The organism is Verrucomicrobiota bacterium, from assembly GCA_021413925.1.
Lineage (GTDB): Bacteria > Verrucomicrobiota > Verrucomicrobiia > Chthoniobacterales > UBA6821 > UBA6821.
Map to the genome: position 1 here is coordinate 1 of JAIOPL010000013.1, position 113,473 is coordinate 113,473.

The following is a 113,473-nucleotide window of genomic DNA, read 5'->3' on the forward strand; positions in this document are numbered from 1 at the left end:
ACCTGTCAGGTCCTGGATCATCCTGCCGAGGAAACCGAGCCCGAGTGTCTCGACAAAGACGAAGCTCGAGACGGCGGAGTTCTTGAAGGACTTCCAGGCTCCGGCGAACCGCTTGTGCCGCGCGATCGCGCCGAGTTCAGCCTGAGAGCCGTGCGAGGGGACCTTCACGGCGGGGGTCAGGAGGACGGGGCACTGCGGGGTGCCGCTTGTCTCGCCCGCGGGCACCGCCTCGATCGGAAACCCGAAGAAGCCGGCGAACCCGATGGTCTTTCCGGACGGGGCCACCTGTTCGAGCGCCCTCCGGAAGACCTCCGACCGGACATCGATGCAGAAGACTGCCTGGAAGTCGGGAGCCTCTCCCGACCTGCCTCCTCCCAGGGAGGCGAGCTGCGAGAAGAGCTTCCGCCGGGTGGCGATCTCATGGGCCCGCTGCCAGAGGAACTGGGGAGCGGGGGCGGCGGGGGTGCTGGGGGTGCTCGCCGGGACCTCCGCGTGGCCGGTCGGGGCGGTGAAGGCCACCGATGGGAAGGCGTTCTTGAGCGCACACTCGTAGACCAACCTGATGGCAAGCAGATGCCGCAGGGTGTCGTCCTGTTCTCCCTGGAGCCCTTTTTCATGAGCGAGGAATTTCAGGTGACCCGCCCAGCCGCCGATGCCGAGCAGCAGGGAGTGAAAGACCTCCGTTGCCGCGGACTCTTCGAGACCCAGGGCGGCGGCCGCCCTGTCGATCTCGTGGGCAGGATCGTCCCCGAGCCCCCGGACGAATTCCCTCCACCCCCTCAGGCCCGCCGTCTCGGGGTTCCTGTCGAGCGAGGCGGCCTGCCGCCAGGCAGCGAAGAGTGGCACGCCCTTCCAGGGGAATCCCCAGAGCGCCTGACCGCCGTCGAAGTAGGCCGTGCACCATTTGGAAATCTCCTCGGTCACGAAGGCGCCCCACCGGGCTCCGCCCTCCGCGTCGATCCGTGCACTCGGGAGATTGGCCGGAGGAAGCGGCAGCTCCCACGCGTCGGCCTGAAGTCCGGCTACAAGATTCTCCGGCGTGAGCCGTGCATCCGCTTCGCCGATCGCCCTCCGCAGATCCTCCGCGGTGATCTTCCCGGCCCCGTGGAGCTCCCGGTAGAAGGAAGGGGGGAGTGCCAGGGGCGTACCGGCATTCCGGGCAAGCACACCGGCGGCCTTGGTGAAGGGCATGTCGGAGAGCCCGACAAAGGGATTCACGGCGACGAACCGCGAGAGCGGCCAGAGCGGTGCGATGCGGCCCAAGGCTTCATCGGCCTGGGTCCTGAACGTGTGGGAGGGGATCATGGAGGCGCTGGAATGCATGGTGGCGGTGAGGATTAGAGTGGGCGTGAAAGTGGGTTAAGGGTCTTTTGGAGTGAGTGAGAGGGTCAGGATTTCCGGGCTCGGGGCGGCCAGATCGAGGCGATCAGGCGGTTGGCGGCGGTGTTGACATAGAATCCGTTGTAGGCGTGGACGAAGAGGGTGCGGCCCGCCCCCGTCGATGCCCATGTCGGGGGAAGGAAGGCCCGGAGAGCCAGCAGCAGAAAGGAGAGGGCCGTGAGGAGAGCGATCGGCCAGGCCATCGTGAAGGCCGGGGCCGGGGCGACGGAGTCGCCGAGCAGATGCCGCGTCCCCTCGTGGAGGGCGACCGAGAGGAGGCCGACGCCGGCGGCGACGGCGAGTCCCGAGAGGAATCCGATGACGCCCGAGGAGGTCGACCACCAGTGCCAGAGGAGTTGGGCGAGGGCCACGAACAGGATCAGACCGAGGCCGAAGCGGCCGGAGTCCTCCCAGGGGGCACTTCCGGAGAGGAAGGAGAGGAGGGCGACCAGACCACCCGCCACCGCGAAGGCCGCAAGCGCCCCGAGAAGGCCCCGATAGCTCCGCGCGGGCGGAGAACCGGCCGACCGCGATGCGGCGATCACGCTTCCCGAGGAGAGGAAGGCGTGGGCCTTGTAGAGCGAGTGGGCCGTGATGTGAAGCAGGGCCAGGGCGAAGGCCCCGAGGCCGCACTGCAGCATCATGAATCCCATCTGGGCGACCGTGGAGAAGGCGAGCGTCCTCTTCACGCTGGTCTGGGTGATCATGACGAGTGATCCGAAGAGGGCGGTGAACCCGCCGACCGCCGCGAGGAGTTCCAGCGCCTTGGGGGCCTGGGCCATGAGCGGGCTGAACCGGATGATGAGGAAGCCGCCCGCGTTGATGATGCCCGCGTGCATGAGGGCGGAAACCGGCGTGGGGGTCTCCATCGTGTCGGGCAGCCATCCGTGGAAGGGGAACTGGGCCGACTTCAGGACCGCAGCCACCACCAGGAGGAGGGCGATCGTCTGGAGCGGAGCCTCCTCCCGGGAAGCACCGTCAAAGAGGGCGGCGTAGTCAAGGGTCCCGAAGGCGCACCAGGCGCACCAGAGCGCGGCAAGGAGGGCGATGTCACCGAGCCTGCTGAAGAGGAATTTCTTCCGAGCAGCCATCAGGGCAGCTGGCCTGTCGGGATAGAAGGTGAGCAGCTTGTGCAGGGCCATGCTGACCCCCATCCAGGAGAGGACGAAGAGGGCAAGGTTTCCGGAGACCACGAGCAGCAGCACACATCCGGCGGTCACTGAGAGCCACTTGAAGAACCGACCCTGATCGGGATTGCCTCCCAGATAATTCTTTGAAAAGAAAATCACGGAGACTGCAAGGAAGCTGACGAGGAGAAGCATGATTGCTGAGACGGCATCGAAGTAGACAGTCAGTCCCATAGCCCCCCACGACATGAACTCATGATGAATCGGCCCTCCCGTTACAACCAGTGCAGCACAGGCAATCACTGCCAGGAGCAGGGAGGTGAGGCTGAGGAGGGAAACCACCCTTCCCATCGTCCCGCTGTGGCTGTTCGCCAGCCTCCGTTGAATGAGGAGCGGCAGCAGCAGGGGGAAAGGCGTTAGCAACACGGGTACGGAGGAGTTCTCCGCAAAGAGGATTTCCAAGGAATGAAGGATGGTCATGCCTCCAAGACTAGACCGATTCTTTCTGTTTGATCCAATAGATGTATTAGAATAGATCGTTCATTATTATAAAACGATTGCCATGCCTTTCCTGAATTACCATCACCTCCGTTACTTCCGCGCGATCGCCCAGGAAGGGAACCTCACGCGCGCCGCCGGTCATCTGCGCATCTCCCCATCCGCATTGAGCACCCAGTTGGCTCAACTTGAAGAAAGTCTCGGTCAGCGCCTCTTTGAACGAAGCAACAAGCGCTTACTCCTGACGGAGGCGGGCCACATAGCTCTCGACTATGCGGAAACCATTTTCCGAACAGGCGAAGAACTCTACGACACGCTCAAGCACCGAGTGCCAAAACAGCGGCAAGTCTTGCGTATCGGGGCGGTCACCACACTCTCCAGGAACTTCCAACTCGAGCTGGTAAGACCACTTCTCCATAGGAGCGATATCGAACTGGTGCTTAGGACGGGCGCCCTGCGCGACCTCCTGAGTATGCTCGATGCACACACCATCGATCTGGTTCTTTCCAATCTGCCGGTGCCCCCTGATGCCCAGACGGGCCTTCAAAACCATCTGATCAGTGATCAGGAAGTCATTCTCGTCGGCCATCGACGTGACGAGAAATTCCGTTTTCCTGAATCCTTGCGCGGAGTCGGCATGGTGCTTCCAAGCATGGAGAGCAACATCAGGGGAAGCTTCGATGTTCTGATGCGTCAGCACGGAATCCGGCCACAGATCGTCGCAGAGGTGGCCGACATGGCAATGCTGCGCCTGCTTGCCCGGGAGGTTGATGCTATCACCTTGGTGCCTAGGGTTGTCGTCCGTGACGAACTCAAGAACGGAACTTTGGTGGAGCTTCACCGTATCGATAAGATCCGCGAAAGCTTCTACGCGATCACTCCATCCAGACACTTCCCGAACTCCTTAGTACGGGAGATCGTTAAAACCTCAAATCCGAAAAAAAGAACCAGCGTCCGTCGGGTCGTCGAGACAAAATCCAAACCTCTTCATGCTAAGAGGGCATCTAAGGGGTAAGCCGTGTTGTTCGTTCGTCGCGTCTCGCTGAGACAATGATCCTTGATCACTTTGTGCTTACATCCCAAAGCCTCTCAACTCGCCAAGTGTGGACTTTCTGATCAACCTTAAGATGAACTTTTTTGATTAATGAGTTTACGAGTTGTCATTACAGGTATGGGAGCAGTGACGCCGCTCGGCAATACGGTTGATTCCTTTTGGGAAGGCCTGATTCACGGAAGAAGTGGCATTGATAAGATCACCGCTTTTGATCCATCCCGCCTGACATCCCAGATTGCCGGTGAAGTAAAGGATTTCAACCCAGCTCCCCATTTTTCCCATCCGAAGAAGGGATTACGCGCGGATCGTTCCAGTCAGTTCGCTGTTGCTGCCGCTAGTCAGGCCTTTATTCATTCCGGATTAAAGAATCTCCATACGTTCAATCCGAATCGAGGGGGTGTTGTTTTTGGAGCCTCCAACGGCGGAATCACGACCCTGTCGAAGCAATTCCAGATTCTAGTTGAGAAAGGCCCGAGTAAACTCTCCCCTTTTCTGATTCCCATGCTTCGTACCAATATGGCTGCGGCCATGGTGGCCATAGAGTTGGGTCTAGAGGGGCCAAATTTTTCTGTAGGAGCCGCTTGCGCTTCCGCAAGTGAGGCAATTGGGCAGGCCTGGCGGCTGATTAGAAATGGAGAGGCCGACTTCATACTCACCGGAGGTAGTGAAGCCCCGATTTGCGAGCTGATGGTCGGCGGTTTTTGTGCCATGAAAGCGCTGAGCCAGCGCAATTCCTCACCGCAACAAGCTTCCCGGCCCTTTGATCTTGAACGCGACGGCTTTGTCATCTCGGAGGGAGCGGGAGCTCTTGTTCTTGAGGAGGAGTCTCATGCACGCAGGCGTGGCGCTACGATTTTAGCCGAGATCATTGGTCATGGGCTAACGACGGACGCTTATCATATCACTCAGCCAAGTGCCGATGGGAAGGGTGTAGCCGCATCGATGAATGCCGCACTAGCGCAGGCAAAGTGCCAGCCCTCGGAACTCTCCTACGTCATTGCCCATGCTACTTCAACAAAAGCTGGAGATCGCGCCGAGGCCAGAGCCATTCAATCTCTCTTTGGTCACCACTCGACACCCGTAACAGCTCTAAAATCCATGACAGGTCATTTGTGTGGAGCCTCCAGCGCGATAGAACTTATTGGCGCTGTTAAATCAATAGAGCAGTCACTGATCCCCCCGACGATCAACCTTTTCAGACCGGATAAGCACTTCGCGTTGAACCACGTTGCCAACCAGCCAAGAGAAGCCAAAATAAAGAATGTCGTGATTAACGCCTTCGGCTTTGGTGGTAATAATTCCTCCCTAGTCATAAGTCGTTATTGAGATTTAAAAGAGGTTTTGAGGGCTTTAGGAAAGTTTTCTGCGATATCACTCATCAAAAGAAGCCCCTGAAAAGTTTCTCCCAAGCGGGAGTACCAAGGATTTTTTCGTTCAGCGTGCCGAGGATGAACACACACCAAAACACCCGAATACGAAATCCATCTCATCGCCTCCCCTTAGTGTAGTCCGATCTCTAGACGATCTCCGATAAATGCCATTCTGACCGATATCTCAGTCATAAGTTGACATAAGGTCTCCTATAGCAGACTTTACTTCCATGCTTCAGCCATCTTCCATGCCACTACCGGCTAGCCATGCCCTGCGAAAGCTGGGGCGGGACTTGTCGATTGCCCGAAGGAAGAGGGGTATCTCGACCGCAGACATGGCGTCCCGGCTTTTTGTCAGCAGGGATACCTTATGGCGTCTTGAAAAGGGGGATCCCTCGGTGGGTATCGGCACCCTGGCAACCGCTGCCTTCATTCTCCAAATGCACGATCGCCTCGCAAATCTTGCCAACCCATCAACCGATGCCATTGCCCTCGACCTTGATGAGGGCCGACTTGCCAAACGTATCCACCGCATCCGACGCACTGCCGTATGACCATCGAGGTACACATTGATTGGAAAGGTAAGCCTCTTTTTGTCGGGAAGCTCCATACATCAGAGCGCACCCCAGCGACTTCTTTTGAATACTCCGCCGAGTGGCTGGCACGCTCGGATGCTTTTCCCATTGATCCGACTTCACTCCCCCTCCGGGCCGGCCCCCATCATGCACCGATGCTTTTTGGCGCCTTTGCCGATTGTGGCCCCGACCGTTGGGGGCGGGTGCTTATCAAACGCTCCGCGAGCAAGGGACTTCTTGAGCGGATACCCCGACATGATCTGGACTATGCATTGGCGCTTGATGATGCCTCGCGGATTGGAGCACTGCGCTTTCGTTCCGAGGGCGGGAGTCCTTTTTTGGGTGAGTCTTCTGGAAAATTGCCTCCAATCGTTCAGTTGACGGCTTTGCTCAATGCTGCCAATGCGGTGCATGGGGAGAGTGAAACAGCGGAGGATCTCAGATTCCTACTGGGAAGGGGTTCTCCTCTGGGAGGGGCCCGCCCGAAATCGGCCATAACTCTTCGTGATGGCAGTCTGGCGATTGCAAAGTTCCCAAAGCCGGATGATACCCTCGATGTGGCAGCCGGAGAGGTATTGGCGTTGACCCTTGCCCGTAAGGCCGGAATGACCGTTGCAGAGCACCAACTTCTTTCGGTCGATGGCAAGAGCATCTCAGTGATCACTCGATTTGACCGTCAGGGTGAACATCGCATTCCCTTCCTTTCGGCCAACACGCTCCTTGCCCTTCCCCTGGATGATCCCGGCGCCTACACGCTGCTTGCCGACGGCATCCGTCAACATGGTGACAACGTCGAAAATGACCTGCGTGAGCTGTGGAGACGCCTAGTCTTCTCACTCCTCGCAAGCAACTACGACGACCATCTGCGCAATCACGGATTCCTGATGCTCAGGGCGGGACGTTGGGCACTCTCCCCCGCTTATGATCTCAATCCGGTCCCCGAGATCGATCGATCGCAAACTCCCAAGACTCCCATTTCCGAAGATCTGGGTGATCCAACAATTGCAGCCGCGCTTCGCTCAGCGCCCCGCTTTGCACTCAGTGCGAAGGATGCAAAGACCATCCTGAGGGAGGTGTTTGAAGCGGTTTCAACATGGCATGAAACTGGCAAGAGGCTTGGCATCAAAGCATCGACGCTCGCTGCCTATCAAACGGCTTTTGAGCATCCGATGGCTGAGGAAGCCAGGCGGATCATTGGGTGAAGTAGGTTGCATTCAGAAAGGATGATGAATGTCCTATCGATGCGCATAGACCCCCGTCGGATTTTACAGGATCTTTCTTTTGAAATTGCTCCCAATTGGGAGCACCATTTTCCAAACATGGCGACTTATCTCTACGAGACCATTTCTACTAAGGAGGGCGATAAGACCGAGAGCTTCGAGGTCCAGCAGAGCATGAAGGATGCTCCTCTGACCCGGCATCCTGAGACCGGCGTTCCGGTACGTCGGGTTATCACGGGTGGCTTTGGTTTTGTTTCCAAGCAAAGCTCAGCACCTTTACCCCAGCGCCCTCCCTCCGGAGGTGGTTGTGGTTCCCATTGCGGCTGTCATTAAGAAAGGGAAAGCCTTGCCTGCGTAACCGGCTCCCATGAGTTGCTGTGTGCATTCTTTTACTCTTCATAATTCATCATTCATAATTCATCCTTTCCTTCATGGACTCTCTGATCCGCATCCTCAAACAGAACTCTGCGATCCCCCGCGCCGACCTCGCCCGCCAACTCGGCCTGAGCGAAGCGGAACTGGCTGCCAAGATCGCGAAACTTGAGTCCAATGGGACGATTCTCGGCTATCATGCCGTCATCAACCGCGAAAAGTGGGACACCGATACGGTTACCGCTGTAATTGAGGTTCGCGTTACTCCGGAACGTGAGGGGGGATTCGACCGTATTGCCAACCGCATTGCTGGATTTGAAGAAGTCCAGAGCGTCTATCTCATGAGCGGCGGCCACGACCTCATGGTTGTTGTCGAGGGGGCCAACCTTCGCGAGGTCGCCTCCTTCGTGGCCGATAAACTCAGCACCATCGAGGCCGTCCAGTCGTGCGCAACCCACTTCCGGCTCAAGACCTATAAGGAAAACGGGATGCTCCATGCCGTCGAGGAGGCCCCCGAGCGGCTCTCGGTCACCCCCTGACCGGAGCGCTAACGTTTTTCGGCCATGAGCAGTTCCCGCATCGCGGAGCACGTCCGCAACATTCCCCGCTCGGGGATCCGTGACTTCTTCGAGATCGTCCAGTCGATGAAAGAGGTCATCTCCCTCGGCATCGGCGAGCCCGACTTCGTCACCCCGTGGCATATCCGCGAGGCCGCCATCTATTCCCTCGAGAAAGGGAAAACCGGCTACACCTCCAACCTCGGAACCCCTCGCCTACGACGCGCGATTGCCAAGTATGTCGAGCAGCACTTCGCCGTGGAGTATAACCCTCACGACGAGATCATCGTCACGGTCGGCGTCTCCGAGGCCATCGACCTCGCTCTACGCGCCCTTCTCAATCCCGGTGACGAGGTCCTCTACCACGAGCCCTGCTACGTCTCCTACAGCCCCAGCATCCAACTTGCCGGGGGCGTCCCGGTGGCTGTGGCGACGCGCGCCGAGGATGAGTTTTCACTCAAAGCCTCGGATCTTGAGAAGGCTGTCACGCCGAAGACCCGGGTCCTGATGTTGAACTTCCCGACGAATCCCACCGGTGCCGTCATGCCCCTGGAGGAGTTGAAAAAAATTGCCGCCTTCGCCGTGAAGCACGACCTCGTTGTCCTGACCGATGAGATCTATAGCGAGCTCACCTACGATGAGCTGCCTCATCACTCCATCGCTGCACTTCCTGGGATGAAGGAGCGAACGCTCTTTCTGCACGGATTCTCCAAGGCCTTTGCCATGACCGGATGGCGCATCGGTTATGCCTGCGGTCCCGCCGACATCATCGAGGCGATGATGAAAATCCATCAGTACTCCATGCTCTGCGCTTCCATCATGAGCCAGGAGGCCGCCTGCGAGGCGCTCGAGCGCGGCCAACGGAGCATGGAGCGCATGAAGGAGGAATACCGCCTCCGCCGTAACTATATCGTCTCCTCCTTGAACGAGGCCGGCATCCCCTGCCATCTCCCGAAAGGGGCGTTCTATGTCTTCCCAGACATCCGAGGCACCGGACTTACCAGCAAGGACTTCTCACTCAAGCTACTCGACGCGAAGAAAGTCGCGGTAGTTCCCGGAACAGCCTTCGGCCCGAGCGGTGAAGGCTATGTCCGGTGCAGTTATGCTGCCGGCATGGATCAGATTAAGTTGGCCTGCGAACGCATTGCCGAATTTGTACGGATGTAGGGCTTGGGATTTGAGCGCACAGCGTTGTTCCCCCCTGCAGAGATCAACTCCGTTTTAGCTCTGCGCGAACGGCCTCTGGGTCTCTGCGACAATCCAGCACTCGGAACACGACTGCCTCCTGCTGGATCACCCTGTAATAAATGCAATAGGGGAAGCGGTTGGCGATCATTCGATGGAACCCATGATGGATCCGGTGGATTCCGGCATAAAGGGTCAAGGAATCGATATCCTAGAAAAGCGAATCGAAGAAGTAATCACCCACCCCGTCTTCCATCCCGTCGTAAAATTCCCGTGCAGATGCAAGATCCTCGAGAGCGGACCGAAGAATCCTAATTTTCATTCAAACCGGCCACGCAGCTCTTTCTTGGCCTGCTGCCAGTCCAGAACCTCGATGCGCCCTGCCGTGAAATCAGCCTCGGTCTTCCGAAGCTCCTCCCCATGCCAGGAAGGAGAAGTGATGTCATCATCGCGAAGGGCAAGATCGCTCCAGAGCATCTCGATAATCCTCATTTTCTCCAATGAGGGAAGTTGGCGGAGTTCCGCTATACTCATGTCCAAACGCTAGTCCGACAGCGAATCGCCGTCAACTGACGCGCTCTACTGATGGGATTGATCAGCACTAGGTGCAAAGGCATTAAATTCTCTTTTCATAGCTCATTCCTTCAACCCTCGACAACGGAGGATGCCTCTCCTAAATTTTGCCTCCTGTGAGCTACCGCGTCTTTGCCCGAAAATACAGGCCTCAGCGTTTTGAGGAGGTCGTTGGCCAGGAGCACATTACCCGGACTCTCCAGAATGCCATCACGGGGAATCGACTCGCCCAGGCCTACCTCTTTGTCGGGCCGCGCGGTGTTGGCAAGACTTCCTCAGCTCGCATTCTTGCGAAGGCACTGAACTGTCAGGCCAACAAGAATGGTCCTACCGACAATCCCTGTGGTGTCTGCGATGCCTGCGTCGAGATCGCCGAAGGACGTAGCCTCGATGTCATGGAGATCGATGGCGCCAGCAATAATAGCGTCGAGAGCATCCGAACCCTGCGTGAGAATGCCGCTTATGCGCCTGCACGGGGTCCTTATAAGGTCTACCTGATCGATGAGGTGCACATGCTCACGACGGCGGCTTTCAATGCGCTCCTCAAGACGCTTGAGGAGCCGCCCGATCATGTGAAGTTCCTCTTCGCCACCACCGAGGCACAGAAGGTTCCCGCCACTATCCTAAGCCGCTGCCAACGCTTCGACTTACGCAGGCTGACCCCGGAACAGATTTCCGGCCACCTTCTCTTCATCGCGAAAAACGAGAACATCGCCCTCGAGATTGCCGCTGCCGAAGCCCTTGCTAAGGGAGCGGACGGGGCGATGCGCGACGCCGAGTCGATGCTCGATCAGGTGGTTGCCTTCTGCGGAAACACGATTGTCGCGGCAGATGTGCATAGTGTTTTCGGATTCACCCCGCGCGAGACCGTCCTTGATCTCGGGAATGCGCTTGTGAACCGCGATACCCCGGCGGCTCTTGCCGTCGTGAAAGCTCAGGCAGAGGCAGGCAAGGATCTCTCGAGACTGCTTGGTGATCTCGTAGGGCTCCTTCGCGACGTGCTTATCTCCAAGGTTCATCCATCTGAGAGTGCGACGGACGAGTCCCGGCTGGGAGAGGCGATCGCTCAGGAAAAGCTGCTTGTCCTGCTCGATCACTTCGGTGAGACCGAGGGCCGTCTTCGCTGGGCCTCGGACAAAAAGCTCCAGCTGGACGTTGCCCTGATCAAGGCAGTTCATCTGCTCGAAGAGACGAGCCTCTCGGATGTTTTGGATGTCCTGACTGCTCTGCGCGCAGGAACACCCCTACCTGAGCGCCAGACTCCCAAGCTATCGTCCTCGTCACGACCGACTCCAGCAGCAAGGCCCGCTATTCCAGTTCCTCTCTCTTCTCCGGAACCGACCCCGGCTCCTGCTTCCACTCCCGCTGCAATAGTTGAGCCATCCAAGCCTGCTTTTGTAGTTCCTGCTGCAGCGGCACCTGAACCCGCAGCATCCGTAGCGCCAACTACTTCAACCGCACTGCCGGCTGAATCGGCATCCCCATCACCGGAACCCGATGACCTCTCGACGCCGTCAACGGACTCGGACCCATGGCATACAGTTTCCATGAAACTTGCAGCGGATTCCCCGCTCAAGTTCGGCTGGGTGGAGGATGGCCATTTCGCTGGACGCTCCGGCAATACGGTGACCGTGGAGTTTCCCCCCTCGTTGGAACCCCACACACAAACACTCTTCTGGCCTCAGGCAATCAAGAAGATCGAAGAGCAACTCTCCACGCTGCTCGGAGAGAAGATTTCCTTTGAACCCCGCTTTACCGGCGAGGAGCCAGCAGCACTTCCAGAGCCGGAACCGGTAGCGCCTCCGGTTGCCAGAACTCCTTCCCACGCTTCCTCGGCTTCTACTAGTTCCGCTGGTTCCACTGGTTCCATGCCATCGAAGGGAGCAGCCACTCAACCCGCTAACTCAAAAGCCGAGGAACCTTCTCCCGGTCTCACACCAGAGGAAATGGAATCCTTCAAGGCCGATCCGCTCATTAAAAAAGCTCTCGAGATCTTCAAGGCTGAGATACTCACTACAAAAACCACCTGACCCACATTCTATGAACATTGCAAAGATGATGAGCGCAGCCGCGAACGCGCAGAAGAAAATGGCCCAAATCCAGGAAGACCTTTCTCAGCGCGAGGTCGAGGCCTCATCGGGCGGTGGCAAGGTCACGGTGAAGGCCTCTGGTTCCGGAGATATTCTCTCCATCCGCATCTCTCCCGAAGTGGTGAATGCCGAGGATGTGGAACTGCTCGAAGATCTCGTCCTGAGCGCCGTCCGTCAGGCGACCACCGACGCAAAGAAGCTTGCTGCTGACGAGATGGGCAAGCTCACGGCAGGACTAGGCATCCCCGGTTTGCCGTTCTGAGGATTCTCGCGCGGAGACGCAGAGGCGCAGAGAAGGATCAAACAAGATTTCCTTCATAACCTACTTGCGTATGCGGCGTTAAGATTTCCCAGTCATTCCCAATAGCCTCACAGTCTTCAGCCTAAACACCCTTTCTTCATGAGCACACCCGACCTTTTCTCTCCGATTCAGCTCGGCCCTCTGGCGCTGCCCAACCGCATTTTCATGGCGCCGCTTACCCGGTGCCGTGCCTCGGTGGGCAATATTCCCAATGACCTGAACGTTGAGTATTATTCCCAGCGTGCTTCGGCGGGACTGATCATCTCGGAAGCGACCTCCGTCTCATCGCGCGGCTACGGCTATCCGAATACCCCCGGCATCCATACCGAGGCCCAGGTGGCCGGCTGGAAAAAGATCACTAGCGCCATTCATTCCAAGGGTGGCCATGTCTACCTCCAGCTCTGGCATGTCGGACGCATTTCGCATCCCGCCTATCAAGAGGAGGGAACCCAGCCGGTCGCTCCGTCAGCGGTGAAACCGAAGGGCCAGATCTTCACAGGAACCGGCATGGAGGAGTATGTCACTCCCCGTGCCCTTGAGGCCGGTGAAATCCCCGGCATCATCGAAGAATACATCCACGGGGCAAAGCTCGCCAAGGAGGCGGGTTTCGACGGAGTGGAGATCCACAATGCCAATGGCTACCTACTGGACCAGTTCCTGCGCGACGGGACCAACCTGCGGGGTGATAACTATGGTGGGTCAGTCCAGAACCGGGCCCGCCTCACTCTTGAGGTCACCGAGGCGGTCTGCAGCCTGTGGGGCGCTGATCGAGTCGGCATCCGATTCTCTCCCTCCGGTGTCTTCAATGACATGAGCGACAGCAACCCCTTGGAGACCTTTGGGCACGTTCTTCAGGAGTTGAACCGCTTCGGCCTTGCTTACGCCCACATCACGCAGGTGACGGCCCAAGATATCGCTCATGGTGCCGTGGCAGGCGTTGGACCGAAAGAGCTGAAGCCTTTCTGGAAAGGCAAGATCGTTTCGGCTGGCGGCTTCACCCTTGAGTCGGGCAACAAGGCCCTAGCCGAGGGCTGGGCCGATGCGATCGCCTTTGGCGTTCCCTTCCTTTCCAACCCCGATCTCCCAGAACGCTTCCGTCGGACTGCACCGCTCAACAAACCCGATGAGGCTTCCTTCTACGGGGGAACGGAGAAGGGTTACACGGACTATCCGACGCTCTCTGCTTAGCTTATTCCTCGTCGACTAAGGGCACCTGATTTAGTTCGAGTGCATGTCCTTTGGACCAAGCCTTGATCTCTTCTGACCATCGTCGCTCATCGAGGTACTCACTCAGCGGTTCATCGGGCTCATGGGGACCATCGATCGGACCCGAGATGGGCCCTGGGGGCGTAGGGCGGCAGAACGTAAGTGGGGCGCCGCTTTGTCCGTACAGCCAATCACGTTCGGGTGTTGTGCTTTTTCTCATGGGGAGGGGAAGGGTTGTCTTCCATCTTTTTAGACAACGTCACCCTGAACTCCGTTGAATCAAATAAACCGGCTCTTCGCTATTTCCTGTGGGTGGATGGTAAGATCATACTTCGGGAGGCAGAGGGTTATTTCACCACTAAGAAAACAGCCAAGGACTCGCGCAAAGGCGCAAAGGCGCGGAGGAAAAGACAAAGAATTAGGTCCAGAGAAGATTTTTATCCTCACTCCCATCAAATCGGATAATCACTTGCTCGATTAACACTGGGTACTGACGACTCCTTCCAAGGGAGATGTTTCCTAAGAAGCGTTGCCATTACTCTGCGCCTTTGCGTCTTTGCGCGATATTTCTTCCCATGTACATGCGTCAAATCAAACCGAAACAGTTCTAGTGGTTCAAATTCCCTGCGGGTGTCGATGCTTTACCCACTCCAAAAAGCGAGGAACCAATAAACTGAATCCTGTACTCCCTGCTGTAAGACGCCCACTCAAAGCAAAGGGGCATGAAATTCAACGCAGCAAGCCAGAACCCAACGATGCGAGAAACCCCAGCACGATGACCCAAGGGAATACGCCCAGCACAATGGCTAACTGGATTCTCCGAGGAGACTCCCCGAGCGCCAGGGCCAGGATAGCCGTGACTTGGGGCCCGATTGTGATGGGGGCGATGAGGCCCAGTCCCCAGAGACCGAAGCGATGCCAGACCTTCCAGAAGAGTTTTGAGTTATCCGGCTTCGGATCAATCTTCAGCTTCCGCGTGATCCAGTCGCGTAGCGGTGCTCCAGCTAGCAAAACCACGAGCCCTCCAGCCGAATAACCCAGCCATGCGGCCAAAGCGGCTGCCCAGACGGGTGCATGAGCCGCCATACCTGCGGGGATGGCGCTGATGAAGTACAAAAACCCGAGGCCGAATGCAGTAAGGATGCCTGTCATGGTCTGGGCCGGGGCCGGAAGACGGCCACGTAGTCGACAATATCGATGTTGTCGTTGAAGGAGAAATAGTCAGTCTTCACCATTTTCTGACAGCCCGCATTCTGATTGAAGTAACGCACTCCATCGAGGCTTAGTCTATCGACAACGCCGATGTGATTGGACTGTGGGTGCTCGGGGAAAAGCACTCCTCCCACTGATCCCCTATCTCCCCTGTACCGATACTGGTCGGCGAAAATATCGTGAAACAAGACGATATCTCCCGGAAGAACCTTGTTGTAATCACCGGAGATCACTACCCCTCGTGACGTCGAGGCGATGCGCCAGACCTCTGGGCCCAAGCCATTATTCCAGGACAACCCGGCGGATTGAAGCGCCTCATTCACCAGCGTCTGGCAAATGCCATCTCCGACCTGCTGACCCTCGTGCTGAACGCAGAAATTATAGACCGTCTTGTTAACGTCCGTCTGGGCTGAAAGATGCGAGGCCATCGCGACGACGATCAGTGCAAGGAATGCCGATGGAGGTTTTACCATGCCCATAGAGGAAGCAAAATTTAGAGCCGACAGGGGTAATGTAAACCTAATGTCTCCCGCCGCAATCGAGTAAGGCGGCCAAGCGCTTTAGCGCTTTAGCGTTTAAGACTGTTAGACTATTGGACTGTTAGGAAGCTGCTCGGGATCGGGAGAAAACCCAGGCCCCTCGCTCAGCCGGTTCTTTGCTTCTTGGAATTGTCTGTTCATGAATTTGATCCAGCCAGGGTTCCTCGCTGTTTGGAGTGGGTAAAGCATCGACATCCGCAGGGAATTTGAACCACTAAGAAGGACCCAAGGGGGATCCAAGTAAGACCGGGGGAACAAATGGAATGAGCTCCGAGGATCGGAGCTGGAATGCCTGGCGGATCATCCCTGCAAGCTGGCTTGCGAGAGTGAGTCGCAAGGCCTTCCTCCCCGCAGTACCTTCGGCACTGCATCCATGCCATTGTGATCGTGCATTTCAATCTTCAGCGCATCAATGTCTGAAAAAAGAGTGTCGAGAAAGTAATCTCCTAAACCGGAATCCTGGGCATCATAAAAACCATACCCCTCGAGAAGATCTCGCTCTGCAAGATCGAGGATTCGGATTCTCACGAGACTGATTTGCGAAGTCGTGCCTTTGCCTCCGACCAATCTGCAAAGGACGCCTTTCCCTCTGCATAGAGTCTGCTGGCCTCGTTCAGTGCAGTTTCATGCCAAGCCGGTGAAGTCACCGATGCCGCCTCGCTGGAAAGGGCGGTCCAGAGAGTTTCCAAGAGACGCAACTTCTCCACCTTAGAAAGGGATTTAACATCCAGCATCGTGGTCATGATTCCAAGGTAGATGGTCCCACACACATCTCAAGTCACGAAAGCGGGGGGGCTCAGAACTTCAACCCCGTCGGGATCGTCCCAGAGCTTTGATCTCGATTTGCACGGCTTCATCCCAGTCATAGAGATCACCCGAATCGGCTGATTGAATGCCCATCGCAATAGCAGCTCTTAGATTCGTCATCCGCACGCCCTGCCGAGCATCCCGATCCTCTCGGATTGCGGTAGCGATCTTGGTGGAAGCGATGCGGCGCTTTGCCCCCATCACCCTACCTCCCCACATACGGCATTTCAGAAGCGGCGCCTCGACAGACTTCGTGATGGTGACTTTTCTCGTCATGGAGTGAATTTCCCACACCATGATTTTTCCTGCGAGGGGAATTTGTACGGCAGGTTTTTTAGGTCCTATGGGTTTTGTAGTCCAGAGCAACCGCAGTTATTTTATTAGATTATAATCTAATAATACGCATATTTCTTTAGACTGCAGTCTAATAGCATGTTGACTGTTTCAGGTTATAGTCTAATTTATAAGGGTGAAAACTGCCTTCCTAGCCCTAAGCCGTCAACAAGTTGACGAGAAGCTCACCCCATGGAAGTCACTCGTCAACCCGAAAGCCCCCCCGTGCGGTTGGATCAGGGCTATTCGCTCGAGTCTCGGAATGCGCGGTGTCGATTTCGCACAACGTCTTGGCATTGCTCCGGCAAGCGCTTCCGCCCTGGAGCAATCCGAAGCCGCCGGGACGATCTCCCTCAAGAGCCTTCGCAAAGCAGCGGAGGTTCTGGACTGTGACCTTGTCTATGCCCTTGTTCCGAGAAAGGGCCTCACCTCGGCTATGGAACGACGCGCCGGGGCCAAGGCCGACGAGATGCTCGGCAACGTGAACCAGACCATGCGCTTGGAGGCCCAAGGCGTTGATTCACTTGCAGCTCGGAAGCAGTCGCGTGAAACCATCATTAAGTCCCTTCTTGAGAAGCCTTCATCCCTTTGGAAATGAACCAAGACGATCCCGAAGGAGCAACACCTCTGACGCCTACAGAGGAGGAAGGATTGATCCCGAGCCATATTACTCTGCGTAGCGAACTAAACGAGTTGGAGCAGGCCAACATCCTCGAAGCTGAAACATGGCTCCAGACTAGGGAGCGCCGGTCAAGCGCCCTGGATCCGCTGTTTCTCAAAGCACTCCACCGCCGCATGTTCGGCACCATATGGAAATGGGCTGGGCACTACCGTAAAGCAGATCGAAACATCGGAGTCCACTGGCCAATGATCAGCTCCCAACTCGAACTCCTCTGCCGAGAGGCAACGGCGTGGCGCGATGAAAAAGCCTTTACCCCCGACGAGTTGGCGATCCGCTTCCATCACAAACTCGTCTGGATTCATTGCTATCCGAACGGCAATGGCCGCCATGCCCGTCTGGCAGCGGATCTCCTCGTCATGGAACTCGGAAGCACCCGCTTCTCCTGGGGAGGTGACTCCAACCTCGAATCACCCACTGAAATCCGCAAACACTACATCGATTCCTTGAAATCCGCGGATCAGCACGATCACCGCGCCCTGCTCGCTTTTGCAAGGAGATGAGGGGGGGAAATAGGCTGTTAGCTTTTTAGGCTATAGGCTTTTAGGTCAGAGAAGATGGGGAAACTGGTTTTGGCTGGATGGGGTCTCCAGACGATCATGCCAACGATTAGAACGGTTTAAACTGATTCATGGCCACAAGATGCACAGGAGGCACACAATGCACAGGAGTCATTGCTCTTGAGCATCTCCCTCTCGAAGCTCGTTACGAATCAGATCACGTTAGTGTGGTTTGGGAAGGCTGCGACATGGCGTGCAGCCAGTTGCCTAAACTTCTCTGAAACCAATTCCGATTCGTGAAGCCTCGCCCAAAAGGCACGGGCCCATAGTGACTCAGGGCCTTGAGTTGCTGCTCCTATCAACCCTAGCAGGGCCTCAGAAATCCCGGGAACGCCTGATTGTTCCACGGGTCGATAAGCCATAGGAAGCATGTCGTAAACCGGAGCCAGGGTAAGAGGCTTTGCCTGTGACAGCAGGAAGCTTGCATTCCCGTAATGCATGTCCGTGTTTCCTATTAACTGGCCAAACTTCCAGAGCGAAGAAAGCTTTTCGGCATCCACCTTGGCGAGCCAGCCCTCGCGATGCATTGCGTCACCAGCTACGGACCATGGTGCATTGATCTCATTAAGAAAAGCGGCTGCAAATGATCGAAGCGAAACCGCGGCAATTCGCCCACCCTCACGCGTGCGGTCGAATCGTGCCACTTCCAAAAAACGTCTATTCTCGGCATCGATCAGCTCCACCTGCGGCACATCCATCCCGTTTTCCCGCAGAATGTCAGCGGCGATTTTTTCCCCTGCCAGAAGATCCGCCCATCGACGCCCCTCCTCACGGTGCAGCTCCGGCGAAAACTTCACCAGCACCGAGCGGATGGATCCACCGGAGGAAAGGGTGGCTGTGAATTTCGGCTGTTCCCCGCCGGCGGACGATCCCGCGATATTTCCCTGAAGCGCCTCCTCAGCGCGCAGCGGGTAGACAACCGTACGCTCCTCATCCTTAACAGCTGGTCGTGAGGTCAGCGCCAGCGCTTCGGTCAAAGCATGATGCCCTATCACAAAAGCGCCCGGCAGATCGCTTCCATATCGGATCAGCGACTCAAGCACACCTACCTGTGACCAGAGCGCCGGATCGAGCCCTTGCCCCAATGGTGATGCATGCCTTCTGGCAAAGGCTCGCCCTAGAAATCCCTGCGGACGCACATCATCCAAAAACCATGGCAAGCCGGGAAACATTCCCTTGGGGAACTGCTCACCGACGAGCGTTGTCCAATGCTCTTCGGTGCTTCGCTCCAAATGAAAGCCTCCTCCCACAAGTGCTTGAAGAACGCCCGCCTGTTCGGGAGCCCCGCCACTGCCAATCACATAGAGAGGCCACCGTGATCCCAAATCCGCAACCTGGGCTTCCATTCCGTATCTCGTGGAGCTTCCCCTTCCGATTCGGACAACAGAGCCCCCCATTCTTGTCAAAGCCCGCGAAATCGTCGGCTGACTTACCCCGGCATCCTCTGCCAGCTCACGCGCCGTCATCGTCCCCTTCCGAAGAAATGCTAGCCGTATGAGTTGTTGAAGATTGCTCACTTTGAATGGATACGCCGATCTATTCATTCTATGCAAACCATTCTTCAGCAGATTTTTAAATGATTTCGTTCGAGCTCGATGAATAGAGAGGCGACCAAGAGGCCAAGGTTGTTAGCTTTTTAGACTGTTGGACTATTAGGTCAGAAGGGATTATGGGGGTGGCAGTGACTTATCTGATCAATGATGCCTCCAAGCGTGTGAGTTTTTGACATAACGTAGTCCGCTATGTCAAAAAACTGCTTTTTTCTGAAATAACGGCTTGCGAGGCATGCCAACTTGAGTCAAGAAAGAGTCTTATTTCAGAAAACGACCACTTTTTGACATTATGAACCTTTCGGACTTTACCGCAGGCAGCTATGAGCAACGCCAGGAATACAAGGCCTTTCTCCCTGAGCCAGTGTGCCATGAATGGGTAATAGCTGATCCTGAACTCATGGATCTGCTCGGACGGGCGGATCGTGCCCTGGGAGAGCTGAACGCCTTTGCCCAGTTGATTCCAGACATCGACTTCTTCATCCGCATGCATGTGGCCAAGGAGGCAACACAATCAAGCCGTATCGAGGGGACTCAGACCAACATCGAGGATGCCTTCAGGGATGAAGCAGATCTCAAACCCGAGGAGCGAGATGACTGGGCGGAGGTCCAGAACTATATTCGCGCGATCAATTTTGCGATCAGCTCGCTTGATCGGCTCCCGTTTTCTAACCGTCTGCTCTGTGAGACTCATGCAGTGCTGATGGACGGCGTAAGGGGGAAGCACAAGCAACCAGGTGAATTCCGAAAAAGTCAGAATTGGATCGGCGTAAGTCTGAGACATGCGTCCTTCGTGCCACCCAATCACGAGCATGTTCCAGAGCTGATGAGTGATTTGGAGAAGCTGCTGCATGCGGAGGATCTCTTCGCCCATCCGCTGCTGCGTATCGCTATCGCCCATTACCAGTTCGAGACGATCCACCCGTTTCTGGACGGCAACGGTCGACTGGGTCGCCTGATGATCTCGCTCTACCTGGCCGCCCGCGGCTTGTTGATCAAACCCGCGCTCTATCTCTCGGACTATTTTGAGCGTAACAAAACGGCCTATGTGGATCACCTCATGGCCGTGCGGGAGGGAAATCATCTTCGGTCGTGGCTGGTCTTCTTCCTCTACGGAGTGGAGGAGACGGCGCGCTCATCAGCAGGCTTGTTCCGCTCGGTTCTCAGCCTCAAGCATCGCATTGACGCTGAGGTCATGCCGCGCTTCAGCACTAGACGGCTGCCAACGGCGCAGGTGCTGATGAGTCAGCTCTACGCGCATCCGGTGATTGATGTGAAAAAGGCGGTTCAAGTCACGGGAGTTTCGAGCAATACCGTATCAGCTCTGATTTCCGACCTTGTTGAGGCAAAAATTCTCGAGGAGATAACCGGGCAACGCCGAAACCGAAGCTTTGTCTTCGATCCCTACCTGACTCTTTTCAAATCATGACAGGCATAAGGCGACCAAGAAGCCAAGGCTGTTAGCTTTTTAGACTGTTGGACTATTAGGTCGGAGGGGATCAAGTAACTTGGTGAGCTGGATGCTGTCGTTCTAAAGTCCCTTTACTTGTTGCACTTTACTTTTATTGTAAAGGCATGACCACGACGATCAGTAGCAAGGGGCAGATCACCGTTCCGGTGGAGATTCGTGAGGCTTTGGGACTGGAACCGGGCACCCGCATCGACATCCGCTTGGGGCCCTCCGGCACCTTCCTCGCCACCAAGGCCAAGGAGACGAGTTTCTTTGCTAAATTCAAGGGCGTGGCAGGCAAACGAAAAGTCCCCTACGGCGATAGCATCGAGGCAATGGATCTCCTACGCGGCAACGTTCCCTCCGGGGATGTCGATTAGAGGGCACCATGATCACCGCCATTGATTCCAACATCCTGATTGATGTGATCGGGAGTCCTTCTCGGTTCACCGATCCAGCTATCCATGCGCTGGATGAGGCCCGCCAGCAGGGTGCCCTCATTATCTCCCCAATTGTTGTGGCTGAGATTGCCGGACATTTTTCCTCTGCATCCCAGCAGGAGAAGTGCCTGCGCGAGATGGGCCTGAGGCTCATCGACTTCAGTATGGAGGATTCATTCCACGCCGGGCAGGCCTACATCGCCTACAAATCCCGCAGCAAAGATCCGAAGCCTCGAATGCTCGCTGACTTTCTAGTCGGAGCCCATGCCTCACTCCAGGCAGATCAACTGATGACCCGCGATAGAGGCTACTACCGCACCTACTTTCCGAAGCTCAAGATTGTGGAGCCGACGAGGTCGGTTTAGGCTGTTAGGGGAACCGGCTCTAGGGTTTTAGGTCAGAGGGGATCGGGAAAAAGTAGAAAGCTTAGGGGGTAGGACACTCTGTGTCTTGAGATTGTGGTAAGTTGACCGCATGAAACTCATCCATCACACCCTTCTTGCGATTCTAACCATCACTGCCGCCCAAGCATTCCCACTCGATGAGCCGGTAATCACAACCATCTACGAGCCGAACGGATTCACTGTGTACTACCCTGCCGGTAAGGCAAACGAGTGGAGTGCTGCTAGGACGAGTTACGGAAATACTGGTTTGGATCTCTTGGATAGGGTTGGGGAAAGCAGTCGCAATACTACGGACGCCTTGCTGAACGGGGGTTCGGTTATCGATGCGGCTTTTTTTGATCGGTAACAAGGTGGAGATGAGACTAAGCAAACCACTGATGAAATCTCAGGATGCAAATACGCAGTCGGTCTCAAAAATTCCAACCTGCTTTTCAGATACCTACTCAGCCGATACTCCGACAGCCAGCATGAGGAAGTTGGCGCCTGTCGCCCGTGCAGCTGAAGCTGCCGGTTACGTCACACTGCGGGATCCGGGGTTAGTTGATCGGGACAAACTACGATCCCTCCATAATCCGGACTATGTCCGGGCGTTCATCACTGGCGAGGGACGACTTGCAAGTTCTCAGGGCTGGGACTGGACCCCACAGATCCGCAAAGGGGTTCTTGCTATCAATGCAGGGCAGATCGAGGCAGCAAACCTCGCCTTCAAGCACGGGATCGCTGCCAATGTTGCCCAGGGTTTCCATCACGCCCAACCGGAACGTGGATCAGGTTTTTGCACTTTTAATGGTCTCGCACTCGTGGCTCAAGAATTCCCGGAGAAGAAGATCTTCGTGCTGGACTGCGACGAGCACTGCGGAGACGGAACGGCTGAATTCACCAAGAAACTCCCCAACCTCTTCAACTTCTCCATCAATGGCACTAACTGGGGGATGCACGAGAGTGATAGGAGCATTTGCCGGAACATCAAAACGACTCCCAATTCATTCAGGAATTACAAAAAAGCGCTCCTTGAGGGATTCAACTGTGCTCGAGAGTGGAGTGCTGATCTGATCATCTATCAGGCTGGTGCAGATCCCCATGTCGATGACCCGATGAGTACCGGCATCCTTAACACAGAGCAAATGCTTGAACGGGACAGAATGGTCTTTGCTCATTTTCACAAGAGCGGTACACCCCTCTTTTTTGTCCTAGCCGGTGGCTATCAGACTCCCATTGAGGAGAAGCTACTTCCCTTGCACCTGAATACTTTCAGGGCTGCCTTTGAAGAGTACTTTTAGAAGATAATATCTTACGCACCGCCCTAGATCTCTTTTGTGAAAACAAGCACCTTATATTTGTTGTAGTCAGGGGAGCTTCTCAGATGTGCATGCATTGGCTCCTTGCAGTGACAATCAATGCACAAAGAAATCAGATTACTGCTAGAGATATCACTTCTATCGCCGTTCTTGTGATGGACATGAAGGTATTTTCTATGTTCTCCGACTAGCAACCTATTGCAGGAGAGATTCATACAACGCCAACCTGCCCTCTCTTTTACCCCCTTACTGATCTGATCCCAGTTTACTGGATAGGTATTTAAAGGCGACGTCATTGCTGACTTTTTGGGGATGATCGTGAAGTTGTGTCTTTTAGGAAAGTTATCAAAGAAATGCTTGGGCTTGAATTCAGTAATATAGTCTTTTCGAGGTTGTCCTGTCAGGGTTCCGAAATCTGGAAAAGGCAATTCCTTCAAGCAGCAGATACAAACCCTTAGTGCAACTTTCTGATTATTTGGACGTTTGTCAGTGAAGACGTTCATTTCAAACACGCCAGTCATTTCGGCCGCTACTTTGTACTTAGAATGAAATCTATTCATCGACTGCATACGCTGGAGGGTCGAGCAGTTATAAAAGTGGTACTTTGGGAAGCTATCCTCAATAGACTTATTTCTAAAAATATGTATGTCCCTGATATATAGAAGAACTCTTCTATCCTTTAAAGCCAGCGTCCCATCTTGAAGGAATGTAAGATCTCCCAAATCGACTTCAAGCCCTACCCCTGAATCGATTGCTTTAAGCTCCTCTAAGGTGAGACGTCCCTCAGTAGGGGTCTCAGGGTTGAAATTTCCAAAGCTATTTTGTGAAATTCCCATCAATGACTTTAAACGATTCAGTTCTGAATCGATTTTGAAGTCTGGTAGTTTCACTTGCCTGAATAAGTTGCCATCTCACTGATGATCTCATCAGCGTTAGCTTTGACCTTGAACTCAACCCGTTGCGAAAGGAGAGGGTTTTCTGTGCCATCGTCATTCTTTCTAATGTGTGAGGATGACAATCCGTTGGCTGTAAAGTGGCTGATCATCCACTCCTTTTTGGATTGGATATCGGGAAGAGTAAGTACGTAGGATAGGGTAGCTCTTGTTCTGGACTGGGACAGATCCATGTTCTTTGAGTATGCATCATCCGGATTTAACGATCCGTTCCACTGAGAAGATGTATGCCCCTCTATTCGGATCTCTTCAATTGTTGTGCTATATTGGGGTTTTGTAAGAATCCGGATATATCTCGGGAAAAAGTCATTAAGTATGTTTTTGAAGCTCTTTTTAAGAATGGATTGTCCTGTGTCGAACAAGACATCTGGTTCTTCAAACCTTATAGATAGGCTTTTCTCATCGATGTTTGCTTTCCATTTTGGAAGGTCATTATGAAACTCTATAAACAAGTCGTTATATAGATCGCTCTTTGTATCTGCGTACTTTGTTGCCACGGCTACAATTGCAGGTAAGGGCGTTGGTGTTGCTGCGGGAGTAGCAGTGGGGGTCGGGGATGCCGTGGGAGTTGGAGTGGGCAGCGCCTTTTTCTTCTCCTGCTGAAGCTGCACCATGTAAAGGATGGCAATGAGCATGAACACCATCATCAGGCCCGTCATGAGATCGCTCAAAGGTATCCAATGGTCATCCTTTGGTGACCCGTCGACCTTCTTCCGAAATATCTTCTTGAGAGACATTTACAACTATCTAGGGGTTATATCTACAAGTTGGCGAAGACGTTCCGTGAGGGGAGTATAATCACGAACAAACTGCTGGGAGAGTGCCGTCAGTTGACTCCCGAGACTTGTGAGGGACTTGTTCAACTCCTCAGTGAGTGCCTTGTCCAAGAGGATGACATTCTCTCTGGCCTTATCGGCAAGCTCCGTGAATTGCTTTCCGCACTGATCATTTGCTTCGAGAAGACCACGATTCAAGTCAGCTACGGACTCCCTCATCTTGTCAGAGTTAGATTTCATTGAAGTATTGAGATCTTCCTGATTTTCAGTCATGCCTTTGGCAATATCGGCAAGCGCTTTATTAAGATTCAACTGATTCGCTGCTATAGATTCAGAAAGGTGTTTAGACGACTCTTTGATAGAGGCTTGTACGACTTCCTGTCCCTTGCTTATGGATTCTGAAATCACCTTGAGATTTGTAGTGATGGCACCAGAGAGCATGCTCTGATTTTCCTTAAATGAGCTAGAAAGCTGTTCGGTGATACCAAGGATTTTCTTCTCAATCTCAGGCATGCTCCCCGAAGCACTGTTTAAAAGGTTTGCAAGAGCCGCAGAGACAGATTCGAGTTTTTTCTTTTCCTCTTCTAGGAAAACCATCATGTGACCCAGCCCAGTAGCAACATCAGAGAACTTGGTAGAATGTTCAACAACCTGTGAGTAGTCAGCCGTGGCCTTTGAGAGAAGATCCGCTGTTATTCCAAGCTTGCTGGTGGTCAGTTCTAGAGATTCCTTATACTGATTCTGCCATTCTAGGAGTTTACCTACTGCCTGATTGAGTTCCTTGAAATTCTCCCCAAATTGCTCAGTGATCTTCTGGTTGAAATCCTTGATGACATCTCTCAACGCCTCAACAAGAGTCTGGGAACTCATTTGAGAAAGCTTTTCCAGTGCTTTGAGTTGAGCATCCTTGAGTTGGTCAAGCTTGTCGTTTGAGTCCTGCCTGGAAAGCTTCATTTGGGAGAGAAGAGTCCCCTCATCGCTTCCAACCAATCCCTTTTGAATTGCATGCAAGCTGGATAATAGATCAGCGGCCGTGACCTCATCCCCGTGGGTAATGTCTCCTTCTATTGTAGTATGCCCGAAACAATAATCCCTGAGCTTGATTGTTAGTGCCGCACCCACCCCTGCCACAGATGCCCAGAAGGCCGTCTGGAGACTGCCCAGCAATTGATGAACGCTCTCTGAAATATGAGTATCATCCAGATTTAGATCAGTAAGTCCGATCGCTATACCTAAGAATGTAGCAAAGATTCCAGCCGTGGTCAGAATTGCAGGGGCTGAAGCAACAGCCTTTGCGTTAAATCGAACGTGAAAAAACACCGTCATCAAAGCAATAATAGCGATGAATGACTGCGTTAATCCGCTGAGGTTTAGGAATAAACCGAGGGGTCCGTGGGATTGGTCGTGCATGATTGGATTGTCAAAAGGGGTTTGTAGAGTGGTACGCCTGCCGGGACCTATAAAGTCCTCGGTCTCGGCAAGCTGTGCGATGGTGGCAGATTCTAATTGTGATACAATGGCATAATAGAAGAAGCCATAGCGTATTTTGTCCGATTAGTGGTGTCCGCTTTAGGGTTCAAAATGTTTGATACTAGCATTCCAATAATCCAATCCACCGACCTTTATAGATTTCGTGCAGATTGAGAATGGGTGCCCCAGCCATGTCTGGTAGGATTTCTCACTGCGACAGATTGGAGTAGGAGCAAACTTCAAAGCATGGAAGCACTCCTGAACTCTCAACAAGAAGTACCACTGTAAACAAACCCAAACCCAATTCATTCCGATATAACTACGTGGGGGGGCGAGTGTGCAGTAGATGGGAGTCGTGAACCCCTAACCCTCTGAGCCGTAGTCAGGTGGTCTTCTAGGATTGGAAGATCGGATGGTGAGCAAGGCGGCCAAGGCGAACCAAGCCTCAGGGATGAGGTGCGGAGAATTCCGCGTAGCGGAATCCGATAGGGCGGCACAGCTTTGCGGGAGCAAAGTGCCGTTCAAGCCGTAGTAGTCCTACGGCGACCGCGGGCGCTAACACAGCAAACCTACTACTGGCGGGAGTAGGTTGTAGTGCCGCAGGCAACCCCTTTAGGGGCGAGCGGCGTGGGCACGCCCTAGTACAATCTCCGCTGATATCCCAAGCCTCCTGTTACAGAAGTAACAGGGCAGGCGATTCGAGAAGCTTGCGGAGAGCCGTCATATACTCCGCCGCCACCGCTCCATCCACCACGCGATGGTCGCCGCTGAGGGTGATGCTCATGCGGTGGCCGATCTCGATCTCGTCGCGGCTGTTGACCACGGGCTTCTTAACGATGGTTCCGATGGCGAGGATCGCGGCCTGGGGAGGATTCACAATAGCGCAGAACTGCTCGATGCCGTAGGAGCCGAGGTTGGAGACGGTGATGGTGCCTCCCGCGTATTCCTCGGGCTTGAGCTTCTTGTCACGGGCGCGGGTCGCGAGATCCTTCACTGCGGCGCTGATCTCCTTGAGCGAGAGGTTCTGCGCATCGCGGATCACCGGGGTGACGAGGCCATCCTCGACGGCGATGGCCACGGATAGATTCACGCTGCCGTACTGGACAATGCTGTCGCCGGCGAAGGCGGCGTTGACCTTCGGCTTCTGCATGGCGGCGCGGGCCACGGCGGAGAGGGCGATATCGTTGAAGGTAATCTTGCCACCACTGGCTGCGATGTATTCCTTGCGGAAGGCCATCATCGGTGCGGCGTCGATCTCGATAGAGAGATAGAAGTGCGGGATCTGGGTCTTGCTCGCGAGCAGACGCTCGGCAATGACACGGCGCATGCCGGAAAGAGGAACCTTGGTCTCGGGCATCCCGGCGATCGGGGTCGGGAGAATAGCGGCGACGGGGGATGAGCCGGAGGCAGGAGCCGGGGAGCCTACTGGAGCACTCTCGACGTCAAAAGCGATGATGCGTCCACCGGGGCCTGTGCCCTTGACGGCATCGAGCCGGACCCCGCGGGCGTCAGCGATCTTGCGGGCAAGTGGGGTCGATTTCACGCGAACGCCTGCGTTCACATTTCCACCGGCTCCACCACCAGTACGGAGAGCGGCGGCACGAGCCCGGGGAGTGAGAGGACGGCCGGAAGAGATAGCGGGACGGGCCTGAGGAGTTGAAAGTTCTGCAGTTGAAGTTGAAGTAGCCGGGGCAGAAGCCTTCGGTTTGTCTCCGGCTTTTTCTCCATCCTTCAGGACAAGGGCCAGCGCGGCGCCTACTAGGACCTTGCCACCTTCGGGAACGAAAATGTCGGCGAGCGTGCCCTCCTCAAAGGACTCCATCTCCATGGTTGCCTTATCAGTCTCGACCTCAGCCAGAATGTCGCCGACCTCGATCTTGTCCCCCTTCTTCTTGTGCCAGCGCAGGAGGGTGCCCTCCGTCATGGTGTCGCTCAACTTGGGCATCGTGATCTCGGGCATGGGAGTAGGAGGTAGGCTGTTAGCGGTTTAGGCTGAAGGCTGTTAGGTCAGAAGGGTGAAAATTCTAGGACTGCATGTTCTCGCGCAAAGGCGCAGAGGCGCGGAGTAAATTCATTGTGGAATCAGAAGGATGACAGGACTTTGGCGACGACGGCTTGGGCGTCGGGGAGCTGGAGCTTCTCGAGTGGCATGCTGTAGATGGCCGGGGCATCAAGAGCCGTGACGCGTAGGACGGGGGCATCCAGGTCGTCGAAGGCATGCTCGGCAAGCAGCGCGGCGATCTGCGCGCTGACGCCGCAGAAGGGCTTGTTCTCGTCGACTAGGACGGCGCGGTGAGTCTTGGCCACGGAATTGAGGATGGTCTCTTCGTCGAGCGGGCGGATGGAGCGCAGGTCAACGACCTCGGCTTCGATGCCATGTTCTGTCGCTAGGATCTCGGCGGCGGCAAGGCAGGTGAGGACGGCGCGGCCATGGGCGATGAGGGAGACATCAAGCCCCTCGCGCTTCACGTCGGCGACGCCGAGCGGGATGGTGTAGGAACCGTCCGGAACCTCGCCGAGGTCACCGTAGAGAAGGGTGTTCTCCATGAAGCAGACGGTATCATTATCACGGATGGAAGCGATCATGAGGCCCTTCGCATCGTAGGGAGTGGCGGGACAGACGACCTTCAGGCCCGGGGTGTTCGCCAGGAAGTTCTCCGGGGTGTGGGAGTGGGTCGCACCGACATTCGTGCCCCCATTAGCAGGGCCGCGGATGACCATCGGGACATTGATGAGTCCGCCCGACATGTAGCGGATGCAGCCGGCGTTATTGATGATCTGGTCGAAGCCGACATAGGCAAAGCTCCAGAACATGAGCTCAACCACCGGACGCAGGCCCATCATGGCGGCGCCGACGCCTAGACCGAGGAAAGCGGCTTCGCTGATCGGCGTGTCGATGACACGCTTGCAGCCGAAACGCTTCCAGAGACCCTCGGTGACCTTGTAGGCGCCGTTGTACTGGGCGACTTCCTCACCCATGAGGAAGACGTTCTCGTCGCGGGTGAGCTCCTCGGCGAACGCGTCGTTCAGAGCCTGGCGGTAAGTGATGAGAGGCATGCGGGGAAAAGGCTGAAGGCTAAAAAGGCTAAAGGCTAAAGGCTAAAGGCTGAAGTGGGAGCAGAACCATAAAACTACTCACTGAAGAAGAAGCGGCCGGTCTGGCCGGCCTCGGTCTTGTGATCCACCTCGTGGTAGATGTCCTCGAAGATGCTCTCCTCCGAGGGCCAGGGGCTGGCGATCCCGAACTCTGCAGCAGCGGCGGCTTCGGCCTTGGCCTCGTCATCGATCTTCTCGATCTGGGCCTGGGTAACCGTCTTCTCCTTGAGCAGCTGATTTTGCCAGCGGGTGATCGGGTCGTAGTCAGTCTTGTAGAGCTCGATCTCCTCGGGTGCGCGGTACTTCTTGGCATTCGCATCGGCGACAGAGTGGCCGTAGTAGCGGTAGGTGGAGACCTCGAGGACCATTGGCTTGGACTCTTTGCGGGCACGCTCCATGGCGGCTCCGAGATTGGCCCGTAGCTCGTAGAGGTCAAAGCCGCCACAGGTGGCCCACTCGACACAGAAGCCCTCGGCACGCTTGGCCAGTGAGCCGTTCACGGCCGAGGAACGCTCGAGGCTAGTCCCCATGGAATAGCCGTTGTTCTCGATGACATAGACGATCGGAAGATCCCAGAGAGCGGCCATGTTCAGGCACTCGCTGAAGACTCCCTGATTCACCGCCCCGTCACCTAGGAAGGCGACTGCGCAGCCGTTGATCTGCTTGTACTTGATTGCGAAGGCGAGGCCTAGGCCAAGCGGGGTCTGGCCGGCGACGATGCCATGACCGCCCCAGTAATGCTTGTCGGGAGCAAAGAAGTGCATCGAGCCCCCCTTCCCCTTGGAGCAGCCGGTGCCTTTGCCAAAGAGTTCGGCCATGCATTCGTTCATTCCCATGCCGACAGCCAAGGCGTGGCCATGGTCGCGGTAGGCGGTGATGATTTCGTCGTGGCCGTTCATCAGGGAAGCGGTGCCAACCGCGACCGACTCCTGGCCGTTGTACAAATGGAGGAAGCCACCCATGATCCCCTGATTATAGTATTTCAGCGCCTGCTGCTCGAAGCGGCGGATGCGGAGCATTTCGCGCAGGAAGCCGATCTTCTCGGCTGGCTTCAAAGAGGAGTTGAAGGGGGACTTGGAGAAATCGGAGGAAGTCACCTTGGGTGGGGCAGTAACAGCTTTGGTGGGCGCTTTGGCCGGGGCTTTTGCAGCAATCGGCTTGGTGGGGGATTTTTTACCAGTCTTGGCAGGGCCTTTAGTCTTCAGGGGCTTGAGGGACTTAGGAGACGCCTTTTTTGCTACAACCTTGGGGGCTGCGAGACGGACCACCTTTTTCACGGCGGTCTTTTTGGATTTCGAAGGTAAGGAAAGCGTGCGTGCCATAGGCGTTTCCCATCCGGAGAAAACCGGTCGGGAAGAGTAAATTATTGAGAAATCAACCGTGTGCGGCAAGCCCGAAGAGATCGACGAATGAATCGGGAACTCAAGAACTCAGGAACCGATGGGATTCTTAATGCTCTGAAACTTAGAAAAAAGGGATCTTCCGCAAGGAGTGTGTAGGGCCCTTAACTGTTATGAGTTGGCGCAACAGAGGAGTATTCTTGAAGACAAGCCAATGCAGAATTTCACCACGAAGTACCGACAAAGGACCATCCAAGGTAACTGAAAAGGACTGATGCCAGCCTATTAGACTGAAACCTGTTAGCGAAATACAGGCATGGACGCAGTGCACCCGTCACGGATGTACTGCGGGGCGGTTGCTGAGCTGATGTGCTCTCGCAAGCTAGCTTGCAGAGGCACTTCATTCAGTAACCCAGCTCCGTCTTAACGGAGCCCATGCTAACAGCCCCGACCCATCTTGGTTTCTCTAACTTGGATCCCACTTGGGTTGCCCTTCGTGGTTAATAATAGGATCCCCCTTTGCTTCGATCGCTCCCGCGATCCGAACCCTTCATTTTCCCTCAGGCCTCGGGATAAATTCACTTTCTGCGGATGAACCGAAAAAAGGCCCCACCCGCGGCTTGCGGAGTGAGGCCTGTTCTCTCTGTATTACTCAGGTCTTTTCCTGAGTTTGCTAGCCCGGCCCTTGCTTCGCAGCCGTTACGGCTGAGTTCCAGATTAATATTTCCGAAGGTCTACTTCTTGCCCGCGGCGTCGGCCTCGAGGGCGGCCTTCACGGCCTCCTCGATCTCCGCGTAGAGGGCGGCGTCGGACTTGAGCAGCTCCTTGGCAGCATCACGCCCCTGCGCGATGTTGTTCCCCTTGTAGCCCATCCAAGAGCCGCGCTTCTCGATGATATTCTTCTCGAGGGCGAGATCCAGCAGCGAGCCCGTGCAGGAAATTCCCTCGTTGTACATGATGTCGAACTCGGCCTCGGTAAAGGGAGGGGCGACCTTGTTCTTCACGACTTTCACGCGGGTACGGTTGCCGGTGACGGTGCCGTCGGTTTGCTTGATCGCGCCGATGCGGCGGATGTCGACACGGACGCTGGCGTAGAACTTAAGCGCCTTGCCTCCGGGCGTGGTCTCGGGGTTGCCGAACATGACGCCGATCTTCTCGCGGATCTGGTTGGTGAAGATGCAGCAGGTGTCGGACTTCGAGATGAAGGCCGTGAGCTTCCTCATCGCGGCGCTCATGAGGCGGGCCTGCGCTCCGACGACGGAGTCGCCGATCTCTCCCTCGAGCTCGGACTTGGTGACCAGTGCGGCAACGGAATCGAGCACGACGACATCGACGGCATTGGAACGGATGAGCGTCTCGCAGATGCGGAGGGCCTCTTCGCCGGAGCTGGGCTGGGAGACAAGGAGCTCCTCCAGATTCACCCCGAGCTTGCGAGCATAGCTGGGATCGAGAGCGTGCTCGACGTCGATGAAGGCGGCGACGCCACCGCGCTTCTGGGCCTGGGCGATGACGGTGAGAGTGAGGGTAGTTTTTCCCGAGGACTCGGGGCCATAGATCTCGATGATGCGGCCCTTCGGAAATCCGCCGACCCCAAGGGCGCGGTCGATGAGGAGGTTACCGGTCGGGATGGAGGCGATGTTCACCGCGGATGCCTCACCAAGGCGCATGATGGCTCCGTCGCCGTAGTCCTTGGCGATAGCCTGGATGGCGAGGTCGAGATTCTTGGCACGCGCGGTGGCGGCTTTGTCGGTTGCTTTGTCGGCGGATGCGTCTTCTTTGGCCATGGTTCGGGGAATAGGGTTGATGATTCGGTGAACCCACAGCGTAGACCTCCCCTTCGGGGGAGCAATCGGAAAACGGCGGCTTGCCTTTAACGGGGGTGTTTCTAACTTAAACAGCTCGGAATGCGTTCACTCCCCTCCTCTTTCCTACCCCGCCTTGTCAGTACCGTGATCCTATGGGGGGCACTCATCGTCGCCTACAGGCTCCGCTCGGAAATAGCCTTTGCAATTCTGATCAGCATCCCTGCCCTGGGGGCGCTCTGGGAGTACTTCGCCCTGCTGAAAGCTGGAGGGATCTCCCACCATCGGGGCATGGGCATGACAGTAGCCCTGTTGCTGATTGGTCTGAATTTTTGGCTATTGCAATCTGCGGACCCAGTCATCCGGTTTGCGATCTTCCCGGGCGAGGCGGCGGTCATGGCTTTCTTCGTGATGACTCTCTTCCTGCGGGAGTATGGCCGCAACAACCCAGGCCGTGCCACGGCCGAGGGGATCACGTTCACCCTCCTGGGGGTGATCTACATTCCGTGGCTTTTCCTCTTCATGGCTAAGCTGCTCTACTTCACGCCCCGGACCTCCGAGGGCCACCTCACGGGCCAGTATTTGGTTCTCTTCGTGGTGGCGGTGACGAAATTCACCGATGTGGGGGCATTCCTCTGCGGAAGCCTCTTCGGACGCACACCCTTCTTCCCGAATATCAGTCCTAAGAAGACCTGGGAGGGAATTCTCGGCGGTGTTGTGCTGGGTGTGGCCGTGGGCTGGGGGGTCTTTCACTTCTTCGGGCAGCATCTTCCTCCCTTTTCCTTAATGCTGGTTTACGGCCTGTCGCTGCTTCTGGCGATTGCGGGAGTCGCCGGCGACCTGGCCGAATCCCTGCTCAAGCGCTCGGTGCACAGCAAAGACTCCGGTCATGCACTGCCCGGCATAGGCGGCGGACTCGACCTGATCGATAGCCTGCTCTTCACCCTGCCGTTGTTCTATTTCATCCTGCTCTTTCTGCTGCACCTATGAAGAAACGAGTCGTCGTCCTTGGGGCTACCGGCTCCATCGGCGAGAGTACCCTGCGCGTGGCGCGCGCCCTGTCTGATAAGATCGAGATTGTTGGCATCTCCGGCGGACAAAATGTGCATCGCCTCCTGGAAATCGCTCGCGAGTTTCCCGCCGCCAGGATTTGCGCGGGGGATGAGTTGGGGGCGGCCGCACTCCGCTCCAACCTGCCGGGACGCGAGGTTCTGCATGGGGCGGATGGCCTCGAGACTCTAGCCGCAATGCCGGGGGCTGATCTTGTGCTGGTCGCAATCGTGGGCACGGCGGGACTGAAGCCCGCTCTTCGCGCCCTGGAAACCGACAAAGATTTGGCAGTCGCTAGCAAGGAGATCCTGGTCATGGCCGGTGAGCAGGTAATGGCGACAGCACAGCGGACGGGAGGCAGGGTTCTCCCCGTCGACAGCGAGCACAATGCGGTCTTCCAATGCCTCGAAGGACAAGACCTCTCAACCGTGAAGCGGCTGATTCTGACCTGCTCGGGAGGGCCCTTCCGCAAAGCTTCTGCGACGGATCTGGCCTCAGTCACCCCCGAGCAGGCACTGCGTCACCCGACCTGGTCGATGGGTCGGAAGATCTCGATCGACTCGGCAACCCTCTTCAACAAGGGACTAGAAATGATCGAGGCGCGTTGGCTCTTCAACATCCCGATGGAGAAGATCGACGTGGTGATCCACCCGCAGAGCATCGTCCACTCGATGGTGGAGTTTGTGGACGGCTCGATCATGGCCCAGATGAGCTCGACCGACATGGCGCTGCCGATCCAGTACGCGCTCACCTATCCCGAGCGCTTTGCCGGCCCCTGCACACCGCTCGATCTGACGAAAGTAGGTCGTCTTGATTTCGAAGAGCCCAGAGCCGATCTCTTCCCCGCTCTAGAGCTAGCACGCCGTGCCGGAATAGCAGGCGGAACGCTCCCGGCCGTGCTGAATGCCGCGAATGAGTCGGCCGTGGAGGCTTTCCTTGCCGGACGACTCAGCTTCACCGGCATCTGGGAAAGCGTGGCACGGGCCATGGATGAAGTGCCTTTCGTGCAGCATCCGACTCTGGATGAACTGATCGATGCGGACACGGCGGCTAGGGCCGCTGTGGGTTATGGGGAATAGGTAATCGGGAATGGGGTAATCGCAACGAGGCTGTTAGGCTGAAGACTGTTAGACTATTCGGAAATTCAACCACCGTGCGTTTTGCGGCGGCAGTCCTTCATCATTCATCCTTCTGACTTCATCCTTAAATAAAAGCCCCGCGCCGTTTCCGGAGCGGGGCTTTCTAAAGGTGTTGATTTTGGTTCAGGGCTAGGCGTCGCAAGCGATGCCGTAGCAAAACCTACGGCGAGCGCGCAGCAACGACGCCCTGGGCCAAAAGGAACTACTTCAACGCGGTCTGATAGTTCTGCTCGGCATGATCCCAGTTGACCACGTTCCACCAGGCCTTGAGATAATCGGGGCGGCGGTTCTGATAGTGGAGGTAATAGGCATGCTCCCAGACGTCGTTGGCGATCACTGGCTTATTACCATCCATGTAGGGGCTGTCCTGGTTGGGCAAGGAGATGATCTCCAGCTGGCCCTGCTTATTCACGATGAGCCAGGCGAACCCGCTGCCGAATCGTTTGACACCGGCCTCTTCGAACTTGGCCTTGAACTCGTCAAAGCTGCCGAAGGCCTTGGTGATGGCCTCGGCAAGTTTGCCGACAGGTGCTCCTCCCTTGCCTGGTCCCATGATCTCCCAGAAGAAGGTGTGGTTGGAGTGACCGCCGCCGTTGTTGCGGACGGCCGGGCGGATTGCCTCTGGAACCGCGGAGAGATCTGCGATCAGTTCATTCACCGGCTTGGCGGCAAGCTCGGGATGATCCTTGAGGGCGTTGTTGAGGTTATTGATATAAGCAGCGTGATGCTTATCGTGATGGATCTCCATCGTGCGCGCATCGATGTGCGGCTCGAGGGCGTCGAAAGCGTAGGGAAGAGGAGGCAGCGTGTAGGACATAGGTCTGCATCATGCCTCCGTCACCCAATTCCATACAAGCAGGATCTCCTTCCAACGTAATTGGAAGTCCATCCAGTTCTATTGAACGCCCTAGTAGACGTCTTTCCTGTAGCGCTTCGACTTCTTCAGCTCCTCGACATAGGCGGCGGCCTCCTCAGGGGACTTGCCTCCAGCCTTCTCGACCACCTGATGAAGGGCGGTGTCGACATCCTTGGCCATGCGCGATGCATCGCCACAGATATAGAAATAGCCACCCTGCTCAAGCCATGCGAAGAGTTCCTCAGCCTCCTCCAGCATGCGGTGCTGGACATAAACCTTCTCGGCCTGATCGCGTGAGAAGGCGGTTGAGAGTTTGTGGAGGACACCCTCCTTCTGCCAGGCCTCCAGCTCCTCGCGGTAGAGGAAGTCGGTGGCGGATTTCTGATCGCCGAAGAAGAGCCAATTCTTGCCCGTGGCGCCGGTGGCTTTCCTTTCCTGAAGGAAGGCCATGAAGGGTGCGATTCCCGTGCCGGGGCCGACCATGATCGCATGGGTCGAAGGATCCTCGGGAACGCGGAAGTGCTTGGCCGTATGGACGAAGACGGGAACGGGTACATTGTCCGCACGGTCGGAAAGGAAGGTCGAGCAGACACCCTCTCGCTTTCGGCCATGGGTCTCGTAGCGAACCGCTGCCACGGTGAGATGAACCTCCGAGGGATTGGCCTTCTGCGACGAGGCGATCGAGTAGAGACGTGGCTGCAGCTTGCGCAGGCACTTCACGAATTCCTCTGGCGTAAACTTGGCAGCGGGATGAGCCAGCAGGGGATCGATCACCTCGCGCCCCGCGACATAGGCCTCGAGTTCAGCCCGTCCCTCCGGGGTCGTCATCGGGATAAAGTGGGCTGCCGTAGGATCCTTCTCCGCGATGGCAGCTAGGAGTTTCTTGTCCTTCTCGGTGATCACATAGCTGCGGGTCAGGGCCTCGCGGATCGTGATTGTGTTCCCATTCGGATCCGTCACCTCTTCCTCACCACTGAAACCGAGAACGCCGAGGATCTCCTCGACAAGTACGGGATTGTTCGTCGGGAACACACCGAGCGAATCGCCGACCTCGTAGGCGAGTCCCGAATCCGCGAGATCGATCTCGAAGTGGCGGGTGTCCTTGGCCGACCCCGGGCCAGTGAGGCTGCGGTTCGTCTTGAGCTTCGCGGGAAAGGGATTCTTGCGGGAATAGAGTGCGGTTGGATCGGCGGACATCGGTTCAGAATAAAAGGTTGGAGGTTGGGTTCAAGTCAACAGAGAGCAAAAGACGCGCCAAAAGGCCTCATCTCTCGGCTTTGTTCATCGAAGGGAGACATTGCTCAGCAGTTGGAACAGCGGCTCGTTGATGAAGAAGTTGGTTTTCCCCCTCTTTTCCTTGCGGAGGAGTCCCTCGGTGACCAACAGCTCCAGATATTTCGAAGCGGTGACGCGCGAGATACCGAGCTCCTTCTCCACGAACTCGATCTTCGTGTAGGGATGGCGGAAGAGATTGTTGAGCAGATCCTGCGAATAGATTTTCTCCAGTCGGCTCCGGATCTTCACTTTCGTCTCCTGCATGAGCGCGCGCAACGACTTCACCAGCGCGATTTCGCTACGGGCCGTCATCGAGACGCCTCGGATCATATAGAGGCACCAATCCTTCCAGAGTCCCTTCTCACGCGTCTCCTGCAGCAGCCTGTAGTATTCACCCTTCGTAGTGGTGATATATCGACTCAGGTAGAGTACCGGCAGATCAAGGAGACCCTCCTTCTGGAGGATCAACAAATTCAGGATGCGGCCGGTCCTGCCGTTTCCGTCATAGAACGGATGAATGCTCTCGAACTGATGATGCGCGATCGCCATACGAAGGATTGGATTCAGATCATCCTCCGCATGAAGAAAGTCAATCAGGTTGTTCATTAGAGATTCCACCTCCGCAGCACTTTGTGGCGGCTCGTAGACGATCCTTCCCGATGCAGGGTTCTTCAGAACGGTACCCGGCAGTTTTCTTAGACCCGCCTTCTTCGGCTCGATCCGTGTCTGGACATCCAGCAGCGTTTTCAGACGGATCAGGCCGCTCTTACGCACCTCCTCGAAACCCCCCTGTAGCGCCTCGACATAGTAGCGCACCTCCTTCACGGAACCGTTCGCCGATTCCTCCTCACGATCAGCGAAGATCTCATCATGGGTCGTGATGATGTTCTCGATCTCCGAGCTGTCCTTCGCCTCTTGGATCGAGAGGGTACTGATCAGTATCGCCTGATTAGGAAGGGTTTCGCAGAGCCCTTTGAGCTCGGCAAGGTGGCGCTCCGCCTCGGCAATAGCCATCCACACTTCGCGACTATCAAGTAGCGAGAGGTCCAGAATGGGCAGAGGGGATAGAGAGGACATAGAAAGAAATCATCATAATCTTAATACGTTCCTGGAAACGCGCAAAGAAATAGCGTTTTTTTATGCGTGAAAATGCGTTCATGCAAAGAAAAAGGGGCTTTTCAGTTAGCTTTTCCCAACTCCTCTAAGAGAATCTTATTCATGCGGATGCCGCCGAGGAAGTTCTCGACAAGCATGTTCTCGTCCGGCGAGTGGATGCGGGAGTCTGGATTCGCTAAGCCCAGGAGGTAGGAATCGACACCGAGGATTTCCTTCAGCGTGGCCAAGATAGGGATGCTGCCACCGTCCCGCAGAAGCAGGGGCTCCGAACCGAAGGCGCCGGCAAGGGCCTTTCGGGCGGCCAGCCCGTCCGGGGAATTCGGATCGGACTGGTAGGAGGCGCCTGCGTGTCCGGTGATGATTTCCAGCAGAACGCCCGGAGGAGTCTGATTGCGGAGATATTCCTCGGCTGCCGCGAGAATCACGGCCGGATCCTGATCGGCGACCAGTCGGAAGGTGAGTTTGGCAAAGGCTTCTTTTGGCAGGACCGTTTTGGTTCCGGCCCCCTGGTAGCCGCCACCAATGCCGTTCACCTCGGCTGTCGGACGCGCTCCAATGCGCTCGATGGTCGTGAAGTCCTTTTCTCCGAAGAGCTCAGCAACCCCGGCAAGCTCCTTGATCGCTTCGTCGCCGCCGGATGCCTTTTCCAAGCTGGCAGCGGCTTCGCGTTCCCAAGGCTCAAGCGGTCGTACGGCGTCATAGAAACCGGGAATACGAACGCGTCCCTCGGCATCATGGAGAGAGGCCAGCAGGCGAGCCACCACTGTGGCGGGATTCGCCACAGCACCTCCGAAAAGACCGCTGTGGAGGTCGCGGGCCGGACCGCGGACGATGAGCTCCATCGCGGCAATACCACGCAGGGCATAGGTGAGGGCAGGCTTGTTGCCCGGCGCCATCGCGGTGTCTGAGATCGCAACCAAATCGCAGGCGAGTTCTTCCCTATGCTCCCGCAGGAAGTCAGCGAGATTAGGGCTTCCAATCTCCTCCTCGCCCTCGATCAGGAAGATGACATTGACGGGCAGGGAGCCTTTTTCGCGGAGTGTCTCGCCCACCCCGAGGATATGAGCGAGGATCTGCCCTTTGTTATCAGCGGAGCCGCGGGCATAGATGCGACCTTCCTCAATGCGGGGCTCGAAGGGCGGCGTGGTCCACCCCTCCAGCGGATCGGGCGGCTGCACGTCGTAGTGGCCGTAGATCAGTACAGTCCGCTTCTGCGGATCGCGCGGGGTCGAAGCGACGACGACGGGAGACCCGGATGTGGGATGAACGGTCGCAGTCAGCCCTATCGCCGTGAGTTTTTCGCTCAGCCACTCGGCACAGGCCTCTAGATCCGGAGCATGTTCCGGCTGCGTGGAGATGCTGGGAAAGCGTAGGAAGGATTTTAACTCTTCCAGCGGATCCATGGGCAAAATGATCAGGCTTTCAGCGTGACGCCGAGGTCACCGATCTTGCCGAAGTTCAGGCCGGAAAGTGCGGGCGTGGCTGCTGCCATCTGCTTGAAAAGTTCCTCAAGGGAAGAGGCCCCTTCGGCTCCCAGAGCCTTCAGCAGGTCGCTCAGAATTTCCCAATCATCGCGGGCATGGCCGGGCGCCGTGAGGGCGCGGTTGAGGCGCTGGAGACGGCCGTTGATATTCACCATCGATCCGCGCTTTTCCGCGGAGGCACTGCCGGGAAGGACGACCTTCGAGAATTTGAGCCCGTCATTCGGCAGGATATCGAGCGTCACGAGTGAGGAGAGCTTGCTCAGATCAATCTCGCTAAGGCCGCAATGAAGAGGGTTCTCGCCGAGTACTACGAGAGAGGTGATCTTGCCGGAGGCGATGCCTGCCACGATCTCGGGTAGGCGGGAGCCCGGAGCGGAGCCGGTCACACCGAGCAGCTGGGCACCCCGGGTGTTCGGATTACCATCATCGGAGACAAGGAATCCATCGCCCTTCTGCGCACGTGGGCGGATGTCGATCAGCTCAGCTCCGAGGGTCTTGGCGAGACGGCTTGCCAGGAAAAGCTCCTCATTGGTCATGCGGCCCGAGGCAATAATTGCGGTCGAGGCACCGGCCTGGCCCTTAAGCGATTCGGCGGCGGCGGTAACGGCATCCTTCCAGCGGACGGATCCTCCGTTCACAAGGGGCTCCTTGAGGCGATCCTCGCGGTGGATGTAGGTATAATTCAACCTATGGGAATCGGGCAGCCAGAAGGCATTCACGGCCTCGTTCTCACGTGGGGTGATGCGGTGGACTTTGTTCTCACGGCTGCCGATCAGGATGTTGCTGCCAGTGCCGCAGTTCGTGTCGATGGTCTTGGTCTCCTTGAGGAACCAGACGCGCATCTTGAAGCGGAAGTCCTTGGAGGTCAGCGCGCCGACCGGGCAGATGTCGACGGTATTGAGCGAGTAGTTGCTGTCGAGGCGCTTGCCGGGATGGACGGTCAGCGTGGTGTGACCACCGCGGTCGACAAAGCCGAGACAGTCATCCTTGGCTACCTCGTCCATGAAGCGGATGCAGCGGGAGCAGAGAATGCAGCGTTCGTCGTCGAGGACGATGCGCTCGCCGATATCGACATGCTTCGGCTTCTTGACCTTATCATCCTCGAATCGGGAGTTATCGTTACCGTATTCCACGGAGAACTCCTGTAGGCGGCACTCGCCGGCCTTGTCACAGATGGGGCAGTCGAGCGGGTGATTGATCAGGAGGAACTCCATCACACCCTTACGACACTCCTCGACAAGCGGTGAGTTAGTACGGACACCGAGCCCCTCGGAGACCTCGATGGCGCAGCAGATGGCGGGCTTCGGGCTCCAGTTGATAAGAGGCCGACCATCCTCCCCAAGCTCCGGCTTGCGATCGGGGCCCATCTTCGGAGTGCCCATCTCGATCAGGCACATGCGGCAGTTGCCGGGAGAACTCAGAGCAGGATGGTAGCAGTAATGAGGCACGTAGCTGCCTGACTTCATGCAAGCCTCGATGAGGCGGGTCCCCTTGGGAAACTGCTTCCACTCGCCATCCACCTGAACATTGATCATCGGGACGGCCTGAGCAATGTTTTCTACTGCTGGCTCTGCGGTGGTGACGGTAGCGCTCATCGGTGTGTAAGAAATGGGTTTCCTGTGTTGGGAAAGAGAAGCATTTATGAACGCAGGGCCCTTGATGAGCAAGTAAGAAGCCCTGATTTAACAGGAGGAGATTCAAAAAGCGCCGTTCTCATCACCTCGCAGAGGCCATCCCTCCCCACTTTTTAGAATTTTGAGGGCTGAACGAATCCCCTTCCTGTCTCGCGGCTTGCATCCCGAATGGTTCCAGCCTAGTTTCTTACGCCTTCCTAGGATGGGTGGCAGAGTGGTCGATTGACTCGCTCGCGCCCGCTCGGCTCGCCCTACGGGTCCCGCGGTTGCGGAATCTATCCGGGCCTTTCCCAAGGCCACGTATTGCGCACGCTTGGAAAGCGTGTTTACCTTTATCGGTAACGAGGGTTCGATCACCATCCCGCGATCAGCGGGAGAGCTTTTCTGCGAAGCCATGATGGTGCACCTCTGCTAATGCAGAGGCCATCCCTCCCCACTTTTTAGAATTTTGAGGGCTGAACGAATCCCCTTCCTGTCTCGCGGCTTGCATCCCGAATGGTTCCAGCCTAGTTTCTTACGCCTTCCTAGGATGGGTGGCAGAGTGGTCGATCGCGCACGCTTGGAAAGCGTGTTTACCTTTATCGGTAACGAGGGTTCGAATCCCTCCCCATCCGGTTTACTTGCTCATAGAGCAACAAATTGCATTCTGAGGGATGAGAACTTCAGTTCGATCACCATGCCGCGATTAGCGGCATATAATCAATGCAAAGCCATCCCGTAGCACCTCTGCGAATGCAGAGGAAATCCCTCCCCATCCGGTTTACTTGCTCACAGAGCAACAAATTGCATTCTGAGGGATGAAGAACCTTCAGGTTCGACTGCCATGCCGCGATCAGCGGCTTCATGCTCTCAAGCAGTGATTCTGCAGAGCCTTGACGCCAGCCAAGGATAATCCCTCCCATCTCCCAGAGAATCCGCTAGCTTCCCAACCATGAACTCCTTTGCCGATCTCGCACTGCTCCCCACCCTTCGGGAGACGCTTGTTGAAAAAAACCTGACCATCCCCACGGATATCCAGGCCCAGACCGTGCCGGCCCTGCTCGCGGGACGTTCCGTGGTGGGGGTTGCCGAGACCGGCAGCGGAAAAACCCTCGCTTATGCCCTGCCGATTCTCCATCGGCTCAAGACTCTTGAGCTCCAAGGCAAACCGGTCACTGTCTATGGTGAGCCCCGCGCAATCGTGGTAGTCCCCACCAGGGAGTTGGGTGAGCAGGTCGCCAAGGCCTTCAAGCCGTTCACTCACACGACGCGTCTCCGCGTGCGCTCACTCCTGGGCGGCACAACAATGGAACAGGCAAAACGCAGCCTGCAGGGTCCCTTCGAAGTGTTGGTTGCCACGCCTGGGCGCCTTATCAAGATGATGGAGGCAGGGCTCGTGACGCTAGGGGATGTCCGCACCCTCGTGCTCGATGAGGCTGATCAGATGCTGGATCACGGATTTTTGCCAGATGTGCGACGGATCGTGAAGGATTGCCCGCCAGAGCGTCAGCTCGCGATGTTCTCGGCCACGGTTCCGCCAGCAGTGGAGAAACTCATTGCGGATCTCTTCGCTAGTGCGGAAGTCATCCGCAGCTTGGGGAGCCACCGGGTCGTGGCGTCACTCACCACTACCCAGGAAACGGTCGTGGGAGGAAAACGCTTTCCCCTGCTCGAGCGTCTGCTCGACAAAAAGGTGGAGGGAGGAACGATCCTCTTTACCAATACTCGCGAGCAGTGCGATAAGCTGGCCGGCGAGTTGGAAGAAGCCGGGTGGCCCTGCGTGGTCTACCGGGGAGAGATGGACAAGATGGAGCGGCGCAGGAACCTCAAGGCGTTCCGGGAGGGTGACGTTGCCCTGCTGATCTCCACCGATCTCGCCTCTAGGGGGCTCGACGTGGAGCATGTCGGCCGCGTCATCAACTATCACATGCCGCAGCAGATGGAGAATTACCTGCATCGCGTAGGACGCACTGCACGTGCTGGACGCCCGGGTCTCGTGGTGAATTTCGTGACCGAGCGCGATGCCCCGCTTGTGAGCAAGCTCGACGTCGTACAGCAGCCCCCAAAGGTTTCTAGAGGGACCTCCTCGGCCTCCTCGGCTTCGAAGTCATCCCAATCCAGGCGCTAATATTCTTTCGCGCCCTTCTCTGTTCATTTCTCCATGGTCTCATTTGATTCATGGTTGAGCCTGCAGCTCGCCGCTCTCGAAGACCAAGGTCTGCGTCGCAACCTGCAAGTCGTTGAGGAAACGCACGGCAGCCAAATCACGATCGCCGGCCGAGAGCTGATCAACTTTTCCTCAAATGACTACCTGGGACTCTCATCTCATCCTGCCATCGCCGATGCGATGGGGGAGGGGGCTCGTCGATGGGGGACTGGATCCACCGCGTCGCGCCTGATCTGCGGGAATACAGCTGAGCACGCCGCGCTGGAAGAGGAATTGGCGGCGGCGAAGGGCACGGAGTCCGCCTTGGTCTTCTCGACGGGCGTCGCTGCAGCCACCGGAACCATTCCCGTACTCGCCGGTAAGGATGATGTCATCATCATGGACAAGCTGGCCCACGCCTGCCTAATCGACGGGGCCCGCGCGAGCGGCGCAATTCTCCGTGTGTTTCCCCATAACGATCTGGAGAAGATGGAATCCCACCTGCGATGGGCGCGCGAAAAACATCCCACCTCGCGCGTGATGGTCATCACCGAATCGGTCTTCAGCATGGATGGCGATCTGGCTCCGCTCCGTGAAATCGTAGGGCTGAAGGAACGCTATGGTGCCATCCTCTTCCTCGATGAGGCTCATGCGGTCGGCGTTCGCGGTGCAGGAGCTCAGGGGCTTGCAGGCGAGCTGGGTCTTGGAGATCAGGTCGACATCCAGATGGGAACGCTCGGCAAGGCTCTCGGTGTTTCCGGCGGCTACATCGCCGGATCGAGGGTTCTGATCGATTATTTGATCAACTGCGCCCGAAGCTTTGTCTTCTCCACAGCTCCCTCCCCGGCCGTAGCGGCCGCCTGTCGTGCGTCCCTCAGGATCGTTCAGTCGCCGGAGGGTGATGCTCTTCGTGCTGACCTTCAGGAAAATCTTCGTCTCTTTGCCTCGGAGATGAAGCTCAGCGACTCCCCGAGTGCGATCCTCCCGCTGATACTCGGAAGTGAAGAACGCACGATGCAAGAGACGACGCGGCTTCAGCAAGCGGGATTCTTTATTCCAGCGATCCGCTACCCCACCGTTCCGAGAAATACGGCGCGGCTTCGCATCACGCTTAGTAGCGCTCACAAACCAGAGCAGATCCAGGGCCTTGCCTCCGCGCTGAAGGGTTCGGGTTAAAGAGCCCTGGGAGCCTTGGGAACGCTAGCTATGCTTGGAGCTTCTTCGCGAGGATCTCTCCCGCGAGAGCGGGATTTGCCTTTCCTTTGGAAAGCTTCATGACCTGACCCTTGAGGAAGTTGAGCGCGGCTTCCTTGCCAGACTTGAAGTCGGCGACAGATGCCGGATTGGCAGCAATGACCTCGTCGCAGAATGCCTCAATAGCCCCGGTGTCGCTGACCTGCTTGAGCCCCCTCTCCTCAACGATCACTGCGGGCTGCTTGCCGCTGACCATCATCTCGGCAAAGACCTCCTTGCCTTGGCGGCCGCTTATGGTTCCTAACTCAATGAGGGCCGTGAGTTCACCGATATAAGCTGCCTGGATGGGGCATTCCGAGAGATCCAGCGAAGCGGCTGAGAGGGCGCTGAGCAGGTCGTTGATGATCCAGTTTGCAACGCTCTTCGGCTTGGGGGAGCCCTTGCTGGCTACCTCGAAGTAATCAGCCAATGCGGCATCATCTGCTAGGACGGCCGCGTCGTACTCGCTGATACCATAGTCAGCGACGAATCGGTCGCGCTTGGCCTGAGGCAACTCCGGCATGCCAACCTTTGCCGATTCGACGATCTTGGCCGTGCGGACGGGAAGCAGGTCAGGATCGGGGAAGTAGCGGTAGTCGTGAGCGGACTCCTTGATGCGCATGAGCGTCGTCTCGCCACGGTCGTCATCCCAACGACGCGTCTCCTGATCGAGTTTTCCTCCCGCCTTCACAAAGGCAGTCTGGCGCTCGATCTCGAAGGCGAGAGCGCGGCGGACTCCGCTGATGGAATTGAGATTCTTCAGCTCGATCTTGGTGCCGTATTCCTTCTGGCCGACAGGTCGCACGGAAACGTTCACATCGCAGCGCATCTGGCCCTTCTCCATGTCGGCATCGCTGATTTCACCATAGACAAGGATCTGACGCAGTGCCGTGAGGTAGGCGAAGGCCTCCTCGGGGGAAGCGATGTCGGCCTCCGAGACGATCTCCATGAGAGGTGTGCCGGCGCGGTTGAAATCAATGCCGCTGGCAGTCTCGAGATGGAAACTCTTCGCCACATCCTCCTCCAGATGGATGCGGGTGAGCCGGATCTTCTTGCCGGGGGTCGCGATCGTCTTCTGGGCATCCTTAGGATAGGCCGTCTCGTGGAGAGGGACGTCGCCTCCGAGACAGAGGGGCTGGTCGTACTGGGAGATCTGATAGTTCTTCGGCATGTCCGGGTAGTAGTAGTTCTTGCGATCGAACTTACAGACCTCGGGAATGTCACAGCCTAGCATCAGTCCTGCGCGGGCGGTAAGTCGCAGCGCCTCGCCATTCATCACCGGAAGCGCACCGGGCAGTCCGAGACACGTAGGGCAGGTGTGCGTGTTCGGTTCAGCTCCGTACTCGACCTTGCAACCGCAGAACATCTTGCTCTTGGTTTTCAACTGGGCATGGACTTCAAGTCCGATCGTTACGCTGTATTCCGTGCTCATAAGATGATGTTCTCTGTCAGTTGGCTTTACCGGGAGTCGTGATGGATTGCGAGGACGTGTTTGTAGCGTGCGGTTTGGCGCGAGGCGAGTTCGGAGAATTGCCAGGATGGGCTTTTTTGATCGGTTGGATCGGCTGGCTGTGCCGGACGGGGACTGGGGGTTCGAGGGCGTAGTTAAGCGCCCCGGTCAGATCGAATTCCTTTAGCTGGGCAAGAAGGAGGGGATCATTGGCCGCGGCTTGGACATGCTTGTTCTGCAGAAGAGGCAGGATGTTCTTTTTCTCGGCTGCTTTTTCCAGGGCGGGGTCTTGGATCAGGGCGGTAATGTGAGGATTGGCGATGATCTTCAGTGTCCCGGGATACTGCACGAAGCGCTCGATGGCCTGTTGCGAGCCTGCTACCATGGAGATCTTCACGATATTGTCGTAGAATGCCGCCGGGAGCGGGTCTGCCTTCTTGAGAGTCTGGCCAGTGACACCGATTTCCAGTGATTCCTTCAGCTTGATCAGGAAGAGGGCCGTTTTTTCCGTGGAGAGTAACCGCCCCTCATTCCGGGCCTGGACGACGCGGAGTTCCCCGAGAGCTCCCATGCCCCTGATCAGCGTGATTCCAGCCCAGAGAAAGAGGATGCCGAAGATCACTCCGCAAACTGCGCCACCCAAACCAAAACCAAGCCGGATCACTCCCGAGTGATCCTCAGTCTTTTTAAAAAGAAGCCCTGCGACGATCGAGATGCCGATATAGATACCTATACCGACCGTCAGCCCCGCGACGGCGGGGGCGATCAGGGGAGGGACCTTGGAGAAAAAGGCGACCACCGTCCCCGTGGCTCCTGCAGCCGTCGAACCTCCGATCCAGGCACAAAAAAGGGCCGCTAACCTCAGGAGACCGCGTACGGCTCCGAGTCTCCAACCCCGCCATAGCTCCCATAAAAGGAAAAGTGTCGCCGCAATAAAAATGTACTGCTGCCACTGGGCGGAGCCTTCGAGGAGCATTTGGGGAAAGGATGAAGTAGGAGTTATGAATGATGAAATGGGAACTAAAGGCCCATTCCCTGTTTTAAGAATGGGTGCTGGCCAAAAAAACAAAGGCGCAGGCCATTACGCTCAAAATTAAGTTGAGCCAAGAGGCTATGGTTTTGCACCTGCCCGGAGACAAAGATGGAATGAGCAGACCAACGAAGATGCAAGGGAACAGCGCCAAAAAATTCCAGTCGGTCCATCGATGATTCAGACCAGCTCTATGCGTAATAGCCCAAAGACAGATGACTAAAGCGCTTATCAATGAGACTAAAGCAAGCCACCTGAGAACAGCCCCAAGCTGATTATGTTTTGAGCGCATTAATCAACAATGAAGAAGCGGCGCAGAAAATCAATCCTGCGCCGCCTCCTCGGGGTGGGGGGAAAAGGCGCCTGGGAAGGCGGCTTTGCTTGCCTCGCTCGTGCGATGTCATGCGAGCCTCCAGGCGAGCAGTCCGAGGATGCCTGATCTGGGAAGATTGGCAGACAAATGGCACTCGTTCCTCAGTTCCTGTCTTCCTCGTTTGCTTGCTTGGCCGTTGCTTCGCATCCGTTGCATCCAGATTATTTATCCTTCAATCTCCTCCGTTACACCAACGGGAGCCGTTTCCAGCGTCTCGTCGCGCAGGGTGCTGTTCGTGGCTGCGGCTGGCGGTAGTTGCTCATCCCGACCGGTGAACTTGACGCTGAGGAGCTTGCTGATGCCGCGCTCTTCCATGGTTACGCCATAGAGGGAGTCGGCACGCGACATCGTGCGCTTGTTGTGGGTGATGACCATGAATTGACTCTGGCCGATGAAACGGTCGAGTAGCTTGATGAAGCGCCCGATATTCGACTCGTCGAGCGGGGCGTCCATTTCGTCGAGCACACAGAAGGGGGAGGGCTTCACCATGTAGATAGCGAAGAGCAGGGCCACTGCCGTCATGGTGCGCTCGCCGCCGGAGAGGAGCGAAATGCTCTGGAGCTTCTTGCCAGGAGGGCTGGCGATGATCTCGATGCCACTCTCGAGCGGATCGCTCTCATCCATGAGGAGGAGGTTGGCCTTACCGCCGCCGAAGAGCTGGGTGAACATCTCCAGGAAGTTCACGCGGATCTTCTCGAAAGTCTCCGAGAAGAGCTCCTTGGTCGTCTTGTTGATTCGGGCGATCGCCTCCATCAGCTCGGCCTTGCCGTTGATCAGATCGTTATTCTGCTGTTCAAGGAATTTGTAGCGTTCCTCCAGCTCATCGTATTCCTGAATGGCATCCAGGTTGACGGGCCCCATCGAGTCGGCGCGTTCGGTTAGCTCGGCAACAACGAGCTCGATCCGTTCCCACGGGATTTCCGCAGGGATGGGGCCGCTGATAGCCTGAACCACCTCAACCGTGATCTCTTCGGGGTTTTCATTGGAAGAAACCTCCCCTTCGACCGTCGGATCGGTGGATGCGGGAAGGGCGGCACGGCGCTCCTTTTCCTTCTGCTGGGCCACGGCCTTGAGTAGGGCATAGCGGTCTGGCTCAAATCCAGCAAGATCGAGCTGGTAGCGTCGGGAGACATGGTCGCGGATCGACTCGGCGCGGAGCTTCAGCTCGGCAAGGCGTACCTCGTTCTTAGAGCGGTTATCCTGCAGGTCGGAGAGATTTTTGCGGGCGCCACGCAGGGCGATTTCCAACGCCTCAACGCCGGATTGCAGTTCGGCACGGCGGACGCCTAGCTCCAGCACCCGGGCCTCGGCTTCGGCGCTTTCGATTTTCCAAGTCTCCACGCTCTCGGCAAGTCCCGTCGACTCGGCTTCCAGCGACTTGATCTTTTCGTCGTGCGTCGTGATATCGCGTTCACGAACCGAGATCGTTTCGGCCAGCTCGCGGATACGGGCCTCCATGGGGGCACGCTGGTTTGCGAGCGACTGCTGACGCTGACGCTCGGTGGCAACCCGTAGTCGTGCCTCGGCGAGATCTGCGGCCGCGGTCGTCTCGGCGTCCCGCAGGAAGGAAATCCTGAAGCCGGCGGCTGAACGCTCTTCGCGTGCGGTGTTTAGCTCCAGCGAGGCTGTCTCGAGCTGCTGCTCACGATCAGCAATCTGTGCTTCCAGGAGCTGGATGTGTTCCTGCAGGGAGGAGATTTCGCCGTCGAGGGACTCGTGACGGTTACGGGCATTCTCCAGTTCGCGGGTTGCCAGAAGGTTATCGGCCTGTGCCGCAGCAAGCAGTCCCTGCGTGTTTCCGAGAACTTCTCGGGCGTCGCGGAGACGATTCACTGCAGCCTCCAGCGCAGCGAGAGCTCCTTCACGAACAAGGGAGAGATGCGAGACGCTCTCACGGAGCAAGTTCACCTCCCGCTCGAGCGAGGCAATCTGGGAGCGGCGAAGCAGTGCGGATCCGCTAACATCTCCCGTGGAACCACCATGCGCGACGCCGTCGCGACCAAGGAATTCACCGGTGCGCGCCGCAAAAGCAAGACCGGGATATGCCCGCTTGAGCCGGAAGGCCGTCGCTAGATCGGGCACGATGGCGACCCCTTCGAGAAGGCGGCCGATCAGCCCATGCGCCGAGCCAGTAGCGCGCACCACATCGACTGCCCAGCAAGTCGCACCCTCGGGAAGCGCCTCGGCTGGGGAAGGACTGATCGGCAGAAGATCGCTTGCCACCACGGAAGCACGTCCTTGAGCAGCCTCGCGCAACGTCTGAAGGGCAGCCTCAGCCATGCCGGCATCGGCAAAAACTATGGCCCGGCTGGCAGCTCCAAGCGCGGCCTCGATCGCTGGGATTTCGGCGGCCGGAACTTCGATCAGCGAGGCAAGAGTTCCGAGAATGCCAGCCTGATAAAATTCGGGGCGGTCTAGGCCGCGCAGGATAGCCTGCGCTCCCTCGCCAAGTCCCTCACCCTCACGCTCAAGCTGGAGTAGGATTTCCAGCCGATGTTCGCGTTCGGAGAGTTGCTTTACCGAGTTGTTCCATTCGGTCTCGGCAATCTGGCGTGCATTCTGCGCCTCGTCATGCCCCTGCTGGGCGGCGAGAAGCTCCTGCTCCGCCGCGTCCAGAGAGGCTCGTGTGGAGGCCTGGGCAGCTCCCGTCTGGTCCGCGCGTGTTGCGGCTGTCGTGACGGCAAGGCCGGCGACGGAAACTTGCTCCTGAAGTTGGAGGGAACGAGATCTCTCGGCATCGCGGCGGGCGCTGGCGGTGGAGAGCTCACCCCGAACATCGGTTAGACGGTTTTCCAGTCCATGAAGGCGTCCGGTGAGGGACTCAGTGGCCTGCTCGGCGGACTGACGCTCCTGCTGCGCCTGCTGGAGACGCGCGGCACCCGCCTGGAGTAGCTCTTCCTCGCCGCGGAGAACTTCCAGCAATGATGTCAGCTGGGCATCCGTCTGCTCGATCTCGTTTTCCTGCTCGCGGATGCGTAGATGCGTGGCATCGATATCGGCGCTGGCGCGGATCCCCATCTCGCGGAATTCACCGCAACGTTCGGCATTCGTCTCGATGCGGCTCTCGCCGGAGAAGATCCGGTTGCGCAGGGTCTGCAGGCTGTCGCGAGCAACTCCGGTCTCGGTATCGAGTGCGGTGACCTGTTCGCGGGCCCCGGCAACCTCGAGCTCCTGCTCGCCGATCTCGTGCTCATAGAGAGCGCGGGCATCGGCACTCTTCTCCACCTGCTCCGCAACCTCGGTGATCGAACGCTCCAGATCGAGGTAGGTGCGGTGCGAAAGATGGGTGTCGAGAACACGCAGGTCCTCCATGAGGGACTGATAGCGGCGGGCCTTCCCAGCCTGACGCTGGAGGGAGCCGATCTGGCGCTTCACCTCCTTGATGATGTCGGAGACGCGGAGCAGGTTCGACTCAGTGTACTCGAGCTTGCGAAGCGCCTCCTTCTTTTGGGCCTTGTACTTTGTGATGCCGGCTGCCTCTTCGAAAATGGCGCGACGGTCTTCCGGACGGCTATTGAGCAGCTGGGCCGTGCGACCCTGCTCCATGATGGAGTAGGCGCTTCGGCCGATGCCGGTGTCCATGAAGAGATTGTGGATGTCCTTGAGCCGGCAGGGTGTGCCGTTGATCAGATACTCCGACTTGCCATCGCGAAAGACGCGGCGGGTGATGCGGACTTCATTCCACTCGACTCCCAGCTCCTGCTCGCACTCAGCAAAGGTCATGGAGACCTCGGCCATGTTGTGGGGCTGTCGCGTGTCGGTGCCGTTGAAAATGACGTCGGCCATCTCGCCGCCACGGAGCGCCTTGGCAGACTGCTCGCCGAGCACCCACCGGATTGCATCCAGGACATTCGATTTGCCGCAGCCGTTCGGGCCGACAATGGCAGTCACCCCGCGATGAAAACGCAAGGTTGTCTTGGGGGCAAAGGACTTGAATCCGATCAGTTCGAGTGATTGAAGATACATGAGAAAAAGAGTGGCTGGAGGTGCCAAAGAGTAGCTCTAGTAGGTGCTAAGTCACAACAAAAAACACAACCCCTTGGGGTATTCGCATCTATCACCACAATATATAGTGGTTTCCGGACATCTCTTGGTCAGCTCTCTTGAGGGAGTCGGACATCCCCGCCCAATTGCTTGCTTGGATAAGCCGGCAGGTTTCCTTAAAAGATATTCCATGTCATCCTTTGATTTCGCACCAGTCCTTGCCGCCCGCATTATTTCCGTAATCACCATCGACCGCGCCGAAGATGCAGAGCCCCTGACTCAAGCCCTTCTGGATGGTGGCCTGAATGCTCTCGAAGTCACTTTCCGTACCCCCGCCGCCCCGGAGGCAGTTGCCCGGATCAAGGCAGCCTTCGGAGACAAGGTCCATCTTGGTGTTGGCACCCTGCTCACGGGCGAGCAGGTCGTCCAGGCAGCCGAGGCAGGAGCTACCTTCGGTCTCGCTCCCGGCCTGAATGCAAATGTCGTCCGGGCCGCCCATGAACGCGGCCTTGGATTTATCCCTGGAGTCATGACCCCCTCGGAAATCGAGCGCGCACTCGAACTCGGCTGCAAGGTCCAGAAGTTCTTCCCGGCGGATGTCGCCGGCGGCATCAAGATGCTCAAAACTCTCTCCGGCCCCTTCGGCCACACCGGCGTGAAGTTCGTCCCGCTAGGCGGCGTCAGCGCCGCCACGCTGAAAGAATATCTGGCTGCTCCCGGCGTTGCCGCGGTAGGTGGCTCCTGGATCGCTGACCGCTCTCTCATTAAGGCCGGCGACTGGGCCGGAATCACGGCTCTTGCGAGGAAAGCCGTTGCCATTGCCTCGGGACAGGAAGAGGAAGGCTCCTTGGAGTAAAGACGAGCAGTTGAACGGGCCTCACCTAACTTGCAACGTCTCCTTCTAAGACCCGGAGTGCTGATTGCTGTCGGCTTGCTTCTTCTAGGAGCGGTAACCGCAGAAATCTGCTTTCTGAGGTCAAATGGCCACCGAACCGCGGTAAACACCCGGATCTCAGAGCAGTTCGGTGAGGCGCTGGAGCGCGCGGGGATTCAGACTCAGGCAGCACCCTCCAAGTAGGGAGGCATGTCGCGGGTTGACCCCGCTTTGGGTCTGTGGTAACAATTCTTTAGTTAATGCGGGTATAGCTTAGTGGTAAAGTTCCTGCCTTCCAAGCAGGCCATGAGGGTTCGATTCCCTCTACCCGCTCCATTTCACCTTTCGTTTTAGGAGGGTTGATCGTTTTCTAAACACGATCGGTTCGATTGATTGACGGCTCTTTCCTAACAGCCTTCAGTCCAAACCTCTTCAGCCTTACTTTCTACTGTGCCAAGGCAGGCTTCGCCTTGCGGCGGCGCTGGGAGTCGGCGACGAACTCTTCCTGGGCGTTGAATCTCTCTCCCTCCACGGAACGCAGGTGGTACAGACCCTCCGTGTCCATGACGCGGACCTTCACATTGTCCTTCCAGAAGGTGTTGATGATCTCCTCGATATGCTCCTGGACGCGGGGGTTGCGAATCGGGAAGCCCGTCTCCACACGGCGGAAGAGATTGCGCGGCATCCAGTCAGCACTTCCGAGGTAGATTTCGGGAGCGCCGCCATTCTCAAAGCGAATGATGCGGCTGTGCTCTAGGAATCGACCAACCAGACTGCGCACCTCGATGTTCTCGCTAACCCCGGGGATGCCGGGGCGCAGGCAACAGATACCGCGGATGAAGAGCTGCACCTTGATGCCTGCCTGTGAGGCAAGGTAGAGCGCATCGATCATGCTCTCCTCCACTAGGGCGTTCATCTTCACGAAGATGCCAGCCGGGCGACCGGCCTTGGCATGTTCGATCTCACGGTCGATTAACTCAAGCATGCCCTCACGCAGATCGTAAGGTGCCATCAGAAGCTCCTTCATGCCGGGGAACTTGGACACGCCGGTCAGGATATTGAACATCGCGGCAACATCCGAGGTGAGCTCCTCGCGGGCTGTGAGGAAACCGAGATCGGTGTAAAGACGTGCCGTGGAGGGATGGTAGTTGCCGGTTCCGAGGTGTGCGTAGCGCCGGATAATCTCGCCCTCCTGGCGGACGACCAGCATGGCCTTGGCATGGGTCTTGAGTCCCGCGATGCCGTAGATGACATTGACGCCGGCCTCGCGCATAAGGCGTGCCCATTTGATATTGGCGGCTTCGTCGAAGCGGGCCTTCAGCTCGATAATGACCGTCACCTGCTTTCCGTTCTCAGCAGCATGGATGAGCGAGGCCACGAGGGGAGAATCGGAGCTGGTACGATAGAGAGTCTGCTTGATCGCCAGGACATGCGGGTCCTCGGCGGCCTGCCCAAGGAAATCGAGGACGGTCTGGAAGCTGTCGTAGGGATGCTGCATCAGGATATCGCCCTTGCGGATATGCCAGAAGATGTCGGCCTCTTCGTTAAGTGAAACGACGGTCGCGGGGGTGAACCGCTTGTCGCGGAGATCGGGCCGGTCGATCGAGAGGGCCAGCGGCATCAGGCGCGTGAGATTGATAGGGCCCTCGTGCCGGTAGAGATCGCCGTGACCGAGATTGAAGATCTCCAGCAGGCGGTTGGCCACCGCGTCGGGACAGTCGTCCTGAACCTCGAGGCGCACGGCTGCACCGCGATTCACATGGCGCAGCTCTTCCTCGATCGCGTGCAGGAGATTCTCTGCCTCCTCCTCGTCGACGTAGAGATTGCTGTTGCGGGTGACGCGGAAGAGATGGGCCCCGAGCACCTTGACTCCGTGGAAAAGGGTTCCTACGTAATGTTTGATGACGCTGCCGAGGAAGACAAAGTCATGGCCCTGCTCCTCGGTCTGCTGGGAGAAGGGAACCACGCGCGGTAGGATCCGTGGCACCTGGACAACCGCCAGGTCGGTGTTGATCCCCTCGCCCTCGAGGTGAACGATGATATTGAGACTCTTGTTGAGAAGCTGGGGAAAGGGGTGTGAAGGATCAATGGCAAGGGGCGTGAGCACCGGGAAAATCCGCTCATGGAAGAACTTCTCGAAATGCGCATGCTCGGATTCGGGAACATCCGGAAAATTGTGAAATTTGATGTTCTCACCCGCGAGGCCTGGTTCGATCTCCTCATTCCAGCAGCGGTACTGGTCGTCCACCTGTTTGCGGGCACGCTTCGAGATCGCTGCAAGTTCTGATTTCGGCGACATGCCGTCCGGCGCCAGCGCGACGGTGTTCGTCTGCACCTGCTGCTTGAGACCGGCCACGCGCACCTCGAAGAACTCGTCGAGGTTCGAACTGACGATACAAAGGAACTTCAGGCGCTCCAGCAGGGGGTTCTCTTTGTCGAGCGCCTGGTCGAGCACGCGCTGGTTGAACTCCAGCCAGCTAAGACCGCGGTTGATGAAGTGAGAGTGAATCCCTTTTCCCATAAACCATCTATCGTGCGATGTCTGATGGTGGGGTCAAGGGGGGATTTGTGACAATGCGGCGACATTCGATTCCGCAGGCTTTTTAGCTGTTTAGGCTTTAGGCTGTTAGGTCGGACCCAGACCCCGCTGTCTCCACAGTCAAAGAACCCCTGATGTCATCATGGGATTTATTCAGCGCATCCCTAAGAGTGAAGAGTTAGAAAGTATTATTTCGTCCGGTCAGCCTAGTGCAGTAGATTTCTAACCCTTCAACCCTTCAACGCTCTAACCCTCCAACCCATGGATCCCCACGACCCCGCCTTCTGGCAGAACTGGCAGCCGACGATGAGGGCATCTCTCTGCTTTGTGCTAAGGGATAAGCAGATCCTCATGATTAGAAAAAAACGCGGTCTTGGTGCAGGGAAGATCAATGGACCGGGCGGTCGACTCGAACCCGGCGAGAACGCTCTGGCGGCCGCGATCCGCGAGACTCAAGAGGAACTCTGTGTCACGCCGCTGAATCTCTCGGAGCGTGGAGAACTCCACTTCCAGTTTGTCGACGGACTGGCCCTTCATTGTGTCGTTTTTACTGCCGAGGGTTGTCTTGGGGAACCGGTCGAGACGGATGAGGCAGTTCCCCATTGGATGGAAACTTCTGCGATTCCCTACCATGATATGTGGCAGGATGATCAGTACTGGTTACCGGGGATGCTCGAGGGCAAAACCTTCAAGGGGTATTTTCATTTTGACCAGGATGTGATGCTATCGCGCCGTCTGGAGTGGCTATCAGCCTAAGAGTGTAACTCGGGGGGCTACAGAGAATATAAGCGCTACGGCACCTCCTCGGTAATTCAAACAGGCTTGCCGACTAGTGCACCCACGCCTGCAGTCAGGGCCATGGCTAGCGCGCCCCAGAAAGTGACGCGCACGATCGAACGCAGCATAGGAGCGCCCCCCGCGTAGGCAGAGAGTGCGCCAAGGATGGCGAGGAAAATCATGGAGCTGCCCGACACTGTCCAGGCAATCCAGTTGTGAGGCACGGCAAGCACAACCAGCAATGGCATTGCGGCACCCACGGCGAAGGTCGCCGCGGAGGCTAATGCAGCCTGCAAAGGCCGGGCACTAAGGGCTTCAGAAATACCGAGTTCGTCACGGGCATGTGCTCCCAAGGCATCCTTTGCCATCAGCTGCTTGGCCACTTGATCCGCAAGCCCCTGATCAAGTCCCCGCTCCACATAGATGGAGGCCAACTCCGCATGTTCATGTTCGAAATCGGTGGCAAGTTCGATCCGTTCACGCTCCAGATCGGCCCGTTCCGTATCGGACTGGGAACTCACGGAGACATACTCTCCGGCTGCCATCGACATGGCACCCGCTACAAGTCCGGCAACCCCGGCGACTAGCACGCTACCACGGCTCGCCTCTGCTGCCGCAACGCCAACAATCAGACTGGCCGTGGAGAGGAGCCCGTCGTTTGCACCGAGGACGGCGGCGCGGAGCCATCCGACACGATGAGTGAGGTGGAACTCGGAGTGCTTCATTGCGGGGATCAGCGGGCAACCTGAGCACCCATCTTCTTCACTTCAGTTTCGTCCTTGAAGATCAGTGAGACGGAGTTCAGGCAGTAGCGGAGATGGGTGGGTGCCGGGCCGTCGTCGAAGACATGACCGAGGTGGCCGCCGCAGCGGGCGCAGAGGATCTCGGTACGGGCCATGCCGAGCGATACATCGCGGATCTCGGTGATGTTCTCTGGAGCGAAGGGCCGGTAGAAACTGGGCCAGCCTGTGCCGGAGTTGAACTTCGAGCTGGAGGCAAAGAGTGGCAAGCCACAGCCGGCACAGAAATAGACGCCATCCTTGTGGTTATCGAGCAGGTTGCCGCAGAAGGGAGCCTCGGTCCCCTTGGCCCTCAGAACGCGGTAGGCAGCAGGGCCAAGCTGCTTCTCCCACTCGGCGTCGGTCTTTACAACGCGGGGACTCTGGACGACTGAGCCCGGATTGCCATCGGGGCCGATCAGGCAGACAGCGACTGTGTTGGTATTTCCCGGCGGAGTCTGTGCGGACATGCAGCAGACCATAGAAAGCAGTAGGGCCGCGGGCAAGAGATGACGGGCGATCATGGCAATCATTATAGCACAGGATAGGGAAATATGTCCCGCAGAGGCGCAGAGACGCAGGGGTATTATGATTGTGTGATGAGTATTATTTCGCTGGGCCCCAGACCCTCCCTACATGTTTTCTTTAACCTTTCTCTTCCTCCGCGCCTCTGCGCCTCTGCGCGAGTTATTCCCTTTTTACTTGTCCCTGCGATTACGACTGATGAGATCCATTGGTGCTTTCCTCGCTTGCTCCTTGGCTACTCATAGCCGTTGCCTCGTACCTGCTCGGCTCGATCCCATTCGGGTTCATCGCCGGCAGGATCTGTGGTATCGATATCCGCACTAAGGGAAGCGGCAACATCGGGGCTACGAATGTGCTTCGCGTGCTAGGCAAGAAATGGGGCTATGCCGTGTTCCTCCTCGATTTTGTGAAAGGTCTGATTCCCGTCCTGCTGGCGCTTGCATGGGGTCGTTCCATCGGGGTGAACCCCGCCTCCGCCCCAGGAGCGTTGGCGGCGCTTTGCGCGCTCCTAGGTCATAGCTTTCCCGTCTGGCTGGGATTCAAGGGGGGGAAGGGGATTGCCTCCTCCGCAGGCGTGATCGTCGGACTCTTCGGATTCTGGGCCTTTCTGTTTTGCCTCGGCTCATGGCTCCTTTTCTTCAGCATCACCCGCTATGTTTCCGTGGCTTCGATTGCGGCGGCCATTGCCGTTCCTGTCTCCGTCTCCGTGCTCTATTTCATGCATCGGTCGGATTGGCTAACTTTGCTCGTGGCGTGCCTCATGTGCCTGCTAGCAATCTGGCGTCACCGCTCGAACATCGTCCGCCTGCAGGCAGGAACAGAGCCCCGCTTTGAGAAGAAGACGGGGCCGAAAAAACCATGAGCAACCCTGCAGTCAGCGTTCTCGGTGCGGGGGGATGGGGAACGGCTTTGGCTATTCTCCTTGCTCGACCAGACAGGAAAATCCCTCTCTGGGGTCATGATCCGATTCATGTGGAAAACATGGTCCGTGAGGGAATCAATACAAAGTATCTCCCAGGGGTGGTGTTGCCCTCCACTATCAAGCCCACGGCGGATCTCTCGGTGGCGTCGAAATCCGAAATTCTCTTTTTGGCCATTCCCTCGAGATACCTGGACGCGATCGCCTCGCAACTCGCTGAATTATGCGGAGACCGCAAACCTGTTCTTGTCTCCTGCACCAAGGGAATCGAACAGGAACATGGCCTTCTGATGAGCGAGGTGATCAGCAAACGCTTTCCAAAAACCACCATAGCCGTTCTCTCCGGGCCGAATCTAGCTGGTGAGATTGCCCGGGGCATCCCCGCCGCAGGAGTGATCGGCTCTGCTGATGCGCAGGCTCTGACCGCCGTTCAGGCGCTGTTCGCCGGGACGAGTTTCCGTGCCTACACGAGCGGTGATATCCGTGGCATCCAGTTGGGCGGAGCGTTAAAAAACATCTTCGCGATTGCGGCCGGCGCCTCTGACGGCCTCGGTCTGGGTGAAAACGCGCGGGCGGGTCTGGTTACCCGATCGCTTACCGAGATGACCCGGCTCGGCATTGCCATGGGAGGAGGCCGCGAAACCTTCGGTGGATTGAGTGGTATCGGCGACCTCATGGTCACCTGTTTCAGCCCTAGCAGCCGCAACCATCAAGTGGGATTCCGCCTTGGTCAGGGGGAGTCACTCGAATCGATTACCTCATCCATGGGCAGCATGGTAGCGGAAGGAATCCCGACCGCCATAAGTGCGCAAGCGGCAGCTCGACGACTCTCCGTGGAGACTCCGATCATCGACGAGGTCTCAGCCCTTCTTCAGGGACTGAAAACTCCGGCCGCGGCGATGAAATCCCTAATGGGCCGCAATCTGCGCGCAGAAGAGGAAGTTTAGAAAATTTCCTAGGGCCTGGGGCTCTAAGTGGCCTTAAGGCTTGGTTTCCACGTGGCCGTCCGCGCGCAGAACATTCAGCCTCCCGAGATGCGGCAGCCCCTTGTCCGTGCAGACGGTCATGGTACTGAGCTTGCTGATCGTGAAGACACCGCCACGGGTATAAATATGCACATCCTGCGGTTGCTCTCCCTGAAGCACAGGTGACCAAAGATAGCTTCCATAGTTAGTATCCGGGGCTGTATCTGAAGGACAGGTGAGCAGGGCAATGGTGACTCCGTAGTTGCCAAGACATTGCAGCGGAAGAAGCAAACCGGTCGGAGAGTTAGAGTTCACTCCCGATTGTGAGGAGGCGTTTGAAGCCGACACATTATAGATGGGAGGAAACTGATGGCCGTTATCCGGGTCAGCCACATACTGCTGAACGGAGACGCCGATCTGCCGAAGATTGCTCAGGCACTGGGCCCCTTTGTCTTTCTGGATTCCGGTTTGGATTGATGGGAAGAACAGCGAGGCCAGCATGCTGATGATGGCGATGACGACCAGGAGCTCGACCAGCGAAAAGCCGCGCGAAAATTTCATCAAACGGCTCCTAATCATTGTGCGGCTTTCGCAGCTGCTTTGTGGTTGAGGTAATTTACGGCACGGGTGATCCGACGCTCTGCCGTCTGTTGCGACTGCCTGACGAGTTGAGAGTCCTGCATTTTCTGCCCCATCTCGGAATTGGCCATCATGTCCTGTATTTTGGCCATACGGTCCGCTGGAGTGAGACCCTTCAGGGAATCAAAAAAGGCCTTCCTCTCTGCCTTATCCTTCAGAGCCTGAGCCTGTTTGTCGGAAGGAAGTTTCTTGATCTGGGCCAGTTGGCGCTGCTCCATCCAGTCTGGGTTGGCATGGGGGCGGCGCCCCACGTCGGCCGGCTGGTTCATCGACCCTGATAGCCTTGATCCGCTTGCGCTATCGGGCCCTCCCTCACCATCCTCAGGTCCGGCGCCCCCCCAACCACGACGCGCTCGTTCCGAAAGGAAAAAGAATTCAGCGCTCTTGCCATGAGCCGAGCCGACCAGAGAGGAGACGATCTTTCGAACACTTGTAGGCTTGGGAAGTTTGGCCGGGGGGCTCCATTCCTTGGGAAGGGCAATCATCACACCACTCTTCTGAGCCGCCTCATCGAGAAGTTTTGCCAGATCCGGATCCGGTCCCTCCATGGCAATGGAGAGAAACCGGGGGTCGATCACCTGACCATACTCAGCTCCCGCGGCTCCACCGGCTCCACCTGGGCCCGGGTAATAGCTGGTGGTCCAGGCATCGATCTTGCCGGTGCCGTTAAGCGAAGCGATTGCCTCATTAAGGGCGGTTTTGGTCGGCGCCGCGAGATAAACGACCCGCCAGCCTGATTCCATTGCTCCGGCTAATATCTCCAGTGCCTCCACAGGGGTAACCTTGACGGCGTCCATGGTCACCCGCTTGGAAAGGTCGAGAGAGCTCTCCATGCGGACTCCCCCCTGACGGGCGATTGAGGCGATCACCTTGGCAAGTGGTTGCTCCTCAGCATGGATGGTGACCAACCCCCAGTTTGCGATCCATCGGGCGATCAGGATAACGGCCAGCAGGATGGCGATGGCCCCCAGATAGAGCTGCCGTCTGGGCAACGCGGAGAGAAAGGAGATCATGAGTCCTTATGAACACCCCATAGGCCATGAAGTTGCAGCAAAAATCACTCGCTAGAACCTGTGTGACGAACCGTGAAGGTTTTTCACTTACCACTCCGGGGGTCCCGAAAAAGAACCCCCGGCTTATAGCTTTCTCTAATATTCTTTCCGTCCCTGTTCACCACCACGTCCTCCCTAGGATCTACCTTTTTTGCTGTCATCGTCATCGTCGTCGTCATGGTCATCATCGGATTCACCTTTTTGGCCGCTACGATATTCTCCAGAGCCAGATCCCCCCGAAGCAGCTGTTCCACTGCTTGCCGACTGGATGGAAGCGAGGTAGGCCCAGGTCTGGGTCTCAACATGTCCGTCCGCACGAAGAATATTCAGTTTTCCCATGTGGGGATTCCCTTTGTCCGTGCAGACCGCCATGGATGAGAGCTTGGAGATGCTGTTGACGCCTCCCTGATTGTAGATAGCGGCGCTCTGCGCCTCCTCACCATTGAGCGTTGGAGTCCAGATATAGCTGCCATAGTTCGAATCTGGCGCCTTATCGGTAGGGCAGCTGAGCAGACTTGCCTTCACTCCATAGGCACTGAGAGCAGCCAGCGGGCCCTGCGGTGCGGAGGGTGTCGCTCCAGGAACCATGTAATTTGAGTTCACTGCCGTCGAGTTGATCGGCGGGAACTGCTGGCCGTTAGCGGGGTCTGCCACATACTGCTGAACGGCGACGCCGATCTGGCGCATGTTGCTGATACACTTCGCGGTTTTGCTTTTCTGCGATGCCTGCTGTACGGTCGGCACCATCATCGAGGTCATGGCACCTATTACTGCGGTGGTCACAAGCAGTTCCACCATGGTGAATCCGGCGTTGCACCGGGGGGATGTGCATCTTTTCATTTTGTTTTAGGGTTTGTTGTTTAACTGCGCGATGAAGAAGTAAAAGGAGCGGAGAAAAGCCGCTGCCTGCAGAAAGCCTCGGCAGGCCGTGGTAAAAAGAGGCCGAAGCAACGACCTTTGCGGCACCATTACATGGGATCCCTCTTGGCGTTGCCACAATGGTTCCCTCACCTCCGGAAAGGCCCAGAAGCCATGAGCGAGTCCTCGCTCTCATGGGTCAACATGCGGCCGGATTCGGAAAAATCAAAAATTCTTTTGCAAGTTTCGGCAAAAAATCTCCCACTCGTTCCCGTTGTCGCGGCGAAACGAGACCGATTTGCCTTGTCTCGCCGGCGGTTCGATGCGAGAGAGAGGGTTGCCCGATACCGGTGACCGTCGCAAGGTGGTGCGGATTTCCGCTACCTACCCCGGCATTGAAAGCCGACGCAGCCTCCACCACGCCCCTTTTCGCAAGATTCCAGGGACGGGACACAAAGGAGGCCGCACACGGCGAGTCGCACGGGCACCAACACACAACGCAACGATAAACATACCTAGTCCTGATCCCCGCCCACACCGGCTCCGTGTCCCAGGCCGCTCATCGCGGGGATCCCTTCAACACAACACATATCATGTCCTCAAATTATTCCCCTAACAGCGGCCGTTCCCGCAGTGGCGGCGGCGGTCGCCGTCGTTCCTCAGGCTCCCAGGGTCGCTCCCAAGGCGCTTCCCGAAGCGAAGACCGTCCTCGCCGCGCGCAGCAGCCAGCCAAGAAGCAAGGCTTCCTTGCCAAGCTCCTCTCCGTCCTCGGACTCGGTGGCAAAAAAAAGCCCCAGGCGGCCTCCGGCCAACCTCAACGCACTCCCCGTGGCGAGCATTCCGAGCGCCGTGAAAGTGCATCTCCCCGCCAGTCCCGGAAGCCCGAGCGCATTGAAGTAACCACGCCCCGCGTCTACGTCGGCAACCTCTCTTTCGATGCGAGTGAGAGCGACCTGATGGAACTCTTCAGCGGCGTTGGATCCGTCCAGAACGTCGAGGTCGTTTGCAACCGCGAGACTCAACGCTCCAAGGGATTCGGATTCGTCACGCTTTCTTCCGTTGAGGAGGCCAAGCGCGCAGTCGATGAGCTTCACGACAAGGAATACATGGGCCGCAAGCTCGTGGTCAGCGGCGCCAAGGCTGTAGCCGAGAGCCGCAGTGAACGGTCCGAACGCCGCGACACGGCGGGAGCTTCGGAAGCTTCCACGGATTCCGAGGCGGCAGCGGCCTAGTTGGTTTTTGGTACCAATCGGTTCCGTTTCCGTGCTTCCTGCGGAAACAATTCTTATTGCCGGCCCCACTGGGGTCGGCAAGACCGATCTCTCTCTCCGGCTTGCCGGTGACCTTCACGGTGAGATCGTCGGCGCGGATGCCTTCCAGATCTATGCCGGCCTATCTCTTCTGACTGCCCAGCCCTCGGGGGCTACGCGGGCGCTAATTCCCCATCATCTGATCGGATCTGTCGATCCGGCGGAGGCTTATGACGCGGGACGCTATCTGCGTGAGGCGCTGCCCGTCATCCGCGATATCGCTGCCCGTGGCAAACGGCCAATCGTAGTTGGCGGAACAGGACTTTATTTCAAGGCGCTGCTCGGGGGTCTTCAAGAACTTCGGGCAGGCGACCCCGTCCTGCGCGCTGAACTACAGGCTCTCACATTACCGGAACTGATCGGGCGACTTGAGGCTCTGGATCCTGCTGCCGTGAGGATAGTCGATCTGGTTAACCGCCGCCGTGTGGAACGGGCCCTTGAAATCGTGATGCTGACGGGCAAGCCGCTAGCCGAATCGCGGAAGGAATCGCAAGGCCCCATTCCAACACCCCAGAGTATGGGAATCATGACCCTTCTTCTCACACGTAATCGGGAGGAGTTGAACGCCCGGATCGAGGCCCATGTGCAGTCGATGTTCCATCAGGGCGTGGAGGATGAAGTGGCTGCTCTACCTGAGCAGTATGTCGGGCCAACGGCCTCGATGACACTCGGTCTCCGTGAGATCCGCTCACTCCTACGGAATGAGATCACCCGGAAAGAGGCGATCGAAGCCATCAGCTCGTCAACTCGGCGCTATGCCAAGCGGCAGATGACCTGGTTCGGCCACCAGCATGACTTTCCAAAGCTGAACCTGAGTCTTTTTTCCGATCCCGAAAAGTCTTTTGCCGAGGCATTACGGCTACTCCAATCATCCGAGCCAGCGCAAGCGAACGGCACCGCTATTTGAGAAAGCCGCCGAGCGTATCGAGAACTTTCCCCGCTCCCTGTTCGAGCGTTTTAACAGCATTTGTCGTCGTCATGTTGGTCGCGGACTGCTCCTTGATGCCCAAGAATTTCATTCCCTCTTGAATCCCCTCCTTGATGACTCCTTCGGCGCGCGCGGTTACAGCCGTCACAAGACGTGCCGAGAGATCCTCCGTGGGATGGGAAAGACTCCCGCCGACGATCATCGGGGTCCAAATATAGCCGTCATGCTCGTTCAGACCGAGGACCTCGCGGGCGAAGGGGATCATGTCGACAATCCTCTTGGTGATGCCTACCTGAAAAGATCCCTTGAGTGATCCTTCTCGGCCCACCTCCGCATCTCCTATGAGCTTTAGCAGACCTTTGGATTCGAGAACCACGTCGCTCCATGTGGTCTTGTTCACATCCCCTGAGAATGTGGCGTGCGCCTCCTGAATCGGAAGGTGCCTGAATTGGTCCATCGCCGTGAAGAGCGCCAACTTCTCCAACGCCGGAATCTGCGAGAGGGTAATGTCATGCGCGCTGACATTGCCTGAGATGGAATGGATCCCGTCACGACCCCATGCGGCCTCGCTCTGCCCCTCCAGAGAGCCCAGCACCTTCCCCTCCAGTGCAGGTATAAGCGAGGTCAATTCGACCTTCGCCCAATGCCCCTTCAGCCGTGACTCACGTCCATTGCTTGGAAAGTTACCCTCCAATCGAAGGGTCCCCCCATTATGAATCGAGAGATCCGCGCCGGTGAGGTCGAGCCCTTCGTTGGAGAGACGGCATCGGATCGTGTCGATATCGATCTTCAGATCTGGAAAGCGCTCGTTGACCAGGCGTCCTCCATGGGCCTCAAAGCGGATCTGTTCTCCTTCCGGCACAGATTCCAAGCGGGTCCCCAGTATATCAACCGAGCCTCCCTTAGGTTGCTCTATCAGCACGTCTGTGGAGCAACTCTCGATCCTCTCAATCACGAACTGCGTGGGGAGCCATTTCGGAAGCCTAGATGGCTGTGTCGACACCTCCGCAACAACCTCGTTATTGCCCTCCTTCACCGGCCCGAAATGAATCTCGCTCCGGTCAAGAGTGATCTTCTCCACGACGAGATGTCCTTGCAACAATCCTGCAGGGTGGAACCTTGCGTGCAAACCGCTGGATTCGATCTTTTTCAGCGCGGTTTCGGCCGAACCGAGGGCCCGGAGGCTTCCCGAAGTCAGACCAACCCAAGCCCAATGGATTGGAGACAGTTCCGCCTTTGCATGAAGCCGCTCGGTAGCCTTCTGTTCCACCAGTGAGCGAAACTCCCCTCCCTCTAGCCACCGCGCAAGAAGCACGAGCACGATGGCCAACATAATCCAAACCAAGTTCAACGGGATGATCCAGTAAAGGTGTCGGAATCTATAACTGGATTTTGCCATATCTTTACCTCCCGGATGCCGAGCGTTCATTCAGACTGTCGCAGACAGGGCAGCGGAGAAGGTCGGCGGTCGATCTGTCGGTGTATCGTGACCCGCAGATCCTGCAAAAAACGCGGTTTCGGGAGATGATATTGGCATGGCGTTTGCGAATGATTTCGTAGCCTATCCAGAGGATCAAAACACCCGCCAGAAAAAGGGCCAAATAGACGCAGACAAACCACGAAAGCGTGATGGGAATCATGGCTTGGCTCAGGGATGAACGGGGGGAGTGGAGGCCGCGTGCACGGCCGAGCTGGCGTCGGCACCCCAGAGCACAAGGACACGCCCCCACGAGATTGCCTCTACGGCCTCGGGCTGAAAGCGCCTAGCCATGATCCAGATCCGGGCTGCCTCGTCGCTGGCCGTGTCGCCGGAGGATTCCATCAACACACAATGCACGGGCATTCCCTCGGGGCTGACTCCAACTTCGTAGGCTGCTGGCTGGATGACCCTCGCCATAGCGACTGGAATAGAAGAGGAAGCGGCGTCCTCCACCGGATGTCGTGCCGACAGTTCGTCTTCCCATCGGACGACTGTGGAGGAATGTGGGCCGGCCACGCTTAATGTGGGCGATGCTGGGGTCTTTGTCTCATGGGTCCCTTGTTGGGACACTCGCTGGAGTGGAGCAATCAGCGGGGGTAGGGAGGGCTCGATCTGGGGTGAGGGCTCACTGCGTAGCGGAAGCAGTGATGGAGGCGGCTCATCGTAGCTCGGCCTGTATTTCAGCGGAGGCAGCGAGGGTAAGGCTGTTCGCGCGGCACGGAGGGGAGAGAAGACTGCAGGATCATTGGCTTCCAGCCAAGGAGCCAACTGATGCGCGGCTTCACTGTCAGGCGGCAAGAAGTAAAATAGCGGCGACTCCGGTGTTTTCTCTGAAGGTACACGGTAGCTGATCGAGAAAAGTACCACCATCAGGGTCTGCAGGATTCCGGCTCCCAGAATGCAAAGCGGAAGCATCAGCCGTGGTGCCTGACGGATTGGCCATTCAAAAGCGAGTTGGGCTAAATGGGCCAACTCTCTCAGCTCCCGGGAAGCAAGGGGGCCCTTCGGAAGCAGGGGAATCCGCAGCGTCATGACGGACCCGAGCCAGTGGCAAGGACAACGGTGAAGCCGCAGCGCGCCCCGATCGTCATGATCTGGAGTAGAAGATCGTAGGGGGCAAGCCGGTCAGCCTTGATGATGAGACTGCCAGTTCTGGGCACCTTGCGAAGCGATATCTCAAGCTCCGCTGGAGTGACTACCTGGCGGTCATAATAGATCTGTGGCAGAGGCGCCCCCGTCACGCTGACCACTTGGGGATCCTGCTGAGGGAGCAGAAGAAACGGCGAGTCGGGAACCCTCAGTGCGATTCCCGGCTGGAGCATGAAATAACCGCCCAACAACAGGAAAAAGACGAGGCTCAATAGCGTCCCGAGCGCCGGGGCCATCAGCAGCAGCGCATCTCCCGCTCCCTTGCTGCGGGGAAGCCTCATCCGTTTGCGGGGTCATGCCGCCGGTCGGCGGCATCCACAAGAAGGTTCACAATCTCGATGCCCGCCCGTTCCATGTCATGGATGATGTCATTCACCCTCGCAGTCAGGTAACTGTGTCCGATGTATGCTGGTATCGCCACACCGAGCCCGGCCGCTGCATCGAGCATGCTCTCGTAGACACCGTGGGCCAGTTCCGCTGCCGTTGCATAGCCGCCGTGTGACGAAAGAATCAGGAAAGCATCCAGGAGTCCGAGGATCGTACCGAGCAGACCGAGCAGCGGCGTAACATAGGCAAGTGTTGCGAGAATCGGCAAATTCCGCTCCAGCTTCGGGATCTCCAAGATAGCAGCGTCGGTGGTCAACGACTGCAGGACGCGCCGCTCGGCGCGAGGCCTCAGCAGCGCGGCCTGCAGGACGCGGGCCGCCGGCCCATGGCTCGCGGAGGATTCGGCGAGCGCCTCATCAACACGACCATTGTGAATCAGCAGTGCAAGGCCGCCGAGCAGCTCTCCGACCCGGATGGAGGCTTTGTGGAGAAAGATCAGGCGTTCGAAGAAGACCCCCAGCGCCACCACGCTACAGAGCAGGATGATCCACATAAGGGGTCCGCCTTTTTGCAAGAGTTCAAGCATGGGAAAATACTAGTTGCAGGTTGAAAGCATTAAAAAGGTTAAAGGTATATAGGATGGATCTTACCGCTCATCAGATCGGCAAGCTCGCTTGTGCGGAGGAACCGCTTGGCAGTGCCTCGGCATTAGAGAGATGTCCCAGCATTTCCTGAAGCCGCTCGCGCACCCCCGGGAGGAATCCACGGTCAGCATGGAGGACTAGCAGGCAGAGCTCGTTGTTATGAAGGAAGCTCAGGGCACCCTGTTCCGCATGGAGTGTCACCCCTGGCACATTCCCGAGACCCATCTTGGAAGAGGACTCCCGGATCTGGGCCAGCATTGCCATTGCCTGACCGCTCAGGGTCTGGAGATCGATTCCGGGAGGGGTGTTGGAGGCGCAGACCACTTGATCTCCGTGTGCCAGGATACAGGCCCGCAGGCCCGGAAGCTGTCCCGCCATAGCGATGACGCGATCCATGGTAAGCTTCTCCTCGGTCATGAAGAGGGCCTGCAACGCCGCAGGATCGGCAAGCTGATCGAGGGGATCGAGCTTCCAGAGCGGCTCAAGGGCAAGAACCTCGGGTGTCTCCGCAACGTCGTCGGGTAAAATCACGAGCCTCTGTTCCTCAGGCGCCGGCTTAACAAAAACATTCCGGCGAAAGATCGGCAACGAGGCGAAGAATCCCAGCTTGGCGGTGACTGCTGGCACCAACTCCTGAGCCTCTTTTTCCTCATGGAACTTTGCACCGTGCGTTTCCAAGGTTGAGAGCGCTTCGGGCTGATTGGTCGCAATCACCTCGGCCTCGATCACTGGGGTAGGAGATTTTTCGGTGGGGTCATCCGCGGAGGGAAGGGTAACTGGGGATGCTTCTCCACTCGGGCGTTCCCTGTGTTCCGTCGGAACCTCTTCAAACCTTGTTACCAAGCGGTAATAAAGGGCGACCCATCCGGCAGGAAGATTCAGTCGCTCAGAACGGTCTCCACCTTCGGGCACAACTACCAGATCGGGCAGAAGATCGTTCAGCTGGCCGAGCGAGAGTCTCGGCGTATTCCCCGCGAGTAAATCCCGGCAAGGCAGATCGACCGTTCGGCCGCTCAGTTCTTCGGTAGTTGTTTCCTTGCAGAACTGAGCCGGAAGCCTAGCCATCAACTCCGACAGGGGCACGGAGATCATATCCGGCGCTTCCTCAAAGAAACGATGGCGCGGCGCCGTGCGCGTGCTGGATGCGATGGTCACGCTCTGATCCTCCTGAAAGTGAGGCCCCTCCGCAACCGAGAATCTACGATCGAGAATCTTCTTGCCCCGGAAGCGCCGTCTCTCCGAAATGAGAAGATGGACTTGAATCTCAAATTCGATGACCGCGGCCTGATTCCCGCGATTGTACAGGAGAGCACCGAAGCCGGTGGCCGCGTTCTCATGATGGCCTGGATGAACGAAGACTCACTGAAGCATTCCGTTGATTCCGGCTACATGCACTACTGGAGCCGTTCCCGCCAAAAACTCTGGAAGAAAGGCGAATCAAGCGGCCACACGCAGCGGATCCTGCGTTGGTTCGTCGATTGCGACCGCGACACTCTCCTCTTCGAGGTCGAGCAGCACGGCGGCGCCTGCCACACCGGATTTGCCAGCTGCTTCTATGTCGAGCTCGACAAGACGGGGAACGACCTTCCGCCCCAGGAAGAGCCGCTCTTCAGTCCCGACAGCGTTTACAAAGCGTAGGCGATCACCCGTCCCATCCCGATGATCCAATACCACCGCCTTCTCAACCTCGTCCTCGACCACGGGGCGCGGAAAGAAGACCGCACCGGTACTGGTACCCTCTCGGTCTTTGGTGCGCAGGAGCGCTTTGACCTCACTCAAAGCTTTCCCCTGCTCACCACCAAGAAGCTCCACCTTCGCTCCATCATCCACGAGCTACTCTGGTTTCTGAAAGGCGACACCAACGTCGGCTATCTCAAGGAAAACGGGGTCACCATCTGGGATGAGTGGGCCGATGCGAACGGCGATCTCGGGCCCGTCTACGGCGCTCAGTGGCGCCGGTGGCGTACCCCTGAGGGAGGAACCGTCGATCAGATCGCCCGTCTCATCGAGGACTTAAAAAAGAATCCCGACAGCCGCCGCCATATCATCAGCGCCTGGAACCCCGGAGAGATCGACAAGATGGCCCTGGCCCCCTGCCACGCCCTCGTCCAGTTCTATGTTGCGAACGGCGAACTCAGCTGCCAGCTCTACCAGCGCAGTGCCGATCTCTTCCTCGGCGTCCCCTTCAACATCGCCTCCTACGCCTTGCTGACGATGATGATCGCTCAGGTCTGCGGCCTGAAGGCGAAGGAGTTCATCCACACCTTTGGCGACCTTCACCTCTATGTGAACCATCTTGAGCAAGCCCGGCTTCAGCTCACACGGGAACCGCGCCCACTCCCGCAGATGCTACTTAATCCCGCTGTGAAGAACTTGGAGGATTTCCGCTACGAGGACTTCACGCTAGAGGGGTACGACCCTCACCCCGCGATCAAAGCCCCAATCGCTGTTTAGAATGCGAAGCCGAAGAATATTTCCCGCAGAGGCGCAGAGGCGCGGAGTTTTAAGACAAAACAACTGCAGGATTTCTTTTTCTTCATCTCTGCGCCTCTGCGTTTGCTTGCCCGGCCGTTGCTTCGCATCCGTTACGGCTGCGCGAGAATTTGCAGTCATTTTTGTTTCCAAATGATCAAGGCGATTGTGGCTATGGCCGAGAACCGGGTTATCGGGAATGCCGGCACGATCCCGTGGCATCTTCCCGAGGATTTCAAATTCTTCAAGGCGACCACCATGGGTCACGCCATCCTCATGGGCCGGAAGACTTTCGAGTCGATCGGCAAGCCGCTCCCCGGTCGCGAAAATATCGTCCTCTCCCGGACCATGCCGGAGACACCGGGCATCACCATTGTGCGCTCCGTGAAGGAGATCCAAGAGCCGACCGACGGACGCGACCTCTTCGTGATCGGCGGCGAAGAGATCTACCGGCTCCTCCTCCCCAGCGTCCAAGAACTCTACGTCACCAAAGTCCCCCGCCAAATCGAGGGCGACACCCACTTCCCCGACTTCGAATTACAGTTCGATGCAGGAACTAAAGTTCTGGAAACCAATGACTTCACCGTGTGGAAGTATCGCAGATCGGCTCTATAAGTATTCTCCTCTGGATTATGCGCGCTCATTAGCTTATAGTTACTAGTTAGCCAAATAACTCATGGAAATAGTCGTAATATGGGCCATGTGTGGTGTTGTCGCTGCAATGATCGGCGCAAGAAAAGGCGAAGGATGCGCCGCATTTTTCATCGGCTTTTTATTTGGACCATTTGGAGTCCTTTTTGCTTTTCTTAGAAAGGGCAACCGTTGCGCCTGTCGCTTTTGTCAAGAACTAGTCAACAAGGATGCTTTGGTATGTCCATACTGCCAAAGAGAGATCGCCTCCTCACACGTTTCTGAACCCGTCTACAGCATTCCGTCTGCCAACACGGTTGACCACTCCATTCGATATTTTATATATTCTGGCGAGGCCGTAATCGGACCATATACGAAAAAAGAACTTTCTGTTCTTCACCTAACCGGCGAGATAGACAGCAACACCCAATGTTGCATAGAGGGCACAAAAGAATGGGTATCATTTCACTCAATTGTCTGAATAGATTTCGGGCTAAAAACGCAGCAGCTAATCTCTGGCAGCGGATCGCCAGCTTTTCACGATCTTCCTCATAGCTTTTGGAGAACAGCGCCTTTGCAGCTTGTTCACCCGTCCGGGGCAGCTGAGTTTGCCGTTAGGCGCCTTCTTCAGTAAGGTTGGGAAGTTTTTGATGCTGTAGTGAACTACAGCGAGCGAGCAGCAACGCCGCACAGGGCAATAAACCCAAAGCCATCCCTAGTCGCGCTGCTGACGGGGGACAACCTTCAAAGTCTGAGGCTCTACTCTCCCGATCGAATTCGTCGGCAGCACCCCTCTCCAGGAAGTTCCCGGATAAATAATCGTGTCGCGGCCTATGATCGATCCGGGGCTTAAGACTGCGTTGCAGCCGATTTCGGCGCGGTCGCCTACGATGGCACCGAACTTCCGAAGGCCAGTCGGAATGATTCCTTCGGCGGTTCTCACGGCGACCGGCTGATGGTCGAGGCGGACATTGGAGAGGATGACTCCGGCACCGAGATGAGCCTTGTGGCCGAGGATGGAGTCCCCGACGTAGTTGAAGTGAGGGATCTGCGCCTCGTCGAAGATGAGGCAGTTCTTGAACTCGCAGGAGTTGCCCAACACGACGCCATTGCCGACCACGACATTCTCGCGGATGTAGGCTCCGTTGCGGATCTCGCAATTCTCGCCGATCCATGCGGGACCTTTGATCATGGCTCCTTGCTCAATGATTGTGCCTGCTCCGATATAGACAGCGCCGCTGATGAAGGGCTTGCCGATCAGCTTGCCATGGATCCCAGGCTTGAGGCGGAACTGAAGATAGGTCGAGATCTTCGCCAGCGCCTCCCAGACATGCGTGACATTCTCAAAGATGACACTGTGCTCAGTGCGGTCGAGGTCGAGGAGGGTATCGGGGGAGAACATGCAATGAAGGATGAATTATGAAGGATGAATTATGAAAGAACGGAATACATGATTTCCCGCAGAGGCGCCGAGACGCAGAGAGAAATTAAGGGGTGTATTTATTTCTTTTCTCTGCGCCTCTGCGTCTCTGCGCGAGATTTTTTCAATCAGTTTTTGCTGATCCGTTGTCCGTCTTTTGTGTCTTTGACTAGCCATCCTAGCGATGCGATCTGATCCCGGATCTCGTCGCTCTTCTGCCACTCCTTCGCATCGCGCGCGATCGCACGCGCGGCTACCAGCTCTTCCACTTCTGATGGGATTGTGGTGACTGTATCTGGTTCCAGCCCAAGGACACCGTCTACTCTGGCCAGCCAGTTCAGCAGTCCGCGTGCTTGTGAGGGAGTGAGCTTCTCCTCATTCACTTGATCCATCCGACGGTTGCTCTCGCGCAGGGTCTCGAAGAGAACGGCTAGCGCGCTGGAGATATTCAGATCATCATCCAGCGCCGCGAAGAATTCTTCGGTTGCGGGATTGGGTGTCTCAGCTGCGGCTTCTGATCCCGCGGTTTCTGTCAGGCGTTCACGCCAGGCATCAAGGCGGCCCAACGCGGTGCGTGCGGCGCCCAACCCATCCATTGTGAAGTTCAGTGCTCCCCGGTAGTGAACGGAGATCAGCGCATAGCGTACTTCGCGGCCGGTCCATCCCTTCTCAAGCAGATCGCGTAGCGTGAAGAAGTTCCCTGCCGACTTGGCCATCTTGGAGCCCTCGACCATGAGGTGCGCGCAATGCATCCAGTAGCGGACGAACGGTCCCTGCCCATGGCCGGCACACTCGCACTGGGCAATCTCGGCCTCGTGATGGGGGAAGATGTTGTCGACGCCGCCGCAGTGGATGTCGATGGTCTCGCCTAGTAGCCCCGTCGCCATGGCGCTGCACTCGATATGCCATCCGGGACGACCTTTGCCCCAAGGACTCTCCCAGCCGACAGATCCATCTTCAGCGACCCATGCCTTCCAAAGAGCGAAGTCGGCGGCTGCCTCCTTGTCGTATTCGTCGCTGGCGACGCGTTGGCCCGGTCGCTGGTTCTCAAGATCGACGTGGGCGAGCCTTCCGTAATTCGGAAAAGAGGCGATGCGAAAATAAACCGACCCATCGTCGACTTGGTAGGCGTGACCCCTTTGCATCAGCGTTCCAATCATCGCGATCATGCGCTCGATCTGCTCCGGATCGGTCGCCTCGGGATAGGCCTCGGCCGGAAGCAGGCGAAGTGTTTTGGCATCGGCAAAGAAGGCCTCCTTGAAGGGCCGCGTGTAGTCATTGAGCGCGATTCCGGCCGCATGGGCGCCTCGGATTGTCTTATCATCGACGTCGGTGAGATTCATCACCCGGCGGACGATAAGTCCGCGCTCCTGAAGATGGCGCTGGAGCAGATCTTCGAAAACATAGGCCCGGAAGTTACCGATGTGTGCGTAGGCGTAAACCGTCGGCCCACAGGTGTAGAGCGAGAGGGTCTTCCCCTCGCCCTCACGGGGAGTGATTTCCTCCAGGCGCCGGGAAAGTGTGTTGAGTATCTGCACGGTTGCCATCGGCATGAATTAATTTGCGGGCTATTCGGAAGGAGTCTCCACAGATGCGGTCGCCATCGCCGCGATCCCTTCGCCGCGTCCCAAGAATCCTAGGCATTCGTTGGTGGTCGCCTTGACGCCGACGCGCGAAGCAACCAGCCCCAGTGATTCGGCGATGCGCTCTCTCATCTGCTGAACATAAGGGCCAATCTTTGGTTCCTCTGCGACCAGCGTGGAATCGACGTTGATGATTGTCGCTCCTGCCTTGACTAGGATCGCAGCGACTTGGCGCAAGATCTCCAAACTGGAGATGCCGCGAATGGATGGATCGGTATTCGGAAAATAATGCCCGATGTCCTGCAGGCCCGCCGCCCCGAGCAGGGCGTCGGCGATCGCGTGACAGAGGACATCCGCATCGGAGTGACCCGAAAGGGTGAGTCCCTGCGGGTGGCGAAGCGTCACGCCGCCAAGCACGAGCGGTCTCTCCTGATCTAACTGCTCTAGCCGATGTACATCATAGCCGATGCCGCTGCGGGTGATCATGTTTTGGGAGATAGTAGATGGGAGCTAGGATCCAGGCGATACGCGATACGCAATGGGGATACTGCAAAGATGCATCTGAAAGCAGGAAGTCGGCAAGGTCTGTGGTGTCTCTGCTGATTGATGCTACAGGTTTATCTTTGTCCGCGCCTCTGCGCCTCTGCGCGAGATTAAAGATGCGTGAAGGCAATTCCTCCGCCGCAAGCAACGCAGGAGTATTTGTCAGCGACCGTGTCATGGGCCCTCAGGTCGACCTTGCCGCCGGCGAGCTCGACCATCAGCATCCCTGCTGCGATGTCCCAGAGACTGATCTGACTCTCGATGTAGGCGTCGAGGCGGCCACTGGCCACATAGGCGATGTCGAGCGCGGCGCTTCCCATCATACGGGTCTTGCGCGCGGACCGCATCATCTGCCCCAGAATAGGGAGTCCCTTCTCGATGGCGCCTTCAGTCTTCGAGACTCCCACGGCGACGATCGCGTCGGAGAGCTTGGTGCGGCTGCTTACACGGATCGGGCGTCCATTCAGTGTGACGCGACCGGTGGAACGCGAGGCGACCCACAGTTCATCGGTCATTGGTTGGTAGATCACGCCTGTCGTGAGGACCCCGTTGTGACGATGCGCGATGGAAACTGCAAAATGCGGAATTCCGTAAAAGAAATTCACCGTACCGTCGATCGGATCGATGATCCACTGATCCGCGGCTGTCTGGTCCCCGCGGATCCCCTCCTCTCCATAGATCGCATGGTCGGGAAAGGCCCCCAGAATAAGAGACTCGATCAGCGCCTGGGAACGGCGGTCGAGCTCGAGCTTGATGTCGTGGGCCTCAGCCGAGTCCACGTTGAGTTCCTTTTCGAAGTGTCCTCGGATCATTCCGCCGGCTGCAAGGGCCGCATCCCGTGCGGTCGTGAGTATCAGTTCTTCCATTTAGAATTCAGTAGCGGAGTAAGCGGATGGATGAAACCTGAAACTTGAAACCTGAAGAAATAGCGCCTTCGTGATGAAGGCTAATCGACTCTTCTATTCCTGTTTTTAATAACACCAGCGGACGGATGAAAAAAATTGGGGGAAGCGTTTGTGGCGCTTCCCCCAAGTTCTAGCTCGTCGCCGAAAGGTTGTTCCGGCGGGAGGGACTTACTTCTTTTTTGCGACGGCCTTCTTGACGGCTTTCTTTGCAGGAGCCTTCTTGACGACCTTCTTGGCTGGAGCCTTCTTCGCAACGGCCTTCTTCACCACCTTCTTGGCGGGGGCCTTCTTTGCAACGGCCTTCTTCACCACCTTCTTGGCGGGGGCCTTCTTTACAACTTTCTTAGCGGGTGCTTTTTTCTTAATGGGCATTTCAATCCACCTCCTTTGTTCCGCATGCGCGGCGTATGTGAAAAGTTTGTGAATAAGTCACTGCTGAATGTGAATAAGTCGCCCGTTGATATGCGTCAACGGATTTTCTGAAAAAGTTTCGCCTCCGTTTCCTCACCCTCGTGAGGAAAGTCTCATCACTTACTTGGCCGCGAGAATTTTCTCCGCGTCTGCGATGATCGCCGACACCTCGGCAAGTCTTCCAAGCCCTTCGTACCCGCATGCAAGCATGCCTTCCGCTGGCCCGACAAATGAGGCTCCGCGCGTGCGCAGTGTCTCCGCATTCATCTTGGTCGCGGGGTGCTCCCACATCTTTCCGTTCATCGCCGGCGCGATGAGAAGAGGGGCGCGTGTGGCGAGCGCGACCGATCCCAGCGCATCATCCGCAAATCCATGAGCGAGGCGCGCTAGCGTGTTCGCGCTAGCCGGCGCGATGAGCAGCAGATCCGCGCGATCCGACAACTCGATGTGCCCGGGCTTCCAGGCTCCTGAATTTTCCTCGGAGAGATCACACAACACGGGATTGCGCGAGAGCGTAGCGAGCGTGAGAGGTGTGATGAATTCGGTGGCCCTGCGCGTCATCACAACGAAGACATCATGGCCCGCCTTGCGGAGCTGGCTGACAATCTCGGCCGCCTTGTACGCAGCGATAGATCCGGTCACACCCAGGACGATCGTTTTTCCCCGGCCGTTAGGTGATTCTTTCCCTGCGTTTTCCATCGTCTCCATAATGGTCAGCCCACGCTTTCCGTGACGACGGACATGCGGCGGCTGAGGTAACGCTCGGCGCGCATGACAGCCCGGAACTTCTCTATGTTCTCCTCCATCGAGCCGCTGATAATCGTGTAGCGATAATCGCGCCAGCATTCCATCTCGCGGGCTGCGTTGCTCATTCGGATCTCTACTTGCTCGGACGTCTCCGTGCCACGGCGCATGAGACGCCGGCGGAGCTCTTCGAGATCGGGGGGCATGATGAAGACATCGGCGAGGGCCTCGAGGATGATTGGATCTCCGCAGGCGCGGATGTTGTCGACGCCGTGCGTGTCGATGTCGAGGAGCACGTCGATGCCGTTCTTGAGGTTTTCGAGCACGGGTCCCTTCAGCGTGCCGTAGTGGTTGCCGTGGACCTCGGCATGCTCCAGAAATTCTCTCGCACCGAGACGCCGTGTGAATTCCTCACGGGATAGGAAATGGTAATCTTCCCCGTCGATTTCCCCGGTCCGGGGTGCTCGGGTCGTGCAGGAGACGGACCAGACGAAGTCGGGCTTCTGCCGCAGCGTGGTGCAGAGCGTCGTCTTCCCGGCACCTGAGGGTGCGGAAATCACGAAGAGGATGCCGGAGCGCCGAAAGTTGTGGGATGGATTATTCACGCGGATTACTCGAGATTGGCGACTTGTTCGCGGATTCTATCAAGCTCCGCCTTGGATTGCACGACCCGTTGGGAGATGGACGCATCCCCGGCCTTGTTTCCGAGCGTGTTGAATTCGCGGAACATCTCCTGGGCCAGATAGTCGAGCGTCCTGCCGGCCTGCTCGGAACTGTTCAGCGATTCTCTGCACTGCACGAAATGGCTCTCCAGTCGGGCCAACTCCTCGGTGATGTCGCTGCGCTCGGCCATGAAGGCGAGTTCCCGTGCGAGCGCGGGATCATTCGCAGGTAAAGGAAGTCCCAACTCCTCCAAGCGGGCCTTCAGATGATCGCGCCGCAAACGCAGCACGGCGGGGACGCGGGCGCGGATGGCCTTGGCCGCGGACTCCAACAGCTTGATGCGCTTGAGCAAGTCCGTGACGAGGTGAGCCCCCTCCTTCTTTCTCATCACGATCATTCGATCCAACGCCTCAGTGAGCGCTGTCTGCAGCGCAGGCCAGAGAGTATCGGTGTCCGGAGGCTCCTCTGTGCCGTTTCTCATCACGCCGGGAGATCGGAGCAATAGCTCTAGAGAGATCTGCCCGGGAAGGCCCAGCTCCGCCTGCAGGGCCTGAAGCTCCTGGAGTGTGCGGCGCGCGGCTTGCTTGTCGACGACGCCCTGGGAGTTGTCCGGACCCGCGGCATTCTCTAGCAAGACAGTCACATTGATACGCCCGCGGCCGATTCTTTTCTGAATCACTTCCCGAAGCTTCGGCTCAAGCGCTGCAAGTGGCTTTGGCAGCGAGATAGCGATCTCGATTCCTTTACGGTTTACCGAGCCGCATTCCACCGTGAATCGCCATCCTTCGGCCAGAGCGCTGGCCCGGCCATGTCCTGTCATGCTTTCCATAAGTTTTATTGTTGAGCGGTTCCTCCCAACGAAAGGCTCCAGATCCAAGGTGCTCCGTAGAAGCCGAGGGCGGCTGGTTCGTAGTTGCCCAAATGCGAGGTCACCCATCCAGTAGCCGGAAGAGGAAAAAGCAGGTTCTGTCGGCACCACGATGTTTCCTGCAACAAGAGGCTCTTCCTCTTTTCAGAGCGGCCTGCCAGTGACATCAAAAGGTCTGGTGAGCTGATACCCCGCAATCCTTCAAAAGCTATCGTCGGATTGGGGAGGGAGCCGCCCAGGGAAAGGACGCAGAAGCCCTCCTTGGTCAGTCCATAAGCATTGTCTCCCGAAAGGGTGCCGCGCGATGCCTCCAGAAGTACGTGAGCCTGCGGCACGACAAAGGTGCTGCAGGGAAGGCTAAGTTCTAAATTCTTCCCCTCGATCTTTCCTGTAAATGAGGGGGCAAGAGCCGCACCACCTGCATGCACATCAAGGGATATGCTAGTGTCCTTTGCTGGATTCAACGTCGCCAACCCGTCCGTCTTCAGTGCGACGTCGATTTGCAGATTTTTCAGGTTGTTTTCTTTTTCTTGATCCTGGGTACCTGCGCTAGCTTGAGAGGAAAGAGTGCACGCGGGTGGAGCAAAGGCTGGCGTTAGGTTTGCACGCGGCACGCCTGTGAGGCTATGAAGCCGCAGCGATCCGCTCAAAACAGGAGGTTGAGTACCTGTACGACTGAGCGCCAGATCCGTATCTGCAAGGGCATCGAGACCGCCACCCAGCGGCAACGGCAGATCGTTCCCCATCAGTCGGAGCGTTCCTTTCCAGGGGGTGGTTCCCCACTCGATGGATCCGGAAAGGGTCATGGGCTTATCGTGGTAGAGGGCACTTCCGGGGCCAAAGACCGCTTTTGCCGTTGCTAGCGTCACCGGTAGGGACAGGCGCTCTAGCACGTGAGGCCCAAAAATATGTCCTTCCTCGGCCTCTAGGAGAAGGCTGCCTTCGGATACCGGCTGTTTCCATGTTCCGGAGAGATGGACTTTCCCTTCTATACGGGCTTTCTTAAGGGGCCATGCTTCCAGCCTCATGAGGCTCGCCCACCCATCCAGGGGGACGTGTTGGAAGGATGCGGATCCACGGATTGGCTGATCGACATCCCCTATTCTAAGGGTTCCCTGATCATTGACCAAAGAAAGCGGCATCTCCAACTCCACGGCTAACGGTGAAGAGGATGCCGTTTCCTGAAGAAGCTTTAACTTGGCTTTCCCTTCCCCGGCTTCCAAGGAGAGGGAAAGATCCGCGGTCGGCCCGCCATGCATGGGTGAAAAATTGCGGATGCTCATCGCGGCATGCACGTCCGGTTTTGCAGGTGTACCCGTTACGGTGATCGTTCCCTCAAGGCCTCCTAAAAAAAGAATTTCCTGGCCAAAAAGGCCTGCAATTTCCTCGGCCTTGATTCCCTGGAAGGCGAGGTTGATCCCGAGCGACCCGTCCATCACGATGGTCTTGAGCGCGTCGCCGCTTTGCCAGAATTCCGTTGCATTGAACGGGAGCGACAGTTCGCCTTTCACAAGAGGTAACGGCTTGCCAGCGCGGGTCGCCACAATGTCCGTGGCCCGGAAGGCGTTGGTTGTCGCTGAAAGTTTCATGGCAAGTGACAGGTCCTCCTGCTTGAAATTGGCCTTGGCGAGTTCCACTTTTCCCGGTGCGTAAGTTCCCTCGAAGGTTCCGGACATGCCGGTGGTTGTCCACTTGCTCACCCATCCGTTAACCTGAGTCTGAAACGATCCGGTGTGAACTTCTGCGGCGCCCTCTCCCTGCCAGTGAAACTTCACTCCGCCACCCCCGTTGACGGTGGCTGTGGTAAGTCCTAACTGGGAAAGTCGCTTTGTCAGGTCGTGTACATCGGCTTCCGCCTCGGCTACGTAAGCATGGGGGCGGCTGTTAGCGACATTACCGCTTAGATACAGGTGATCTCGTCCGCTCCATGCCTCTAGGGAGGTCAGCCGGGTCTGATCACCGGCGAAGATCACGCATCCTTTCAGCCAGTCCAATGGCAATTTACGGATGGTCATGCCGGTACCGGTGACATTGCAGTATCCTTCAGCCTTGTTCTCGGCGCCTTGAACCTCTCCCTCCAGAGCCATTCCTCCACCCAGCTGGGCAAACTGGGGGCCAAATAGTCCAGCCAGCGCACCGGCATCCTCAAGCTCGGCATGAAAGCTCGCAGTAAAAGGAGCGCGGAGCGCCGCATGCCAATCTGCCGGGAGATGGCTTTGTCCCGACGCCGTCAATTCATTCTCCCGTTGCTGGAGATGAAGTTCGGAAATGGTGAGGTTGCGCCCCGTAAGCGTCGTGGCTAATCGGAGCGACTCCCAACCCTTTCCTTCCCAATGGAAATCGCGGGCGATGAGGCGTAATGAGCTGTCGGCATCCACCGGGTTTGCGGGATCGCCACGGAACGTAAAACGCGCCTGGCTGATGACCCCGGTCGCCTTTTTTTCATCCTTCATCCATTCATGGAAGGCCTCCAGCGCCAGACCTTCGCCCACCAGCGTCAGCTCGAGATGGTTGGAATTCATCGCCGTCCCCAAGCTGCCGTCACCCCTCAGAATACCCTGGCCGGCTGTTCCCCTGATGCCGAAATCGACACCACCGGCCACCGGTCGGAGAGACGATTCCTTAAGGAGGAAATCATGGCCCAGATCCAGCTCACCCAGACGAAGTACTCCACCCTCCCAAGCAGCGGGGGCAGAAGCTCTGGGCAGAACGCGGTGCCAAGCGCCGACATCCAAAGACCCATCGGCATAAGAAATCCTGCCGGCCCATCGGTCAGGCAAGCGAAGCGTCAGGCCATTCACTGCCAGTCGGTGATGATCTCCGATCATGACCAGGTCAGCGGACCCCAGAGTGCAGGAAGAGGAAGGGAGGAAGAGCGTGGTGCGCAAAAAAGGCTGTATACCCCAGCGCGGTTGCTTCTTAAGCGGCTTTGCGGTGCGTGTGCTCGCTCGGGTATCCAGTAGCACCTTGGTCTTGCCCGCCATCATCTCCCGGATCAACGGCTGTGGCTTCCCGTCGGAGAAGTGAAGAAGTTGCTTCATCGAAACAAGGCGCACCCCAATCCAGTCGGTCTTGATGCTGCTTCGGTGATCGAGCGGGCCAAATAGCCATGTCACGCCCCGGGCTTGGATCCATCCGTTCTCTGCGAGCGCGAGCTGCTCGATATGCAACTCCCCGCCATATTCCCAGGCAGCAAGCCCAAGGCCACCCCGTAGCACACCGCAGAATACCGGCTTGAAGAAAAGCCAGGTCGCAACCGCTAATGCCAGCAAGGCCAGCGTTCTCCATGCCGTGGGTGTTCCGGACATGGCGGGAGGATGCTCCGGAACCTCGGTGTTTTTGTAACGGGGCGGCATGAGGAATCGATGCGTTGGAAAAGGAAGTATGACTGCTCCCGGCTCGCTTGACCCGCGAAAATGATGCGGCCTGGCGTTCTCGCTCTAAAAGATACAGGCCGCCGCACCATTTGGTACGACGGCCTGTTGTTCCCCCCAGAACAATCTTTCGATAAGCAGAACTTATAGGGTTTTATCTCCCGCGCAAGTTCTTTTTAAAAGAAATATCGGTTTTTCCCTACGCTGCCTTTGTTTTCAGCAACTTCCCCTCTCTCTAGTCTTCTTCTCAACGCATCTCCCAGAAGGGAGGGAAGCCCTCACATGTGCTCCTCATGCCCCTCAGTCACCTCTCTTTTATCATTCCATTCTAAGGGCGGAAGCAGGTGGTATGGTTGAAGCTCGGAGTGCCGGGATAAATCCGGCAACGATCGCGGCGGCCGTCATCCATACCGGGAGCAGAGCGATGTCGCGCCATGGGTAGGCAAGATCAATGCTCCATCCGAAGAAGGCTTTATTGATCACCCACGTCAGAACCAAAGCAAGGGCTGCCCCGCTCACGATCCCCACCAGACTGGCCAACAATCCTATCAGTGAGGCCTCGGCAAGTATCACACGCACAATCTGCCCTCGGGAGGCACCGATGGCCTTGAGCACGCCCAGCTCGCGCGTCCTCTCCATGACCAGAATGCCGAGGGTAAGCATTACACCGCCGACCGCGACGGCTATCGAAATGGTTTTGAGCACGGCCGTTACCGCAAACGTCTGGTTGAAGATCTCGAGAATACGGGTCTTCAGGGCATGGTTACTGTAGCAGATGAAGGCCTCCTTACCGCCGAAGGCAGAGAAAAAAGCCGCACTAGCCTCGTCCCTAATCGTGTCGGGCGTTCCGGGTGCAAACTCGATCGCCAGAGAGTGCACCCCTTGGGCCCCCCAGACCTTGGCAAAATAATCGGCCCCGATCATCGCAATGCCTCGGTCGCGAGTGTAATCGCGGTAGAGGTCGATCACAGGTAGCACGAGTGGCCCCTTGGGCCCGGAAAGAACCAGCGTGTCGCCGGGTCCGAGTTTCAGCCTGCGTCCCAGACTCTCCGAAAGAGCGATACCCTCGCCACGCTCTAGGGCCCTCGTTTTCTGGGCCACCTTGCCATGCAGAAAATCAATGGAGCCACGCGCTGGTCCCGAGACCACCCCGAGCGTTACCTGCGCTCCCTTGTCGCTCCGGGCCTCCACTTCGCGGAACGTTCCCACGGCTGAAACAGCAGGCCGTTTCCTCCACCAGTCGGCCGCCGTTTCGGGCATCGTGTGCTCTAGTCCCAGCAGCTCGTTGGCCGCAGGTGCAATAAAAAGATCCGCCGTCAATGTCCGCCCCGTCCATGCAATCACGCTGCCGCGAAAGGAATGAATCATGACACTGATTCCCACCGTCATCGCGGCGGCGGCAGCTAGAGCGGCGATTGTCGGCGCCGTCCGGTGCAGGGATCGCATGGTCTGCTCCAGGGCGATCCTGAGGATGGCGCCTCGCGTCAAGAGAGGCCGAGCCAGGAACCTCCGTAACAACGCCGCCGCGGCAAGCGCCACCATCGGCACCATCAGCGAGAAACCTGCCAGGACAAAAAAGGCGGCGCCGAATCCGAGCAGAGCAACCCCTCCGAACAGTGCCCCGAGCGAGCAGAGAAGTCCCAGCAAAAGAACCCCCATTCCGCAGAATGCCAACGGTAGGGCTGGGATGGGAAAGATCTCCGGCGCTGTTCCCGGATGGAGGACCTTCGTAGGATCGACCGCCGCCGCCTGGCGGGCGGGTATCCAGGCGGCTACCAAGGAGGCCAAGACTCCTGCTACCATTCCGGCGAGGGCTTCCAGCGGGGTGGGCCATCCGCCGTGGGCATCGACCGGAAGGTAAAGAGCAGTCACCGTCTGAGCCACCGGCGCGGCGAGAATGCTGGCAATAAGCGGCGAGATCAGGACGCCGAGGACGGATCCGATCAACCCGCTGATCGCCGCTTCCACAAGAACCATGGCAAGGATCATTGGCCTTCCTGTCCCCAGGGCCCGGAGGATCCCGAGCGAAACGCGGCGGCGGACCACGGAAGCGGCGGCCGAATTACCGACAAAGAACATTCCGACCATCAACGAAACAAGGCTCAGGGCCGTGAGGTTGAGCCGGAACGCCGCGAGCATAATGTCGACTTGCTGGGTTCTCCGTGCCGGGGGCTGCACGGTTACATCCGCAGGTAGAAGTCGCTGCAACCGATCGATGACAGCCTGCTTCTCCCCGGGGTCCCGAAGCTTGATCAGGATGGCGCTCAGGTAGCCTTTCTCTCCCACCCACTCCTGGGCCGTCGCAAGATCCAATGCGGCAACCCCCCCTCGCCCTTCTGCCGAGGCGTCATCCGTACGAATCACCTGCCGCATGATCAGGATCCGCGCCGGTCCGGCGCCTTGGAGACGGATCGAATCGCCCTGCTTGAGATGGTGCCGTCCGGGGAAATCTCTTAGTACAGCAATCGCTGACTCCTCTCCAAGCCACTCCGCTAGGTTGCCCGCGCCTTCTTTACTAGCCTCTTTTCCTGCGATTTGGGTTTGCTTTTGATCTTGGTCTTCGAAGGACGGGTTGAGGGAGAGCAGTCCTGCTGCTGTGAAGGGATCGATGCCGACAAGGTGGAGCGACTCGCCTGGATAATCTGGTAGCGTCACCATCGCCTCAACGAGCGGTGTCGCCGCTTTCACGCCGCGAGTATTCATCACCCCGGGCAGCACGGATTCGGGAATTCGCCCCCGGATTTCCAGATCGGCGTGTCCCGTAATCATCGCAAACACCCGGTGAAAGCTCTCAACGGCTCCGCGGTTGGCGATCGTGATTGCGAGGAATACGGCCACACCGAGCGCTATACTCAGGATGCTGAGCATCGCGGCGCGCGGGTGGAGCAAGAGGGGACGGATGCTTCCCCTCCAGAAGATGCTTCTTTGTAGTTGGCGGATCATCCGTTGTTTTCCCCTGCGCGCGCCGCTGCTGTTCGGAGGCGTCGTTCGAGACGCATGAGCTGATTGTGGTCCTCGAATTTTCCTCCTTCCTTAGTGCGGAGATAAAAGACATCCAGGGCAGCCTTTTGCTCGGTGGCGATGCGCGCAGCCTCGATCGTGATACCGCCGTGAGAGATTGCCCGCAGTAAATGGTAGAGGAGTCCCAAGCGGTCGGGGGCCTGGACTTCGAGAATCGTGCACGAGGGATGGGCGTTGTTGTTGACCACGACCCAAACGGGCAATTCCTCCTCTTCATTTCTCTTCTCTCTGTCCGTGAGAATATCGCGTTTTTGTTTGGGAACAGGGACCAGTCTGTTGCCGGGGGCCATGAGTGATTCCCCGAGTTTTTGCTCGAACAGCTTGCGCTCCCTTTCCCTCGGCAGTGGTTCGTTGCGATGGTTGGTCACCTTGAAGAGGTCGAGCGCGAGGTTGTCGCTGCGAGTAAAGATGTCGGCGCCAAGCACATTGATCCCCGCTTCTAGGAACGCGGCTGCAATTCTCTCCAGCAGGCGTTCCCTATCCCACCCGCAGACAAGAACTTCGGCATATCCTGACTCGGGGTGGTCCACCCACTCGATGACGGGGCAGAGGTTTGGCCCTTCTGTATTCAACCCCTCCTCGAAGAAGCGCCGAAAAAGCCGAATGTGACGATATACTTCCGTGGCATCCTTCGTAAGGAAGTAGCGGTCCGGCATGCCGTTCATCTGCGCGGAAGTCTCTTCTTCAAACCTGTCCGGCAATGCGGCGTTGACCTTCTGGCGCAGCTCTTCCCGGCGCTGTCGCTGCTCTTCGCGGAATCCGGCGCTGTTGGTGAGCAATCCTCGAGTCTGGTGGTACAGGGACCAGACCATCTGTTCCTTCCAGTCGCTCCAACCCTCGTCGCTTGTCCCCATGCCGTCGGCAAGAGTGATCACCATAAGCGCATCGAGAGTGACGGGATCTCGGATGATTTCGGAGAATTCCTCCACCGTCGCAGGGTCATCGACATTTCTACTGCGCGCGGTTCCGCTCATTTCCCCGTGGTTGTCGACGAGCGTGATCAGCATTTTCTTCCTCGCCGGGTTGAGCTGCAGCCTTCTGGCTACCCGCTGGGCTGCCAGGGCGCTGGCCTCCTCGTGATGTTGGGTGTTGGCGGCCTTACCTGTGTCATGAAGCAGCATGGCCAGGTAGAGGATCGCGGGGTCCTCGAAGTTCCGGAAGATTTCTCGGTACCGGGCTAGCTTCTTCTCCTTGGTTAAGAGAAGCGCATCGATCTTATCGATGCAGAGCAGCGTGTGCTCGTCGGCGGTGTACCGGTGGAAGAACTCATGCTGCACGAGGCAGGTAAGCGGCTCGAACTCAGGCAAGTATTTACCCAAGAAACCGAGATTATGCATGAGTCGAAGGATGCGCCCGACCTCGCCCTTCCTCGAGAGGATGGAAAGAAAGACGGCGCGGTTCTCCTTGTTGTACTGAAAGGTGCGGTCCACGAGTTTCAGCCTCCGTTTCACAAGATCCTCCAGCTCTGCGGAGAAATGCACGTTGCGGGTCTGCGCTATCTGGAAGGCCCGCATGAGGCGCACCGGCTCACGGTTGAAGATATCTCTGGCTTTCGGAAAGAGTTCCCCGTTCCTGATCTCCATTTCGTCCACGCTCGCCTGTCTGCCAAGGAGCTTACTCAGTAGGTTCATGCGGCTTCCCTGTTGCTCGCGAATTCGCCCGAGCGCTAGAGAGCTAATGAGGTGAACCGCACGCGTGTGGCTGTAATAGTCCCTCATGAATGCCTCGCAGCGGCGGAGGATGTTTTTCTCCGGATAGCCCAGGGCTGTGGCGACCTTTCCCTGGAGCTGCAGGGTTAGCTGCTCTGATGCGCGCCCGGTCTGGTAGTGCATTTCCGTGCGTATCCGAAGCAGAAAGTCGTGGGCTTCTTCCAAGGACTTGCGCTCTCTCTCGCGCAGGATTTTTTCCTCCACGAGCTTTTTTGTTGTGTAGGCACCGGAATGGAACATCCCCATCCAAAGAAGATTCTGATAGTCGCGCAGACCACCGCAGCCCGACTTGATGTTCGGCTCCTGCATGAACACGCTTGTCCCGTATTTGGTCCGTAGTTCCTTGAGATTATCCATCCGGAAGGCGATGTAATCCTTCTCCTTCCCCTTAACGCAGGTGGTTTCAAACTGACTCCTAAATTCCTGAAACAACTTTTTGTCGCCTGCTAGCCAGCGGCTTTCCAGCATTGCCGTCTTGGTCATCATGTCGGCGTTTGCCTGACTCATCGCTCCCTGTACCGACCGCGTGGCGTGACCCACCTTGAACCCAAGGTCCCAAAGAGCCATAAGACATCTGGAGATGATCCTCTCCATCACCTCGGTCGGTTTGTTCCCCGCATGCAGAAATGTGATGTCCACGTCACTGAAGGGATTCAATTCTCTCCTTCCGTACCCTCCGAATGCACTCACCAGAAATCCGGGGAGCTCTTTTTCTCCTAGTTCCTTGCTGGTCGCGAATTGAAAAATCTCCCGCACGAGGATATCCACGATTTCGGTTCTGCGGCTTGCAATTTCCTTTCCGCCGCCCCCGCCTTTGTGCCAGATCTTCAGCCGGTGCTCTTCTTTTTTAAGGAAGGATTGAAGCTTGGTTATGGGGAGTTCTTTTTCCCCCTCAAGGACATCCGCGAGCTTCCGAGCGACTTCCTCCTGGATGCGAGCGCGGTGTTCCGAGAGAGGGATGATGCCTTCCATAGGGTGTTCCTTTGTCAGTGCGTTGTGATGACGATTTCGACGCGTCTGTTGATCTGCTGTTCGGTAACGCTCCCGGTTGAAGGAGCCAGGAGGTGTCTCTTTCCAAGACCTGCCGTTGTAATTTGACGAGTATCCAAGCCGGCGTTCTGGAGAAGCCAAGCCTTCACGGCCTCCGCTCTCCGAAGACTCAGCTGATCATTGTAGGAATCGCTTCCAAAGGAATCTGTGTGTCCCTCGATGCGAAAGGATGCCTGTGCATTTCTCCTGATCAGCTCCCCAAGTTTTAAAAGCGATTCGGATGCTTCTTTTCTCAACGTGTCGGAGTCGTATTCAAACAGCAGATCCGTCGGCATCAAAATGGGTGCCGTTTCCTGGGTAAGGGTGGCCGTACCGGCCAGCAGATCATCGATATTACTGAAGTTGGTTCCTACTCCTGCTCCAGTCTGTTGGCCTGCCTTTGCACTGGTTCCGGAAATCCCATCCTCTCTCAGTGGCAGGAGTGCGTGCTTTTCGGCTTTGTTTCCTTGCTCCAGCACCATAGCGGAAAACGGCACTGTATTAGGAAGCGCGTTCACAGCGAGTGTTTCCGTATCCGGAAGTTTTTCGACTTTTTCTGGTGGATGCTGATCCACTCTCTCCTCTGGAAGAATTTCCTTGGGTTGCTGCATGACCTGTGGCTTTTCCAGTGTGGTGGTTTTTCCGTCGGTCACGGGGTGTTCCTGGGAAATGACGACTTCCACATGCTGCTCCTTTTTCTCTTTGAGTGGTTCTGAATCACCCAGTGTTTTTGCATCGATCTCCACTCGTTTCATCCGGAATGTTCTTGGAACAATCGTATCGTAACTGGCAGACGAGAATCCCGGAATTATCCAAGTGCTTGATTCACTCAGAAAAAGAAGGTGTGCGAGTATGGAACCTAGGAAGCAAACAGCAAAGATCCACACAAAAAGAGATCTTGTACCGAGCCGTGGTCTTTTTAACGATACTCTTCCCATGAGACGTTCTTTTCTATTTGCTCCTAGCCAACACTGAAAGAATTCTTCGAGATCCTTTTTCTACGACATTACCCATTCATGGTTGTTCACAGGATGGATTTATAAAAAAATCTTTTTGCCAATTTCTTCATAATAATAAGAGTGTGAATAAGCGGGCCCACGCACACCTAAACCATTCTAACTACGGATTCTACTGCTTACTCTCGGTGTGTGAACGAAGAACGATCCTCTGTGGTGGAGAGGATAAAATAATGTTTCATGGAACAACAAGGCATCAGAAAGAATCATTCATCCACAAAGTGTTCCCAAAAGGGCCACCAATCCATAAAGCCCTTAAAAATAAACATAAAACGTTTATAAAAAGTAACTTGTATAAAAGTTCCATGTGGAACAATGCTGATGTTTAACTACCCGGATCAATTTGATGTTGTGGTTATTGGTGCTGGGCATGCTGGCATTGAGGCAGCACATGCGGCAGCGCGCCTAGGTGCACACACGCTGTTGCTTACCCAGAACGCCGATACCATCGGCCAGATGTCATGTAATCCCGCCATCGGAGGATTGGCCAAGGGCCACATGGTTCGTGAGATTGACGCATTGGGCGGTTTGATGGGATTGAACACCGATGCCACGGGCATCCAGTTCCGGATGCTCAATGCGTCGAAGGGACCCAGCGTCCGCGCCCCAAGGGCCCAGTGTGATAAGAAGGCCTACCAGTTTCGCATGAAGGCCATCCTTGAAGACCTCCCAAATCTTTCACTCAAGCAGGCCAACATCACGCGCTTGATCGTCGAGGGAGATCACGTGACGGGAGTGGAAACAAATCTCGGGCTGCGGTTTCTGGGCAAATCTGTGGTGATTACTACCGGTACCTTCATGAGAGGCCTCTTGCATGTAGGAATGCAGACCCAGCCAGGAGGGCGTATGGGAGATACCATTTCCACACTCAGCGACCATCTTAAGGAACTCGGTTTCGAAGTAGGTCGCTTCAAGACAGGGACACCCTGCCGACTCTTGGCCAAATCCATTGATTTTGGAAAGTGCGAGCGCCAGGACGGGGAGCTACGTCCCCCACTATTCTCTCATATCCCCGAGAGCATCAATCGGACAAAGGACGATCTTCACACGCTGAATCATTACCATGAAGGAATGTTCCATGTGGAACAAATCCCTTGTTGGATAACCTACACCACCGAACAAACGCACGAAATCATCCGAGCCAATCTCCATCAGTCACCTCTTTACGCAGGGGCGATCGAGGGAGTCGGACCACGGTATTGCCCTTCCATTGAGGATAAGGTGGTGAAGTTTGCTGACAAGAGCCGCCATCAGATCTTTTTGGAACCAGAGGGACGGCATACTGGGGAGATTTATGTAAACGGAGTTTCTACGAGTCTCCCCTACGAAATTCAGTACGAGTTCATCAGGTCCATACCCGCGCTGGAGAAGGCTGAGATCCTTCGGCCGGGATATGCGGTGGAATACGATTATTGTCCCCCCCATCAGCTGCATTCCACTCTGGAGACCAAGAAGGTAGAGGGGCTTTATTTTGCCGGTCAGATCAACGGAACATCCGGATACGAAGAGGCAGCAGCTCAGGGGCTGATGGCTGGAATCAATGCCGCTCTGAAGGTTCAGAAAAAAGCGCCGCTGCTACTTGGACGCGACGAAGCATACATCGGTGTCATGATCGATGATCTCGTGACCAGAGGAACTCCGGAGCCCTATCGTATGTTCACCAGCCGTGCAGAATACCGGCTACGGCTGCGCCAAGACAATTGCGATATCAGACTGACCAACAAGGCTTTAGAGATAGGAATGGCCTGCGATTACAGACAGCAGGCCTTTACAACCAAGATAAACGCCCTCGCCGCCCTGTGTAAGGAAACCACGTCCATTATTCATGAGGGAATCCCGCTGGCGCAGTGGATGAAGCGTTCTGAGAACACACCGGAGAAACTTCCTGGGGAACTCTTCGGACGCTATGCCTCCGAAATCTGGAGTTTGATGGAAATAGATCTCAAGTACGAGGGGTACCTGCGCCGGGAGGAAGACCAAATCGAACGGCAGCGGCATCAGGAGGAGACAGAGATTCCGCGGACACTTGTTTACGAAAGCATTCCCAGCCTCCGTCTGGAGGCCCGCCAAAAGCTTGCTGATTTTACTCCGGGAACATTGGGACAAGCCGCGCGGATCAGCGGCATCACTCCGGCCGACATCTCGGTGCTCTCGGTCTGGATGCGAAAGGAAGCAGCTATGGCACAGCCGCCGGCTAGCGACTGATCTTTTGCTCAGCCTGCTCGACCAGGCAGGAGTCTGCTTGCCGCCTCTTCGAGGGTCGGGGTAATCAAAAAAAGATCCTCCAGGCCCGCCAACCGGAAAAGATCTGCAACAGGCGCGCTTAGGCGTGCAAACACGACGCCTCCGTTCTCCGCAGTGAGATGACGCATCGTGGAGAGAAAAACCCGCAGTCCCGCGCTGCTGATGTAGGTAAGCTCCGCGCAGTCGAAGACTAGCTTCTGGCCCGGTTCCGTCAGAAGGGGCTTGAGTCGCTCCTCGAGCAGCGGGCTCGTGGTCATGTCGAGCCTGCCGTTCAGATGGAAGACAGGAATATCTCCGGTCAAGGACAGGGTTATTTCCATGGGCTTACGATAACCGACGTGCGGAAAAAGTCTCCTTGGAAATCGGCCCACGAGTACTTCGAGCAAGAATCTTTTTGACGCATGGCCTCGCCGCAAAGAATCTCTTTTCACTTATGTCCACGACACCCTACGACCTCATCGTTATCGGCGGCGGCCCCGCCGGCTATGTCGGCGCTATCCGCGCCTCCCAACTCGGCAAGCGCGTCGCTGTCGTCGAGAAGGAAAGGGCCGGAGGCACCTGCCTGAACTGGGGCTGCATCCCGACCAAAGCCCTGCTCAAGAACGCGGAGCTCTATTCGCTGATAGATCACCATGCGGCAGACTTCGGGCTCGAGGTTTCGGGGCTCAAGTACGACTGGGACAAGGTCATCGGCCGGTCCCGCAAGGTTGCCGACAAGCTCGCCGGCGGCATCGAGTTCCTCTTCAAGAAAAACAAGGTCGACTACATCAAGGGTGATGCCAGCGTTGCGAAAGCCGGCGAGGTCGAGGTCCGGGGCGCTGATGGCACGGAGCAGAAACTTACCGCGCCTAAGATCCTGATCGCCACGGGCGTTGTCACCCGCGAGATGCCCGGCTTTGCGTTCAACGGCACCAGCGTCATCGGCAGCCGCCATGCGCTTGCCATCGCGAAGCAGCCCAAGGAGATCATCGTCATCGGGGCCGGAGCGATCGGCATCGAGTTCGCCTACTTCTTCAATGCTTTCGGCTCGAAGGTGACCGTCGTCGAGATGATGCCGAACATCCTTCCTGTCGAGGACACCGAGGTTTCTGTCGCGCTCGAGAAGTCCCTTGCCAAGCAGGGCATTCGTATCCTCACCGGCACGAAGGTCGAGAAAGCCGAGGCCACGAAAGACGGTGTGAAGATCACTGTCTCCGGCGGTGCTAACGAAACACTTTCGGCCGATGTCGCGCTCGTGGCGATCGGCGTCTCGCCACTGCTTCCAGGCGGCGCGGCTGCGATCAAGCTCGACGAACGAGGATATATTTCCGTCAACGACCGCTACGAGACCAGCATCCCCGGCGTCTACGCGGCGGGAGACATTATCGGGCCACCATGGCTTGCCCATGTCGCCAGCTGGGAGGCCGTTCAGGCCGTCGAGGGAATGTTCGGCAAGCGCACCCCCTCCCGCAGGCGAACGTTCCCCGGTTGTACCTACTGCCAGCCGCAGGTCGCGAGCGTCGGACTCACTGAGCGTGCCGCCAAGGAAAAGGGACTCAAGGTCAAGATCGGCAAGTTCCCCTTCCAGGCCAGCGGCAAGGCCCTTGCAGTCGGAGAGACGGACGGATTTGTGAAGCTCCTTTTCAACGAGCCGCACGGCGAGATCGTCGGAGCACACATCATCGGGGCGGATGCCACCGAGATGATTGCGGAGATGGGACTCGCCATCACGCTCGAGGCCACCTACGACGACATCGCCTCCACGATCCACGCACATCCCACGCTCAGCGAGGCGATCTTCGAGGCGACCGAGGCGGCACTCGGTCACGCCATCCACATTTAGTTTAGGGCCTAGTCCGCACCGCATAACATATGGGCTCCATCATCGCACCGTCGATCCTGGCAAGTAACTTCGCCTGCCTTGGCGACGAGGTTGCCAGCGTGACGGCCGCTGGAGCCGATTGGATTCACTGCGATGTCATGGACGGGGATTTCGTACCGAACATCTCCTTTGGCGAACCGATCGTGAAAGCCGCCGGGCGTCACACGGTTCTTCCGCTCGATGTTCACCTCATGATCCAGCGGCCCGACCGCTACATTGGACAATTCATGGATATTCCAGGCGTTGCCTCCGTCACCTCACACCTCGAGGCCAATCACGATGCCGGAGTAACGCTCGATACCGTGAGAGCCGCCGGGAAAAAAGCCGGTCTCTCGATCAAGCCCGGAACACCGCTCGATCAGGTCCGCGAGCTCTTTGGCCGTTTCGACATCCTGCTCATCATGACGGTCGAGCCGGGCTTCGGCGGACAGCCCTTCATGAACGACATGCTGGGCAAAATTCAGGAAGCCGATCGACTTCGTAAGGATCTGGGACTCGGATTCCTGATCGAAGTGGATGGAGGAATCGATGCCAAGACCGCCGCCCTCTGCCGTGAGGCCGGTGCCGATGTCATGGTAGCAGGCACCTCGGTCTTCAAGGCCGCCGACCGCGCTGCTGAGATCCGCGCCCTGCGGGGATAGGTAATAGGGAATCGGTGATTGGTAATGGGGGGATAGTGGGAGGGGCGCTGGATGGAGCGTGAGATTTCCTCAAGTTTCAGGTTTCAGGTTTCAGGTTTCTTTGGGCTAGGCTCATGACGCATGGAAATATCCTTTCAAGATGAGCCTTCCGAGGATCCGATCATTGATCTGACCAGCGATGACTATTTCATGGGTCAGGCGCTGCGGCAGGCGCTCAAGGCTTATGAGTCCGAGGAGGTGCCGATCGGTGCCGTGGTCGTTCGCGAGGGGAAGATCATCGCGCGCGCCTCAAATCTGGTGGAGACCCTCAAGGACGCCACCGCTCATGCCGAGATGCTGGCCATTACCCAAGCGGAGAACTCGATCGGCGATTGGCGCCTGAACGAATGCGACCTCTACGTGACCAAGGAGCCTTGTCCGATGTGTGCCGGGGCTCTGGTGAACTCACGGGTCAGGAGGGTCATCTTTGGATGCCATGATCCCAAGGGAGGAGCGGCAGGTGGCAGCATCAATATCCTTCAGATGGATGGACTCAGTCACAGGTGTGAAATCACCGGCGGTGTGCTCGGAGAGCAGAGCGGACAACTGCTAAAGTCCTTTTTCGCCGAGCGACGAGGTAGTGCTGGGATATAGGCGATAGGGGATTGGTCATGGGGGTTCGGCAAAACGGGGCCGGGTGTTACCTACGTCCTGACCCGTGCCCTTTGCCGGGAACCCGAAACCCGAAACCCGAAACCCTATCACCGATTACCTATCCTCCTTGGCTTGCTACAAGGAACTCCTTCGGGTTTAGTGACCTTTCCCTAAACCGGGCCTCTTTTCATGTTTAACTGGATCTTAAAGAAAATCGTCGGATCGAAGAACCAGCGCGAAGTGCGCCGGATGCTTCCCCTTGTCGCCAAGATCAACGAGATCGAGGCCGGCCTGCAGTCCCTTCCCGACGAGGCCCTTAAGCAAAAGACCGCTGTCTGGAAGGCCGAGCTCTCCCAGATCCAGGATCCCGACCTTCTCCAGAAACGACTGAACGAGATACTCCCCGAGGCCTTCGCCGTTGTGAAGAACGCCGCCCGCCGCATGGTCGGAATGCAGTTCATGGTCTGCGACTACGAGTACACCTGGAACATGGTCCACTTCGATGTCCAGCTTGTCGGCGGCATGGTGCTTCACAAGGGGCGTATCGCCGAGATGGCCACTGGCGAGGGCAAGACGCTGGTCGCTACACTTCCCGTCTACCTGAATGCCCTCACCGGTCGCGGCGTCCATTTGGTCACGGTGAACGACTATCTCTCCCGCCGCGACGCCGAGTGCATGGGCCAGCTCTACGCCTTCCTCGGACTTACCACCGGCATCATCCAGCACGACCAGTCCCCCGAGGAACGCCGCGCCCAGTACGAGTGCGACATTGCCTACGGAACCAACAGCGAGTTCGGATTCGATTACCTCCGTGACAATGGTATGGCGACCAGCCGCGAGCAGCAGGTCCAGCGCGGCCATTACTTTGCGATCGTCGATGAGGTTGACTCCATCCTGATCGATGAGGCCCGCACCCCGCTCATCATCAGCGGGCCCGCGACGGTCTCCACTCACCAGTACGACCGCTTCAAGCCGCTTGTCGAACAGCTCGTCCGCAAGCAGACCGCCCTTGTCAACAAGCTCGTCGCCGACGCCAAGGAACTCCTTGCGAAGAATGAGAAGGAAGCCGCCGGCATGGCCCTCTTCAAGGTCAAGCTAGGCCAGCCCCGTAACAAGGGCTTCCTGCGCGCCATGGAGGATCCCGAGCTGCGCCGCCTCACCGACAAGGCCGAGCTCTCATTCTACCAGGACACTTCCAAGGACGCCCTCGTCGCACTCAAGGAAGAGCTCTACTTCACCATCGAGGAGAAGCAGCAGGAGGCCGACCTCACCGAGATGGGTCGCAGCTTCCTCAACCCCGACGACCCGAACGCCTTCGTCCTGCCCGATCTCCTCACCGAGTTCGCCGACATCGAGACGGACGCCACGCTCTCCGATTCCGAGAAGGCGGCCAAGAAAGCCGCCGCCCAGCAGCACTGTGACCACTCGGCCGAGCGGATGCACAACATCGCCCAGCTCCTCAAGGCCTACTGCCTCTACGAGAAGGACGTCGAGTATGTCGTCGAGGAGAACAAGGTCGTCATCGTCGATACCTTTACCGGTCGCAAGATGGCAGGCCGTCGCTGGAGCGACGGACTTCACCAGGCCGTCGAGGCCAAGGAAGGAGTGCAGATCGACCGCGAGACTCAGACGATGGCCACGATCACCATCCAGAACTACTTCCGCCTCTACGAGAAGCTAGGCGGCATGACCGGAACCGCCGAAACCGAGGCCAACGAATTTCACGACATCTACGGACTCGACGTCACTGTCATCCCGACAAATCGCGTTGTCGCCCGTCTCGACGAGAACGACCGCATCTACAAGACGCGCCGCGAGAAGATGGGCGCCGCCATTGACGAGATCAAGGCCTCCCACGGCCGCGGTCAGCCGATGCTTGTCGGCACCGCCAGCGTCGAGGCCTCCGAGGTCTTGAGCCGCATGCTCAAGCGCGAACACATTCCCCACACCGTCCTGAATGCCAAGTTCCACATGCAGGAGGCCGAGATCATCTCGCGCGCCGGCATGCGTGGAGCCGTCACCATCTCCACGAACATGGCGGGCCGTGGAACCGACATCAAGCTAGGCGAGGGAGTTGCCGAACTCGGGGGACTCTTTGTCCTCGGCACCGAGCGCCACGAGTCGCGCCGCATCGACCGCCAGCTGCGCGGCCGCTGCGCCCGTCAGGGAGACCCCGGCCGTTCCCGCTTCTACATCAGCTTCGAGGATGACCTCATGAGAAACTTCGGCGCCGCCGACCGCATGACCAAGATCATGGAGACCTTCGGCATGCAAGAGGGCGAGGAACTCGAGCACCCCTGGCTGAACCGCTCCGTCGAGACCGCCCAGAAGCGCGTCGAGCAGAGGAACTATCTCATGCGCCGCAGGACCCTCGAGTTTGACGACGTCATGAACCAGCAGCGCGAGGTCATCTACGGCTACCGCAACGAGGTCATGGACGCCGAGAACCCACGTGTTCTTATCCACGAGGTCATCAATGAAGTCGTGCCGAAGAAGGTCGGCGCGTTCCTGACCATCGAGAGCAGCGATGCCGAGCCCGATGTCGCCGGACTCCTCCAGTGGGTGAACTCCACCTTCCCCGTCGGTCTGACCAAGGAAAAATGCGCCTTTGAGACCCGGGAGATCGCAGCGAACGGCGAGTGGCTGGCGAAGACCCTCGTCGAAGCCTACGACCGCAAGGCCGCCATCGAGGACGAGGCCGCCCGCTCGGGACTCGAGAAGTATGTCATCCTGAATGCTGTCGACCGCCTCTGGCAGGAACACCTCTACGCCATGGACGGACTCCGCGAGGCCGTCTACCTCCGCGCTTACGGCCAGAAGGATCCGCTCACCGAGTACAAGACCGAGGCCTACGCCATGTTCGTCGAGCTCATGGAGAGCATCAAGAACGAGGTCCTGAACAACCTCTTCCGTAGCACGACCAATCTCCAGGCCTTTGAGCAGTTGCTCGCTTCACTACCGCGTCACCTCATGCAGAAGGATCTGCTCGGTTCCGAGGGACACCTCGGAGCGAATGAGGGAGAGGCCGATACGATGCAATCGGCGCCAGCCGCTCAGTCAGCCTTTGATCAGGCCATGCAGAAGGCTCCGGCTCCGAGGGCACCCAAGACTGCAGGTCGCAACGACCCTTGCCCGTGTGGTTCCGGCAAAAAGTTTAAATCCTGTTGCGGACGTACTGCCTAAGCGGTGCCGACTGGTGTTTTTGGCGGATAGCTTTGTTGGCCTGCGCTTGCTGTAGTTGACTACAGCGGCGCTTGGCAGCCTTGCTCTCCATCCAAAATCCCGCAGCCTATAAAAGATATCAGGGACAAACTCGACGAAGCAGAGCTAGAAGCTCGAGCTTTTCCTCTTTAGAAACGTAACCATCTTCTGTGATGCGCTCTAGCGTATCGGCAATTTCTGTTCCTGGCCAATTTCGTATTGGGCCGGCTTTAGCAAACCAATCGCCAAGATAACTGACTTCTGATGTGGTAATTTTTCCGTCAGCGATAAGACCCTGACACAGCCCCATTAGTTCAGAAAGCTTAGCACGCTCAGTTTCTTCGAGTGGTCCAGGGAGATGGTTTAGTTGAGTTTCGGAACATCTAATAAATTCTGCATCTTCATTCGAAGCGGTCCAGTCCTGCATACCCTCCCTCCATACCCAACAAGTCAGAGGCGCTGTTTTTTCTAGAATTATTGAGGCAGGAAAGGGACCTAAGGCTTGGTTTTCATTAGGATCGATAAAATACCAGTGATCCGTAAACTCAGGCTTAGATGCTACGATTTCATTTTTTGCAGAGGAAAGAGCACTCAAGCACTTTGCAATCGGAGTTTTTTTGGAGAATTCAGTTAGAGATTCAAAAGAGTCTAATCCAATAGATGCGATTCTGGGATAAATGACCGAGGTAAATAGTGTTGTTAAAGTATCCACATCACCAAAAGCACGATGAGCATGGCTGGCGTTAATATCAAACCGATCGGCCAGATATGAAAGGCTGTAGCTATCTGCATCACCGATGACGCGGCGACACAGCATAAGAGAACAGAATCCTCTCCTCCCTGCCGGCGGAAGACCCAGGCGTAGCCATTCGGAAAACAATGCACGATTCCAATCAAAACTTAAATTGTGAGAAACAATGGGGCGGTCGCCTACAAATGTAGAAAACTGTTGATGAGCCGCTATTGGATCAACGCCGTTCTTTGCGAGAAACGCTTTTGTGTATCCATGAATAGCCGTAGCTGCCTCGGGAATATCTACATTATGATTTAAAAGCACCCGAAATTTATCTCCATCGGGTAGCCATCCCCTCATTTTTTGGGCGGCAATTTCAACAACATGCACTGGTTCAGCGAAGCCGTCTGTTTCAGTATCAATTAACACCCACTCTGTATCGTTCATTTTATTTGATAGTTTGATGTTTTGGTTAGTATCGAGATCTATTGTTTGAGAACCATCTTTTTTCAGCCATTGGTTGAGATCCTGATTGAAATCAACTTGTTCTGCTCCCCGAGTCATTGCCACATACAGAAGATTCATTTCCTGAAAACAATCATCGTTTTCTTCACCGCGAGGTAATAATTCCTTCATGCTGAGCAACTCATCAAGAAGTGTAAAATCATCGGTCATCTTAACACGCCTCCATTCACCGCCCTTAGCCCTGTGAGCAGTGGCAAAGGAAATAGAGGCTTTACTAGGACTTGTAGAATTAGACCTGATTGAATCAATAATGGACGGCAGCGAGTCACCATAGGTGTTTACTAGAGCGACATGCTTGGCCAGCTCATCGTCCGCACCAGATCCGTCTTGCCCTTGTGCGTGGTCAAGCACTTCTGCCCATGATTTGAATGCCATGATGTATGGCGTTCGTATCCTTGATCTATCCCCTTGCTTTAGAAAAAGTAAATCTAGTGGGGTCTGAAATTCGTATGTGTAGTAAGGATCCCAACTCTCTCGCTCAGATGTTCCGGCAAAATGAAGTAGCTCGCCTGCTTCGGAATATGGTATCGCAGCTCCAATCAAAAAAGCATTTGTGCGACTGATTGTAGCAGAGCCAGATAATCTACTCTTTGAAGGTCCAACTCCCACTAATTGAACAGGATCGTTTTTGAACTGATTTAAAAAACGGGTTGCTACCGATGCAATGTTCGCACCAAAACGGAAACAACTTGTTAAAGAAACAGAAGAAGTAGCGTAGCCTTCTAGTTTTTCGATAACATTTATTGCATGCCTGAATTGATAAATACTCTGATGTTTATCACCCACCATTACCAAGGGAGTTCTTAGACTGGTATTTTGTCTTAAAACGATATCTAGGGTTACAGGATTAATATCTTGGGCCTCATCAAGGAGAATTACGTCGTAGCCGTGCAGAAGGGGGGTACTTAATGACCATAATTTAAGATAGCCGTCATGGGTCATCGGGCAGCTTGAGGAAACATCCTGCATCAATTTCCATAAGCGGCGCGCTTCATATAATAGCGTGCTAGGATTAATGAGGCATTCTAACACGCTAGGCAGGTGCTTTTCGCCAATCTCGGCATCAACACTATAGAAGAATCTCTCAACTACTTGAATGATGAAAACAGCAACATGCGGTGTCTTTAAGCCCAAGAGTTTCATCACCACGAGTGGCCTTAGGTTGCCTATTTTCTGCTTATACCTATAACCAGTGGCTCTAAACGCAAAGCTGTGGATTGTTCGGCATTCCGTATTTTTAGGAAATCTACGACGAGCTTTTATAGCGGTTTCTTTATTAAAACAAAGGTAGACAAACGTTTTTTTAGGAGATGCGGCAGCGAGTAGTTCTAAAGAAGCTGTTTTCCCTGTTCCGGCGTAGGCATTTATAATTAACAACGTTTCCGGAGAAAGATCCGACGAAATAACTGCCTCCTGCTCATCTGTAGGTTTAAGTGAGTAGCGAGCCATATTTCAACAATACAAAATCCTGCATTGTAGCCAAGCCATGTAGCAAGTCAGCAAATTTTCAGGCGATTCATGGTTATGTCCTCACCATGCGGTTCCTAGCGTCTAAAAAGCTAGAGCCTATACGCCTCCTAATTCAATTTCCTGCTTTCCCGAGTTCCAGATTCAACCATGGCCATTCCCCATTTGATTGCTCCCTTCAGGACGGATAATTCTGAACCAACCGACAAACGGATTGAGGTAAGGCGGGTGCGGTAGTCGCTGATGAGCCGCAGGGCGTCCTCGCCCATTTCCTTCCCGGCAAAGAGTTCGGGTGAGGAAGTCGCGAAGTTCAAGCCGATCTGAAGTTCTGTCGCTGGTAGTATAAAGCCAAGGTCGATGTTGGAGAGGAGCAAGCGACGATCGGGTTCGGCGGCAACGGAGCAGGCATCAACCGTCCAGGTTGGAGAACTCTGCGAATCCAGATGGAGCACCTCGATCAGCTTCTGCTCCACAGCCCAGAACTCCCGAACGGTCTCCTCACTCACGCCGAGTATGCGAAGATGCAGGATCTTCCGGAGAAACGACTCATACCCTTCGGAATAACTCTCCAGCACAGGCAGGCCAAAACGCTTCTGCACACCAGCAATCCACACTGCCGGCCTCCCCAGCCTCTTCGCCAGTTCCGTCATGCTCTTCATGGTGCAGCGGGATGGATCCTCTATTGCTCCTCGTTACAGGCGCGGCGATCCGGCGCGGAGCTGAACATGGAGACGCCCCCGAGCGGGTTGGGTTGGACGTGGATGACTTCACGGTCGGTGAAGATGACCGCGCTGCCATGACCATCCGTCGAAACGGTGGCGAGTTGGGCGTTGTTCCGGATCATCTGCTGTCGGGGAATCCCGTCAGCGGGTGTGGCAATTGCCTGGTTGACGGCGATCGTGGTTGTGAGATCACCGGCCTGCAGGGGCGCGGCGGCTAATAAGCCAACGAGGAATAGTGTTTTCATAGGAACACCATCCTAGCAACTCCACCAGACACCAAGTGTCCTAGGCTTCCAGAAACTTTCGGAAAGAATCGACCTCTTCATTCGAGGCCACGCCGGCAACGATGTGTCCTGCAAGGCTTCGGAGCAGTATCGTTTGATCTTCTTCAAGCCCGAGATTCGAGATCACGTCACGGATGATGGCAGTGAAGGTGTTACCATTGTAAAAGCAGAATGGGGCCAGACGATGGCACTGCCTGCAGATTTCTACCGCTTCATCTAGACGCATCGCTGCAAGGTGCCTGCTTTCCCAAAGTGCCTTTGCCGGTTCGTGCCCGTCCGAGGTCGGTTTGTGAAGGGCGCTTTTGGCCTGACACAAAACGGCATTCTGCGCTGTGACAAAATCCCAAGAATACGGCGCAAGCCACGCCTTCTCATTCATGACTTACTGCGTTCGCGGGCAACTTTGGCGATAGCAATTTCCTTTACCCCAGCACTCTTGAGAAATCCTTTGCCTGTCTTGGCATACACGGGCTCTGCGGAGAAGCGATCCTGAATGGACAAGGCATCCCGCATTACCCGAAGGAAAACAGGATTGTTGGCAAGCTTGGGATCCAAGGTACTACCCATAGTAGACGAGTAGTGCGGCAAGACCAAAAACGCAAGTGTCTCAACTCGATGCCTTCTTCAACCTGCACCGCCAGCATCGCTCCAAGGTCTTTGACTGCGGCCTCCTGCTTGGGATCCAGTAGCTGGCCGTCGGGGCCGAAGGCCTGATAAGCGGAGGGGATGACGATCTGATCAGGAAGCAGGTTGATGCCGAGATTACCGAGGAGCATCCGCAGGGGAACTAGACCGCGCAGTCCTCCTCAACGAAAGCGGCTCCGAGGCCAGGACTTCTGGACTCGTACCAATCAATCACCTCCGAGGCGTCATCCCTGAATTCGGGACGAAAAACCAGCAGCCAACTTACAGGCCGACAAGCGACCTGAGGTGTTGCTTCATTTTGGCAAAGGGCACGGAGGATTCGGGAGATGCGCGGTGTGCATCAAGCCGCTGAAGAAGAGAATCTTGTGCTTCGCTCAGACCCTGATCGTCTAATTGGATAGCACGAGCGACAAGCTCCTGATGCTGAGCAAGCGAAAGGGCCGGCAATTCTTCAAGGACTTCAGCAAAGCTCATAGAAGTAACCCCTACGGCTGGAGGTAATCGAAATCAACAAAACAGTGGATACCACTCAATACCTACCTCTTCCCCCTGGCCCTAACAGTCAAAAAGCCTTCAGCCTATCTACCTCGATCCGTCCCACATTCCCAATGGACGGATCTGCTACTGCGGCACCATAGACCCGAGTACCGAACCCCAACCCTGATCCCAGATGTTGGCGATTCCCTTGGTGATCTTGTCGGTCTTCTTACCTGGCTCGACCTCCTTGGCATAGAGGATCTCCTGGTACTGCGCGTACTCGGCTTCGCCACCAACGAGTAGGAGGTTTTTCGATGGATCAGCCAGCATATAAAGGGTTTGGCCGTTCTTCTCTTCGTGGCGGATATGTCCGGGAGGTAACGATTGGAAGTGGGCGATCTGGGCAGGCGTCTGCGGCTTCACAGCACGGAAGCCAGCTTGAGTAAGGAAGGTCTCCTTCTTTTGCAGATGGGTGGCGCATCCGGAGAGAAATAGCGCGAGGGAGAGGCCACAGAGGGCAAGATGTCGGAGGTAACGGTTCATGCGAAGAGTATGGTTAGAGGATCAAGCAGGAGAGGCGAGGATAAGGCTTTTAGTAAAACATGGGACCGAAGAAGGGATCCATCATTCCACCCCATCCGGCATAGTCGTCCGCCAGAAGTTTATCTTCCTTGTCGGCGGCCCGATCAGGAATGACGACCTTGGAATAGAGGATGTGCTGGTAACGCTCAAACTGGGGATTAGCACCAACAAGTAGGAGATTCTTGCGAGGGTCTGAGTAGACGAACAGTGTGTGTCCCTTGCGGGTCATCTGCGTGATCTTGCCAGGAGTGAGGGCCTGGACTTTGGTAATCTGGGAGGGCGTTGTCGGCCTTACGGCTAAGAACCCAGCTTCGCGCAGGAAGTTCTCCTTCTGCTGCAAGTGGGAGGTGCAGGCTGGGAGAAGAAGGAGCGGAAGAATGAGGATAGAGAGGAGTGGGAGAAGTCGGTTCATGAGGAGCGGATCCCCTTGTAGGCCGGGATCCTATGAGAGTCCAAGAAAACATGCGGCAGAAGGCATGCGCCGATGGATTAAAACTCGGTTCTGCGCGCCAAGCTGGCATGATCCTGCGATGAAATCCGATCAGGACCTCTACAAGCAACTGCGGGATCTGCCCAAGGAGGAGCTGTGGGCTCGTGAAGTGCCCCGCTTCGATGCGGCACAGGCCCGTGAGCGGCTGGAGCGCGTGGCTGTGATCCGAGCGGTCGGGATGATCTTTTCCCGATTCGGGACGGATGAGGAACAGGCAGTAGTTCGAGCTTGGCTGATCAACTTGCTGAAGGATCCTCAGGAAAAGATCCGCCGCTATGCCCTGGCTGCGCTGCCCAAGATCGGCGCGGGCGAGGTCGGCGAACGCGAGATACTGGCACTGCTCAAGTCCGGCATTAAGGATAAGGAGGGGCGGGAAGCCCGTTATCTCGGACGCGCCCTGGAGAAGGTCGGCGGCGAGGCAACGCTGGCTCTGATCGAGGAAGGGATAGAACTGCCGGCGATGACGGTTCAGAAGGTGAAGGCAGGTGTTTCGCGCAAGGAGGATGCCGGAGGCGTTCTTCTCGACGCCCTGCTTCCCCTGCGTCATGGGGACGCTGACATGAGGGTGCTGCTACGCTGCCGCCGCGGTCTGGAGGATTTCGTCCGCGATGAGGCGGCTGAAAAGCTCTCCACAATGCAGTGGCTGATCGAATCGACCAAGCCCGGCTGCGTCACACTCAAGCCACTGAAGGAGTTCAAACTGGCTTCTCTTTACCAGCTCCGCTGCTTTGCCACGGTGGCTTTTCCCCTCGGAACAGTAAGCGGAGAGGAGGGGCCTAAGTGGGTAGAGCCGCTAGCCCGCTGCATCGCCTCTGAGCGAGCCCGTGATCTCATGCTCAGCGGCACAGAGAATGCACCGCGCTATCGATTGGAATTTGCGGGAGGCGGCCATCAGCGGGGTGCCATCCGTCAGGTGATCGATCGTGCCTACGCCCTCTGCCCCGAGATCCTGAATGATGCCCGGCAGGCTCCCTGGTCGATCGACGTGCTGGCTGCCAACCGGGGTGAATCTTCTGTAGAGCTGCGACCACGGCTCTATCCCGACCCGCGTCTGGGCTACAGACAGGACGACATCGCGGCCGCCTCGCATCCACCGCTGGCGGCCTGTATGGCGAGTCTAGCTGGATTTTGCGATGACGAGGTGATCTGGGATCCCTTCTGCGGTTCGGGGCTTGAGCTTATCGAGCGGGGACTGCTGGGCGGAGTGACAGCTGTTCACGGTACGGATCTGGATCCCAAGGCGATCGAGGTGGCCCGGGCCAATTTTGAAGCGGCAAAGATCGAGGGAATGGAAACGTCCATTACAAGTTCGTTCACGGAGTGTGATTTCAGAAATGCAGCCATTGCTCCCGGAAGCATTTCGCTGATCATCACGAATCCCCCACTAGGTCGGCGCGTCCGCATCAAGGATATGCAGGGGCTCTTTGCGGATCTCTATGCAGCCGCATCCCGAGCGCTCCGCCCCGGAGGGAGGCTGGTCCTGGTGAATCCCTTGCGTACCCAACCCGAGGATCCGACCCTGTATCGGGAATACCAGCAGACGGTTGATCTCGGGGGATTCAACTGCCGTCTGGAAATGTACCGGAAGGTCGAAGCTGGAAAAATGGGGAAATCTTTTAGAAATTCTTCCAAGCGTCAGCCCGCAAAGAAAAATCCGGACAGTTCGAAGCTCAAGTTCAAGAACGAGCCTGATGAAAAGAAGGCGCCCGCTCCGGCGCCTGCTTGGTGGAGTAAAGGGGGTCACTCCAACAGCCGCGAGACACGGCGACGCGCCCGGATCTAAGCAGATAAGCCGACAGCACATGGAAAAGTCGTTGGAAAAGACCTTAGAAAAGCCTTTGGAGAAGTCCTTTGAGGAGCTTGATTACTGCGAGACACCGCTGGGTGAGCTGATTCTGCGGAGGCGCAAGATTCCGATGCTGGAGAACCAGATTGTCCACGAGATCATACTCAACGGGGAGTTCCTGATGAGTAGTCTCTTTTATGTGGTCGAGGAGGCACTGGCCGATCTCGGCCTGGCTGCCGTGGAGGTCCCGGAGGGGGTTCTCATGGATGTGGTCGTCGGAGGGTTGGGGCTTGGTTATACGGCGGCAGCAGCTCTGAGAAATGTGAGGAATGGGAATCCGAGCGTGGGATCCCTCAGCATCATTGATTATCTGGAGCCGGTGATCCGGTGGCATCAGAGCGGTAAGGTACCGCTCGGCACAGGGCTCTCCGCCGATCCGCGGACACGCTATGTGGAGGGAGATTTCTTTGCACTCGCGGAGAACCCGCAGACAGGATTCCATGCGGAATCCCCGGGAGCGAGATTCCATGCGGTTCTCCTGGACATCGATCACACGCCCCAGCATTGGCTCAATCCACGCCACGCCTCTTTCTACACCGTGGAGGGATTGCAGACGTTGAGAGGGCATCTGCATCCGGGTGGGGTCTTCGCCATGTGGTCGGACGAGTCGCCGGACGAAGAGTTCTGCTCCAGACTCCGGGAGGTCTTCGCGCGGGTGGAGGCTCCGGTGGTGAGCTTTCCAAACCCCATCCGCGGAGGAGAATCCACCGGAACCGTCTATGTTGCGGTGAGAGGACGCTGAGGCATCCTCTAGTTCATCAGCCAGTTTCTGGCACGATCACTTGGGCGTCGATAAATACAAGGACTCGCGCAGAGGCGCAGAGACGCAGAGAAAAAACAAAGCATTAGGAAATGCGCAGATGGTAACCATGACTCAACCCAAGGCAGCCTAAAGATCCTTACCTAAGAGGCTTAAAACTCTGCGTCTCTGCGCCTCAGCGGGAGACTTATTTTGCGACTTATTTTTTCTGCAGTTCAGCAAAAGCCGCCAAGGTTTCCTCGACCGTGATGTCGGCGACGCTTTGGGAAGATTTCTGGAGCGCGATGTAGGGTACACCCCAAGGATGCCACTCCGGCACAAAGCTGGTGCCGAAGAAGCAGACAATCGGTTTATTCAAGGCAGCGGCGACATGCATCGCTCCGCCATCGCTGCAGATCATTTGATCAGCGAGGGAAACGGCGGCAACCAGCTCCTTGATTGTTGCGGTGGGACAGGAAAAGACCGGCAGACCGTCAAGTCGGGCCTGGATGCGTCCTGCCTTTTCGTCATCACCGGGATGCATGGCGTCGTCCTCGGCACCTGGTGACCAGAACAGCAGGATCTGGTTGTCCCCAGAGGCGGTCAAGGCCTTGGCAAGTTCGATGAATGATTCCTCAGGCCACCGCTGGAGAGGATTTCGAGAGCTGAGGTGAAGTGCCATGGAGGCCTTCTCCGGGTTCCATCCCAAGGCTTTCAGACGCTTGCTTTCTCTAACGACCAAGGCCGCATCTGGAAAGAGCTTCGTGCCACCCAGTGACTCTTCAATACCGAGTAGGGCTCCCAGCCTTCCCATCTTGGAAACCTCATGCTCCTCGAGGCCGTTGTGATCCGGAGCCAGAACATCGGGCTGACGATGGGCCGGCTCCCCGGGCTCGCGAAACCCGATCAGTTGTTTCCCGCCGAGCGTGTGGGCGTAGCGCCAGCCTCCGTTTGCCAGGATGATATGATCGAAGCGGCGCTTACGAATCGTGCGGAGAAGTAGCCAGCGGTTCCAGAGCATCCCCAGCCGCCCGTATCCATGGCTCTTTTGATTCTTCTTCAGGAAGACAAAGACCTCATCAACATCGGGATTTTCATCCAGAACATTCACATTGTAACTGCTGGCCAGAACCGAGATCCGGGCATCGGGATACTTTCTGCGCAGCCCATGAAGCAGGGGTGTGGTACAGATCAGATCACCGATGTTATCGCGCCGGATGACTAGGATCTGAAGGGGAGTGTTCACGGACGCCGAAGGCGAGATTTAGCCAAACTAGACGCGGAAGTCTTTCACGAGTAAGGCCTCCAGATCCTCCATGGCGACCTTGAGTTCATCATGAAGAGGTGTCTGGTCGGCGCCCTTCGGAAGAGTGAGTGCATTTGCCACACGATGGGCGAGCGAGCGGCTGGGATTCGTCTCGGCGATCTGACCCATGATAACCGTGACCTGTGATACCTTCTCACGAGCCGCGCGGATTTTTTCCAGCGCAACCTCCTCGGTGACTTCGCCCGCGAGAACCCCACGGAGCTGACGGCAATCAAAGGCCCTGCAGCGGGCCGGACGATCCTCGTAGATCAGGCAGGAGCATTTCCCCGACACTTCGCGATGGGCCGAGCAGGGCTGGAGGAAAAACTCGACCCCCTTCTGCTTGCGAATCTTCAGCCCCAGTGCAGAAAGTCTCCTGGGCTGGTCTCCCGCCTGGAGCTCGACCGTGTGAAAGAGCACTCCGTCACAGCACATGCCGCAGCTACTGCAGAGATCCTCTGTGCTCCGCGCGGCGGTCGTGTCACTCATCCCTTATTTCCCCGGATATGAAGAGCGTCCTAAGAATGTTTAGGACTTGGCCTGAGATGCCAGAATCTCGCTGATCGCCTTCGCAAAATCGCCGAAGCCGGAGTCGGGGACGATCACGGTATTGCGTCGTCCTTGGTTCTCCTCGTTGATCCTCAGAAAGCGACCCCTGTCGTTTTCACGGACTTCAAGACGGAAGAACTTCCGCTCCACCTGAAGCTCGCGGCTCTCGAGGACATTGTCTTGGGCATATTGGCGGTAGGCGCTCGAGTAGGCGGAGTTCTCTTCTTCGTACATGGGGTGATCAGTTCTAAGATCGGCAACTCGGAAAATCAAACGGATTGTCAGAAGCGGTAATTATCCCGTAGAGGCGCAGAGGCGCAGAGAAAGAGAGGAACATGGAAATCTGAAATAAAGAGAGGGGGAAATCACGGCGTAGTTTTTTCGATCCTCAACGAATCTTCCACATCATTACCTCTGCGCCTTTGCGCCTTTGCGCGAGTCAATCGGTTATTCCAGAAAGCTCCGGAGCAGGGCCATTGCCTCCACGTCCTCGGCGAGGTCTTTCCCCTTGGGGGTTTCCAGGATTTTCGGGATCTCGGCCAACGCGGGCGCGTTCATGATCCAGCGGAAGGCATCTAGGCCGATCTTTCCGTTGCCGAGATTGTCATGCCTATCGACTCGTGAGCCGAGCGCGGCCTTCGAGTCATTGATATGGAGCAGAGAGAGATGATTCAGGCCGATCACCCGATCGAACTCTGCGAAGGTCGTTTCTGCACCGCTTTGAGCCGAGAGATCGTATCCGGCGGCGAAAACATGGGCTGTGTCGAGACAGACCTCCAGGCGCTTGCGATCCTTCACTCCAACGAGGATCGCCGCGATTTCCTCGAAGCGCGCTCCGAGGCAGGCGCCCTGACCGGCTGTTGTTTCCAAAGTGATGCGCACCTTCAGCTCCGGGTTCTCGGCGTGCAACCTGTCAAGATTGCGAATGACACAGGCGATGCCGGCCTCGATACCCATGCCGAGATGGGAACCGGGATGGAGAACAAGAGAGCGGATACCGAGTTGCTCGCAGCGAAGCATCTCGTCGGCTAGGGAGCGCAGAGATTTCTCATGGTTCTCGGTTCCCTCGACCCCGAGGTTGATGAGGTAACCGGCATGCGCCACCACGGCTCCCAGCCGTCCCCGCATTGGATGATCAGTGAAAGCCTTCACATCCGCCTCAGGCAGGGGCTTGGCAAACCACTGCATGTTGTTCTTCACGAAGATCTGCATGGCCGTGCAGCCGATCCCGACAGCACGGTCAATAGCTGTCGCAACACCGCCGATCGTCGGCACATGGGATCCAAGGAGCGGGAGAATTTCGGATTTTGTGGTTTTGGTCACAGGGATGAAGGGGATGAAAAAGATGGAGGAACAAGATCTATGAAATGAAGTTCTTACCCTATGGAAATTTTCAGTTCGGCGCGATCCTGCTGAAGCTTCATATCCCATTTATCCACTTTACCCCTGTGAATCGTAAAATAGTTCCATATTCGAGTGTCGGCTGATAGCCAGAGATGATGACAACCACCCGCAGGGAGCTGCTCGCTTACACGCTCCCCTTTGTGCTTTTCATGGTCGGTCTGGCTGCTGTCTCCGCCGCCAAGGCGCTGGGGATCACCTCATTCTGTGGAGTGGTTCTGGACCCGATGTACTGGATCTATCCGATCCAAAGCAGTGTCTGCGCCGCGGCAGTGCTCTGGTTTTGGAAGAACTATGATTTCAGCGGAACCACAGGTGGGAAACTCCTGATCGGTATGGCAATAGGTCTTTTGGTGCTCGGACTCTGGGTCGCGCCGCAGGAGCTTTTCCATCAGCCGAGACGGATGGATGGATTCGACCCTGGAGTCGTTGCTGGCTTGAGCCCATGGATGCTAGTGGCCCGAGTTGCACGGCTTGTGCTGGTGGTGCCATTGGTAGAAGAACTGTTCTGGCGCGGCTTTTTGCTGCGCTATCTGGTGAATGAGGATTTCACGAAGCTGCCCTTCGGGAGCAGTTCCCGCTTCAGTTTCTGGGCGGTGGCGTTTGCCTTCACCTTGGTTCATTCGCCCGCCGACTGGCCCGCTGCCTTCTTGACCGGAGTGCTATTCAACCTTGTGGCCACCCGCACGAAGAGTCTCGCCGCCTGTGTCACAGCCCATGCTATGGCCAACCTGGGACTGGGTTTCTACATTTGTGCGACACGACAGTGGGGATTCTGGTAGGGTCGAATCCATGAAGGTTGGCATCGCCCAGATCAATACCACAGTCGGTGATTTCGCCGGGAATTCCGCGCGGATTCTGGCTGCCTATCATGAGCTGGTCGACCAGGGTGCCGATCTGGTGGTGACGCCCGAGCTCTCGATCACGGGCTATCCTCCACTAGATTTGATTTTTGCCGGGGAGTTCGTTGAGCGGAATCTGGAAACGCTTGCTGGGATCCAGACGGCCATCGGTGAGGTGCCGCTCCTCGTGGGATTCATTGATCGGAATCTGAGCGGCCACGGGAAGCCGTTCCACAACGCCGCCGCGCTTTTATGCAAAGGTGCCGAGCCCGTTATTATCCACAAGAGACTGCTTCCCACTTATGATGTCTTCGACGAGGCTCGCTACTTTGAGCCGGGCCAGGTCTCTGCTCCGATAGAGATCGCAGGGAAAAAAGTCGGCATCACGATCTGCGAGGATCTCTGGACCCCCGAATTCCTACCCGGACCGCTCTACCGCGTCGATCCACCTGCCGATCTGGTGAATGCTGGGGCCGAGATCCTGGTCAACCTGAGCGCCTCGCCCTACCAATACGGGAAGCCGATGCTTCGGCTTCAAATGTTACATGCTCAGGCCCAGCGATTTGGGTTGACCATCTATTACTGTAACTCCGTGGGTGGGAATGATCAGCTGGTCTTTGACGGGCATTCGTCGGCCTTCTCTGCCAGAGGCGAGCGTGTCCAAGAGATGTTGGGATTCGGAGAGCAACTTCTTGTTATTGAAGAACCTACGGATGCGTTCCGCTCCGATGGACGCGATCAACTGGGCGAGCTCTACCGGGCGCTCGTGCTAGGTCTTCGTGATTATTTCCGCAAATGCGGATTCAAGAATGCAGTTCTGGGATTGAGCGGCGGGATAGATTCCGCTCTGACAGCCGTCCTGGCCGTGGAAGCTCTTGGAAAAGATAATGTCACCGGCGCGGCCATGCCCGGCCCCTATTCCTCGGAAGGGAGCGTAAAAGATGCCTTCATACTGGCAGAAACCCTTGGCATTAAGTGTCTTAACATCCCAATCACGAATTCCTACGAGGTGATGAAGTCCGGATTGCGGGAGATCTTTGAAGGCAGGCCGGAGGATGCCACCGAGGAGAATCTGCAGGCCCGTCTGCGCGGGGTCACGATGATGGCTCTCTCCAACAAATTTGGCAGCCTTTTACTGACCACCGGGAACAAGAGCGAGCTGGCCGTGGGCTATTGCACCCTCTACGGCGATATGTGCGGCGGTCTGGCGGTCATATCTGACCTGCCCAAGACGCTGGTCTACGATCTGGCGCGCTGGATTAACAGGGGAAAGGAGATTATTCCCGCCGCGACCATCACGAAGCCACCAAGCGCCGAACTCCGTCCGGATCAGACCGATCAGGATAGCCTGCCCCCCTACGATCTGCTCGATGCCATCCTCGCTCTCTATGTGGAGGAGAATCTGCCCATTCATGAGATCGTAGCGCGGGGGTATGATCAGGAACTGGTGCGGCGCATCACCGGCATGGTCGATCGCAATGAATACAAGCGCGAGCAAGCTGCTCCCGGCCTGAAGGTAACGGGCCGCGCCTTTGGCATGGGGCGGCGGCTTCCGATCGCCCAGCGATACACTCCCTGATCGCTCCGGCAGAGGTCAGGAGCAGGGGGCCGAGGGAGGTCTCTGGCGAACGTCTCCGCTCTTGTGGTGTCGATTCTTCTTGCGACTGGATCTCAATCTCAATAATTCTCCTGGTTCCGTTCCTGTAACACGACGACCATTTCATCCCTGCGCGCACTCATGCCCATGCATCCCATCAGCATCTTTCTCAAGGGGGGGCCGATCATGGTTCCCATCCTTATTGTTTCCCTGCTTGTGACGGCGACCGTGATCGAACGGATCGTTTTCCTGATCAGGCATCATCGTGATCGTTCTCCACGGACGGTGCGTGAGATCTTTGCCATCGTGGAGCACGGCCGGCCGGTTGAAGCGTTGAGGGTGGGGGAGAAATCCACCGACTCCGTTGCCAAAGTGCTCACTGCCGCGCTTCGTGAACGCGACACCAGCTACACCTCTGCCCTGCTTGCCGCCAGCTCTCTCGAATTGAAGAAGTTCAACCGAGGTCTTCCCCTCCTAGACACGGCGATCACCATTGCGCCGTTGCTTGGATTGCTCGGCACGGTGATGGGGATGATCCGTAGTTTCGGCCTGATCGCCGGCGAGCTCGACGCCCCAGCCGCCATCACAGGCGGCATCGCTGAGGCTCTGATCGCAACGGCATTCGGCCTGCTGGTGGCCATCATGGCGTTGCTTCCTTTCAATTATCTCAATGCCCGCATGGAGGAAGCCCGAGCCGAATTGGAAGAGGCGGGGAACCGCCTGGAGATCTTGCTTGTTCGCGGTGGTGTCCGCAGCGGCGAGTAGGACCACGGATATGCCGGTCTCCATTCCATCACCTGGATCCCGTAAGAAGGCCCGCATCGAGATCATCCCGCTGATCGACATCATGTTCTTCCTGCTGGCTACCTTCGTCATGGTCTCGTTGTCCATGGTGAAGAACAAGGGGATCCCGGTGAACCTGCCGGGAGCCTCCACCGCGCAGCTGCAGGACCGCGGGGAAACCCACTTCGTGACCCTTACCCGCGCTGGTGAGATCGTGGTAGATCGCCAGAACATCCACCCCTCGGCTTTGGAGGGGGTTCTGCGGGATCTCCAGTCGGCGGATCCCGACCCTCGGCTCTTGATCAGCGGGGATACCGATTCCAGTTTCGGCACCGCAGTCTTCGTGCTGGACACGGCGCGGCGCCTCGGCATCCGAAGGATCGCCATCCAGACCAAGGCTCAAGCAGCGACCGCGCCGCACCCCGGTTCTTCAAAGACAAGGTGATGAACCGGGTGCTTCCGGTCTATTTTCTCGCGGCCCTCCTGATCCACGGGACGATCCTCTGGGCATGGGCAAGAACCCCCCCCGTCCTAATCGGCATGCAAGAGCCACCGGCTCTCGAGATCGAGATCTCCGAGGAGCAAAATCCCGCCACCTCGACCGATACGGTGAAGGAAGAGTCTCAGCGCGAGGTGCCTCCACACCCGACCGAGAAGCCCACAGATCCCGAGATAAAGCCCGAACCCGAACTCGAACCCAAACCGGAAGAGATGGTGCCAGAGCCGCTCCCAATACCGGCGGCGAAGCCAACTCCCCGCCCAGACGCTTCCAAACCCCGTTCCAGCAGGCCACCTGCCGTTTCCCAAGCCAGCGTTGAGTCTTCCCCGCCCGCTTTCCGCCCGCCTGCTGGATCGGGGAAGGATCGATCCCATGCATCGTGGAAGCACCGTGTTACCCCATCCTATCCAGCATCGGCTCTTCTGTCCCGGAAGTCGGGACGCGTCTTAGTGACCGTGCAGATCAACGCCCTCGGGCAGGCCACGGCTGCGGCGGTGACTACCTCGAGCGCGAACCCTATTCTGGATGCTGCCGCCGTGCGTGCGGCGCGTGAGTCGACTTACCATCCCAAATGCCTCCTCGGCGTTCCACTTCCGGACACAGTGGCTATCCCCTACAACTTCGATATCCGGGAACGCTGATCCGGGTTGCTTGCGCTGGGCAGTGGTTGCGTAACACGAGCGACCTCCAATGAGATGAACAGTGGAATGATTTGGATAATGAGACGCATTCTCAACTTTTCTATTGCGATTGGGTCTCAATCTCATGTATCCATTCCGCCCCATGAATCCTTCCGCCCACTCAATCATGATGACCTGCACCCGATGTTTCAGGGCACTGGCAGCACTGATTCTTTTGCCGATTGCCACCCTCAAAGCCGAATCGGCAATCGAGGATCAAATGAAAAAGACCGGGGCCACCAACGGAGCGACGGCCGCGCAGCTCGAGGAGGTGAATGTCATCGAGAGGCTTCAGCCCCCGGAAAACGCGCCCTTCCTGCCTGATGTCGAGGGTGCGGAGATCTTTGCGGGTAAGCGGACCGACAATATCGACCCCAACCTCCTGCCGCAGATCAACAACAACAACTACCGCCAGGCCCTGCAGACGACGGCCGGTATCGTTCTCTCCGAGGAGTCAACCCCGCTGGTGAGCATCGGCACCCGCGGTCTGCCGCCCGCCCGCATGCAGTTCCTGCAGGTGATGAAGGATGGCATCCCGATCCATGCCGATATGTTTGGCTACCCCGAGGCCTACTACACCCCGCCGATTGACGCGACGAAGCGTCTGGAGATCATCCGGGGAGGTGCCGCCCTGCTCTACGGTCCGCAGCCCGGTGGCGCCGTCAACTACATCATGGAGAAGCCGCCGCTCGACACCCCGTTCCGGCTCCGCTCGCTCAACACGGTCGGAAGCTTTAACTACTTCGCCAACTTCACCGAGTTGGGCGGAACCGTCGACCAACTCGGTTACTACGGCTACTACAACCACCGCCAGACCGACGGATTCCGCCAGGCCAACAGTGCTTGGACGGTTAACAATTGGAGCGGCACGCTCGCCTGGGGGGCGCAGACGACGAAGCGTACCTATCTGATAGTCGATGCCTACCAGAACTACATCCAAGAGCCGGGTGGACTCACCAAGTCAACCGGCACCAATGCGGTGAACTGGAATTCCAATCCGACCGGCACATCCCGCTTCTATGACAACCTGCACATCGAGCGCTACGCCGTTTCGCTCATCCATGAGAATGACCTAAGCGAGAAAGCCTTCTTCAGTTTCCGCACATGGTGGAACTATTACGGCCGCTGGAGCCAACGTCAGAACGGGGGAGGCTTCGGTACCATTCCGACCGGAAAGGCGGCGCAGAGCAACCAGATCCAGAACCAGCTCTTCTACACCTGGGGTATGATTCCTCAGTTGCGTTACGATTACGACTGGCTCGGCAATACCCACACGATCACGGGCGGAGCGATGCTCTACAACACGCAGTCGCCCCTCACCCAGCAGACAGGAGCCACGCCTTGGGCGGCTACCGGGACACTCTCCAACCAGAGCTGGCGGCAAAACTGGTATACTTCCTTCTTTGCGGAGAATCGCTTCGTCTTCGGGAAGTTCCAGTTCATCCCAGCCGTCCGTTTTGAAAACATTTGGCAGACGATCAACGAGAGCGTGAACGTTTCAAAGAGCAAGGCCGGCCAACCCCTCTCCAATGAGAGCAACTACGCCTTCGTCCCGCTCCCGGGGTTTGGCGCCGAGTACAAGTTCAATGACTGGATCACGGCCTATG

Annotated in this window: 105 protein-coding genes and 2 tRNA genes (1 of these 107 cut by a window edge); 46 read left to right on the forward strand and 61 right to left on the reverse strand. The window is 57.0% G+C overall.

The window, feature by feature from the left end; genetic code table 11:
• Together K8R57_05850 and K8R57_05855 are read right to left on the reverse strand one after the other, a co-directional pair.
• Positions 1-1,305, reverse strand: a 1,305-nt coding sequence (locus tag K8R57_05850) for a DUF2309 domain-containing protein (protein ID MCE9587820.1), incomplete at its 3' end; no start/stop codon positions are given.
• Between the two features lie 83 nt (positions 1,306-1,388).
• On the reverse strand, positions 1,389-2,987 hold the full coding sequence (locus K8R57_05855; GenBank protein ID MCE9587821.1) for an NADH-quinone oxidoreductase subunit L: 1,599 nt from the start codon (positions 2,985-2,987) through the stop codon (positions 1,389-1,391).
• Positions 2,988-3,069: 82 nt separating this feature from the next.
• Here K8R57_05855 and K8R57_05860 point away from each other — a divergent pair, with 82 nt between their 5' ends.
• The 7 genes from K8R57_05860 (at position 3,070) to K8R57_05890 (ending at position 9,320) form a co-directional block, all read left to right on the forward strand.
• Entirely contained in the window at positions 3,070-4,020 is a 951-nt protein-coding gene (locus tag K8R57_05860) for a LysR family transcriptional regulator (GenBank protein MCE9587822.1), read from the forward strand.
• Positions 4,021-4,149: 129 nt separating this feature from the next.
• Entirely contained in the window at positions 4,150-5,385 is a 1,236-nt protein-coding gene (gene fabF, locus K8R57_05865) for a beta-ketoacyl-ACP synthase II (GenBank protein MCE9587823.1), read from the forward strand.
• 274 nt (positions 5,386-5,659) lie between these two features.
• The gene (locus K8R57_05870) at positions 5,660-5,983 is read left to right on the forward strand and encodes a helix-turn-helix domain-containing protein (protein ID MCE9587824.1); all 324 of its coding nucleotides are present in this window, start codon (positions 5,660-5,662) and stop codon (positions 5,981-5,983) included.
• Complete coding sequence (locus tag K8R57_05875) at positions 5,980-7,206, forward strand: type II toxin-antitoxin system HipA family toxin (protein ID MCE9587825.1); 1,227 nt, start codon at positions 5,980-5,982, stop codon at positions 7,204-7,206. Before K8R57_05870 ends, K8R57_05875 begins: the two co-directional genes overlap by 4 nt.
• Positions 7,207-7,323: 117 nt before the next feature.
• Complete coding sequence (locus K8R57_05880) at positions 7,324-7,557, forward strand: zinc ribbon domain-containing protein (GenBank protein ID MCE9587826.1); 234 nt, start codon at positions 7,324-7,326, stop codon at positions 7,555-7,557.
• 98 nt (positions 7,558-7,655) lie between these two features.
• Positions 7,656-8,135, forward strand: a complete 480-nt coding sequence (locus tag K8R57_05885; protein MCE9587827.1) for an Lrp/AsnC family transcriptional regulator — start codon at positions 7,656-7,658, stop codon at positions 8,133-8,135.
• 24 nt (positions 8,136-8,159) lie between these two features.
• Positions 8,160-9,320 (forward strand): aminotransferase class I/II-fold pyridoxal phosphate-dependent enzyme, encoded by a 1,161-nt coding sequence (locus K8R57_05890; GenBank protein MCE9587828.1) that lies wholly within the window; start codon positions 8,160-8,162, stop codon positions 9,318-9,320.
• 336 nt (positions 9,321-9,656) lie between these two features.
• On the opposite strand, the gene K8R57_05895 is transcribed toward K8R57_05890, so the two are convergent.
• The gene (locus K8R57_05895; protein ID MCE9587829.1) at positions 9,657-9,872 is read right to left on the reverse strand and encodes an addiction module protein; all 216 of its coding nucleotides are present in this window, start codon (positions 9,870-9,872) and stop codon (positions 9,657-9,659) included.
• A gap of 146 nt (positions 9,873-10,018) precedes the next feature.
• Between K8R57_05895 and dnaX the strand changes: the two genes are divergently transcribed.
• From dnaX to K8R57_05910, 3 genes are all read left to right on the forward strand, one after another.
• Positions 10,019-11,941, forward strand: a complete 1,923-nt coding sequence (gene dnaX, locus K8R57_05900; protein ID MCE9587830.1) for a DNA polymerase III subunit gamma/tau — start codon at positions 10,019-10,021, stop codon at positions 11,939-11,941.
• A gap of 10 nt (positions 11,942-11,951) precedes the next feature.
• Complete coding sequence (locus K8R57_05905; GenBank protein ID MCE9587831.1) at positions 11,952-12,263, forward strand: YbaB/EbfC family nucleoid-associated protein; 312 nt, start codon at positions 11,952-11,954, stop codon at positions 12,261-12,263.
• Positions 12,264-12,401: 138 nt separating this feature from the next.
• A complete protein-coding gene (locus K8R57_05910; protein ID MCE9587832.1) occupies positions 12,402-13,490 on the forward strand; it encodes an alkene reductase in 1,089 nt (362 codons plus the stop codon).
• A gap of 1 nt (position 13,491) precedes the next feature.
• Here the strand turns inward: K8R57_05910 and K8R57_05915 are convergent, their stop codons facing one another.
• The 5 genes from K8R57_05915 to K8R57_05935 all read right to left on the reverse strand — a co-directional run bounded on the left by K8R57_05915 (position 13,492) and on the right by K8R57_05935 (position 16,342).
• On the reverse strand, positions 13,492-13,728 hold the full coding sequence (locus K8R57_05915; protein MCE9587833.1) for a hypothetical protein: 237 nt from the start codon (positions 13,726-13,728) through the stop codon (positions 13,492-13,494).
• A 509-nt stretch (positions 13,729-14,237) separates the two neighbouring features.
• On the reverse strand, positions 14,238-14,660 hold the full coding sequence (locus tag K8R57_05920) for a hypothetical protein (GenBank protein ID MCE9587834.1): 423 nt from the start codon (positions 14,658-14,660) through the stop codon (positions 14,238-14,240).
• Positions 14,657-15,193: a hypothetical protein gene (locus tag K8R57_05925; GenBank protein ID MCE9587835.1), complete on the reverse strand. Its 537-nt coding sequence runs from the start codon at positions 15,191-15,193 to the stop codon at positions 14,657-14,659. Before K8R57_05925 ends, K8R57_05920 begins: the two co-directional genes overlap by 4 nt.
• Before the next feature lie 590 nt (positions 15,194-15,783).
• Positions 15,784-15,993, reverse strand: coding sequence for an addiction module protein (locus tag K8R57_05930; GenBank protein MCE9587836.1), 210 nt, complete (start codon positions 15,991-15,993; stop codon positions 15,784-15,786).
• A gap of 70 nt (positions 15,994-16,063) precedes the next feature.
• Positions 16,064-16,342: a hypothetical protein gene (locus tag K8R57_05935; GenBank protein ID MCE9587837.1), complete on the reverse strand. Its 279-nt coding sequence runs from the start codon at positions 16,340-16,342 to the stop codon at positions 16,064-16,066.
• A gap of 193 nt (positions 16,343-16,535) precedes the next feature.
• Between K8R57_05935 and K8R57_05940 the strand changes: the two genes are divergently transcribed.
• The gene (locus tag K8R57_05940) at positions 16,536-16,997 is read left to right on the forward strand and encodes a mobile mystery protein A (GenBank protein ID MCE9587838.1); all 462 of its coding nucleotides are present in this window, start codon (positions 16,536-16,538) and stop codon (positions 16,995-16,997) included.
• On the forward strand, positions 16,994-17,581 hold the full coding sequence (locus K8R57_05945) for a mobile mystery protein B (protein MCE9587839.1): 588 nt from the start codon (positions 16,994-16,996) through the stop codon (positions 17,579-17,581). Before K8R57_05940 ends, K8R57_05945 begins: the two co-directional genes overlap by 4 nt.
• A gap of 209 nt (positions 17,582-17,790) precedes the next feature.
• Here the strand turns inward: K8R57_05945 and yjjJ are convergent, their stop codons facing one another.
• Entirely contained in the window at positions 17,791-19,155 is a 1,365-nt protein-coding gene (yjjJ, locus tag K8R57_05950; protein ID MCE9587840.1) for a type II toxin-antitoxin system HipA family toxin YjjJ, read from the reverse strand.
• A gap of 325 nt (positions 19,156-19,480) precedes the next feature.
• Here yjjJ and K8R57_05955 point away from each other — a divergent pair, with 325 nt between their 5' ends.
• From K8R57_05955 to K8R57_05975, 5 genes are all read left to right on the forward strand, one after another.
• Positions 19,481-20,617: a Fic family protein gene (locus K8R57_05955; GenBank protein ID MCE9587841.1), complete on the forward strand. Its 1,137-nt coding sequence runs from the start codon at positions 19,481-19,483 to the stop codon at positions 20,615-20,617.
• A 146-nt stretch (positions 20,618-20,763) separates the two neighbouring features.
• Positions 20,764-21,018, forward strand: a complete 255-nt coding sequence (locus K8R57_05960) for an AbrB/MazE/SpoVT family DNA-binding domain-containing protein (GenBank protein MCE9587842.1) — start codon at positions 20,764-20,766, stop codon at positions 21,016-21,018.
• Positions 21,019-21,026: 8 nt separating this feature from the next.
• The gene (locus tag K8R57_05965) at positions 21,027-21,443 is read left to right on the forward strand and encodes a type II toxin-antitoxin system VapC family toxin (protein ID MCE9587843.1); all 417 of its coding nucleotides are present in this window, start codon (positions 21,027-21,029) and stop codon (positions 21,441-21,443) included.
• A 109-nt stretch (positions 21,444-21,552) separates the two neighbouring features.
• The gene (locus tag K8R57_05970; protein MCE9587844.1) at positions 21,553-21,828 is read left to right on the forward strand and encodes a hypothetical protein; all 276 of its coding nucleotides are present in this window, start codon (positions 21,553-21,555) and stop codon (positions 21,826-21,828) included.
• A gap of 31 nt (positions 21,829-21,859) precedes the next feature.
• Positions 21,860-22,762 carry a histone deacetylase gene (locus K8R57_05975; GenBank protein ID MCE9587845.1) on the forward strand — a complete coding sequence of 301 codons (903 nt, stop codon included), beginning with the start codon at positions 21,860-21,862 and terminating at the stop codon, positions 22,760-22,762.
• A gap of 23 nt (positions 22,763-22,785) precedes the next feature.
• Here K8R57_05975 and K8R57_05980 read toward each other — a convergent pair whose 3' ends face one another.
• The 7 genes from K8R57_05980 to recA form a co-directional block, all read right to left on the reverse strand.
• Positions 22,786-23,670 (reverse strand): hypothetical protein, encoded by an 885-nt coding sequence (locus K8R57_05980; GenBank protein MCE9587846.1) that lies wholly within the window; start codon positions 23,668-23,670, stop codon positions 22,786-22,788.
• Positions 23,667-24,470 carry an OmpA family protein gene (locus K8R57_05985; GenBank protein ID MCE9587847.1) on the reverse strand — a complete coding sequence of 268 codons (804 nt, stop codon included), beginning with the start codon at positions 24,468-24,470 and terminating at the stop codon, positions 23,667-23,669. The genes K8R57_05980 and K8R57_05985 overlap by 4 nt, the downstream gene beginning before the upstream one ends.
• Before the next feature lie 6 nt (positions 24,471-24,476).
• Positions 24,477-25,919 (reverse strand): hypothetical protein, encoded by a 1,443-nt coding sequence (locus tag K8R57_05990; GenBank protein MCE9587848.1) that lies wholly within the window; start codon positions 25,917-25,919, stop codon positions 24,477-24,479.
• Positions 25,920-26,652: 733 nt separating this feature from the next.
• Complete coding sequence (locus tag K8R57_05995) at positions 26,653-27,939, reverse strand: 2-oxo acid dehydrogenase subunit E2 (protein ID MCE9587849.1); 1,287 nt, start codon at positions 27,937-27,939, stop codon at positions 26,653-26,655.
• Between the two features lie 122 nt (positions 27,940-28,061).
• Positions 28,062-29,036, reverse strand: a complete 975-nt coding sequence (locus tag K8R57_06000; GenBank protein MCE9587850.1) for an alpha-ketoacid dehydrogenase subunit beta — start codon at positions 29,034-29,036, stop codon at positions 28,062-28,064.
• Positions 29,037-29,110: 74 nt separating this feature from the next.
• Positions 29,111-30,094, reverse strand: a complete 984-nt coding sequence (locus tag K8R57_06005; GenBank protein MCE9587851.1) for a pyruvate dehydrogenase (acetyl-transferring) E1 component subunit alpha — start codon at positions 30,092-30,094, stop codon at positions 29,111-29,113.
• 1,055 nt (positions 30,095-31,149) lie between these two features.
• Positions 31,150-32,199 (reverse strand): recombinase RecA, encoded by a 1,050-nt coding sequence (gene recA / locus K8R57_06010; protein ID MCE9587852.1) that lies wholly within the window; start codon positions 32,197-32,199, stop codon positions 31,150-31,152.
• A 120-nt stretch (positions 32,200-32,319) separates the two neighbouring features.
• Between recA and K8R57_06015 the strand changes: the two genes are divergently transcribed.
• Together K8R57_06015 and dxr are read left to right on the forward strand one after the other, a co-directional pair.
• On the forward strand, positions 32,320-33,207 hold the full coding sequence (locus K8R57_06015) for a phosphatidate cytidylyltransferase (protein ID MCE9587853.1): 888 nt from the start codon (positions 32,320-32,322) through the stop codon (positions 33,205-33,207).
• A complete protein-coding gene (gene dxr, locus K8R57_06020; protein MCE9587854.1) occupies positions 33,204-34,346 on the forward strand; it encodes a 1-deoxy-D-xylulose-5-phosphate reductoisomerase in 1,143 nt (380 codons plus the stop codon). The genes K8R57_06015 and dxr overlap by 4 nt, the downstream gene beginning before the upstream one ends.
• A gap of 262 nt (positions 34,347-34,608) precedes the next feature.
• On the opposite strand, the gene K8R57_06025 is transcribed toward dxr, so the two are convergent.
• The 5 genes from K8R57_06025 to K8R57_06045 form a co-directional block, all read right to left on the reverse strand.
• Positions 34,609-35,223, reverse strand: a complete 615-nt coding sequence (locus tag K8R57_06025) for a superoxide dismutase (protein MCE9587855.1) — start codon at positions 35,221-35,223, stop codon at positions 34,609-34,611.
• Between the two features lie 90 nt (positions 35,224-35,313).
• A complete protein-coding gene (locus K8R57_06030) occupies positions 35,314-36,459 on the reverse strand; it encodes a sulfite reductase subunit alpha (protein ID MCE9587856.1) in 1,146 nt (381 codons plus the stop codon).
• An 84-nt stretch (positions 36,460-36,543) separates the two neighbouring features.
• Positions 36,544-37,614, reverse strand: coding sequence for a Fic family protein (locus tag K8R57_06035; GenBank protein ID MCE9587857.1), 1,071 nt, complete (start codon positions 37,612-37,614; stop codon positions 36,544-36,546).
• A gap of 101 nt (positions 37,615-37,715) precedes the next feature.
• Positions 37,716-39,056, reverse strand: coding sequence for a dipeptidase (locus K8R57_06040; protein MCE9587858.1), 1,341 nt, complete (start codon positions 39,054-39,056; stop codon positions 37,716-37,718).
• Between the two features lie 11 nt (positions 39,057-39,067).
• The gene (locus tag K8R57_06045) at positions 39,068-40,732 is read right to left on the reverse strand and encodes a molybdopterin-dependent oxidoreductase (protein ID MCE9587859.1); all 1,665 of its coding nucleotides are present in this window, start codon (positions 40,730-40,732) and stop codon (positions 39,068-39,070) included.
• Positions 40,733-41,298: 566 nt separating this feature from the next.
• Here K8R57_06045 and K8R57_06050 point away from each other — a divergent pair.
• The 3 genes from K8R57_06050 to bioF all read left to right on the forward strand — a co-directional run bounded on the left by K8R57_06050 (position 41,299) and on the right by bioF (position 44,072).
• Positions 41,299-41,385: transfer RNA gene (locus tag K8R57_06050), tRNA-Ser, on the forward strand.
• Positions 41,386-41,702: 317 nt separating this feature from the next.
• Positions 41,703-42,878: a DEAD/DEAH box helicase gene (locus K8R57_06055; GenBank protein MCE9587860.1), complete on the forward strand. Its 1,176-nt coding sequence runs from the start codon at positions 41,703-41,705 to the stop codon at positions 42,876-42,878.
• 33 nt (positions 42,879-42,911) lie between these two features.
• Positions 42,912-44,072: an 8-amino-7-oxononanoate synthase gene (bioF, locus tag K8R57_06060; protein MCE9587861.1), complete on the forward strand. Its 1,161-nt coding sequence runs from the start codon at positions 42,912-42,914 to the stop codon at positions 44,070-44,072.
• A 28-nt stretch (positions 44,073-44,100) separates the two neighbouring features.
• On the opposite strand, the gene gatB is transcribed toward bioF, so the two are convergent.
• The 3 genes from gatB to smc all read right to left on the reverse strand — a co-directional run bounded on the left by gatB (position 44,101) and on the right by smc (position 50,948).
• Positions 44,101-45,561, reverse strand: coding sequence for an Asp-tRNA(Asn)/Glu-tRNA(Gln) amidotransferase subunit GatB (gatB, locus tag K8R57_06065; protein ID MCE9587862.1), 1,461 nt, complete (start codon positions 45,559-45,561; stop codon positions 44,101-44,103).
• A gap of 16 nt (positions 45,562-45,577) precedes the next feature.
• Positions 45,578-46,555 (reverse strand): hypothetical protein, encoded by a 978-nt coding sequence (locus K8R57_06070; GenBank protein MCE9587863.1) that lies wholly within the window; start codon positions 46,553-46,555, stop codon positions 45,578-45,580.
• Between the two features lie 592 nt (positions 46,556-47,147).
• Positions 47,148-50,948, reverse strand: a complete 3,801-nt coding sequence (gene smc, locus K8R57_06075; protein ID MCE9587864.1) for a chromosome segregation protein SMC — start codon at positions 50,946-50,948, stop codon at positions 47,148-47,150.
• Between the two features lie 208 nt (positions 50,949-51,156).
• On the opposite strand from smc, the gene eda reads away from it, so the two are divergent.
• Together eda and K8R57_06085 are read left to right on the forward strand one after the other, a co-directional pair.
• Positions 51,157-51,822 (forward strand): bifunctional 4-hydroxy-2-oxoglutarate aldolase/2-dehydro-3-deoxy-phosphogluconate aldolase, encoded by a 666-nt coding sequence (eda, locus tag K8R57_06080; protein MCE9587865.1) that lies wholly within the window; start codon positions 51,157-51,159, stop codon positions 51,820-51,822.
• A gap of 280 nt (positions 51,823-52,102) precedes the next feature.
• Positions 52,103-52,176 (forward strand) — tRNA-Gly (locus K8R57_06085).
• 109 nt (positions 52,177-52,285) lie between these two features.
• Here K8R57_06085 and ppk1 read toward each other — a convergent pair.
• Positions 52,286-54,361 (reverse strand): polyphosphate kinase 1, encoded by a 2,076-nt coding sequence (gene ppk1, locus K8R57_06090; GenBank protein ID MCE9587866.1) that lies wholly within the window; start codon positions 54,359-54,361, stop codon positions 52,286-52,288.
• Between the two features lie 279 nt (positions 54,362-54,640).
• Between ppk1 and K8R57_06095 the strand changes: the two genes are divergently transcribed.
• A complete protein-coding gene (locus K8R57_06095) occupies positions 54,641-55,135 on the forward strand; it encodes an 8-oxo-dGTP diphosphatase (protein ID MCE9587867.1) in 495 nt (164 codons plus the stop codon).
• 56 nt (positions 55,136-55,191) lie between these two features.
• Here the strand turns inward: K8R57_06095 and K8R57_06100 are convergent, their stop codons facing one another.
• Together K8R57_06100 and msrB are read right to left on the reverse strand one after the other, a co-directional pair.
• Positions 55,192-55,881 (reverse strand): VIT family protein, encoded by a 690-nt coding sequence (locus K8R57_06100; GenBank protein MCE9587868.1) that lies wholly within the window; start codon positions 55,879-55,881, stop codon positions 55,192-55,194.
• A gap of 8 nt (positions 55,882-55,889) precedes the next feature.
• Positions 55,890-56,417, reverse strand: coding sequence for a peptide-methionine (R)-S-oxide reductase MsrB (msrB, locus tag K8R57_06105; GenBank protein ID MCE9587869.1), 528 nt, complete (start codon positions 56,415-56,417; stop codon positions 55,890-55,892).
• A 254-nt stretch (positions 56,418-56,671) separates the two neighbouring features.
• Between msrB and plsY the strand changes: the two genes are divergently transcribed.
• Complete coding sequence (gene plsY, locus K8R57_06110) at positions 56,672-57,322, forward strand: glycerol-3-phosphate 1-O-acyltransferase PlsY (protein ID MCE9587870.1); 651 nt, start codon at positions 56,672-56,674, stop codon at positions 57,320-57,322.
• The gene (locus K8R57_06115) at positions 57,319-58,326 is read left to right on the forward strand and encodes an NAD(P)-dependent glycerol-3-phosphate dehydrogenase (GenBank protein MCE9587871.1); all 1,008 of its coding nucleotides are present in this window, start codon (positions 57,319-57,321) and stop codon (positions 58,324-58,326) included. Before plsY ends, K8R57_06115 begins: the two co-directional genes overlap by 4 nt.
• Before the next feature lie 33 nt (positions 58,327-58,359).
• Here K8R57_06115 and K8R57_06120 read toward each other — a convergent pair whose 3' ends face one another.
• From K8R57_06120 to K8R57_06130, 3 genes are all read right to left on the reverse strand, one after another.
• Positions 58,360-58,905 carry a prepilin-type N-terminal cleavage/methylation domain-containing protein gene (locus tag K8R57_06120; GenBank protein MCE9587872.1) on the reverse strand — a complete coding sequence of 182 codons (546 nt, stop codon included), beginning with the start codon at positions 58,903-58,905 and terminating at the stop codon, positions 58,360-58,362.
• Between the two features lie 14 nt (positions 58,906-58,919).
• Complete coding sequence (locus K8R57_06125) at positions 58,920-59,996, reverse strand: hypothetical protein (protein ID MCE9587873.1); 1,077 nt, start codon at positions 59,994-59,996, stop codon at positions 58,920-58,922.
• Positions 59,997-60,170: 174 nt separating this feature from the next.
• Complete coding sequence (locus K8R57_06130) at positions 60,171-60,875, reverse strand: type II secretion system GspH family protein (GenBank protein ID MCE9587874.1); 705 nt, start codon at positions 60,873-60,875, stop codon at positions 60,171-60,173.
• A 611-nt stretch (positions 60,876-61,486) separates the two neighbouring features.
• On the opposite strand from K8R57_06130, the gene K8R57_06135 reads away from it, so the two are divergent.
• A complete protein-coding gene (locus tag K8R57_06135) occupies positions 61,487-62,125 on the forward strand; it encodes a hypothetical protein (protein ID MCE9587875.1) in 639 nt (212 codons plus the stop codon).
• A 7-nt stretch (positions 62,126-62,132) separates the two neighbouring features.
• A complete protein-coding gene (gene miaA, locus K8R57_06140; protein ID MCE9587876.1) occupies positions 62,133-63,110 on the forward strand; it encodes a tRNA (adenosine(37)-N6)-dimethylallyltransferase MiaA in 978 nt (325 codons plus the stop codon).
• On the opposite strand, the gene K8R57_06145 is transcribed toward miaA, so the two are convergent.
• The 6 genes from K8R57_06145 to K8R57_06170 form a co-directional block, all read right to left on the reverse strand.
• On the reverse strand, positions 63,103-64,464 hold the full coding sequence (locus K8R57_06145; protein MCE9587877.1) for a hypothetical protein: 1,362 nt from the start codon (positions 64,462-64,464) through the stop codon (positions 63,103-63,105). The genes miaA and K8R57_06145 overlap by 8 nt on opposite strands.
• Before the next feature lie 70 nt (positions 64,465-64,534).
• Positions 64,535-64,771 (reverse strand): hypothetical protein, encoded by a 237-nt coding sequence (locus K8R57_06150; GenBank protein ID MCE9587878.1) that lies wholly within the window; start codon positions 64,769-64,771, stop codon positions 64,535-64,537.
• Between the two features lie 8 nt (positions 64,772-64,779).
• Positions 64,780-65,643 (reverse strand): hypothetical protein, encoded by an 864-nt coding sequence (locus K8R57_06155; protein MCE9587879.1) that lies wholly within the window; start codon positions 65,641-65,643, stop codon positions 64,780-64,782.
• Positions 65,640-66,041, reverse strand: coding sequence for a biopolymer transporter ExbD (locus K8R57_06160; protein ID MCE9587880.1), 402 nt, complete (start codon positions 66,039-66,041; stop codon positions 65,640-65,642). Before K8R57_06160 ends, K8R57_06155 begins: the two co-directional genes overlap by 4 nt.
• Entirely contained in the window at positions 66,038-66,673 is a 636-nt protein-coding gene (locus K8R57_06165) for a MotA/TolQ/ExbB proton channel family protein (GenBank protein MCE9587881.1), read from the reverse strand. Before K8R57_06165 ends, K8R57_06160 begins: the two co-directional genes overlap by 4 nt.
• Positions 66,674-66,743: 70 nt before the next feature.
• The gene (locus K8R57_06170) at positions 66,744-67,886 is read right to left on the reverse strand and encodes a hypothetical protein (GenBank protein ID MCE9587882.1); all 1,143 of its coding nucleotides are present in this window, start codon (positions 67,884-67,886) and stop codon (positions 66,744-66,746) included.
• Positions 67,887-67,982: 96 nt separating this feature from the next.
• Here K8R57_06170 and hisI point away from each other — a divergent pair, with 96 nt between their 5' ends.
• From hisI to K8R57_06190, 4 genes are all read left to right on the forward strand, one after another.
• Positions 67,983-68,369, forward strand: a complete 387-nt coding sequence (gene hisI / locus K8R57_06175) for a phosphoribosyl-AMP cyclohydrolase (GenBank protein MCE9587883.1) — start codon at positions 67,983-67,985, stop codon at positions 68,367-68,369.
• Positions 68,370-68,390: 21 nt separating this feature from the next.
• Positions 68,391-69,185, forward strand: a complete 795-nt coding sequence (locus K8R57_06180; protein ID MCE9587884.1) for a thymidylate synthase — start codon at positions 68,391-68,393, stop codon at positions 69,183-69,185.
• A 171-nt stretch (positions 69,186-69,356) separates the two neighbouring features.
• Positions 69,357-69,818, forward strand: a complete 462-nt coding sequence (locus K8R57_06185; protein MCE9587885.1) for a dihydrofolate reductase — start codon at positions 69,357-69,359, stop codon at positions 69,816-69,818.
• A 61-nt stretch (positions 69,819-69,879) separates the two neighbouring features.
• On the forward strand, positions 69,880-70,314 hold the full coding sequence (locus K8R57_06190; protein MCE9587886.1) for a DUF4339 domain-containing protein: 435 nt from the start codon (positions 69,880-69,882) through the stop codon (positions 70,312-70,314).
• 234 nt (positions 70,315-70,548) lie between these two features.
• Here K8R57_06190 and K8R57_06195 read toward each other — a convergent pair whose 3' ends face one another.
• The 12 genes from K8R57_06195 to K8R57_06250 form a co-directional block, all read right to left on the reverse strand.
• Positions 70,549-71,235 (reverse strand): UDP-N-acetylglucosamine diphosphorylase, encoded by a 687-nt coding sequence (locus tag K8R57_06195; GenBank protein ID MCE9587887.1) that lies wholly within the window; start codon positions 71,233-71,235, stop codon positions 70,549-70,551.
• A 146-nt stretch (positions 71,236-71,381) separates the two neighbouring features.
• Positions 71,382-72,800 carry a cysteine--tRNA ligase gene (gene cysS, locus K8R57_06200; GenBank protein MCE9587888.1) on the reverse strand — a complete coding sequence of 473 codons (1,419 nt, stop codon included), beginning with the start codon at positions 72,798-72,800 and terminating at the stop codon, positions 71,382-71,384.
• 21 nt (positions 72,801-72,821) lie between these two features.
• Positions 72,822-73,322, reverse strand: a complete 501-nt coding sequence (gene ispF / locus K8R57_06205) for a 2-C-methyl-D-erythritol 2,4-cyclodiphosphate synthase (protein MCE9587889.1) — start codon at positions 73,320-73,322, stop codon at positions 72,822-72,824.
• A 167-nt stretch (positions 73,323-73,489) separates the two neighbouring features.
• The gene (locus K8R57_06210; GenBank protein ID MCE9587890.1) at positions 73,490-74,245 is read right to left on the reverse strand and encodes an inositol monophosphatase; all 756 of its coding nucleotides are present in this window, start codon (positions 74,243-74,245) and stop codon (positions 73,490-73,492) included.
• A 207-nt stretch (positions 74,246-74,452) separates the two neighbouring features.
• Positions 74,453-74,656 (reverse strand): hypothetical protein, encoded by a 204-nt coding sequence (locus tag K8R57_06215; protein ID MCE9587891.1) that lies wholly within the window; start codon positions 74,654-74,656, stop codon positions 74,453-74,455.
• Between the two features lie 159 nt (positions 74,657-74,815).
• On the reverse strand, positions 74,816-75,394 hold the full coding sequence (locus K8R57_06220; protein ID MCE9587892.1) for a phosphopantothenoylcysteine decarboxylase: 579 nt from the start codon (positions 75,392-75,394) through the stop codon (positions 74,816-74,818).
• Between the two features lie 14 nt (positions 75,395-75,408).
• Positions 75,409-76,044 carry a guanylate kinase gene (gene gmk, locus K8R57_06225; protein ID MCE9587893.1) on the reverse strand — a complete coding sequence of 212 codons (636 nt, stop codon included), beginning with the start codon at positions 76,042-76,044 and terminating at the stop codon, positions 75,409-75,411.
• A 5-nt stretch (positions 76,045-76,049) separates the two neighbouring features.
• A complete protein-coding gene (locus K8R57_06230) occupies positions 76,050-76,931 on the reverse strand; it encodes a YicC family protein (protein MCE9587894.1) in 882 nt (293 codons plus the stop codon).
• Positions 76,932-76,936: 5 nt separating this feature from the next.
• The gene (locus K8R57_06235) at positions 76,937-80,326 is read right to left on the reverse strand and encodes a hypothetical protein (protein ID MCE9587895.1); all 3,390 of its coding nucleotides are present in this window, start codon (positions 80,324-80,326) and stop codon (positions 76,937-76,939) included.
• Between the two features lie 336 nt (positions 80,327-80,662).
• Positions 80,663-83,287 carry an FtsX-like permease family protein gene (locus K8R57_06240; protein MCE9587896.1) on the reverse strand — a complete coding sequence of 875 codons (2,625 nt, stop codon included), beginning with the start codon at positions 83,285-83,287 and terminating at the stop codon, positions 80,663-80,665.
• Positions 83,284-86,046: a [protein-PII] uridylyltransferase gene (glnD, locus tag K8R57_06245; protein ID MCE9587897.1), complete on the reverse strand. Its 2,763-nt coding sequence runs from the start codon at positions 86,044-86,046 to the stop codon at positions 83,284-83,286. The genes K8R57_06240 and glnD overlap by 4 nt, the downstream gene beginning before the upstream one ends.
• Positions 86,047-86,060: 14 nt before the next feature.
• Positions 86,061-86,858, reverse strand: coding sequence for an OmpA family protein (locus tag K8R57_06250; GenBank protein MCE9587898.1), 798 nt, complete (start codon positions 86,856-86,858; stop codon positions 86,061-86,063).
• Between the two features lie 576 nt (positions 86,859-87,434).
• Here K8R57_06250 and mnmG point away from each other — a divergent pair.
• Positions 87,435-89,324 (forward strand): tRNA uridine-5-carboxymethylaminomethyl(34) synthesis enzyme MnmG, encoded by a 1,890-nt coding sequence (gene mnmG / locus K8R57_06255; protein MCE9587899.1) that lies wholly within the window; start codon positions 87,435-87,437, stop codon positions 89,322-89,324.
• A gap of 8 nt (positions 89,325-89,332) precedes the next feature.
• On the opposite strand, the gene K8R57_06260 is transcribed toward mnmG, so the two are convergent.
• Complete coding sequence (locus K8R57_06260) at positions 89,333-89,683, reverse strand: STAS domain-containing protein (GenBank protein ID MCE9587900.1); 351 nt, start codon at positions 89,681-89,683, stop codon at positions 89,333-89,335.
• 113 nt (positions 89,684-89,796) lie between these two features.
• On the opposite strand from K8R57_06260, the gene lpdA reads away from it, so the two are divergent.
• From lpdA to secA, 4 genes are all read left to right on the forward strand, one after another.
• Positions 89,797-91,185 (forward strand): dihydrolipoyl dehydrogenase, encoded by a 1,389-nt coding sequence (gene lpdA / locus K8R57_06265; GenBank protein ID MCE9587901.1) that lies wholly within the window; start codon positions 89,797-89,799, stop codon positions 91,183-91,185.
• Positions 91,186-91,214: 29 nt separating this feature from the next.
• Positions 91,215-91,865 carry a ribulose-phosphate 3-epimerase gene (gene rpe / locus K8R57_06270; protein MCE9587902.1) on the forward strand — a complete coding sequence of 217 codons (651 nt, stop codon included), beginning with the start codon at positions 91,215-91,217 and terminating at the stop codon, positions 91,863-91,865.
• A 120-nt stretch (positions 91,866-91,985) separates the two neighbouring features.
• Complete coding sequence (gene tadA, locus K8R57_06275; GenBank protein MCE9587903.1) at positions 91,986-92,498, forward strand: tRNA adenosine(34) deaminase TadA; 513 nt, start codon at positions 91,986-91,988, stop codon at positions 92,496-92,498.
• A gap of 189 nt (positions 92,499-92,687) precedes the next feature.
• Positions 92,688-95,681, forward strand: a complete 2,994-nt coding sequence (gene secA, locus K8R57_06280; protein ID MCE9587904.1) for a preprotein translocase subunit SecA — start codon at positions 92,688-92,690, stop codon at positions 95,679-95,681.
• A 118-nt stretch (positions 95,682-95,799) separates the two neighbouring features.
• On the opposite strand, the gene K8R57_06285 is transcribed toward secA, so the two are convergent.
• From K8R57_06285 to K8R57_06320, 8 genes are all read right to left on the reverse strand, one after another.
• On the reverse strand, positions 95,800-98,406 hold the full coding sequence (locus K8R57_06285) for a UvrD-helicase domain-containing protein (protein MCE9587905.1): 2,607 nt from the start codon (positions 98,404-98,406) through the stop codon (positions 95,800-95,802).
• A 128-nt stretch (positions 98,407-98,534) separates the two neighbouring features.
• Positions 98,535-99,083: a hypothetical protein gene (locus K8R57_06290; protein MCE9587906.1), complete on the reverse strand. Its 549-nt coding sequence runs from the start codon at positions 99,081-99,083 to the stop codon at positions 98,535-98,537.
• Between the two features lie 20 nt (positions 99,084-99,103).
• Positions 99,104-99,391, reverse strand: coding sequence for a hypothetical protein (locus tag K8R57_06295; protein MCE9587907.1), 288 nt, complete (start codon positions 99,389-99,391; stop codon positions 99,104-99,106).
• A gap of 40 nt (positions 99,392-99,431) precedes the next feature.
• The gene (locus K8R57_06300) at positions 99,432-99,809 is read right to left on the reverse strand and encodes a hypothetical protein (GenBank protein ID MCE9587908.1); all 378 of its coding nucleotides are present in this window, start codon (positions 99,807-99,809) and stop codon (positions 99,432-99,434) included.
• Positions 99,810-99,942: 133 nt separating this feature from the next.
• The gene (locus K8R57_06305; protein MCE9587909.1) at positions 99,943-100,206 is read right to left on the reverse strand and encodes a hypothetical protein; all 264 of its coding nucleotides are present in this window, start codon (positions 100,204-100,206) and stop codon (positions 99,943-99,945) included.
• 130 nt (positions 100,207-100,336) lie between these two features.
• Positions 100,337-100,549: a hypothetical protein gene (locus tag K8R57_06310; GenBank protein ID MCE9587910.1), complete on the reverse strand. Its 213-nt coding sequence runs from the start codon at positions 100,547-100,549 to the stop codon at positions 100,337-100,339.
• Between the two features lie 147 nt (positions 100,550-100,696).
• The gene (locus tag K8R57_06315; protein ID MCE9587911.1) at positions 100,697-101,095 is read right to left on the reverse strand and encodes a hypothetical protein; all 399 of its coding nucleotides are present in this window, start codon (positions 101,093-101,095) and stop codon (positions 100,697-100,699) included.
• A gap of 49 nt (positions 101,096-101,144) precedes the next feature.
• Positions 101,145-101,546: a hypothetical protein gene (locus K8R57_06320; GenBank protein ID MCE9587912.1), complete on the reverse strand. Its 402-nt coding sequence runs from the start codon at positions 101,544-101,546 to the stop codon at positions 101,145-101,147.
• Between the two features lie 118 nt (positions 101,547-101,664).
• Between K8R57_06320 and K8R57_06325 the strand changes: the two genes are divergently transcribed.
• The gene (locus K8R57_06325; GenBank protein MCE9587913.1) at positions 101,665-103,407 is read left to right on the forward strand and encodes a methyltransferase; all 1,743 of its coding nucleotides are present in this window, start codon (positions 101,665-101,667) and stop codon (positions 103,405-103,407) included.
• A 55-nt stretch (positions 103,408-103,462) separates the two neighbouring features.
• Positions 103,463-104,212 carry a spermidine synthase gene (locus tag K8R57_06330; GenBank protein ID MCE9587914.1) on the forward strand — a complete coding sequence of 250 codons (750 nt, stop codon included), beginning with the start codon at positions 103,463-103,465 and terminating at the stop codon, positions 104,210-104,212.
• 217 nt (positions 104,213-104,429) lie between these two features.
• On the opposite strand, the gene K8R57_06335 is transcribed toward K8R57_06330, so the two are convergent.
• The 4 genes from K8R57_06335 to K8R57_06350 form a co-directional block, all read right to left on the reverse strand.
• Complete coding sequence (locus tag K8R57_06335; protein ID MCE9587915.1) at positions 104,430-105,455, reverse strand: glycosyltransferase family 9 protein; 1,026 nt, start codon at positions 105,453-105,455, stop codon at positions 104,430-104,432.
• Positions 105,456-105,482: 27 nt separating this feature from the next.
• The gene (locus K8R57_06340) at positions 105,483-106,004 is read right to left on the reverse strand and encodes a YkgJ family cysteine cluster protein (GenBank protein MCE9587916.1); all 522 of its coding nucleotides are present in this window, start codon (positions 106,002-106,004) and stop codon (positions 105,483-105,485) included.
• Between the two features lie 39 nt (positions 106,005-106,043).
• Positions 106,044-106,298 (reverse strand): DNA-binding protein, encoded by a 255-nt coding sequence (locus K8R57_06345; protein MCE9587917.1) that lies wholly within the window; start codon positions 106,296-106,298, stop codon positions 106,044-106,046.
• A 213-nt stretch (positions 106,299-106,511) separates the two neighbouring features.
• Positions 106,512-107,387 (reverse strand): deoxyribonuclease IV, encoded by an 876-nt coding sequence (locus K8R57_06350; protein ID MCE9587918.1) that lies wholly within the window; start codon positions 107,385-107,387, stop codon positions 106,512-106,514.
• 173 nt (positions 107,388-107,560) lie between these two features.
• Here K8R57_06350 and K8R57_06355 point away from each other — a divergent pair, with 173 nt between their 5' ends.
• The 6 genes from K8R57_06355 to K8R57_06380 all read left to right on the forward strand — a co-directional run.
• Positions 107,561-108,247: a CAAX prenyl protease-related protein gene (locus K8R57_06355; protein MCE9587919.1), complete on the forward strand. Its 687-nt coding sequence runs from the start codon at positions 107,561-107,563 to the stop codon at positions 108,245-108,247.
• A 10-nt stretch (positions 108,248-108,257) separates the two neighbouring features.
• On the forward strand, positions 108,258-109,886 hold the full coding sequence (locus tag K8R57_06360) for an NAD+ synthase (protein MCE9587920.1): 1,629 nt from the start codon (positions 108,258-108,260) through the stop codon (positions 109,884-109,886).
• A gap of 165 nt (positions 109,887-110,051) precedes the next feature.
• The gene (locus K8R57_06365) at positions 110,052-110,669 is read left to right on the forward strand and encodes a MotA/TolQ/ExbB proton channel family protein (protein ID MCE9587921.1); all 618 of its coding nucleotides are present in this window, start codon (positions 110,052-110,054) and stop codon (positions 110,667-110,669) included.
• 10 nt (positions 110,670-110,679) lie between these two features.
• Positions 110,680-111,132, forward strand: coding sequence for a biopolymer transporter ExbD (locus K8R57_06370; protein ID MCE9587922.1), 453 nt, complete (start codon positions 110,680-110,682; stop codon positions 111,130-111,132).
• Positions 111,132-111,827, forward strand: coding sequence for a TonB family protein (locus K8R57_06375; GenBank protein ID MCE9587923.1), 696 nt, complete (start codon positions 111,132-111,134; stop codon positions 111,825-111,827). Before K8R57_06370 ends, K8R57_06375 begins: the two co-directional genes overlap by 1 nt.
• A 142-nt stretch (positions 111,828-111,969) precedes the next feature.
• A protein-coding gene (locus K8R57_06380) for a TonB-dependent receptor (GenBank protein ID MCE9587924.1) crosses the window boundary here: on the forward strand, positions 111,970-113,473 show its 5' portion. It continues 779 nt past the right edge of the window; 1,504 of the gene's 2,283 nt are visible here — the first part of the coding sequence; its start codon is at positions 111,970-111,972; its stop codon lies beyond the right edge, outside the window.

What these genes read in the sequence shown, in the direction of transcription:
- K8R57_05855 (MCE9587821.1), bottom strand. Translation starts at nt 2,987, where the DNA reads ATGACCATCCTTCATTCCTTGGAAATCCTCTTTGCGGAGAACTCCTCC.
- K8R57_05860 (MCE9587822.1), top strand. Translation starts at nt 3,070, where the DNA reads ATGCCTTTCCTGAATTACCATCACCTCCGTTACTTCCGCGCGATCGCC.
- fabF (MCE9587823.1), top strand. Translation starts at nt 4,150, where the DNA reads ATGAGTTTACGAGTTGTCATTACAGGTATGGGAGCAGTGACGCCGCTC.
- K8R57_05870 (MCE9587824.1), top strand. Translation starts at nt 5,660, where the DNA reads ATGCTTCAGCCATCTTCCATGCCACTACCGGCTAGCCATGCCCTGCGA.
- K8R57_05875 (MCE9587825.1), top strand. Translation starts at nt 5,980, where the DNA reads ATGACCATCGAGGTACACATTGATTGGAAAGGTAAGCCTCTTTTTGTC.
- K8R57_05880 (MCE9587826.1), top strand. Translation starts at nt 7,324, where the DNA reads ATGGCGACTTATCTCTACGAGACCATTTCTACTAAGGAGGGCGATAAG.
- K8R57_05885 (MCE9587827.1), top strand. Translation starts at nt 7,656, where the DNA reads ATGGACTCTCTGATCCGCATCCTCAAACAGAACTCTGCGATCCCCCGC.
- K8R57_05890 (MCE9587828.1), top strand. Translation starts at nt 8,160, where the DNA reads ATGAGCAGTTCCCGCATCGCGGAGCACGTCCGCAACATTCCCCGCTCG.
- K8R57_05895 (MCE9587829.1), bottom strand. Translation starts at nt 9,872, where the DNA reads ATGAGTATAGCGGAACTCCGCCAACTTCCCTCATTGGAGAAAATGAGG.
- K8R57_05905 (MCE9587831.1), top strand. Translation starts at nt 11,952, where the DNA reads ATGAACATTGCAAAGATGATGAGCGCAGCCGCGAACGCGCAGAAGAAA.
- K8R57_05910 (MCE9587832.1), top strand. Translation starts at nt 12,402, where the DNA reads ATGAGCACACCCGACCTTTTCTCTCCGATTCAGCTCGGCCCTCTGGCG.
- K8R57_05915 (MCE9587833.1), bottom strand. Translation starts at nt 13,728, where the DNA reads ATGAGAAAAAGCACAACACCCGAACGTGATTGGCTGTACGGACAAAGC.
- K8R57_05920 (MCE9587834.1), bottom strand. Translation starts at nt 14,660, where the DNA reads ATGACAGGCATCCTTACTGCATTCGGCCTCGGGTTTTTGTACTTCATC.
- K8R57_05925 (MCE9587835.1), bottom strand. Translation starts at nt 15,193, where the DNA reads ATGGTAAAACCTCCATCGGCATTCCTTGCACTGATCGTCGTCGCGATG.
- K8R57_05930 (MCE9587836.1), bottom strand. Translation starts at nt 15,993, where the DNA reads ATGCTGGATGTTAAATCCCTTTCTAAGGTGGAGAAGTTGCGTCTCTTG.
- K8R57_05935 (MCE9587837.1), bottom strand. Translation starts at nt 16,342, where the DNA reads ATGACGAGAAAAGTCACCATCACGAAGTCTGTCGAGGCGCCGCTTCTG.
- K8R57_05945 (MCE9587839.1), top strand. Translation starts at nt 16,994, where the DNA reads ATGAACCAAGACGATCCCGAAGGAGCAACACCTCTGACGCCTACAGAG.
- K8R57_05955 (MCE9587841.1), top strand. Translation starts at nt 19,481, where the DNA reads ATGAACCTTTCGGACTTTACCGCAGGCAGCTATGAGCAACGCCAGGAA.
- K8R57_05960 (MCE9587842.1), top strand. Translation starts at nt 20,764, where the DNA reads ATGACCACGACGATCAGTAGCAAGGGGCAGATCACCGTTCCGGTGGAG.
- K8R57_05965 (MCE9587843.1), top strand. Translation starts at nt 21,027, where the DNA reads ATGATCACCGCCATTGATTCCAACATCCTGATTGATGTGATCGGGAGT.
- K8R57_05970 (MCE9587844.1), top strand. Translation starts at nt 21,553, where the DNA reads ATGAAACTCATCCATCACACCCTTCTTGCGATTCTAACCATCACTGCC.
- K8R57_05975 (MCE9587845.1), top strand. Translation starts at nt 21,860, where the DNA reads ATGAAATCTCAGGATGCAAATACGCAGTCGGTCTCAAAAATTCCAACC.
- K8R57_05985 (MCE9587847.1), bottom strand. Translation starts at nt 24,470, where the DNA reads ATGTCTCTCAAGAAGATATTTCGGAAGAAGGTCGACGGGTCACCAAAG.
- K8R57_05990 (MCE9587848.1), bottom strand. Translation starts at nt 25,919, where the DNA reads ATGCACGACCAATCCCACGGACCCCTCGGTTTATTCCTAAACCTCAGC.
- K8R57_05995 (MCE9587849.1), bottom strand. Translation starts at nt 27,939, where the DNA reads ATGCCCGAGATCACGATGCCCAAGTTGAGCGACACCATGACGGAGGGC.
- K8R57_06000 (MCE9587850.1), bottom strand. Translation starts at nt 29,036, where the DNA reads ATGCCTCTCATCACTTACCGCCAGGCTCTGAACGACGCGTTCGCCGAG.
- K8R57_06005 (MCE9587851.1), bottom strand. Translation starts at nt 30,094, where the DNA reads ATGCTCCGCATCCGCCGCTTCGAGCAGCAGGCGCTGAAATACTATAAT.
- recA (MCE9587852.1), bottom strand. Translation starts at nt 32,199, where the DNA reads ATGGCCAAAGAAGACGCATCCGCCGACAAAGCAACCGACAAAGCCGCC.
- K8R57_06015 (MCE9587853.1), top strand. Translation starts at nt 32,320, where the DNA reads ATGCGTTCACTCCCCTCCTCTTTCCTACCCCGCCTTGTCAGTACCGTG.
- dxr (MCE9587854.1), top strand. Translation starts at nt 33,204, where the DNA reads ATGAAGAAACGAGTCGTCGTCCTTGGGGCTACCGGCTCCATCGGCGAG.
- K8R57_06025 (MCE9587855.1), bottom strand. Translation starts at nt 35,223, where the DNA reads ATGTCCTACACGCTGCCTCCTCTTCCCTACGCTTTCGACGCCCTCGAG.
- K8R57_06030 (MCE9587856.1), bottom strand. Translation starts at nt 36,459, where the DNA reads ATGTCCGCCGATCCAACCGCACTCTATTCCCGCAAGAATCCCTTTCCC.
- K8R57_06035 (MCE9587857.1), bottom strand. Translation starts at nt 37,614, where the DNA reads ATGTCCTCTCTATCCCCTCTGCCCATTCTGGACCTCTCGCTACTTGAT.
- K8R57_06040 (MCE9587858.1), bottom strand. Translation starts at nt 39,056, where the DNA reads ATGGATCCGCTGGAAGAGTTAAAATCCTTCCTACGCTTTCCCAGCATC.
- K8R57_06045 (MCE9587859.1), bottom strand. Translation starts at nt 40,732, where the DNA reads ATGAGCGCTACCGTCACCACCGCAGAGCCAGCAGTAGAAAACATTGCT.
- K8R57_06055 (MCE9587860.1), top strand. Translation starts at nt 41,703, where the DNA reads ATGAACTCCTTTGCCGATCTCGCACTGCTCCCCACCCTTCGGGAGACG.
- bioF (MCE9587861.1), top strand. Translation starts at nt 42,912, where the DNA reads ATGGTCTCATTTGATTCATGGTTGAGCCTGCAGCTCGCCGCTCTCGAA.
- gatB (MCE9587862.1), bottom strand. Translation starts at nt 45,561, where the DNA reads ATGAGCACGGAATACAGCGTAACGATCGGACTTGAAGTCCATGCCCAG.
- K8R57_06070 (MCE9587863.1), bottom strand. Translation starts at nt 46,555, where the DNA reads ATGCTCCTCGAAGGCTCCGCCCAGTGGCAGCAGTACATTTTTATTGCG.
- smc (MCE9587864.1), bottom strand. Translation starts at nt 50,948, where the DNA reads ATGTATCTTCAATCACTCGAACTGATCGGATTCAAGTCCTTTGCCCCC.
- eda (MCE9587865.1), top strand. Translation starts at nt 51,157, where the DNA reads ATGTCATCCTTTGATTTCGCACCAGTCCTTGCCGCCCGCATTATTTCC.
- ppk1 (MCE9587866.1), bottom strand. Translation starts at nt 54,361, where the DNA reads ATGGGAAAAGGGATTCACTCTCACTTCATCAACCGCGGTCTTAGCTGG.
- K8R57_06095 (MCE9587867.1), top strand. Translation starts at nt 54,641, where the DNA reads ATGGATCCCCACGACCCCGCCTTCTGGCAGAACTGGCAGCCGACGATG.
- K8R57_06100 (MCE9587868.1), bottom strand. Translation starts at nt 55,881, where the DNA reads ATGAAGCACTCCGAGTTCCACCTCACTCATCGTGTCGGATGGCTCCGC.
- msrB (MCE9587869.1), bottom strand. Translation starts at nt 56,417, where the DNA reads ATGGTCTGCTGCATGTCCGCACAGACTCCGCCGGGAAATACCAACACA.
- K8R57_06115 (MCE9587871.1), top strand. Translation starts at nt 57,319, where the DNA reads ATGAGCAACCCTGCAGTCAGCGTTCTCGGTGCGGGGGGATGGGGAACG.
- K8R57_06120 (MCE9587872.1), bottom strand. Translation starts at nt 58,905, where the DNA reads ATGAAATTTTCGCGCGGCTTTTCGCTGGTCGAGCTCCTGGTCGTCATC.
- K8R57_06125 (MCE9587873.1), bottom strand. Translation starts at nt 59,996, where the DNA reads ATGATCTCCTTTCTCTCCGCGTTGCCCAGACGGCAGCTCTATCTGGGG.
- K8R57_06130 (MCE9587874.1), bottom strand. Translation starts at nt 60,875, where the DNA reads ATGAAAAGATGCACATCCCCCCGGTGCAACGCCGGATTCACCATGGTG.
- K8R57_06135 (MCE9587875.1), top strand. Translation starts at nt 61,487, where the DNA reads ATGTCCTCAAATTATTCCCCTAACAGCGGCCGTTCCCGCAGTGGCGGC.
- K8R57_06145 (MCE9587877.1), bottom strand. Translation starts at nt 64,464, where the DNA reads ATGTTGGCCATCGTGCTCGTGCTTCTTGCGCGGTGGCTAGAGGGAGGG.
- K8R57_06150 (MCE9587878.1), bottom strand. Translation starts at nt 64,771, where the DNA reads ATGATTCCCATCACGCTTTCGTGGTTTGTCTGCGTCTATTTGGCCCTT.
- K8R57_06155 (MCE9587879.1), bottom strand. Translation starts at nt 65,643, where the DNA reads ATGACGCTGCGGATTCCCCTGCTTCCGAAGGGCCCCCTTGCTTCCCGG.
- K8R57_06160 (MCE9587880.1), bottom strand. Translation starts at nt 66,041, where the DNA reads ATGAGGCTTCCCCGCAGCAAGGGAGCGGGAGATGCGCTGCTGCTGATG.
- K8R57_06165 (MCE9587881.1), bottom strand. Translation starts at nt 66,673, where the DNA reads ATGCTTGAACTCTTGCAAAAAGGCGGACCCCTTATGTGGATCATCCTG.
- hisI (MCE9587883.1), top strand. Translation starts at nt 67,983, where the DNA reads ATGGACTTGAATCTCAAATTCGATGACCGCGGCCTGATTCCCGCGATT.
- K8R57_06180 (MCE9587884.1), top strand. Translation starts at nt 68,391, where the DNA reads ATGATCCAATACCACCGCCTTCTCAACCTCGTCCTCGACCACGGGGCG.
- K8R57_06185 (MCE9587885.1), top strand. Translation starts at nt 69,357, where the DNA reads ATGATCAAGGCGATTGTGGCTATGGCCGAGAACCGGGTTATCGGGAAT.
- K8R57_06190 (MCE9587886.1), top strand. Translation starts at nt 69,880, where the DNA reads ATGGAAATAGTCGTAATATGGGCCATGTGTGGTGTTGTCGCTGCAATG.
- K8R57_06195 (MCE9587887.1), bottom strand. Translation starts at nt 71,235, where the DNA reads ATGTTCTCCCCCGATACCCTCCTCGACCTCGACCGCACTGAGCACAGT.
- cysS (MCE9587888.1), bottom strand. Translation starts at nt 72,800, where the DNA reads ATGGCAACCGTGCAGATACTCAACACACTTTCCCGGCGCCTGGAGGAA.
- ispF (MCE9587889.1), bottom strand. Translation starts at nt 73,322, where the DNA reads ATGATCACCCGCAGCGGCATCGGCTATGATGTACATCGGCTAGAGCAG.
- K8R57_06210 (MCE9587890.1), bottom strand. Translation starts at nt 74,245, where the DNA reads ATGGAAGAACTGATACTCACGACCGCACGGGATGCGGCCCTTGCAGCC.
- K8R57_06215 (MCE9587891.1), bottom strand. Translation starts at nt 74,656, where the DNA reads ATGCCCATTAAGAAAAAAGCACCCGCTAAGAAAGTTGTAAAGAAGGCC.
- K8R57_06220 (MCE9587892.1), bottom strand. Translation starts at nt 75,394, where the DNA reads ATGGAAAACGCAGGGAAAGAATCACCTAACGGCCGGGGAAAAACGATC.
- K8R57_06230 (MCE9587894.1), bottom strand. Translation starts at nt 76,931, where the DNA reads ATGGAAAGCATGACAGGACATGGCCGGGCCAGCGCTCTGGCCGAAGGA.
- K8R57_06235 (MCE9587895.1), bottom strand. Translation starts at nt 80,326, where the DNA reads ATGCCGCCCCGTTACAAAAACACCGAGGTTCCGGAGCATCCTCCCGCC.
- K8R57_06240 (MCE9587896.1), bottom strand. Translation starts at nt 83,287, where the DNA reads ATGATCCGCCAACTACAAAGAAGCATCTTCTGGAGGGGAAGCATCCGT.
- glnD (MCE9587897.1), bottom strand. Translation starts at nt 86,046, where the DNA reads ATGGAAGGCATCATCCCTCTCTCGGAACACCGCGCTCGCATCCAGGAG.
- K8R57_06250 (MCE9587898.1), bottom strand. Translation starts at nt 86,858, where the DNA reads ATGAAACGAGTGGAGATCGATGCAAAAACACTGGGTGATTCAGAACCA.
- mnmG (MCE9587899.1), top strand. Translation starts at nt 87,435, where the DNA reads ATGCTGATGTTTAACTACCCGGATCAATTTGATGTTGTGGTTATTGGT.
- K8R57_06260 (MCE9587900.1), bottom strand. Translation starts at nt 89,683, where the DNA reads ATGGAAATAACCCTGTCCTTGACCGGAGATATTCCTGTCTTCCATCTG.
- lpdA (MCE9587901.1), top strand. Translation starts at nt 89,797, where the DNA reads ATGTCCACGACACCCTACGACCTCATCGTTATCGGCGGCGGCCCCGCC.
- rpe (MCE9587902.1), top strand. Translation starts at nt 91,215, where the DNA reads ATGGGCTCCATCATCGCACCGTCGATCCTGGCAAGTAACTTCGCCTGC.
- tadA (MCE9587903.1), top strand. Translation starts at nt 91,986, where the DNA reads ATGGAAATATCCTTTCAAGATGAGCCTTCCGAGGATCCGATCATTGAT.
- secA (MCE9587904.1), top strand. Translation starts at nt 92,688, where the DNA reads ATGTTTAACTGGATCTTAAAGAAAATCGTCGGATCGAAGAACCAGCGC.
- K8R57_06285 (MCE9587905.1), bottom strand. Translation starts at nt 98,406, where the DNA reads ATGGCTCGCTACTCACTTAAACCTACAGATGAGCAGGAGGCAGTTATT.
- K8R57_06290 (MCE9587906.1), bottom strand. Translation starts at nt 99,083, where the DNA reads ATGAAGAGCATGACGGAACTGGCGAAGAGGCTGGGGAGGCCGGCAGTG.
- K8R57_06295 (MCE9587907.1), bottom strand. Translation starts at nt 99,391, where the DNA reads ATGAAAACACTATTCCTCGTTGGCTTATTAGCCGCCGCGCCCCTGCAG.
- K8R57_06300 (MCE9587908.1), bottom strand. Translation starts at nt 99,809, where the DNA reads ATGAATGAGAAGGCGTGGCTTGCGCCGTATTCTTGGGATTTTGTCACA.
- K8R57_06305 (MCE9587909.1), bottom strand. Translation starts at nt 100,206, where the DNA reads ATGCTCCTCGGTAATCTCGGCATCAACCTGCTTCCTGATCAGATCGTC.
- K8R57_06310 (MCE9587910.1), bottom strand. Translation starts at nt 100,549, where the DNA reads ATGAGCTTTGCTGAAGTCCTTGAAGAATTGCCGGCCCTTTCGCTTGCT.
- K8R57_06315 (MCE9587911.1), bottom strand. Translation starts at nt 101,095, where the DNA reads ATGAACCGTTACCTCCGACATCTTGCCCTCTGTGGCCTCTCCCTCGCG.
- K8R57_06320 (MCE9587912.1), bottom strand. Translation starts at nt 101,546, where the DNA reads ATGAACCGACTTCTCCCACTCCTCTCTATCCTCATTCTTCCGCTCCTT.
- K8R57_06325 (MCE9587913.1), top strand. Translation starts at nt 101,665, where the DNA reads ATGAAATCCGATCAGGACCTCTACAAGCAACTGCGGGATCTGCCCAAG.
- K8R57_06340 (MCE9587916.1), bottom strand. Translation starts at nt 106,004, where the DNA reads ATGAGTGACACGACCGCCGCGCGGAGCACAGAGGATCTCTGCAGTAGC.
- K8R57_06345 (MCE9587917.1), bottom strand. Translation starts at nt 106,298, where the DNA reads ATGTACGAAGAAGAGAACTCCGCCTACTCGAGCGCCTACCGCCAATAT.
- K8R57_06355 (MCE9587919.1), top strand. Translation starts at nt 107,561, where the DNA reads ATGATGACAACCACCCGCAGGGAGCTGCTCGCTTACACGCTCCCCTTT.
- K8R57_06360 (MCE9587920.1), top strand. Translation starts at nt 108,258, where the DNA reads ATGAAGGTTGGCATCGCCCAGATCAATACCACAGTCGGTGATTTCGCC.
- K8R57_06365 (MCE9587921.1), top strand. Translation starts at nt 110,052, where the DNA reads ATGCATCCCATCAGCATCTTTCTCAAGGGGGGGCCGATCATGGTTCCC.
- K8R57_06370 (MCE9587922.1), top strand. Translation starts at nt 110,680, where the DNA reads ATGCCGGTCTCCATTCCATCACCTGGATCCCGTAAGAAGGCCCGCATC.
- K8R57_06375 (MCE9587923.1), top strand. Translation starts at nt 111,132, where the DNA reads ATGAACCGGGTGCTTCCGGTCTATTTTCTCGCGGCCCTCCTGATCCAC.